99 protein-coding genes, 3 pseudogenes, 2 riboswitches and 1 other annotated feature (1 of these 105 only partly in view) are annotated in these 115,343 nt (G+C 36.8%); of the genes and pseudogenes, 77 read left to right on the plus strand and 25 right to left on the minus strand.

The features are described from left to right. Positions 1-2,265 carry the 3' portion of a type 2 lanthipeptide synthetase LanM gene (lanM, locus tag A5866_RS14045; protein WP_086445071.1) on the plus strand. Its footprint begins 612 nt before the window's first position, so the window shows 2,265 of its 2,877 coding nt (coding positions 613-2,877); the start codon falls outside the window, past its left edge; it ends in the stop codon at positions 2,263-2,265. Positions 2,266-2,346: 81 nt separating this feature from the next. Beyond that, positions 2,347-2,520, plus strand: coding sequence for a hypothetical protein (locus A5866_RS14050; protein ID WP_176332593.1), 174 nt, complete (start codon positions 2,347-2,349; stop codon positions 2,518-2,520). Positions 2,521-2,571: 51 nt separating this feature from the next. Here A5866_RS14050 and A5866_RS14055 read toward each other — a convergent pair whose 3' ends face one another. Together A5866_RS14055 and A5866_RS14060 are read right to left on the minus strand one after the other, a co-directional pair. After that, entirely contained in the window at positions 2,572-2,904 is a 333-nt protein-coding gene (locus A5866_RS14055) for a hypothetical protein (RefSeq protein WP_086281845.1), read from the minus strand. A 23-nt stretch (positions 2,905-2,927) separates the two neighbouring features. Beyond that, positions 2,928-3,182, minus strand: coding sequence for a helix-turn-helix transcriptional regulator (locus A5866_RS14060; RefSeq protein ID WP_086445070.1), 255 nt, complete (start codon positions 3,180-3,182; stop codon positions 2,928-2,930). Between the two features lie 709 nt (positions 3,183-3,891). Between A5866_RS14060 and A5866_RS14065 the strand changes: the two genes are divergently transcribed. The 15 genes from A5866_RS14065 to A5866_RS14135 all read left to right on the plus strand — a co-directional run bounded on the left by A5866_RS14065 (position 3,892) and on the right by A5866_RS14135 (position 25,248). Further along, the gene (locus tag A5866_RS14065; protein WP_086445069.1) at positions 3,892-6,528 is read left to right on the plus strand and encodes a calcium-translocating P-type ATPase, PMCA-type; all 2,637 of its coding nucleotides are present in this window, start codon (positions 3,892-3,894) and stop codon (positions 6,526-6,528) included. A 679-nt stretch (positions 6,529-7,207) separates the two neighbouring features. Beyond that, a complete protein-coding gene (locus tag A5866_RS14070) occupies positions 7,208-9,154 on the plus strand; it encodes a KUP/HAK/KT family potassium transporter (protein ID WP_254907643.1) in 1,947 nt (648 codons plus the stop codon). A 129-nt stretch (positions 9,155-9,283) separates the two neighbouring features. Further along, complete coding sequence (locus A5866_RS14075) at positions 9,284-10,582, plus strand: hemolysin family protein (RefSeq protein ID WP_086445067.1); 1,299 nt, start codon at positions 9,284-9,286, stop codon at positions 10,580-10,582. 138 nt (positions 10,583-10,720) lie between these two features. Next, positions 10,721-11,638 (plus strand): L-lactate dehydrogenase, encoded by a 918-nt coding sequence (locus A5866_RS14080; RefSeq protein ID WP_086445066.1) that lies wholly within the window; start codon positions 10,721-10,723, stop codon positions 11,636-11,638. 39 nt (positions 11,639-11,677) lie between these two features. Then, on the plus strand, positions 11,678-12,403 hold the full coding sequence (locus A5866_RS14085; protein WP_176271346.1) for an epoxyqueuosine reductase QueH: 726 nt from the start codon (positions 11,678-11,680) through the stop codon (positions 12,401-12,403). 400 nt (positions 12,404-12,803) lie between these two features. Beyond that, positions 12,804-15,068, plus strand: a complete 2,265-nt coding sequence (gene metE / locus A5866_RS14090; RefSeq protein WP_086445065.1) for a 5-methyltetrahydropteroyltriglutamate--homocysteine S-methyltransferase — start codon at positions 12,804-12,806, stop codon at positions 15,066-15,068. After that, a complete protein-coding gene (gene metF, locus A5866_RS14095; protein WP_086445064.1) occupies positions 15,069-15,932 on the plus strand; it encodes a methylenetetrahydrofolate reductase [NAD(P)H] in 864 nt (287 codons plus the stop codon). Positions 15,933-16,488: 556 nt separating this feature from the next. Beyond that, positions 16,489-17,412, plus strand: coding sequence for a signal peptidase I (locus A5866_RS14100; protein WP_086445063.1), 924 nt, complete (start codon positions 16,489-16,491; stop codon positions 17,410-17,412). A 68-nt stretch (positions 17,413-17,480) separates the two neighbouring features. Next, on the plus strand, positions 17,481-18,731 hold the full coding sequence (locus tag A5866_RS14105) for a hypothetical protein (protein ID WP_086445062.1): 1,251 nt from the start codon (positions 17,481-17,483) through the stop codon (positions 18,729-18,731). Between the two features lie 54 nt (positions 18,732-18,785). Continuing rightward, on the plus strand, positions 18,786-19,520 hold the full coding sequence (locus A5866_RS14110; protein ID WP_086445061.1) for an LPXTG cell wall anchor domain-containing protein: 735 nt from the start codon (positions 18,786-18,788) through the stop codon (positions 19,518-19,520). 16 nt (positions 19,521-19,536) lie between these two features. Next, positions 19,537-20,379 (plus strand): BsaA family SipW-dependent biofilm matrix protein, encoded by an 843-nt coding sequence (locus A5866_RS14115; protein WP_086445060.1) that lies wholly within the window; start codon positions 19,537-19,539, stop codon positions 20,377-20,379. Between the two features lie 12 nt (positions 20,380-20,391). Next, a complete protein-coding gene (locus A5866_RS14120) occupies positions 20,392-21,012 on the plus strand; it encodes a hypothetical protein (protein WP_086445059.1) in 621 nt (206 codons plus the stop codon). A 117-nt stretch (positions 21,013-21,129) separates the two neighbouring features. After that, positions 21,130-24,210 carry a hypothetical protein gene (locus A5866_RS14125; RefSeq protein WP_086445058.1) on the plus strand — a complete coding sequence of 1,027 codons (3,081 nt, stop codon included), beginning with the start codon at positions 21,130-21,132 and terminating at the stop codon, positions 24,208-24,210. 105 nt (positions 24,211-24,315) lie between these two features. Beyond that, complete coding sequence (locus A5866_RS14130; protein ID WP_176332592.1) at positions 24,316-24,483, plus strand: hypothetical protein; 168 nt, start codon at positions 24,316-24,318, stop codon at positions 24,481-24,483. Between the two features lie 63 nt (positions 24,484-24,546). Continuing rightward, the gene (locus tag A5866_RS14135; RefSeq protein ID WP_086445057.1) at positions 24,547-25,248 is read left to right on the plus strand and encodes a recombinase family protein; all 702 of its coding nucleotides are present in this window, start codon (positions 24,547-24,549) and stop codon (positions 25,246-25,248) included. 89 nt (positions 25,249-25,337) lie between these two features. Here A5866_RS14135 and A5866_RS14140 read toward each other — a convergent pair whose 3' ends face one another. From A5866_RS14140 to A5866_RS14150, 3 genes are all read right to left on the minus strand, one after another. Next, positions 25,338-26,489 carry a pyridoxal phosphate-dependent aminotransferase gene (locus A5866_RS14140; RefSeq protein ID WP_086445056.1) on the minus strand — a complete coding sequence of 384 codons (1,152 nt, stop codon included), beginning with the start codon at positions 26,487-26,489 and terminating at the stop codon, positions 25,338-25,340. A 98-nt stretch (positions 26,490-26,587) separates the two neighbouring features. Beyond that, positions 26,588-27,310 (minus strand): amino acid ABC transporter ATP-binding protein, encoded by a 723-nt coding sequence (locus A5866_RS14145; RefSeq protein ID WP_086279766.1) that lies wholly within the window; start codon positions 27,308-27,310, stop codon positions 26,588-26,590. After that, the gene (locus A5866_RS14150; RefSeq protein ID WP_086445055.1) at positions 27,303-28,766 is read right to left on the minus strand and encodes an ABC transporter substrate-binding protein/permease; all 1,464 of its coding nucleotides are present in this window, start codon (positions 28,764-28,766) and stop codon (positions 27,303-27,305) included. Before A5866_RS14150 ends, A5866_RS14145 begins: the two co-directional genes overlap by 8 nt. Positions 28,767-28,989: 223 nt before the next feature. Here A5866_RS14150 and A5866_RS14155 point away from each other — a divergent pair, with 223 nt between their 5' ends. From A5866_RS14155 to A5866_RS14195, 9 genes and pseudogenes are all read left to right on the plus strand, one after another. Then, positions 28,990-30,078: an iron-containing alcohol dehydrogenase family protein gene (locus tag A5866_RS14155; protein ID WP_086445054.1), complete on the plus strand. Its 1,089-nt coding sequence runs from the start codon at positions 28,990-28,992 to the stop codon at positions 30,076-30,078. Positions 30,079-30,305: 227 nt separating this feature from the next. Continuing rightward, the gene (tgt, locus tag A5866_RS14160; protein WP_086279775.1) at positions 30,306-31,451 is read left to right on the plus strand and encodes a tRNA guanosine(34) transglycosylase Tgt; all 1,146 of its coding nucleotides are present in this window, start codon (positions 30,306-30,308) and stop codon (positions 31,449-31,451) included. Between the two features lie 82 nt (positions 31,452-31,533). Beyond that, positions 31,534-31,896 (plus strand): preprotein translocase subunit YajC, encoded by a 363-nt coding sequence (gene yajC, locus A5866_RS14165; RefSeq protein WP_086279778.1) that lies wholly within the window; start codon positions 31,534-31,536, stop codon positions 31,894-31,896. A gap of 61 nt (positions 31,897-31,957) precedes the next feature. Then, positions 31,958-32,266, plus strand: a complete 309-nt coding sequence (locus A5866_RS14170; RefSeq protein ID WP_086279781.1) for a post-transcriptional regulator — start codon at positions 31,958-31,960, stop codon at positions 32,264-32,266. A gap of 189 nt (positions 32,267-32,455) precedes the next feature. Then, on the plus strand, positions 32,456-35,053 hold the full coding sequence (gene adhE, locus A5866_RS14175; protein ID WP_086445053.1) for a bifunctional acetaldehyde-CoA/alcohol dehydrogenase: 2,598 nt from the start codon (positions 32,456-32,458) through the stop codon (positions 35,051-35,053). A gap of 92 nt (positions 35,054-35,145) precedes the next feature. Then, a complete protein-coding gene (locus A5866_RS14180; protein WP_086445052.1) occupies positions 35,146-35,577 on the plus strand; it encodes a GNAT family N-acetyltransferase in 432 nt (143 codons plus the stop codon). A 389-nt stretch (positions 35,578-35,966) separates the two neighbouring features. Beyond that, positions 35,967-37,142, plus strand: coding sequence for an RtcB family protein (locus A5866_RS14185; protein WP_086445549.1), 1,176 nt, complete (start codon positions 35,967-35,969; stop codon positions 37,140-37,142). Positions 37,143-37,257: 115 nt separating this feature from the next. Next, positions 37,258-38,118, plus strand: a pseudogene (locus A5866_RS14190) (VOC family protein). A 67-nt stretch (positions 38,119-38,185) separates the two neighbouring features. Further along, entirely contained in the window at positions 38,186-38,584 is a 399-nt protein-coding gene (locus A5866_RS14195) for an NUDIX domain-containing protein (protein ID WP_254907642.1), read from the plus strand. 68 nt (positions 38,585-38,652) lie between these two features. Here the strand turns inward: A5866_RS14195 and fni are convergent, their stop codons facing one another. The 8 genes from fni to A5866_RS14235 all read right to left on the minus strand — a co-directional run bounded on the left by fni (position 38,653) and on the right by A5866_RS14235 (position 46,248). After that, on the minus strand, positions 38,653-39,699 hold the full coding sequence (gene fni / locus A5866_RS14200; protein WP_086445050.1) for a type 2 isopentenyl-diphosphate Delta-isomerase: 1,047 nt from the start codon (positions 39,697-39,699) through the stop codon (positions 38,653-38,655). Next, positions 39,683-40,780, minus strand: coding sequence for a phosphomevalonate kinase (locus A5866_RS14205; RefSeq protein ID WP_086279794.1), 1,098 nt, complete (start codon positions 40,778-40,780; stop codon positions 39,683-39,685). The genes fni and A5866_RS14205 overlap by 17 nt, the downstream gene beginning before the upstream one ends. Beyond that, positions 40,777-41,775, minus strand: coding sequence for a diphosphomevalonate decarboxylase (mvaD, locus tag A5866_RS14210; protein WP_086445049.1), 999 nt, complete (start codon positions 41,773-41,775; stop codon positions 40,777-40,779). Before mvaD ends, A5866_RS14205 begins: the two co-directional genes overlap by 4 nt. Further along, entirely contained in the window at positions 41,775-42,719 is a 945-nt protein-coding gene (mvk, locus tag A5866_RS14215) for a mevalonate kinase (RefSeq protein ID WP_086279800.1), read from the minus strand. The genes mvaD and mvk overlap by 1 nt, the downstream gene beginning before the upstream one ends. 17 nt (positions 42,720-42,736) lie before the next feature. Continuing rightward, complete coding sequence (locus tag A5866_RS14220) at positions 42,737-44,095, minus strand: tripartite tricarboxylate transporter permease (RefSeq protein ID WP_086279803.1); 1,359 nt, start codon at positions 44,093-44,095, stop codon at positions 42,737-42,739. Next, a complete protein-coding gene (locus tag A5866_RS14225) occupies positions 44,095-44,322 on the minus strand; it encodes a hypothetical protein (protein WP_086445048.1) in 228 nt (75 codons plus the stop codon). The genes A5866_RS14220 and A5866_RS14225 overlap by 1 nt, the downstream gene beginning before the upstream one ends. Positions 44,323-44,513: 191 nt before the next feature. Next, a complete protein-coding gene (locus A5866_RS14230; protein ID WP_086445047.1) occupies positions 44,514-45,149 on the minus strand; it encodes a pentapeptide repeat-containing protein in 636 nt (211 codons plus the stop codon). 40 nt (positions 45,150-45,189) lie between these two features. After that, complete coding sequence (locus A5866_RS14235) at positions 45,190-46,248, minus strand: FUSC family protein (protein WP_086279811.1); 1,059 nt, start codon at positions 46,246-46,248, stop codon at positions 45,190-45,192. A gap of 456 nt (positions 46,249-46,704) precedes the next feature. On the opposite strand from A5866_RS14235, the gene A5866_RS14240 reads away from it, so the two are divergent. Next, on the plus strand, positions 46,705-48,381 hold the full coding sequence (locus A5866_RS14240) for a peptide ABC transporter substrate-binding protein (protein WP_086279814.1): 1,677 nt from the start codon (positions 46,705-46,707) through the stop codon (positions 48,379-48,381). 78 nt (positions 48,382-48,459) lie between these two features. Here the strand turns inward: A5866_RS14240 and A5866_RS14245 are convergent, their stop codons facing one another. After that, on the minus strand, positions 48,460-48,807 hold the full coding sequence (locus tag A5866_RS14245; RefSeq protein ID WP_086445046.1) for a DUF3899 domain-containing protein: 348 nt from the start codon (positions 48,805-48,807) through the stop codon (positions 48,460-48,462). A gap of 81 nt (positions 48,808-48,888) precedes the next feature. Between A5866_RS14245 and opp1B the strand changes: the two genes are divergently transcribed. The 14 genes from opp1B (at position 48,889) to A5866_RS14315 (ending at position 62,398) form a co-directional block, all read left to right on the plus strand. Beyond that, complete coding sequence (opp1B, locus tag A5866_RS14250; protein ID WP_069646331.1) at positions 48,889-49,830, plus strand: oligopeptide ABC transporter permease Opp1B; 942 nt, start codon at positions 48,889-48,891, stop codon at positions 49,828-49,830. After that, positions 49,830-50,882, plus strand: a complete 1,053-nt coding sequence (opp3C, locus tag A5866_RS14255; protein ID WP_010762690.1) for an oligopeptide ABC transporter permease — start codon at positions 49,830-49,832, stop codon at positions 50,880-50,882. The genes opp1B and opp3C overlap by 1 nt, the downstream gene beginning before the upstream one ends. Before the next feature lie 5 nt (positions 50,883-50,887). Next, positions 50,888-51,949 carry an oligopeptide ABC transporter ATP-binding protein Opp1D gene (gene opp1D, locus A5866_RS14260; RefSeq protein ID WP_086279820.1) on the plus strand — a complete coding sequence of 354 codons (1,062 nt, stop codon included), beginning with the start codon at positions 50,888-50,890 and terminating at the stop codon, positions 51,947-51,949. Beyond that, positions 51,949-52,908 (plus strand): ABC transporter ATP-binding protein, encoded by a 960-nt coding sequence (locus tag A5866_RS14265; RefSeq protein ID WP_010771136.1) that lies wholly within the window; start codon positions 51,949-51,951, stop codon positions 52,906-52,908. The genes opp1D and A5866_RS14265 overlap by 1 nt, the downstream gene beginning before the upstream one ends. A 242-nt stretch (positions 52,909-53,150) precedes the next feature. Continuing rightward, positions 53,151-54,272 carry an RNA-guided endonuclease TnpB family protein gene (locus tag A5866_RS14270; RefSeq protein ID WP_086279823.1) on the plus strand — a complete coding sequence of 374 codons (1,122 nt, stop codon included), beginning with the start codon at positions 53,151-53,153 and terminating at the stop codon, positions 54,270-54,272. A gap of 263 nt (positions 54,273-54,535) precedes the next feature. Next, on the plus strand, positions 54,536-55,321 hold the full coding sequence (locus tag A5866_RS14275; RefSeq protein WP_086279826.1) for a Cof-type HAD-IIB family hydrolase: 786 nt from the start codon (positions 54,536-54,538) through the stop codon (positions 55,319-55,321). A 14-nt stretch (positions 55,322-55,335) separates the two neighbouring features. Continuing rightward, positions 55,336-56,136, plus strand: coding sequence for a Cof-type HAD-IIB family hydrolase (locus tag A5866_RS14280; RefSeq protein WP_086279828.1), 801 nt, complete (start codon positions 55,336-55,338; stop codon positions 56,134-56,136). 108 nt (positions 56,137-56,244) lie between these two features. Then, positions 56,245-56,377, plus strand: a sequence feature (ribosomal protein L20 leader region). 68 nt (positions 56,378-56,445) lie between these two features. Next, on the plus strand, positions 56,446-56,967 hold the full coding sequence (gene infC / locus A5866_RS14285; RefSeq protein WP_010763961.1) for a translation initiation factor IF-3: 522 nt from the start codon (positions 56,446-56,448) through the stop codon (positions 56,965-56,967). 110 nt (positions 56,968-57,077) lie between these two features. Beyond that, positions 57,078-57,278 carry a 50S ribosomal protein L35 gene (gene rpmI, locus A5866_RS14290; RefSeq protein WP_010762697.1) on the plus strand — a complete coding sequence of 67 codons (201 nt, stop codon included), beginning with the start codon at positions 57,078-57,080 and terminating at the stop codon, positions 57,276-57,278. A 197-nt stretch (positions 57,279-57,475) separates the two neighbouring features. After that, complete coding sequence (gene rplT / locus A5866_RS14295; protein ID WP_086279831.1) at positions 57,476-57,835, plus strand: 50S ribosomal protein L20; 360 nt, start codon at positions 57,476-57,478, stop codon at positions 57,833-57,835. A 242-nt stretch (positions 57,836-58,077) separates the two neighbouring features. Then, positions 58,078-60,033 (plus strand): glycoside hydrolase family 3 C-terminal domain-containing protein, encoded by a 1,956-nt coding sequence (locus tag A5866_RS14300; RefSeq protein WP_254907596.1) that lies wholly within the window; start codon positions 58,078-58,080, stop codon positions 60,031-60,033. Between the two features lie 69 nt (positions 60,034-60,102). After that, positions 60,103-60,585, plus strand: a complete 483-nt coding sequence (locus tag A5866_RS14305) for a hypothetical protein (RefSeq protein WP_176332631.1) — start codon at positions 60,103-60,105, stop codon at positions 60,583-60,585. A 2-nt stretch (positions 60,586-60,587) separates the two neighbouring features. Beyond that, positions 60,588-61,598, plus strand: coding sequence for a glycosyltransferase family 2 protein (locus A5866_RS14310; protein ID WP_086445044.1), 1,011 nt, complete (start codon positions 60,588-60,590; stop codon positions 61,596-61,598). Between the two features lie 131 nt (positions 61,599-61,729). Continuing rightward, on the plus strand, positions 61,730-62,398 hold the full coding sequence (locus A5866_RS14315; RefSeq protein WP_086445043.1) for a CPBP family intramembrane glutamic endopeptidase: 669 nt from the start codon (positions 61,730-61,732) through the stop codon (positions 62,396-62,398). A gap of 66 nt (positions 62,399-62,464) precedes the next feature. On the opposite strand, the gene celB is transcribed toward A5866_RS14315, so the two are convergent. Both celB and A5866_RS14325 read right to left on the minus strand, forming a co-directional pair. Next, entirely contained in the window at positions 62,465-63,787 is a 1,323-nt protein-coding gene (gene celB, locus A5866_RS14320) for a PTS cellobiose transporter subunit IIC (RefSeq protein ID WP_086445042.1), read from the minus strand. Between the two features lie 261 nt (positions 63,788-64,048). Then, a complete protein-coding gene (locus tag A5866_RS14325) occupies positions 64,049-64,777 on the minus strand; it encodes a TraX family protein (RefSeq protein WP_086445041.1) in 729 nt (242 codons plus the stop codon). A gap of 269 nt (positions 64,778-65,046) precedes the next feature. On the opposite strand from A5866_RS14325, the gene psiE reads away from it, so the two are divergent. Next, positions 65,047-65,496: a phosphate-starvation-inducible protein PsiE gene (gene psiE / locus A5866_RS14330; protein WP_086279849.1), complete on the plus strand. Its 450-nt coding sequence runs from the start codon at positions 65,047-65,049 to the stop codon at positions 65,494-65,496. Positions 65,497-65,544: 48 nt separating this feature from the next. On the opposite strand, the gene A5866_RS14335 is transcribed toward psiE, so the two are convergent. Beyond that, positions 65,545-66,591 carry a YeiH family protein gene (locus A5866_RS14335; protein ID WP_086279852.1) on the minus strand — a complete coding sequence of 349 codons (1,047 nt, stop codon included), beginning with the start codon at positions 66,589-66,591 and terminating at the stop codon, positions 65,545-65,547. 110 nt (positions 66,592-66,701) lie between these two features. Between A5866_RS14335 and A5866_RS14340 the strand changes: the two genes are divergently transcribed. The 20 genes and pseudogenes from A5866_RS14340 to A5866_RS14435 all read left to right on the plus strand — a co-directional run bounded on the left by A5866_RS14340 (position 66,702) and on the right by A5866_RS14435 (position 86,673). Beyond that, the gene (locus tag A5866_RS14340) at positions 66,702-67,520 is read left to right on the plus strand and encodes a LysR family transcriptional regulator (RefSeq protein ID WP_086445040.1); all 819 of its coding nucleotides are present in this window, start codon (positions 66,702-66,704) and stop codon (positions 67,518-67,520) included. A gap of 186 nt (positions 67,521-67,706) precedes the next feature. Then, positions 67,707-68,063 (plus strand): DUF7006 family protein, encoded by a 357-nt coding sequence (locus A5866_RS14345; protein WP_086445039.1) that lies wholly within the window; start codon positions 67,707-67,709, stop codon positions 68,061-68,063. Positions 68,064-68,507: 444 nt separating this feature from the next. Continuing rightward, positions 68,508-69,314 (plus strand): PTS mannose/fructose/sorbose/N-acetylgalactosamine transporter subunit IIC, encoded by an 807-nt coding sequence (locus A5866_RS14350; protein WP_086445038.1) that lies wholly within the window; start codon positions 68,508-68,510, stop codon positions 69,312-69,314. Beyond that, a complete protein-coding gene (locus tag A5866_RS14355) occupies positions 69,307-70,122 on the plus strand; it encodes a PTS system mannose/fructose/sorbose family transporter subunit IID (RefSeq protein WP_086445037.1) in 816 nt (271 codons plus the stop codon). Before A5866_RS14350 ends, A5866_RS14355 begins: the two co-directional genes overlap by 8 nt. Positions 70,123-70,138: 16 nt before the next feature. Beyond that, positions 70,139-70,615, plus strand: a pseudogene (locus tag A5866_RS14360) (PTS system mannose/fructose/N-acetylgalactosamine-transporter subunit IIB). A 20-nt stretch (positions 70,616-70,635) separates the two neighbouring features. After that, positions 70,636-71,487: a MurR/RpiR family transcriptional regulator gene (locus A5866_RS14365; RefSeq protein ID WP_086445036.1), complete on the plus strand. Its 852-nt coding sequence runs from the start codon at positions 70,636-70,638 to the stop codon at positions 71,485-71,487. A gap of 9 nt (positions 71,488-71,496) precedes the next feature. After that, entirely contained in the window at positions 71,497-72,396 is a 900-nt protein-coding gene (gene murQ / locus A5866_RS14370) for an N-acetylmuramic acid 6-phosphate etherase (RefSeq protein WP_086445035.1), read from the plus strand. 53 nt (positions 72,397-72,449) lie between these two features. Then, complete coding sequence (locus tag A5866_RS14375) at positions 72,450-72,869, plus strand: PTS sugar transporter subunit IIA (RefSeq protein ID WP_086445034.1); 420 nt, start codon at positions 72,450-72,452, stop codon at positions 72,867-72,869. Positions 72,870-73,155: 286 nt separating this feature from the next. After that, positions 73,156-73,644 carry a MepB family protein gene (locus tag A5866_RS14380; RefSeq protein WP_086445033.1) on the plus strand — a complete coding sequence of 163 codons (489 nt, stop codon included), beginning with the start codon at positions 73,156-73,158 and terminating at the stop codon, positions 73,642-73,644. 1,017 nt (positions 73,645-74,661) lie between these two features. Beyond that, positions 74,662-74,871 (plus strand): hypothetical protein, encoded by a 210-nt coding sequence (locus A5866_RS14385; protein WP_086279877.1) that lies wholly within the window; start codon positions 74,662-74,664, stop codon positions 74,869-74,871. Positions 74,872-75,010: 139 nt separating this feature from the next. Beyond that, a complete protein-coding gene (gene sapR, locus A5866_RS14390; RefSeq protein WP_086279881.1) occupies positions 75,011-75,685 on the plus strand; it encodes a two-component system response regulator SapR in 675 nt (224 codons plus the stop codon). A gap of 14 nt (positions 75,686-75,699) precedes the next feature. Continuing rightward, positions 75,700-76,725, plus strand: a complete 1,026-nt coding sequence (gene sapS, locus A5866_RS14395; RefSeq protein ID WP_086445032.1) for a two-component system sensor histidine kinase SapS — start codon at positions 75,700-75,702, stop codon at positions 76,723-76,725. Positions 76,726-76,994: 269 nt separating this feature from the next. Further along, complete coding sequence (locus tag A5866_RS14400; RefSeq protein ID WP_086445031.1) at positions 76,995-77,858, plus strand: GRP family sugar transporter; 864 nt, start codon at positions 76,995-76,997, stop codon at positions 77,856-77,858. An 81-nt stretch (positions 77,859-77,939) separates the two neighbouring features. Beyond that, positions 77,940-79,328 (plus strand): amino acid permease, encoded by a 1,389-nt coding sequence (locus A5866_RS14405; protein ID WP_086445030.1) that lies wholly within the window; start codon positions 77,940-77,942, stop codon positions 79,326-79,328. A 131-nt stretch (positions 79,329-79,459) separates the two neighbouring features. After that, complete coding sequence (fumC, locus tag A5866_RS14410; RefSeq protein ID WP_086445029.1) at positions 79,460-80,824, plus strand: class II fumarate hydratase; 1,365 nt, start codon at positions 79,460-79,462, stop codon at positions 80,822-80,824. 31 nt (positions 80,825-80,855) lie between these two features. After that, the gene (locus A5866_RS14415) at positions 80,856-82,046 is read left to right on the plus strand and encodes an NAD(P)-dependent malic enzyme (protein WP_086445028.1); all 1,191 of its coding nucleotides are present in this window, start codon (positions 80,856-80,858) and stop codon (positions 82,044-82,046) included. 149 nt (positions 82,047-82,195) lie between these two features. Next, on the plus strand, positions 82,196-84,205 hold the full coding sequence (gene metG, locus A5866_RS14420) for a methionine--tRNA ligase (RefSeq protein WP_086445027.1): 2,010 nt from the start codon (positions 82,196-82,198) through the stop codon (positions 84,203-84,205). 197 nt (positions 84,206-84,402) lie between these two features. Continuing rightward, entirely contained in the window at positions 84,403-85,635 is a 1,233-nt protein-coding gene (locus tag A5866_RS14425) for a hypothetical protein (protein ID WP_086445026.1), read from the plus strand. A 135-nt stretch (positions 85,636-85,770) separates the two neighbouring features. Continuing rightward, positions 85,771-86,130: an HIT family protein gene (locus tag A5866_RS14430; protein ID WP_086279904.1), complete on the plus strand. Its 360-nt coding sequence runs from the start codon at positions 85,771-85,773 to the stop codon at positions 86,128-86,130. A gap of 18 nt (positions 86,131-86,148) precedes the next feature. Then, the gene (locus tag A5866_RS14435) at positions 86,149-86,673 is read left to right on the plus strand and encodes a GNAT family N-acetyltransferase (protein ID WP_086445025.1); all 525 of its coding nucleotides are present in this window, start codon (positions 86,149-86,151) and stop codon (positions 86,671-86,673) included. A gap of 26 nt (positions 86,674-86,699) precedes the next feature. Here the strand turns inward: A5866_RS14435 and A5866_RS14440 are convergent, their stop codons facing one another. The 5 genes from A5866_RS14440 to A5866_RS14460 form a co-directional block, all read right to left on the minus strand. Then, the gene (locus A5866_RS14440) at positions 86,700-87,917 is read right to left on the minus strand and encodes a phosphoenolpyruvate hydrolase family protein (RefSeq protein ID WP_254907595.1); all 1,218 of its coding nucleotides are present in this window, start codon (positions 87,915-87,917) and stop codon (positions 86,700-86,702) included. A 248-nt stretch (positions 87,918-88,165) separates the two neighbouring features. Beyond that, positions 88,166-88,990: a phosphoenolpyruvate hydrolase family protein gene (locus A5866_RS14445; RefSeq protein ID WP_086445024.1), complete on the minus strand. Its 825-nt coding sequence runs from the start codon at positions 88,988-88,990 to the stop codon at positions 88,166-88,168. Between the two features lie 131 nt (positions 88,991-89,121). After that, positions 89,122-90,351, minus strand: coding sequence for a Tm-1-like ATP-binding domain-containing protein (locus tag A5866_RS14450; protein ID WP_086445023.1), 1,230 nt, complete (start codon positions 90,349-90,351; stop codon positions 89,122-89,124). A gap of 162 nt (positions 90,352-90,513) precedes the next feature. Next, positions 90,514-91,104 (minus strand): hypothetical protein, encoded by a 591-nt coding sequence (locus A5866_RS14455; protein WP_086445022.1) that lies wholly within the window; start codon positions 91,102-91,104, stop codon positions 90,514-90,516. 107 nt (positions 91,105-91,211) lie between these two features. Beyond that, positions 91,212-93,386, minus strand: coding sequence for a HelD family protein (locus A5866_RS14460; RefSeq protein ID WP_086445021.1), 2,175 nt, complete (start codon positions 93,384-93,386; stop codon positions 91,212-91,214). A gap of 554 nt (positions 93,387-93,940) precedes the next feature. Between A5866_RS14460 and A5866_RS14465 the strand changes: the two genes are divergently transcribed. From A5866_RS14465 to A5866_RS14525, 13 genes and pseudogenes are all read left to right on the plus strand, one after another. After that, the gene (locus A5866_RS14465; protein WP_086445020.1) at positions 93,941-94,711 is read left to right on the plus strand and encodes a TatD family hydrolase; all 771 of its coding nucleotides are present in this window, start codon (positions 93,941-93,943) and stop codon (positions 94,709-94,711) included. Continuing rightward, positions 94,708-95,304: a ribonuclease M5 gene (gene rnmV / locus A5866_RS14470; RefSeq protein ID WP_176332591.1), complete on the plus strand. Its 597-nt coding sequence runs from the start codon at positions 94,708-94,710 to the stop codon at positions 95,302-95,304. Before A5866_RS14465 ends, rnmV begins: the two co-directional genes overlap by 4 nt. After that, a complete protein-coding gene (gene rsmA / locus A5866_RS14475; protein WP_086445019.1) occupies positions 95,301-96,182 on the plus strand; it encodes a 16S rRNA (adenine(1518)-N(6)/adenine(1519)-N(6))-dimethyltransferase RsmA in 882 nt (293 codons plus the stop codon). Before rnmV ends, rsmA begins: the two co-directional genes overlap by 4 nt. A gap of 208 nt (positions 96,183-96,390) precedes the next feature. Next, on the plus strand, positions 96,391-97,590 hold the full coding sequence (locus A5866_RS14480) for an MFS transporter (RefSeq protein WP_086445018.1): 1,200 nt from the start codon (positions 96,391-96,393) through the stop codon (positions 97,588-97,590). Positions 97,591-97,626: 36 nt separating this feature from the next. Next, the gene (locus A5866_RS14485) at positions 97,627-98,619 is read left to right on the plus strand and encodes a linear amide C-N hydrolase (protein ID WP_086445017.1); all 993 of its coding nucleotides are present in this window, start codon (positions 97,627-97,629) and stop codon (positions 98,617-98,619) included. Positions 98,620-98,644: 25 nt separating this feature from the next. Next, positions 98,645-98,747: riboswitch (glycine riboswitch) on the plus strand. Positions 98,748-98,934: 187 nt separating this feature from the next. Then, a complete protein-coding gene (gene gcvT, locus A5866_RS14490; protein ID WP_086445016.1) occupies positions 98,935-100,020 on the plus strand; it encodes a glycine cleavage system aminomethyltransferase GcvT in 1,086 nt (361 codons plus the stop codon). Positions 100,021-100,044: 24 nt separating this feature from the next. Next, the gene (gcvH, locus tag A5866_RS14495; protein ID WP_086279943.1) at positions 100,045-100,428 is read left to right on the plus strand and encodes a glycine cleavage system protein GcvH; all 384 of its coding nucleotides are present in this window, start codon (positions 100,045-100,047) and stop codon (positions 100,426-100,428) included. 3 nt (positions 100,429-100,431) lie between these two features. Further along, positions 100,432-101,745, plus strand: a complete 1,314-nt coding sequence (gene gcvPA / locus A5866_RS14500; RefSeq protein WP_086445015.1) for an aminomethyl-transferring glycine dehydrogenase subunit GcvPA — start codon at positions 100,432-100,434, stop codon at positions 101,743-101,745. Further along, complete coding sequence (gene gcvPB / locus A5866_RS14505; RefSeq protein ID WP_086445014.1) at positions 101,745-103,190, plus strand: aminomethyl-transferring glycine dehydrogenase subunit GcvPB; 1,446 nt, start codon at positions 101,745-101,747, stop codon at positions 103,188-103,190. The genes gcvPA and gcvPB overlap by 1 nt, the downstream gene beginning before the upstream one ends. Positions 103,191-103,620: 430 nt before the next feature. Continuing rightward, the gene (gene lpdA / locus A5866_RS14510; protein ID WP_086445013.1) at positions 103,621-105,003 is read left to right on the plus strand and encodes a dihydrolipoyl dehydrogenase; all 1,383 of its coding nucleotides are present in this window, start codon (positions 103,621-103,623) and stop codon (positions 105,001-105,003) included. Between the two features lie 171 nt (positions 105,004-105,174). Further along, positions 105,175-106,362: a M20 metallopeptidase family protein gene (locus A5866_RS14515; RefSeq protein WP_086445012.1), complete on the plus strand. Its 1,188-nt coding sequence runs from the start codon at positions 105,175-105,177 to the stop codon at positions 106,360-106,362. A 35-nt stretch (positions 106,363-106,397) separates the two neighbouring features. Next, a pseudogene (locus A5866_RS14520) lies at positions 106,398-108,070 on the plus strand (formate--tetrahydrofolate ligase). A gap of 101 nt (positions 108,071-108,171) precedes the next feature. Continuing rightward, complete coding sequence (locus A5866_RS14525) at positions 108,172-108,804, plus strand: hypothetical protein (RefSeq protein ID WP_086445011.1); 633 nt, start codon at positions 108,172-108,174, stop codon at positions 108,802-108,804. 45 nt (positions 108,805-108,849) lie between these two features. Here the strand turns inward: A5866_RS14525 and A5866_RS14530 are convergent, their stop codons facing one another. After that, a complete protein-coding gene (locus tag A5866_RS14530; protein ID WP_086279964.1) occupies positions 108,850-109,959 on the minus strand; it encodes an ABC transporter ATP-binding protein in 1,110 nt (369 codons plus the stop codon). 186 nt (positions 109,960-110,145) lie between these two features. Between A5866_RS14530 and mgsA the strand changes: the two genes are divergently transcribed. Together mgsA and A5866_RS14540 are read left to right on the plus strand one after the other, a co-directional pair. Next, positions 110,146-110,568 (plus strand): methylglyoxal synthase, encoded by a 423-nt coding sequence (gene mgsA, locus A5866_RS14535; RefSeq protein ID WP_086445010.1) that lies wholly within the window; start codon positions 110,146-110,148, stop codon positions 110,566-110,568. A 72-nt stretch (positions 110,569-110,640) separates the two neighbouring features. After that, positions 110,641-110,752, plus strand: a riboswitch (THF riboswitch). A gap of 187 nt (positions 110,753-110,939) precedes the next feature. Beyond that, positions 110,940-111,476, plus strand: a complete 537-nt coding sequence (locus A5866_RS14540) for a folate family ECF transporter S component (RefSeq protein WP_086445009.1) — start codon at positions 110,940-110,942, stop codon at positions 111,474-111,476. A gap of 53 nt (positions 111,477-111,529) precedes the next feature. Here A5866_RS14540 and A5866_RS14545 read toward each other — a convergent pair whose 3' ends face one another. Together A5866_RS14545 and A5866_RS14550 are read right to left on the minus strand one after the other, a co-directional pair. After that, entirely contained in the window at positions 111,530-113,293 is a 1,764-nt protein-coding gene (locus A5866_RS14545; RefSeq protein ID WP_086445008.1) for an ABC transporter ATP-binding protein, read from the minus strand. Then, entirely contained in the window at positions 113,290-115,014 is a 1,725-nt protein-coding gene (locus tag A5866_RS14550; RefSeq protein ID WP_086445007.1) for an ABC transporter ATP-binding protein, read from the minus strand. The genes A5866_RS14545 and A5866_RS14550 overlap by 4 nt, the downstream gene beginning before the upstream one ends. Between the last annotated feature and the right edge of the window lie 329 nt (positions 115,015-115,343).

A 115,343-nucleotide genomic window follows, 5' to 3' on the forward strand; every position in this document is an offset into this window, starting at 1 on the left:
GTTCTTGCAGTTCGTTTGCGCTTTGCTTGTGAAATGATTGAAGAATTTATTGCTTCGTTGACTAATTCTACTGAACAATTGACAGAAACTTTCGCCATTTCAACACCGATAAAACTTACACAAATAGAATTGGGGCAAGGAGACAGCCACGACCAAGGAAAAACAGTGATTCAATTTCAGATACAGAAGACAGACCTGATTTTTAAATTTAAAAACCTTGAAATAGGTGAACGTTTTAATGCATTACTGTCTTATCTGGAAAAACTAGATACAACGTTGTCCTTCTATAAAATTAAGCGTATTGTCTTACCAACATTTACGATCGAGGAAAAAGTAATCTATCAAGAATGTCAAAATGAGAATGAAGTGATGAGTTTTTATCGAAACTATGGCCAGCTATTAGCAATCGTTTATTGGTTAGGGGCAACAGATTTGCATATGGAAAACTTAATTGCTAGTGGCTCCTACCCCGTCTTGATCGATGTGGAAACGTTGATTCGTCCTGAGATGTTCAAACAAACACAAAAACTATCACGGCAAGTTCGCATCGAAAAACAATCAGTTATCGTCTCTGGTTTGTTGCCACAAAAAAAGCAATGGAAACGTGATCTGGAAATGGACGCTTTATCTGGTACTAAGCAAAAGTTGCCTAAAAAAGTTAGAAGGCTGAGAAATGAAGGCTCTAGTGATATCGCTTTTCAATTAGAGGAAGCGTACATGGAGGGTGCTCAAAATATTCCTCGCTTAGCGGGACAAGATGTAGATTATCAATTATATCGTCACGTGATCCAGGCAGCATTTCAAACAATGAATCAATTATTATTGAAAAATAAAGCTGCTTTTATAGAGAAAGTCAAAGAGTTATTTTCTAATACAACAATCCGATTGATTTACAGAGATACGCAAGATTATGGGAATTTATTGAATTTTACTTTGCATACAGAGAGTATGTCAAACTATATTGAACGGGAGAAGATCATTGAAAACTTATGGGCTAGTAAAATCATTCCAGAAGCGTTGATCCCCTTTGAAGTAGAAGCAATATTGGATCACGATATTCCTTTGGTTACAGCGAACACTTCTTTGACAACAGTTTACACCAATGGTCACAAGCTCCCTGGACTGTTGGCCAAGACACCAATACAAGACACGGTGGAGCATATGGAACAAATAACAGAAAGAACCAGTCGATTTTCCTACCTTTTACTAAAAGAAAGTCTAGGTACATTAGAATATAAAACACAAAAAATACCGATTTCAGTACAAAATAGTCCTATTGAACAACCATTATTGCAAAAGGCTGCTGATATTGGTGATAAGATCATTGATCAGATTGTAGTGGACCAACAGCTTGGCGAAGTTGATTGGATGTCTGTTCTACCAGGTGAAAATGAGGAGGTAGTGATTGCCTATCCAAGCACAGATCTTTATGAAGGGAGTGCCGGAGTCTATTTGTTTTTAGTCTATTTGAACTATTTTGTGCCTAAAGCTAGTTATCAAGATGTAATTGAGCTATTGGAAAAAGAGCTTTTTCAAAATGAACAAGCTGAAAGTTCTTATGAAAGTGCCTTTTTTGATGATGGGATGCGTCTAACCGTTGCTTTTTATGTGACGAGATTGCTTGATGATGAAAAACATCGAGCATACTTACAACAGAGTCTGCAAAACTTGAAAATGGCTCAAGTAATGGAGCATAATCAGTTGAATGAATGGCTTTATGGAAAAGCTAGTTTACTGGCTATTTTGGCAGCCATCTACCGAGAATTTCCAAGTGACGAAGTCTATGGACTGTTAGCGCATTACGCAGATGCTGTAGAGTGTCAGGAAATGGAAGATAGCAGCTTTGCTCATGGTTATGCTGGTGTTTGTTATGGATTGGCTCAAGCCAATCAATTCTTGAAAGAAGCAGCGATTGAAGCAAAACTGGAATGGTACCAAGAAAAAGTTGAAAAAAGTCTTGTACGGGAACCAATACGCAATAATTCTTGGTGTCGAGGGAAAATGGGCATTGAAAAAGTTATCGGGAAATCAATTGGAAAAGTCGAGGATACTTTTGTAGAAGACGATTGTTTATGTCATGGAAATTATGGAAATTCAGATGATTATTTGACTAATATTAATCTATTATCAGATGACGTTATTAAATTGAAGACTGATCCAGCCTGCATTCCAATAAGCCTTTTTTGCGGATTATCGGGAATAGGCTATCAAATATTGAGAGCATATGATTCGTCCAGTGTACGATCCTTGTTATTTATTAAGTAACACAATCTGAAAAAAGAACTTTACTTATTTGAGTAGACGCATTATAATTTAGGTATTAACGCAAGGGGGAAAAAATATATCATGAGAAAATTATCGATTGAAAAAATGGAAACAGCGAAAGATCTAAAAAAAGTGGATGCAGTTGTAGGAGCTTCATTTGAAAGAAGTAAAAATTCTGAAGATACTGCGGATAGATCAGAAACAATTGTTGCAAATACAGTAGGTGGTTGGTCTCGTTTAGTTTGTTGGCCATAGAAATCAATGAAAATAAAAAAGAACTAACGAAAGTTAGCTCTTTTTTTATTTTTAAATTGATTTCTTTAAAATCATAATACAAATAGCTTCAGTACCAGATATAAGCAATACAGCGAAATTCAAAATCCATGAATATGCTAATTCATTGTATGACGCAATATCATAGAACAAGTTACTTAAAGCAAATAGTATAATCAAAGTAATGATAAAAGAAATAAAACTTGCTGTTGATATAATTTTCTTTCCACGTTCATCTTTTCCTTCTTTGCTAAAGAAAAAATAAACTGAGTAAATTATGAATAAAATAGATAGAACAACAACTACTAAACTGCTCCAGTGATTTATAGGCAAGTTATCAAAAAAAGATTTAAGTGATTCAGTCATAATTTATCCTTTCCTTCCGTCTGTTAGTCGGTTACTTCGTTTGTTTGCTCGTCATCTGTTAATTTTTTGAAAGTGAAGATTTGTTCAATCGGCACTTCGAAAACGTCTGCTATGTCATGAGCCAGTAAAAGGGAAGGATTGTACCTATTTCTTTCTAACTGAATGATTGTTTGTCTAGATACTCCCACCTTGTCAGCAAGTTCCTGTTGGGTCATGCGTTTCATGGCTCTGTAGACGTGAATGGAACTCTCAAAAGATGAGTTCTTCTTTTTTGGCAATGCAAATCCCTCCAATAGTCTAATTTATGTATTAAATAAAAAGCGCATAGTCAATATACCATATCTTACTTTCACTTACAAATAACTTGCAGATAAAATCAAAAGAAAAAAGCCAAGCTTCTCGACTAGCTTGGCTTTCGTTACCGGAAGGAATCAGTGTATCGAATGATCATTTTTTACTTTTCGTTATACATGTAAATTAATTAGTTGAATTTCTTGTTCATAAACCAAATCTTGTTTTCATTACATTTCATACATTTCTTTTCTTAAATTTTTTTCAATCAAACAATCTTTATACGTGTTTTTTTGCTTTATTTGGATTGATGGTCCAACTTTTTACACATATTCACTATTTTTTAAAGATGTTTTTATGATTTTTATACTCTACACATATATCTTGATGAAAGGTGAATCGTGTTCTGCTAACAATTTTGCGTTTACTCATATCTACTTCGAGAAATTCTTCAATACGACTGATTGTTCCTCCTTCCTTCTATAATTATAGTAACATATTTAGTAAGCGTTTTCAAGTTAAAAGGCTTCAAATGTAGCAATGATTTTTATACGCTGGGTGATTGGCAATCACAAAAAAGTTACCGGAAAAAAATGAAAATTTAGCCATATTTATTGAAGTTTGAAAAAAAAACATGGTATAGTGAATATAGATACTATATTAATAGAAGGAAAAATTAAAGAATGGGGGGATAGGATGGAAGCATACAAACAACCTATCGAGACAATTATCAAAGAAGTGGATACAGATAAAGAACAAGGATTGACGAAACAAGAGGTCAAGAAGCGGCTTGCTGAACATGGCGCGAACAAGTTTCATGAAGCGAAGAAAGAGTCGATAGTAAAGAAGTTTCTGCATAGTTTATCGGATTTTACAACAATCATTTTATTAGTTGCAGCAGCTATTTCATTTTACACAGCAATTGCTACAGATCACGGGGATTATTTTGAAGGAATTCTGATTATCGCCATTGTGATCATTAATGCAGTATTAGCGATTGTTCAAGAAGGAAATGCTGAAAAATCGTTGGCCGCCCTGCAAGATATGAACAAACAGAGCAGTTCGGTTTTACGTGATGGCAAAGTTGAGACCATTGATGCAGAAGATGTAGTTGTTGGCGATATACTAGTACTAGAGTCAGGATCTATGATTACGGCAGATGCTCGCTTGATCCAAACGGCACAACTTAGAGTAGAAGAATCAGCACTGACTGGCGAAAGTGAACCGATTGAAAAAGACTCAGAGTACATAGGCAAACAGGATGCACCGATCGGCGATCAAATAAACATGGTATTTAAAGGCTGTACAGTGGCAAATGGTCGTGGTCGAGCGATTGTTACGGCAACTGGAATGCAAACAGAGATGGGTAAAATTGCCGGCTTGTTGAATGATGATGGAACCCAACAAACGCCGTTACAAAAACGTTTGAACCAATTAGGGAAACGGATTAGTTTAATTGCTTTAGCTGCTGCGGCTTTAGTATTTATCATTGGTCAGATCCAAGGCGAACCAATATTAGAAATGTTTATGACAGCAGTATCTTTAGCTGTTGCTGCGGTACCGGAAACGTTGATGGTGATCGTGACCTTGACTTTGGCTTATGGTGTACAGAAAATGGCGAAAAAACACGCGATCATTCGCCGTTTACCAGCTGTTGAAACACTAGGGACGGCCAATGTGATTTGTTCTGATAAAACAGGAACGTTGACGCAAAATAAAATGCGGGTCAGACGTGTTTGGTCTCGTGGAGATGAAGTAACGGATACTGAAGATGCGATGACAGATGAAGCAATGGAAGTTTTGAAAATGGCTTCTCTTTGTACGGATGTTATTGTAGATAAAGACGGAGACGATTTAGTCATCCAAGGAAATCCGACCGAAGCTGCAATCGTACGTGCTGTGGAAGAAAATTACCATACTAAGGCTGAATTGGAAGAAAAATACCCAAGAATCGGTGAAATTCCTTTTGACTCAGATCGAAAAATGATGACGACTGTTCATAAAATGGGGAAAAAGTATATTTCTGTCACAAAGGGAGCTTTCGATGTTTTACTGACTCGCTTCCGTTTTGGTGATGTTGAACAAGCGGCTGTAGTAAATGATCGTTTTGGAAAACGCGCTTTACGCGTGATTGCAGTCGGTTATGCGATTTATGATGAAGAACCCACAGAAATCACTTCAGAGGCTTTAGAGAAGAATCTAAGGCTATTAGGCTTGATCGGTATGATCGATCCGCCAAGACCGGAAAGTAAAGGGGCGATTGCTAGAGCGAAAAAAGCTGGAATCAAAACAGTCATGATTACAGGAGATCATGTTGTAACAGCAGGAGCCATCGCCAAAGAATTAGGGATTTTAACGGATAAAAGCGAGGCTTTAACAGGTTCAGAGTTGCAACAAATGTCGGATGAAGAGCTAGATTCACGTGTGAAATCGCTCTCTGTTTACGCTCGGGTAACGCCAGAAGACAAGATTCGTATCGTTAAATCTTGGCAACGGACGGGTGCCGTTGTAGCGATGACAGGTGATGGTGTCAATGATGCACCTGCCTTAAAAGCCAGTGATGTAGGTTGTGCTATGGGGATTACTGGAACCGATGTAGCACAAGGTGCAGCGGATATGATTTTGACGGATGATAATTTTGCAACGATCGTCGATGCTGTTGCTCAAGGTCGAGCTGTTTATCGGAATATTCGTAAAGCGGTCAACTTTTTACTAAGTTGTAATATTTCAGAGATATTTATTGTGCTGATTGCTATGTTGCTTGGTTGGGGAGCGCCGTTCACAGCTGTCCAATTATTATTTGTAAATGTTGTGGCTGATGGTCTGCCAGGGTTTGCTTTAGGGAAAGAACCTGCGGAAAAAGGAATCATGGATGAAGCACCGATTCCAAGAAATGAAGGGATTTTTGCACGTGGCTTATGGCAAAAAATCGGAATCAATGCCTTTGTCTTTACAGTGATTACCTTATTTGGTTTCTATTTAGGGGCTAACGTTGATTCAGTCTCTTACTTTTTCGAAGCAAGTCATGAAATTGGTCAAACAGTAGCATTCTTGATTTTAGCTTACTCATCGATTTTACATGTTTTCAATGTGAGAAGTACGGAGTCAATTTTCAGAGTAAAATTATCAACCAATAAATCATTGTTTGAAATGGCTGTATTGGCTGTGATCATTACAACGGTCATTGCATTATTACCATTTACTCAAGAGCTGTTTGGATTAGTTCCAATTGGTATCAATCATTGGTTGTTAGTAATGGGCTTATCGATCATTCCGATTTTTGTTAATGAAATGATCAAATTCCATTATTCACCAGAAGAAGATACAGAATAAAATAAGCATAAAAAGAACGCTTGAAGTGCTGATTTCTTAGTGGAAATCAAGTCTCCAAGCGTTCTTTTTCATAGATTGAGCTAGATTGAAAGAATGCTTTGAAAATACTATTGAATTTATTTACATAAAAGACTTGCTAAATTGGTGAAGGAGTATTATAGTTGTTATCAAAATCAGTTATTTTTGTTTTTTAGCTGGTATTTTTTTAAATTAACTATAACGAATAATCGATATTTTTATTTGGATGTCCAGATAAAAATCTTAGGGGAGTAGCAGCATAGTTTATCTATGTTTTTAGATCAACAGCAAGTGTGAGAACACTGGTCTAAGAATGAAATTGCGAGACCTAAGTGTAAGGGCCAAGTGTCGTTTCACTTAGGTCTCTTATGTTACTTAAAAAGTGGAATTGGGTTGAAGAGGAGTTCTGACAAGTTTTATTGTTTTTCAGTCAAGGCTGAACGAGCTCTTTCAGCTTTTGTATTATCTAGCTTTGTGGACTAGCTCTTCGGAAAAAAGATAAAATCTGCCTGTGACAAAAAGCGTCACCTTCAGATTTTCCTATTTTTCAGTCAGAGCAGGACGAGCCCACTACGCTTTTAAATTGGAGGAGAATTTTGTGGTAGAGAAGTCAAAAGTTTCGCATCATCAGAAATTGACTGCTGCTGGTCTTTTAGTGGCCATGGGTGTCGTTTATGGAGATATCGGAACAAGTCCGCTTTATGTAATGAAAGCGATCGTTGGAGATAATGGTGGTCTTCAAAATATTTCAGAGAATTTCATTATTGGTGCGGTATCGTTGATTTTTTGGACATTAACGATCTTAACAACGATCAAATATGTTGTGATTGCTTTAAATGCGGATAATCATGGTGAAGGCGGAATTTTTTCTTTATACACACTTGTCCGTAAAAAAGGGAAGTATCTGATCATTCCGGCTATGATTGGTGGTGCGGCGCTATTAGCAGATGGTGTATTAACACCAGCGGTAACGGTGACAACCGCAATCGAAGGATTGCGTGGGATTCCCGTTTTCTTTGATCGGTTTGGAAGTGATCAAAACATCATCGTGATGATTACTTTAGTTATTATTCTTATTCTATTTTCTGTCCAACGTTTTGGAACGGATGCGGTTGGTAAAGCATTTGGGCCAATCATGTTCGCTTGGTTTACCTTTTTAGGTGTGATGGGGCTGATTAATTTTGGTCAAGACTGGACTGTGCTTCGTGCGTTGAATCCGTATTATGCGATCCATCTACTGCTTAGTCCAGAAAATAAACTGGGAATCTTTGTTTTAGGGAATGTCTTTTTAGCAACAACCGGAGCAGAAGCGTTATATTCTGACTTAGGTCATGTTGGAAAACATAATATTCGGGCTAGTTGGCCGTATATCAAAGTGTGCCTTATCCTTAACTATTTAGGTCAAGCAGCGTGGATTTTAAGTGCTAAAAATGATCCGTCAGTTTTAGCGATTGAAAATTTAAATCCATTTTTCCAAATGATGCCAAAGGGTATTATGCTGATTGGTGTGGTTTTTGCAACAGTTGCGGCAGTTATCGCTTCCCAAGCTTTGATTTCGGGTTCCTTTACCTTAGTGTCAGAAGCAATCAAATTAAAACTATTGCCAAGATTAAAAATTATTTATCCGGGTGCCAATATCGGTCAAATGTATATCCCAGCAGTTAATATGATGTTGTGGATCGTGTGTTCATTGATCGTGATTACCTTTAGAACCTCTACACATATGGAAGCAGCTTATGGTCTTTCTATTACTGTAACCATGCTAATGACAACTATTTTGTTAATGTTTTATCTACTACAAAAAGGTGCGCCAAAATGGGTTGCCTATCTAATTACCTTATTCTTTGGTAGTATCGAGTCGATTTTCTTTGTCTCAAGTATTGCAAAATTCTTCCACGGCGGTTACGTTGCGGTAGGGATCGCGCTCTTGATTTTAGCTGTGATGACGATTTGGGAATGGGGCAATATTATTAAAGAGAAAACATCTGATACAGTTCCGCTTAAGCAATATGTAGAACAATTACGGCTGTTAAAAGATGATACAACGGTGCCAAAATCTCAAACCAATGTGGTGTTTATGACTCCTGATACGATTGGGGATGAAATTGGTAGACAAATTATTTACTCTATTTTAGATAAACAACCGAAAAGAGCGAATGTTTATTGGTTTGTTAATGTTGAAGTAACGGATGAACCATTTACAAAAGAATACTCTGTCGATATGATGGGGACTGATTTTATTGTGCAAGTTCAATTGTATCTAGGGTTCCATGTGGCTCAAGAGGTCAATGTCTATATTCGTCAAATCGTGTATGATTTAATGAAAGAAGGTCGTTTACCTAAACAACCGCAAAAATATTCACTGACACCAGGACGTGAAGTGGGGGACTTCCAATTTATTATTATTCGGGAAGAATTATCAAAAGTAACCGAATTGAAAAAATGGGACCGCCAAATCATGCAGCTGAAATTAGCAATCAAAAAGAGAACGACCACACCAGAAAATTGGTTTGGCTTAGAGTATAGTGAAGTGAAATATGAATCTGTTCCATTAATCATTGGCGATACACGAAAGACCAGATTAAGAGAACGGAAAGCTTTATCCTAAATAAAAAGTCTCTGAGTCAAATTTAATGGCTTGGAGACTTTTTTGTAGATACAATAGCTCTTATTCGCACTATCGGTAAAGGACCAGTATAATACTAAATAGAATCAGGAAAAAAATGAGGTGTAAAGAATGCTTGCAATAAATTTTTTAATATTACTGTTAATGATTGCGATCACTGCATTTTTTGTGGCTAGTGAATTTGCATTAGTAAAAATTCGGATGTCACGGTTAGAGCAGTTAAAAAAAGACGGTGTCAAAAATGCAGAATTAGCAATTCACGTGACGCATCATTTAGATGCCTATTTGTCTACAAGCCAATTGGGGATTACTTTAACAGGATTGATCATTGGTTGGGTAGGTGAAGGATCCGTTGCGGCATTACTGCATCCCTTATTAGGTGATCTGCCGATTAGTAGTGCAATCAGCAGTACGATTTCAATTGTTTTAGGCTTTGTGATTGTTACCTACATTGTGGTGGTTGTGGGAGAATTATTTCCTAAAAGTTACAGTATTGCCCAACCAGAGAAGGTTGTTTTGGCAGTTGTGAAGCCACTGCATTACTTTTATAAAGTGATGTATCCCTTTATTTGGTTGCTCAATCATTCGGCTGCTAAATTAGGACAACTATTTGGGATTAAACTAGTCTCAGAAGGAGAAGAAACACTCACTCAAGAAGAGCTGTTGTACGTAGCAGATGACTCCTATAAAAAAGGTGAATTAACAAAAGAAGAATATTATTACATGGAAAATGTATTTGAATTTGATGATACGCTAGCCAAAGAAATTCAGGTCGATCGGACATCAATGGAAGTTTTTGAAGCGGATGAAACAGTAGCTCAAGCCATTCAACATTCGTTAAAGCGAGGACATACACGTTATCCAGTAATCGAAGAGTCTAAAGATAATGTCTTAGGGTATGTGACATTGCCAGCCTTGATCAAGGAGTCATTTATCAACGATCAAAGAAAAGTCAGTGAATTAGTAGAAGAGCCAATCGTGGCGATAACAACGATCCCAATTAAAAGTCTATTGACGATGATGCGTAAAGAAGGAAAACATATTGCGATTTTAAAAGATGAATACGGTGGAACGACCGGGATGGTGACCATAGAAGATATTTTAGAAGAATTAGTCGGAGATATCAGAGATGAAACAGATCTGGAGAACGCTTTGATCGCCAAAGAAGCAGACAATTCTTATATCGTCTCCGGAAAAATCACACTCGATGATTTTGAACGCTATTTTAGAATTAAAATCCCAACCTTTGAAGCCTCTGAAATGTCCACTCTAGCTGGTTTTATTGTAGAACAAAAAAATAATCAAATCGCTGTAGGTGATCAAATCAAGATTGATGGATTTACGCTTGAGGTACTTGATTATGAACATGCGCATATTGATTATTTTAAAGTAACAAAAGCAACTGAATAGAGAAAAAAGTCATAAAGAAAATCAATCATTCTTTGTGGCTTTTTATTTTTCGTTTTCACTGAATAGAACGGAAAAATAGGATTGACGGAAGCGTATTATTCCGATAGGATTAAGAAAAATGGGATAGGAAGTGTTTAAATGCGTAAGGTAGGGATCATCGGGTTAGGACATGTAGGTGCAACATTAGCTTATACAATAGTAACTGAAAACTTAGTTGACGAACTGGTTTTGATCGATAAAGATGAAAAGCTAGCGATTTCTGAAGAATATGATTTATTAGATGCACAAGTTTTTTTGACGGGTAAAACGAAGATTATCATTCAAGATTATCAAGCATTAAGAGACGCATCGGTCATTGTTTTTTGTGCAGGGCAAATCAGTGCACTAGGAGAGGATGGCGATCGATTCAAAGAGCTTGAGATTACTAGCAGAATCGCAGAAGAGACAGCTCCTAAAATCAAACAATCTGGATTTAATGGTATTATTGTGACGATCACAAATCCCTGTGATGTGATTGCAGCTTATATGCAAAAGCTAACAGGTTTTGATACAAATCAAGTATTTGGAACAGGTACAATGCTTGACACAGCACGTATGCAACAAGCTGTAAGCCGTAATGTATCGATCGACAGTCGGAATGTGGGTGGCTATGTTTATGGTGAACATGGAGATTCTCAATTTGTAGCTTGGTCGACTGTGACGATTGGAGATCGTCCCCTATTGACTTGGAATAGTGAACTTGATTTAAACCAATTGGATGAAGCAGTTCGTGCGGGTGGCTGGAATGCTTTTGCTGGAAAAGGTTACACAAGCTATGGGATTGCAACCTGTGGTGCTCGACTGATCCGAATGATTTTGAATGACGCCAAAACAATCGTATCCGTTTCAGCGTATGATGATCAAATGGATAGTTATTATGGGCAACCTGTAGTGATCGGGAAAAATGGGATAGAATCGTTCATCTCATGTCCACTAACTGAAAAGGAGCAAAATAGCTTAAAAGAATCAGTTCAAATTATTAAAAATGGACTAGCGAATTTACCATTTAAGCAGTAAAATAAAGTATCGAACTTGATAAAATGTGGAGGCAATTCATTGATAAATCTAACAGAAATAACGGAGAAGATGTCTCCAAATCAAAAGATAAATTATGACCGTGTTTTACAAAAAGTCATCGCAGAATGGGAAAAAGCAACGATTCGACCTACGATTTTACTTCATAGTTGTTGTGCGCCCTGCAGTACCTATTCACTTGAATATCTGACGCAATATGCGGATGTGACGATTTTTTTTGCGAATTCAAATATTCATCCGAGAGCAGAATATCAGCGTCGGGAAATCGTTCAGCAAAAATTTGTCGAGGATTTTAATCAGCAGACAAACAATCAGGTTCGATTTTTAGCAGCGCCATATGAGCCCAATAAATTTATTCAAATGGTACAAGAAAAAGAGCTAACAGAAGAGCCGGAAGGCGGCAAACGTTGCTCAGCCTGCTTTCAAATGCGTTTGGATATCGTGGCAGAAAAGGCACAAGAATTAGGCTATGACTATTTTGGCAGTGCGCTAACGTTATCACCAAAGAAAAATAGTCAATTGATCAATGAGATTGGGATTGATATTCAAAAGTTTTATGCCACTAATTATTTACCAAGTGATTTTAAGAAAAATAATGGTTATAAGCGTTCAATCGAATTATGCAAAGAGTACGATGTCTATCGCCAATGCTACTGTGGCTGTATGTTTGCCGCAACAAAGCAAGGTGTAGATTTAAAAGCTGTGAATAAAGAGGCGAAAGAATTCTTGGCAAAACAAGAAAAATAGTAAAAAAGATAAGGTTGGGACAGAAGCGTTCAGGCCCGAGAACCAAGTAGGTACTGTGTAACATCAGCTCGTACCTCGCTGTGTTTTACAGAAATAAGCCAGCATTCACTAAAATTGTTCTTCAAATTTTAGTGAATGCTGGCTTATTTCTGAAGGGACTGCTTCTGCATCTACGATTCTCGTTTCACTCCGATCCTCGAAGCATGGAGGACCGTTTGCTCCCACCGTTTATTTGGGATTAGATTGTTTAACAAAAAGAGACCCAACTTTTGTCTTATCATTATCCTTTTTTGATCGTTTGATATAGTTTAAAACTATATTTAATGATAGTAAATAAGTGTTATTCTATATTCTCTTCTCGTGGTAAAGTAATTGAAATACCCTTTGAAGGAGGAAAAGTATGAAAACATCGATTATCGGGTTCCCACGTGTGGGAGAATTGAGAGAATTAAAATTTGCAACGGAAAAGTATTTTAGAAACGAATTATCAGCAGAAGAATTAGAATCAATAGGAAAAGAGTTACGTAAAAAACATTGGCAGCTGTTGGTTGATCAGGGAATCGATTTTATTCCAAGTGGCGATTTTTCATTTTTTGATACCACATTGGATACAGCGGTTTTATTGAATATTGTGCCTAAAAAATACCAAGCGCTACAATTATCACCGTTAGAAACTTATTTTGCCTTGGCTAGAGGTTATCAAGGAGCGTCAGGAGATGTGACGGCCTTGGCAATGAAGAAATGGTTTAATACCAATTATCATTATATGGTTCCTGAAATCGATGATGATACAGAATTAAAACTGGTTGGAGATACATTATTTACCACTTTTAATGAAGGGAAAGATGCTGGGGTTATTACGCGACCAACAATTGTAGGCCCGTTTACCTTATTAAAACTAGCGACGTATCACGGTTCAAAACAGGCACCTGATTTTTATGAGGCGGCGATTAACGCATATACCGAGATTTTCAATCGCTTAGCTGGCTCAGGTTGCCAGTGGCTTCAAATTGATGAACCGGCTTTAGTTTTAGATCTATCCCCAGTAGAAGTGCAACAATTCAAGGGTTTATACCAAAAATTATTGGCTAAAAAAGGTGATTTGAAAATCTTGGTTCAAACTTATTTCGGAGACGTTCGAGATGCGTATCAAGAATTGATCGATTTATCTTTTGATGGTATTGGATTAGATTTTGTAGAAGGTAGAAAAACAGTAAGCCTACTTGAAAAATATGGATTTCCTAAAGATAAATTATTATTTGCCGGGATTGTTAATGGCAAAAATATTTGGAAGAACAACTATAAAGAAACGTTAGCATTGCTTGAAAAAATTAAATCATTTGGTGATGTCGTATTAAATACGTCCTGTTCATTACTACATGTTCCGTTTACCTTAGCCAATGAAACAGGACTAACAAAAAAAGTGGCAGATCATTTCGCCTTTGCTGTAGAAAAATTAGCTGAATTAAATGATCTAAAGCAAATCATTGCAAATAAGGATCTCAATCAAGACCTACTGAATACTAATCTTGTCTTATTCGCACAAGAGCGGTTTTCTAAAAATGAACACGTAGCACAACAAGTCCAAGCGTTGACTGAACAAGATTTTGTTCGCTTACCATCTTTAAACGAACGTGCAGTGGTTCAAAAAGATAAATTAAACCTACCGATCTTACCTACAACAACGATTGGTTCTTTCCCACAAACAAAAGAAGTTAAACAAAATCGGGCAAAATTTAAAAAGGGTGAAATTACTGAAACACAATATACTGATTTCAATAAGAAAAAAATCGCTGAATGTGTCGCTTTCCAAGAAGAAATCGGTTTAGATGTCTTAGTTCATGGAGAGTTTGAGCGTAATGACATGGTGGAATATTTTGGTGAAAGCCTAGATGGCTATTTGTTTACTGAAAAAGCTTGGGTCCAATCATATGGAACACGCTGTGTAAAACCACCAATCATTTGGGGAGATGTTTCACGTTCAAATCCAATTACTGTTTCCTACTCGAAATATGCCCAAACCTTAACGGATAAACCAATGAAAGGAATGCTGACAGGACCAGTAACGATCTTGAATTGGTCATTTCCTCGTGAGGATATCAGTTTAAGAGAGGCAACCTTGCAATTAGCCTTAGCGATCCAAGAAGAGGTATTGGATTTAGAAGCAAACGGTATCGGGATTATTCAAATAGATGAAGCAGCCTTACGTGAAAAACTACCCTTACGCCAAACTGATTGGCATTCTGAGTACTTAGACTGGGCAATACCGGCTTTCCGTCTTGTTCATAGTAAAGTGCAGCCGACGACACAAATTCATACACATATGTGTTATAGCGAGTTTGCGGATATTATTCAAGATATCGATAATATGGATGCCGATGTTATTTCATTTGAAGCTTCCCGTTCAAATCTAAATATTTTAGATGCTTTAAAAACCATTGATTTTCAAACACAAGTAGGACCTGGGGTTTATGATATTCATTCACCTCGTGTTCCTTCTATAGAAGAAATCGAAACAACGATCCATAGTATTTTAAACAAATTACCTATCGAAAAAGTCTGGGTCAATCCTGATTGCGGCCTAAAAACACGAGGTGTGCCGGAAACAGAAGCTAGTTTAAGAAACTTAGTCCTTGCAGCAGAAAAGGTACGTGGAGGGGTGTAAATGAGAACAGATACCTTGTTTAAAGAAAAGACCGTTTTTTCCTATGAGATTTTTCCGCCTAGACGAACAGCGCCGATCGATACGATTTATCATACGTTAGATCGTTTGAAAGGACAACAGCCTGATTTTATCAGCGTTACTTTAGGAGCTGGTGGCACAGCTGCCAATTTAAGCACTGCAGATATTGCGCAGAAAATTCAAGATGAGCAATTTTTGCCAAGCGTGGCACATTTACCAGCTGTAAATTTTTCAAAAGATGAGATCGTGGTTATTTTAGAAGAATTGAAACAAAAAAAGGTAGAAAACATTTTGGCTTTAAGAGGAGATCTTTTACCGGATAGAGAACCCAAAAAAGATTTTTGTTATGCAAATGACTTGGTTTCATTTATCCAAGAACAAGGGGACTTTAATATTATAGGGGCTTGTTACCCTGAAACACATGGAGACTCAGAAAATTCAGTCACAGATATTAGAAATCTAAAACGAAAAGTTGATGCTGGGACCAATCAATTGATTACGCAGCTGTTTTTTGATAATAACTATTTTTACACGTTCAAAGAAAAGTGTGATATTGCTGCTATCGAAGTACCTATTCAGGCTGGAATTATGCCTGTAGTCAATAAAAAGCAAATCGAGCGAATGGTAAAAATGTCCAATGTGACATTGCCAACGAAGTTTTTGAAAATGATGGAACGCTATGAGCATAATCCAGAAGCCATCCGTGATGCAGGAATTGCTTATGCAATCAATCAAATTGTTGATTTAGTGACACAAGGAACCGATGGAATCCATCTGTATACGATGAATAATCCCTATGTGGCACAAAAAATTAGAGAGGCGACACGTAGCTTATTTGATGCATAGCTAAAAAAGTTAAGAACGAGGAGTAAAACTGGTTCTCAGTTTTACTCCTCGTTCTTATTTTTTTGAAGTTATTGAGGTAGGTATATTTTAAATAACCTAAAAATAACAATGATTTTATGTTTTTTTGTATTTTTTTCTCCTGTTTTTTTGCATATTAAATAACAATACAAAAATGTTTTTTTTGTTGATTTTCATAAAATGGTATTTATGTTTATTAATAGAATTAACATATAGTAGTTATATTTTTTTATATATATAATTAGTTTTATTTAAGAATAAACCCTTTATTTTTAAGGGTTTATTCTTGTTTTTTTAAATTATGAAAAACGTATCTAACGAAGTATCTTTGTTTTCTATTTTAGTAAAAAATAATTGAATAGAAAAAAGCGAAAATTCATTGACATAAAAAATAACAATAGGTATAGTTTACATGTGGGCGGAAATATTAATAATTAAAATATATATTTATTTTGTCGTTCTTTTTTTTATGATAAAAATCAACGTAAAAAATTGTCAGTAAACGACTAATATTTAACGAAATGAAAGGAGATTGTGTATGCCGAGAAAAACGCCTGTCCGAAAGAATATTCGCTCTAAAGACGAAAAGGCAAGGCAAAGTACTCCAGAACGTTTACGAGGTCGTCAGATATATGCGAATTCTACTAGAGCATATTTGGAAAATGAACGATATGAACAACGTACTATAAAAAAACGACCGCGACCAACTGAACAAAGGTCTCGCAATGATTTTTATGAAAACTCTAGAGGTTTTGAATATCCAGAAACACCTCATCAAAGAAGACCACGTCGGTCGATTCCTACAAGGAGAACAAGCGATGAGTATTATAAAGGACCTCAATCTCCGCAGCCTAGTGTAAAAAGTCCAGGTGTATTGGTATTTTCTTTCTTTAGTAATTTAGTTTTTTATGGTGTTACGATTGGAATCATCATTATGGCAGTTATGTTTTCATTCAGTTCAAAGTCAACAGCATCAATTTTCGGTTATCGTTTTTATACAGTTTTGACTAATTCTATGGCTCCACAAGAAGAGGGGCCAAAAGGCGGATTCTATGCTGGAGATATCGTCATTGTTAAACTTATGGATGGTGATCAGATCAAAAAAGATGATATTGTAACGTTTGCAGTTGGAGATGGGACACGTTATTTGACTCATAGAATGGTCGAGCGGAAAGAGGAATTAAATGGAGAAAAAGGCAATTACCTTGTTACTAAAGGTGATGCGAATAAAAGCAATGATCCACCAATAACAGCAGATCGAGTATTAGGTAAAGTCGTGTTTGCTGTGCCAAAGATAGGCAATGTTATAGAGTTTGCTCGAGAAGAATTTTGGGCCTGTCTGGTTTGTATTCTCTCGTTGTATGGTTTCTTTTTAGTGCTGAAATCCTACCTGTTTACGTCAGAGGGAGAACAAATTAGGAAAAGACATAGGGAACGACCAAGGTATGAAAGGCAATATTAACACTTTGCTTTAACAATTATCTAAAGCAAGTGAGAATATACATTATATTTATAGGAGGATTATTAAAAATGAAAAAAAACAAAAAGAAAAAGTTGGTAGCGGCTTCTGGATTAGCATTGTTGGCTTTTCTAGCGGGGACATTTGCTTGGATCAACTCACAGGATCAAAAGATTAACCGTGTGGATGCAGCTGCAATTAAAGATGACAGTGTCACGGTGGAAGAGACTTGGAAACCTCAAGACATTATTCCAGGAACAGAAGCAACGAAAGAAGTAGCTGTTAAAAATACTGGGAATGTGCCGGTATTTGTCCGTGTATCGTATGAAGAAGTCTTGAAGCATTTGACAGAAAAAGGTGCTGTGACAAGTCGGGATAATGGATGGACGGTTAGTGCTACACCAAATCCGTTAGCAGATGATATTCCTGTTGAATATGACGGAGATAAGTATGTTACACAAACAAATGACTATAAAGATGTGACCAGCAAAGTTAAAGATGCTAAGGCAGCAGCTTTACCGGCTGGTGTAAAAGTATATGCCAAAGGATCAGTTACTAAGAATCCCGTGACAAGTGCCGAAGTTACGACGTTCAATTATTCAGCATTTTTTGAATATGCCCCAGGTAAATACCAAGCAATGGAGACAGATGTAAAGGTAACTGGTGGAAATGTGGAAGGATCTCTAGTAGAAAATTGGGACTTTACTATGTCTAAAGCTAAATATTCAGTTTATAGTGGCGGATACAAATATGCAGTAGCGAACTGGGCAGCAACTTCTCTAGAAGGTGCATCTCCAGAGTCGACAAATGCTAAAGCTTCCCTATTAGGAAGTGCAGGTAAAAAATATGATATAGATTACGATTATACGATTGCAGCTTTAGGTCTTCCAGCTATTCCAGCTGTGACAGTAACAACAGCTGCTGATCAAATCCCAGTAGCTAATTCAGAGAAAAAAGGTGTTCAAACGGATAAAGCCGCTTTAAACGTTGGTGGAATCAATATTGAGTACGGTGTAGATATGGGAACAACGGCTGATTTGAAAAATGATAAATGGGTTTACAACAATGAAGATGGCTATTTCTATTTCACTAGTCCACTTAACTCAGGTGCAACAACACCACAGTTATTGAAAAAATTAATCTTTACAAATGCAATTGGAAAAGAATATACAAATGCAACTTATGATTTGATTGTGAAAATGGAAGCTATTCAAGCAACTAAAGAAGCTTTATCAGATAACACTGGTTGGAACTTGAACGGGGCTGATGGTTCAGAAACTAAAAAAATCACAACCTATTTAGATGGGCAAGCAGTAAGTTAATTCTAATTGCTGGAAGTGAGAATTAAGAAGTAATGAATAGGAAGGGGAAAAACGATGCAGCAACGATCAATGCGAAAACGTCTATTATTTCTGGTTTTGTATAGTTTTTCATGTATTTTTATCACCTTTACCAGTGGAACGCTATTAGCGGTTGCCAGTCAAACCCTTCCTCCAGGGGTGGTCATTGGTGATGAGACAGGAATATCCGCTTCTTCTGAAGGAGAGTATTATGTTGATTTACCAAATGTCTTACCTGGAGAAAGTTATGAAAAGACTATCACGATTCGTAGTATGGATGTAAAAGAACCCTTTGAGTTAGGAATAGTAGTTACGCCAGATTCATCAAAAGGAGTAATCGATTTTAACAAACAAATCAAATTGACTCTGTCTCTTGATGAAAAAAATATATATCAAGGTCCCTTATTGGGAAATGGAGAATTTGACTGGACGGTTCAGCCGTTAATACTAGGCGTTTGTGAGTATGGAAAAGATCAAATTTTAACGGCAGTATTTGAAGTAGATAAAGACCTGACATTGGCAGATTATAAAGAAGATAGTCAGTTACTTTATCATTGGACATTCGTTGCAACAAAAAACCAGCCTAAGCCAATAGATCCCAAAGATAGTAGTTCACCTTTACCAACTAAGGTAAAACCTAAAGGGATGTTTCCAAGGACAGGTGAAGAAATCAAAAATCTGATTTATAAAACATTGGCCGGACTTTTGCTAGTATTAATTGCAATTTTATTATGGAAAAAACGTAAGGAAGAACAAGGTAAGGTTGGTTAGAGGAAGGAGGAGACAAATGAGTAGAGGAAAAAAAATATTGAAAACAATTAATCAAACTAAGCCTTTTTTAGCAGTGTTTTCTGTATTTTTAAGCCTGCTGCTTGTAGTAGGAAGTACTTACGCATGGATTACTTATAGTGATGAGAAAATCAACTCTAGTAAGCCCAACACTAAAAAACTTTCTGCAACAATCGATGAAGTTTTCACTCCAAATCTACAATGGGTGCCGGGGGAAAAAACGACAAAGAAACTATCAGTGGAAAATAATGGACAAATACCCGCTATTGTTCGGATCTCTTTATATGAATATTTTGCTCAGTTTGAACTTGATATGACTGATGGAAAAGGAAATGGCAGTCCGAAAATTGCGGCTAATTCTAGTGGGACTGATATAAAAATAGAAGCTGTGTCTTCGTGGCAAAAAGGTCGTACATATAAGATAGGTCCAAATAAATATTATACTGCATCAGAAGTTCATAAAGGGAATACAAAAAATCCAAAGACAGCCTATGTCTATAAAGGTGAACGACCAGTTGAGGGACTTAAATATTTAACGATTCAATTCAATGATCATGAAATTTATGATGAACAGAATAAACCAGCAGCGGGAATAAAGAATTATTGGTATTACTCAGATGGTTATTTTTACTATTCAGATGTGCTACAACCAAAAGAAAAAACGAAACAACTGATTCAGAGTGTCACATTAGATAAAAACATACCTAACACGTACAAAAGTTCTTTATATCAATTAATTCCAGTCATGGATGCTCATGATATTACAAAGTCGCTATTAGGGGATTGGAAAATTACGCCTAAGTCATATGTAGAAGGAATGTATCGTGAAGAAGTTCGTTAGGAGGAAAGGAAGATGAAACACAAGCAAAAATTTGTGCATATCATCTGGATAGTACCTGTGTTTATCGTATCCTTAATTATGGGAAGTGTAGCTGCTTACGCTGCGATGATGGTGAGAGAAGAGAAAGCAAATCTTTTTCAGATTGGGAATCTACAAACTAAAGTGAATGAAGTTTTTAATGAACCAACAACGATTTTACCTGATACCTCGGTTGAAAAAAAAGTAGCGATAGAAAATACAGGGACGATTAATCAGTTTGTTCGAGTTATGATTCAGCCGGAAATTCGTATAGAAAATAGCGGAAACACTCGTCTGCTACCTTCAAAAGTCGGAACAGAAGTTCTTTTAGATATGAATAGTACGCATTGGAAACTAGGCGAAGATGGGTATTATTATTATTTGAAAACGTTACAACCAGGTGGGGCAAATAGTACTGAAAAACTATTTACACAAGTAACTCTAAAAAAGGAATTAGGGATAGAATATCATAAGGCGAATTTTAATTTGTTGGTAAAAGTTGAAGCTGTAAATTGTGCAAAGTATGCTTATCGTGATGCTTGGTGGCAAGGAACTGTACCTAGTACTAAAGAACTGAAAGCAATCGATAATCAACTAGCTAATAAAGCAGATTAGAGATAGGCACATGGAATTGTTATTCCATGTTTGCCTTTTTAAATCCAACACTCATGAAATGAGTGTTTTCCATGAAGAAATCATTGATTTGATGAGTATTGAAATAAGGAGGATAAAATGAAAAAGAGACGGGGAAATAAATTTAAAAAGAATGTAAAATGGGTTTTAGGTTTAGTTACAATTCTTTTTTTGATTGGTACTTATTTTTTTGTAAACCAGAATATGATGAAAGCATCTTCTAAGTTAGATAGTGGTGATTTCAAATTAACCACTGAAAATAAATGGAGTGAAGAAAAGCAAAAAAATTATACAGCATTAGAATGGGATAAAATAGAAGAGCTGAGTCAGTCAGGGTATCAAATGTATCAATCTGAAGATGGGAAAAATTGGAACAGTCGATCCTTAAATTATGGAAAGACAATTACTGTTTTAAATATTTACCCTGATGAGTCTGGCTCCAATATACTTGAAAATTGGATGAATGAATTGAATCTAAAAACTGAAGATGGGAATAATTTGATTCAAATTATTCCAGTGTCGTTAGAAAATTATAATAAAAATCCAAACAAGTATTTGAAAGATAGTGAAGGTGAATATAAATATGATGTTTTAATGTTTGGGTTTTGGAATGAAAATAATGAATCAGACATTAGCGAAGAAGCAGCTGAAAAAACAAAGATGTTTATAGAGACTGGAAGAGGTACATTATTCAGTCATGGTACGGTAGTTAATCAGAAACCTGTATTTTATGCTAATTTTAAAAATTTGTTAGGTTTAAAAAATACTCAAGAAAAAAATCTAAAAGAATTTGTTGAAGCAAAATTGATTAATGATGGCCACTTAATGAAATATCCTTTTGAAATGGAGAAAGACATTATCTTAAATATTCCTAGGACCCACAACAGTGAGCTCCAAGATAATAATGTGGGAACCACTTGGTTTGAATTTATCAATTCTACCGAGGATCAGACGAGTCAGACTCTTGATTCTAGACTAGAAGATTGGTACCTGAAAACAAATAACAATGTTGGGATGATTCAAACTGGACACTCTACTGAACAGGTAACTACGGATGAAAAAAAAGTAATAGCAAATACATTATATAATTTAGCGGAAATAACATTAGACAGTTTTGCTAATGATCAAACAGTTAAAGATGATCAAGCGCCAGAAAAGCCTAAAGTCAATATAGGATGTGGCGAAGATAATAATTTGATTGTTAAAGTGGATGCTGTTGACATTGGTAAAGAGTATCAGCGTTATATAGAAGCAACGACAAAATCAAATGGGATAAAAAAATCTAATATTGTAAAAGAAACAGTCAAAAGTAATATCAACGGCTATTTTTATGAATTAACAGATTCAGCAACTTCAAACTTAGAGCAAAAAGTAGAAAGTTACAAAGATTCATATGGTAGGATAGCAGTGGAAAAATATGATCAATATGTGGCACCAGATGAAAATCTTCTTGAGTATGAAACGCAGAGTGAGTTTAACATACAAGAAGAGAAGGATTCAGAAAAATATTTACATGTAATAGCTGTGGATCGCGCTAACAATGTTTCGGAAGTAAGTAGTCAACAAGTTAAAAACCTAGCTAGAGAGATTGATTTCAAAATTGAACGTACAAAAAATGAAGCAAAATTAGTTGGACTTACTATTAATAGTTCTCTAGACAATAAAATGGAGTCTTTGGAAATTCGTATACCTAAAAATACAGCTATCAAAGGTTTTGATACGTTAGTCCTTCCAACAAAGTGGTATTCTTTCGAAAATAGTGAAACTGTCGATCAAGATTCTTTCACGTTTGTTATTAAAGAAAAGAATGATTTGGCAACGATTATGAAATTCTTGAATGAGCTTAGATTTTTAATCCAATCTCCAACTAATCAACAAGGCAATATCCAGATTATTCTTCACGAAAAAATTTACACGTCTTGGATAGATCCGGAAGGGAAAACGCACTATTATAGTTTTGAGCCTACTGTGTTAAATTGGAATGATGCATATAATGCCGCAAAGGAAAAAACTTATAAAGGGTTGAAAGGTTACTTGACCACGTTAACATCAGAAAGTGAACATAATCACGTATATGATAATATTGCAAAAAAATCTGGCTGGTTAGGAGGAGCAAGGACTGTAAAGAAGAGTGGTGGGAAAATAAATGATGAACAAAAAATTTCTTCAAACCTTGCAGATTTTGATCACAGTCAATCAAACTGGTATTGGGTTAATGGACCAGAAGCAGGCTTAGTTTTTTATGATAAAAAAAGATATACCGAAGGTGGAAAAGCGCCTAATGGTGTATACCAAGGATTTAATAACCCAGTGAGCGGCGGAAATTTGGCGGAACCTAATAATTCTGGTAGTGGGGAATCAGTATTAGAATTTGCACAAGAATCACTAAGCAAATATTGGAACGATCTTGCTATATCTAACCAAAGATTTCGTACAGGGTACTATGTTGAGTATTCTGAATATGGAGGCCAAAAGGAAGGCATTGAACCAACTGATGTTTCTTGGGCGAATGAAATACCTCAAACAGTTTCGTTAAAAGCATTTGATGACAAAGGAAACCCCTTGCCAGTGGGAAACCTTTCATTTGAAAATAATCTAACAATCAATAAAAAAGAAGTTGTTACACCAATAGACATTGATTTCTATGATTTTATCAAGATGACAAACATTACAGGCGACGTGATAACTCCGCTTGAATACACAATCAGGAACACCTTCCAGGAGGGACGTTTGATTTATAGTAATCGTAAGCTGACAGTTCATGCTCGCCAAGTTGTGATGAATAAAAATGGTCAAGTGGTTCTTCCAAAAAAAGGGTTTGGAAGATTAGAAACTAAAACACCAACAGGTGAAAATAAAAGCGAGTTTCCGTTATCTATGGTTTCAAGCGATAATAATAATGCCCTTTTTGATACCTATATTATTCGTTACCAAATTAGTGAACCAATCTATACGTTTATACCTATGATACCTATGAATTATGAATTGGTCGGGTATGTGCTAACGACTACTAATCAACAACATAATCCAGGAAGCAGTACTCAAATACCCATTCAAGTTGACGTATCAAAGACTTCTGAGTTTTGGTTGACAACCTATATTAAACCAGTTTCAACGCAACCCTCTTTCCATCACTGGGAATATAAGGAAAATAAATTCGGAACAATTAAGATTGAATAAATGTAAAGAAGGTCGTATGAAGATATCGTCAAATCAAAAAATAATGACTTATAGATACAGTAGGAATAACTTAAATCTAAATAGAGTGGGTAGGAGTGACGAATAATGTATTTATTGTTAGCTGCTTTAGGGAGCATTATTTTTATTCATAGTATACTACTTATTTTCGTCATCCAAAAAAATGCAGAGATAGCAGGTAGGCTTGATCAGATTGATAGAAGAAGACCTTCTTCCAAATTAAATAGACAAGCTGTTTCTTCAAAAAAGAAATAAGTATATATAGCAGATAGTCTATGAACAAAAGAATAAACCAATGAAATGAGGAAATAAGTAAGGATGAATCTAGGATATGCTCGTGGAAATAGATTAAATCAGCAATTTGATTTTTTAGAAGAATATCAAGTAGATGAAATTTTTTCAGATGACAATCGTAGCTATGAAGTATTTCAAGATCCAGAAAGTGACTATCAGAGATTGTTGGATTATACAGAGCCGGGGGATTGTTTAGTCATTGCTTTTTTAGAAGTGATTTCAAGAGACTATCAAATATTACTCCAATTTTTTGATGAATTGGAGGAGCTAGGCCTAGAAGTGATTGTGTTGACTTCACCAGAGTTGACGCTAGTTGAGTGGCGGGAAGTCCTTTTATGGATCGATAAAAATGATCGGTTATTGCATCCACGTTTGATCAAATTAAAATTGAAGCAAGAAAAGAGTAGAAATAAGGACACCTATTCTGTGTTTAGTAAGGATAAGGACGCTAAGCAGTTATACCGTGACGTGATGTGGCAATTGTTTGGAAAACGGAAATTGAGAGTGATTGCTGAACAAAAAGGTGTTCCAATCGAAACGATTTATCGGATCCAGCAAGAACTTAAACGGGTGAAGTTAGCTGGTATTTTAGCAATGTGTTTCTTTTTAGCAATTGCAACACTCAAAATAACTGAAAATTTTTCAGATAATTTATGGATTCAAATAGTTGTGTGTGTTAATACAACAATCGCTATTCTGTATAATACTTTGGCTGATGATGAGTAGAGTCGTGGTGAAAGCTGAAAAATTAACTTAACGCAAAAATAGTTTTGCTGCTTCCTGTATCTTAATGGAAGTAGCAAAACTATTTTAATTTAAAAAGTCATTTTTTCAATTCGATTAAATGCTTCCTTCAAAGTATCAATATCTTGTGTTGCAGCTAAACGGACATAATCATCACCAGTTGTCTCGCCAAAGGCTTTTCCGGGAATCATTAACACATTGGTTTCTTTCAAAACTGTTTCAACAAAAGGTACAGAGGTCAACCCTGTTTTAGAAATGTTGATAAATGCATACATGCTCCCTTTGACTGGATGTAGTGAAAGAAAAGGGATTTTCGCAATACGTTGTTCTAAGTACTCTAGTCGTTCTTTGAATACAGAGACTACAGTTGGTATCAAAGATTCAGCATGCTTTAATGCGTAAATACCTCCTTGTTGAGAAGGGCTTGGAGCCGAATAAGTGATACTTTCATTGATCAATTTTGCGGCATTGTTGATATAGTCAGGTGCAATCATATAGCCGATCCGCCAGCCAGTCATTGCAAATGCTTTAGAGAAGCTACTGAATGTAATCGTATTGTCAGGTGCAAAAGTAGCCATTGGGACAAAATCATCATAAAAGCAAAATGCTTCATACACTTCATCTGAAAGAATATAAAAATCGTGTTTGATCGCCAATTCAGCAATCGCTTTAAATGTTTCAGGAGAAAAAACGGCTCCAGTAGGATTGTTTGGTGAATTGATAATAATCGCTTTTGTTTTATCCGTGATGGCAGCTTTCAAAACATCAATATTAATTTGAAAACCATCCTCTTCATAAGTTGGAATAAATACTGGTTTACCACCAGCAAAAATCACTTGATCTTTGTAGGGTGAAAAATAAGGTTCATGAATAATGACTTCGTCTTCAGGATCTAACAATACTTGTAATGTTAAATACATGCCATGTAAAGCACCAACAGTTGCTCGAACTTGATCAGGTTTAAAAGATAAACCATATTGTTTTCGATAAAAGGCAATAACTGTATCGATAAATTCCTGACTCCCGCCAGAAGCGGTATATTTTGTGTGTCCGTTTTTAACATCTGTAAAAGCGGCATTAATAATTCGTTCATCTGTAATCAAGTCGGGATCGCCGATCGATAGGTCCAGTAAATCAGGTACTTGTTTTGCTAAAGTGGCAATATCCATTAAGATATTTTCAGCAGGTTGTTGATGTTTCTTTGAAATATTTAGTCGATCCATTTTGTTACCTCCAATTACTTGTTGCTTAACTTCATTCTATACTATTTTTTTAAGAGGGCAAAGTAAGTTTTTCTACTTACTTTGCCCTCTTGTAGTTTTTACAACACTTTTCTTAAAAAATCTTGTGTTCTAGGATTTTTCGGTTGACCGAAAATTTCTTCTGGGGTGCCTTCTTCTTGTATGATTCCAGCATCCATGAAAATCACACGATCGGCAACTTCACGGGCGAAGCCCATTTCATGTGTTACGACAACCATTGTCATCCCCTCAACGGCCAAAGCTTTCATAACGGCTAAAACTTCACCAACCATTTCGGGATCTAGTGCAGAAGTTGGTTCATCAAAAAGCATTACATCAGGATTCATCGCTAGTGCTCGAGCGATGGCTACCCGTTGTTGTTGTCCACCAGATAAACTGGAAGGGTAGCTAGCAGCTTTATCTTTCAAACCCACTTGTTCTAATAAAGCCAGAGCTTTTTCTTTAGCTGCTTCTGGGGTTTCCTTTTTGACTTTGATGGGACTGATTGTCAAATTATCTAAAACTGTTTTATGAGGAAACAGATTGAAATTTTGAAATACCATGCCCATTTTTTGACGAAGTGCATCAATGTCAGTATCTTTATCTAATAAATTTTTCCCTTCAAATTCAATTGTTCCGTCAGTTGGTTGTTCCAATAGGTTTAAACAACGTAAGAAAGTACTTTTTCCGCTACCGGAAGGGCCGATGATCACGACAACCTCACCAGCGTTTACATCTAAATCAATGCCTTTTAAGACTTCATTTTTTCCGAAGGTTTTGTGCAAGTTTTTAATATTAATCACTAGTACTCATTCTCCTTTCAGCAACACCTAGTAGGCGAGAAATGGTAAAGGTTAAAACAAAGTAAATCAATGATACCACTAGATAAGGTAAGAATGGTTTAAAGCTGGCGCCTTGAACATTGCCGGCTTGGAAAATCAATTCTGAAACCCCAATAACAGAAACAACAGAAGATTCTTTAATTACTGTTACAAATTCATTCCCTAGTGCAGGTAAGATATTTTTGATTGCTTGCGGTAAAATAATGTAGCGCATGGCTTGTGGTTGATTCATACCGAGAGAACGAGCTGCTTCTAATTGTCCTTTATTAACAGCGTTGATTCCAGCACGAACGATTTCAGCAACATAAGCACCACTATTTAATGCAAGAGCGATACAACCAGCAGCGATTTTTGATAAATCAAGACCCAATACGCCTGTACCAAAATAAACAATAAATATTTGGACTAATAAAGGTGTTCCACGAACATACTCAATGTAGCAAATCGCAATACCACGTAAAATTTTAGATTTAGAAAGTTTCATTAAGGCTAGTAAACCACCAAGTATGGCACCAAATAATACACCCATAAAGGCTAAGAAAATCGTATAGCCAGCACCACTGATATAGAATTTACCATATTTACCAAGGAAGCTTTGATCATCTGTAAACATCAATTTACCGGCTTCTTTTTTATAACCATCTAATAAATTATTGTCATTGATCGTTTTGATCGAAGCGTTGACTTTTTGTTCTAAAACAGGAGCATTTTTAGGAATGGCTACCGCTGTATCTTTTTGTCCTTGTTCAAACGTAACATCAGCAAAGGTTAAGGCTTTATCACGATCGACATAAGCTTCAGCAACTGGACCTTCTAAAACTGCAGCATCAACTTTTTTATTTTTTAAGTTCATGATGATGTCGGGTACTTTTTGTAAAGAGGTTGGAACCGAACCGACTAATTCTGTTTTTGCCAGCTCTTCTTGAGTGGTTTGCTTTTGAACACCAACTTTTACCCCATCAAAATCTTTTGTTGATTGGAATAGATCTTGGTCGTCTTTTCTAACAACAACTTTTTGCTGAACGGTCATATACGGTGTTGAAAAATTAACTTCTTGGAGACGTTCAGGTGTGGGCGCCATGCCTGAAATAATTAGATCGATTTTACCAGTTTTTAATGCACCTAATAATGCATCAAAACCCAGTTCTTCAATTTTCAATTTAACACCTAGATCATCGGCGATTTTTTGTGCGATTGAGATGTCAAAACCAACGACTTGGTCTTTGCCATCAACGTCTGCATGGAATTCATACGGTGCATAGTCAGCAGATAGTCCAACAATCAATTCACCACGTTTCATGATACTGTCGTAGACAGGATCGGGTTCTTCGGCTAGAGCGGTTGTTACTGGTAGAAAAGTGAGTAATACCAGTAATATGGGAATAATAATGGCTAAGGTTTTTTTACATAATTTCATTTGTTCTTCTCCTTTATGATAGAATGATAACGGTCAAGTAGATTCAATTGTTGTATTTTTCAATAAATATTCTAAAAAACGTGTATAAATGTATAAAAATTTATTGTTTTCGGATGTGTTTTATCATATCATAGATTAAGGGAAAGGAAAAGTGAATTTTATCAAGAAGTTAAAAAATTTTGCTTTTGCATAAAAATAAGTAAAAAATGAAAGGTTGAGACAGATGAATCAATCATTGATAGTTAGAGGAGCGCCACAGGAGTATGAATGCCGTGTTGGTGCTTGGGATGATTTAGAAGAACATTTAAATAGAAGAAAGCTTAAACGTGTTATGATTTTACATGGGCAAGCTTCTTGGGCAGCAGCCAAATCCTATTTTCCTACATTAGTGAATATTGATGCACAGTTTGTAGATTATGGTGGTGCCTGCACAGATGAGAAGACAGTTGAATTGAAACAACTATTTGAACAAGAAGGGTTAGAAGGAATTATCGCAGTTGGTGGCGGGAAAATTGCGGATTTAGGTAAAGCGGTGGCAAACCAATGTAATACACCTATCTTGATTTTACCGACATTAGCGGCAACATGTGCGGCGTATACACCACTAAGTGTGATCTATAAAACTGATGGTTCTATGGATCGCTATGATGTATTTGCTCAAAGTAATGCATTAGTTTTGATCGAACCTAAAGTTATTCTTGATTCACCTATTGAGTTGATGATCGCAGGTATTGGTGATACTGTGGCTAAATGGTACGAAGCAGATGCGATGATTTCTCAATTAGCGGTACAGCCAATCGAAATCCAGGTTTCTGCTTTTGCAGCCAAAAAATGTCGAGATGTTTTACTGGCTGACAGTCAAGAGGCGCTTGTTGCTATGAAGCAGAAAAAAATCAATCAAGCTTTTTTAAATGTAGTGGAGACGAATATCTTACTTGGCGGAATGGTTGGTGGCTTTGGTGATGATTATGGGCGGACTGCTGGGGCACATTCAATTCATGATGCATTGACGATTTTACCTGAAAGTCACCACCAGCTACATGGCAATAAAGTGGCTTACGGTGTTTTTGTCCAGTTAGTGATCGAAAATAAATGGTCAGAAATCGAACAACTAATTCCGTTTTATCACAGTCTTGATTTACCAATTTCTTTAAAAGAGATGAATATGAATTTATCAGAGGATGATTATCAGTGCGTTGCTGAACGTGCTGCTGAGTCGCATGAAACCATTCATTATATGAAAGAAAAGATTACGCCTGAAATTGTGAAAACAGCAATGATAGAACTTGAAACAGCAATGAGCGATAAATAAGAGCCGTTAAAAACCTTGGAGCTGGATATTTTTTTATCTAAGCTCCTTTTATTGTAAATCACAGCAACTGCTTGCCGAGCTGACGAGGCACAATGCTGATAATCGAAGAGAGAGGCGTTTCATTTGTCTAAGGATATCCTAAAGAAAGCCTGCAAAACCTTGCAAATACGAACAAAAAAAAGTATGATGAGGAAAGTGTAAATTTGCAAAAGAAAGTAGGAGAATGAATGACAGAACCAGCCATTCGTTATCGTTTAATAAAGAAAGAAAAACATACTGGTGCCCGTTTAGGGGAGATCATCACCCCCCACGGAACATTTCCAACACCAATGTTTATGCCTGTAGGAACGTTAGCGACAGTAAAAACCATGTCACCAGAGGACTTAAAAGAAATGGGAGCCGGAGTGATTTTGAGCAATACTTATCATTTATGGCTACGTCCCGGCGATGATCTAATTGCAGAAGCTGGCGGCTTACATAAATTTATGAATTGGGACCAACCGATTTTAACAGATTCTGGCGGTTTCCAAGTATTCTCGTTAAGTGATATGCGTAAAATCACAGAGGAAGGGGTTCATTTTAGACATCATTTGAATGGGTCTAAATTATTCCTTTCTCCAGAAAAAGCAATCAATATTCAAAATAATCTAGGCTCTGATATTATGATGAGTTTCGATGAGTGTCCGCCGTTTGATGAAAGCTATGATTATGTGAAAAAATCAATTGAGCGTACGTCACGCTGGGCAGAACGTGGATTGAAAGCTCACGCCAACCCAGATCGTCAAGGATTATTTGGCATCATTCAAGGTGCTGGATTTGAAGATCTACGACGCCAAAGTGCCAAAGATTTGATCAGTATGGATTTTCCCGGCTATTCGATCGGTGGTTTATCTGTTGGTGAACCAAAAGCTGAGATGAATCGTGTTTTGGACTTTACAACGCCTTTGATTCCTGACAATAAGCCAAGATACCTAATGGGAGTTGGAACAGCTGATTCGTTGATTGATGGGGTCATTCGTGGGATTGATATGTTTGACTGTGTATTGCCGACGAGAATTGCCAGAAATGGGACTTGTATGACCTCTAAAGGTCGACTTGTCGTTAAAAATGCGCAGTACGCAAGAGATTTCCGTCCGCTAGATGAGAAATGTGATTGCTATACGTGTAAAAATTATACTCGTGCTTATATCCGTCACTTGATCAAAGCGGATGAAACATTTGGTATCCGTTTAACTTCTTATCATAACTTGTATTTCCTATTGAATTTGATGAAACAAGTCCGTCAAGCGATCATGGATGACAATCTACTAGAATTTAGACAAGCATTTTTTGAAGAATATGGGTTTAACAAAAAGAATGCGAAAAGTTTCTAAAAAAATAATCAAAAGACTAGTGTTGTACACGAAATTTTGTTACAGTAAACTAGTGAATATAGGATAGAGAGGTGAATAGATAATGGGCGGAGGACTTTCGTTTATTTTACCATTAATTCTTTTAGCTGGAATGATGTTTTTTATGACACGTTCCCAAAAGAAACAACAAAATGAACGTCAATCACTTTTAGAAGCAATGAAAGTGGGCGATAATATTGTAACGATTGGTGGATTACATGGTGTGATCTCTGAAATCGACAATGACAAAAAAACTGTATTGATCGATTGTGAAGGAATCATCCTTGAATTTGATCGTGCAGCAATCAAAACTGTAAAACCAGGTACTGTGGTTACAAATGACAGTGACGTTACAGTTGTTGAGACAGAAGAAACAGTTGTTGAAGAACCAACAACAACTTCTGATAACGATGAAACGAAAGAATAAATTCCAGCTTGCTGGAATTTTTTCTTTCTAAATCTATTTAGGCTTCATACATAGTATAGGTATAGGTTTTAGAAAGAGGGCGAGAACCATCGAAAAGTTATCTTGGCACCAAAAATTCTTATTAAAAAAAGAATTAAAAATAAAATGCCACACTTTTCAACAGCTTGGTTATTCATCAGTTAACGAGACAGAATTGATGAACTATCTTGTTTCTTATCGTTGGAAAAAGCAAGCTCCACCATCGATCAAAGCGTGTCGAGAAGACATTTTACATATTGAGCCAAACGAATTTTTCGATTACCAGCAACTAATTGCACAAACAAGTAGTCTGACAATCAAAGATTGGCAAGACCTAACGGATCTATTCTAATGAAGAATAGATTCTTTTTTTCTTTTTGTATAATAAAAAGCGCTTACTTGAAAAAATGGATAAAAAAGTCGTTAAATGTGAAAAAAATCACAATAAAACTATTTACAAGAAAAAAATAATGTTGTATGATGTTTATGTGAAATAGTTAACAAACAAAAATAAATTATATATTTTTCTAGGAGGATCACAATGGCTAAAACAATGAAGAAAGAAGATACCAAAACAACTGATGTATCAGCGATGATCGACGAGTTGGCAAAAAAAGCAAATGTTGCTTTAAAAGAAATGGAAGACTTCGATCAAGAAAAAGTTGACCACATTGTGCACCAAATGGCAATGGCGGCATTAGACCAACATATGCCTTTAGCAAAAATGGCTGTGGAAGAAACAGGCCGTGGGATTTACGAAGATAAAGCAATTAAAAATATGTACGCTTCTGAATATATTTGGAACAGCATTAAACATGATAAAACAGTCGGTGTAATCAATAAAGATGACCAAACAGGATTGATTGAAATCGCTGAACCAGTTGGTGTAGTTTGTGGGGTAACACCAACAACGAATCCAACATCAACAACTATTTTTAAAGCCTTGATTTCAATTAAAACACGTAACCCGATCGTATTCGCGTTTCACCCAAGTGCGCAAAAATGTTCTGCAGAAGCTGCTCGTATCGTTCGTGATGCAGCCATCAAAGCAGGTGCTCCTGAAAACTGTGTACAATGGATCGAACAACCATCACTAGAAGCAACTTCTGGTTTGATGAACCATCCGGGAATCGCCATCGTTTTAGCCACTGGTGGTGCAGGTATGGTGAAATCAGCTTACTCAACTGGTAAACCAGCATTAGGAGTAGGACCTGGTAATGTCCCTTCTTATATTGAAAAATCAGCTAAAATCAAACGTGCAGTAAACGATTTGATTGTTTCAAAATCATTCGATAATGGGATGATTTGTGCTTCTGAACAAGCTGTGATCGTAGATAAAGAAATTTATGCAGCTGTTAAAGCTGAATTTGAAGCACATCAAGTGTACTTCGTAAAACCAAATGAATTACAAAAACTTGAAGATGCAGTAATGAACGAAGGTAAATATGCAGTTAATCCTGCAATCGTTGGTTACTCTGCTGAGCACATCGCTGATCTAGCAGGGATCAAAGTACCAAAAGGAACAAAAATCTTAGTTGCAGAAATCGAAGGAGCAGGTGCTGAATACCCACTTTCTCGTGAAAAATTATCACCAGTTCTTGCAATGATGAAAGCAAAAAATACAGACCATGCCTTTGACCTATGTGAAGCAATGCTTGAATTAGGCGGCCTAGGACATACTGCTGTGATCCATACAGAAGACGAAGATTTACAAGTGAAATTCGGTTTACGCATGAAGGCTTGCCGTATCTTGGTAAACTCTCCATCTGCCGAAGGCGGAATCGGAAATATCTACAACGAAATGATTCCATCATTGACATTAGGTTGCGGATCATATGGTAAAAACTCTGTCTCTAAAAACGTATCTGCTGTCAACTTGATCAACGTCAAAACTGTAGCGAAACGGAGAAATAATATGCAATGGTTTAAATTACCACCAAAAATTTTCTTTGAAAAAAATTCATTACAATACCTACAAAAAATGGAAAATGTTGAACGTGTTATGATCGTTTGTGACCCAGGTATGGTTCAATTCGGTTATGCTGATACAGTTCGTAAAGAATTACAAAAACGTAAAAATGATGTTCAAATCGAAGTTTTCTCAGCTGTAGAACCAAACCCATCAACAAATACAGTTTACGCTGGAACAAAAGTGATGGTTGATTTTGAGCCTGATACGATTATTGCTTTGGGTGGCGGATCTGCAATGGATGCAGCTAAAGGAATGTGGATGTTCTATGAGCACCCAGATACAGAATTCTTTGGAGCAAAACAAAAATTCTTGGATATCCGTAAACGTACGTACAAAATCGACAAACCAGTTAAAACACAGTTTGTATGTATTCCAACAACATCAGGTACGGGTTCAGAAGTAACGCCATTTGCGGTTATTACTGATAGCGAAACACACGTTAAATACCCATTAGCAGATTATGCATTGACACCAGATGTTGCGATCATTGATCCTCAATTTGTAATGTCAGTTCCAGCTTCTGTAACAGCGGATACTGGTATGGATGTCTTAACACATGCAATCGAGTCTTACGTTTCAGTTATGGCTTCTGATTACACACGTGGATTAAGCTTACAAGCAATCAAATTAGTCTTTGAACACTTAGAAAACTCAGTGAAACGTCCAGATGCTGAAAGTCGTGAAAAAATGCATAATGCATCAACAATGGCTGGTATGGCTTTTGCCAACGCATTCTTAGGAATTTGTCACTCAGTAGCACATAAAATTGGTGGAGAATATGGGATTCCTCACGGACGTACAAATGCGATTTTATTACCGCATATCATCCGTTACAATGCCAAAGATCCTTCAAAACATGCAATGTTCCCTAAATATGATTACTTCCGTGCAGACACAGATTACGCTGATATTGCGAAATTCTTAGGTCTTAAAGGAAAAAATACAGCAGAATTAGTGGATGCATTAGCAACAGCTGTTTACGATTTAGGTGTATCTGTTGGAATCGACATGAACTTGAAAGCACAAGGTGTGACACAAGAAATTCTTGATTCAACTGTTGATCACATGGCAGAATTAGCGTATGAAGATCAATGTACAACAGCAAATCCAAAAGAACCGTTGATCAGTGAATTGAAACAAATCATCATTGATGCCTACAATGGTTAATTGAATAAATTAAGAAGAGTAGCTGAAAAGTTGCTCTTCTTTTTTTATTTAGCAGTATAATAAAAGTAAAAGATGCGAAGGAGTGGGACAAAATGATTATTAGAGCAGTAAAAATAGAAGATGCCAAAGCAATCAATCAGTTAAATACGTACCCGTTAAATCATGAATATCCACTAGAAGATGCTAAAAGACAATTGATCTATTTAGTATCTTCGCCAACGAATCAATTATTTGTAAGCGTTATAGATGAAAAAGTAGTTGGTTATATTCAGTTAAGTGAATATGTTTGTACTTATGGTCCCAAACTGATGAATATTATGGCGCTTGTTGTAAATGAAGATATTCATGGTCAAGGGATAGGCAAATCATTACTGAATCATGCCGAACTGTGGGCAAAAGAAAACAATGCTGAAGGTATTCGCTTAAATTCAGGTGTTGAAAGAACGAAAGCGCATAAATTTTACGAACATCAAGGATATAAAAGAGTTAAAAACCAAGTGAATTTCAGAAAATTGTTTGATTAAAGAAGATATAAATAGCTGGCGTAATGAATAAAATTGTCTATTGACAAAGTAAATTATGAAATGCTACCATGAATAAATAACAAAGAAGAAAGGAGGGAGCAAAATGACAATGAGTCAATTCAAAATATGTAAAAGTCAGAAATGGGTTGTAGAGCTTTATCTTATATTGAAGCAATGGCAAAAGTTATTTTTGCTCTCTTTCGGTATATAGAGCTATTTAAGTTAAGTTCTTAGATAGATAACCGTCAATCATTTTTGATTGGCGGTTTTTTGCTGAAATTTTATGGAGGTGAATCCAATGAGTGGAAGAAAAGGAAACAAACAAAGCGGCTAAGGAATGCGGCCGACATTTTGCATTCCAGACAATAAAAAGAGAACGAGGAATCAGAATGTTAACAATTAAAGGGAAATATAACGAAGCACAAGTATTCACAGACATGTTAGATGATAATACGATCGGACAAATTATGTCTTTATGTAATCAAGAATTTGCTAAAGAAAGTCAAATCAGAATCATGCCGGATACTCATAGCGGCTCAGGGTGTGTGATTGGCACAACGATGACGATCAAAGACAAAGTAGTTCCTAATTTAGTCGGAGTTGATATCGGCTGTGGCTTGCATGTTGTGAAATTAAACAAATCGATTAAAACAAATTTTGATAAATTAGATCGAATCATTCGTACCAGAATCCCTAGTGGTTCTAAGTCACATGATAAAAAACAACATGAGTTTGAATTAGGAAAGATCCATGCGCCGATCCACAAAGGTTGGGCTTTAAGAAGTTTAGGGACACTTGGTGGTGGCAATCATTTTATTGAAGTGAACGAAGGAACAGATGGTTTATATTTAGTGATCCATAGCGGCAGTCGTGTTTTAGGCAAAGAAATCGCTGAATATCATCAAGAAGTAGCCTATCAAAAGTTATCACAACAAAGAAAAGCTTTAAAAATAGCTGCAACTCACGCGAAACAAAAGGGTGATACTGAAAGAGCTCATGAACTACAATTAGCACGAGAATCAGTAAAAATGCCCTATGAGCTATCGTATGTAACCGCAGATGATTTAACGAACTACCTAGAAGATATGAAAATTGCACAAGCATATGCCGCTATGAACCGTAAAATCATGGCTGAAACAATTCTTAAAGGCATGAAATGGAAAAAAGCTGTCATAGAATCGTTTGATTGTCCTCATAACTATATTGATTTAGAAAACAACCTTCTGAGAAAAGGGGCTGTCTCTGCCAAGCTTGGTGAAAAAATCATCGTACCCTTGAATATGAAAGATGGTAGTATTTTAGCGACAGGCATTGGCAATCAAGATTGGAATCAATCAGGTCCTCATGGCGCAGGAAGACTATTGAGTCGCTCACAAGCCAAGGCAAAAATCAGCTTAGAAAGTTATCAGCATGCTATGAAACATGTCTGGACGACCTCTGTTTCAAAGAAAACGATCGATGAAGCACCCAAAGCGTATAAGCCAAAGAAACAACTAATGGAAGACGTCAAAGAAACAATGATTATTCAAGAAGTGATTCGACCACTGTATAATTTCAAAGGGTGACAAAAAAGACAAGAATATTTTTAAAACAGCTAAAGCTTCTATTATAATAAAAGACAGAACAGATCTAGTTGAAAAGACCGCGAAAATCAGTTTTATCAAGAAAGGATGATCCAAGATGTCTAAATTTTCTCCATGTTTATGGTTTGATGGAAAAGTTGAAGAAGCTGCTGAATTTTATGTCAATGCATTTGAAGAGAGTAAAATCAATAAAGTCGATTACTATGTGGATAGTGAACATCAACCCAAAGGTTCTGTTTTAACTGTGACGACAACCTTAGCAGGGCAAGAAGTTATTTTATTAAATGGGGGACCTGAATTTAGCCTAACACCAGCAATTTCGTTCTTTGTAGAATGTGAGACAGAAGCACAAATCGACAAGCTATGGGAAACATTAAGTCATAATGGGGAAGTATTGATGGAATTTGGGGAATACCCGTTCAGCAAGAAATATGGTTGGCTGAAAGATCAATATGGTGTTTCATGGCAGTTAGTTTTAGCGGAAACGCCACAATCGATCGCACCTAGTTTTTTATTTGTGGGAGCACAATTTGGCAAAGCAGAAGAGGCAATGCATCAATGGATCGAAATCTTTGGTGATGGTCAGGTTGAGTATGTCCAAAAAAATTCTGATGGTACTGTCGCACAAGCGTTATTTACAATGCATGGACAACCATTTAGGGTGATGGATAGCGGAGAAGCACATGATTTTACCTTTACAATGGGGACGTCATTTTATGTCTATTGTAAAGATCAGGCAGAAATCGATCAGCTATGGGAGGCTGTTACTGCCAAAGGCAAAGAATGGCCGTGTGGTTGGATGGAAGATGAGTATGGTGTGTGTTGACAAACCGTTACAACAGGTATGGACACGCTATTTGATAATTCAGATCCTGAAAGAGCCTATCGGGTAATAAAGGAATTGTATAAGATGAAACGAATCGATATTGCTGCGTTGAGAAAAGCGTATAAAGGATAAGAAAAAACTGGTTTTCATAGATACAAGAAGGTTTGGATTGGAGTCTTTTGGAAAAAGAAATAATAGTTTGACGTATAGTCATCGCGTAGGTGCTTACGCAGTGATTCAAAATCAAAATGGAGAATATTTGGTTGTGCAATCTTCCGATAAATACTTATTTTTAGTCGGAGGAGGAATTGAAAATGGTGAAGCTCCAATTGAAGCTTTAAAAAGAGAGGCGCTTGAAGAAATAGGTTTTAATTTAAGTATAGGTGAATTTATTGGAAAAGCTGAAAAACATTGGGTTTCTCCACAGTATCCTGATTTATCGCAACATAATATCGGTTATTTTTATGCTTGTACGCTTGCTAAAAAGGTTGCAGAGCCATTAGAAACAGAACCGATGCGTTGGGTGTCTTTAGAAACAATAGAGAAAAAGTTATTTCATGAACACCATTTATACATGTTAAAGAAAACGTTGTATTGAATCAAGTTAGAAATAATTAAAGTGAGTGGGACATGACTCTTTAAGTCATATCTCACTCACTTTTTCGTTTATTTACTCCTCTTAGCAAACGGCTGATAAGCAATTCCACGACTTTCACACCAATGAATGATCTCACCAGAAAAAATAATATCTGTCGTTGTAAGGTCACTCGTACTCTTTTTCCCAAGCAAGGTATACAACATTTTAAGTTCTTCTTCCCATTGCTGAACAAGTGCGATGGTGTCATCAACACCATTTTTCATTAATTGGTTTAAAATCGTTCCCGCAATGCCTACGCTTTTAGCACCAAGACTAAGAGCTTTAACAATATCTAATGATTGTCTCACTCCACCTGAAGCCAAAATAGTCAAGTCTCGTTGCCAATTGATCGATTCTAACAAGGAAAGGACGGTTGATTGGCCCCAGTCAGTTAAAAAGCCTAACTCTCGTTTTTTACGACGGGCATTTTCGATTTGGGTAAAACTAGTACCACCTTGACCACTGACATCAACAGCTTTTACGCCACGCAAGACTAATTGCTCAATCGTTTCACTACTCATACCAAAACCAACTTCTTTCACGATTACAGGTACGGATAGGTTTGAGACAATATCTTCAATAGTATCCAACCAACCATGGAAATCACGATCGCCTTCTGGCATGACTAGCTCTTGTGGAACATTCACGTGGATTTGCAATCCATCCGCCTGAAAAAGATCGACTGCTCTTTTCGCTTCATCTAAAGAAAGCCCAGCTCCAATATTGGCCCAGATCACACCAGTAGGATTTTCCTTACGCATGATTTGATAAGTATCAGCTAAACCAGGATTTTTTAAAGCTGCGTTGACTGAACCTGTCGCAACCATGACACCAGTTTCTCTAGCGATAATGCCTAATTGCTGGTTGATATCTTTTGCCCGTTCACTACCACCAGTCATGGCATTGATGTAAAACGGTTGTTTAAAGGTAAAATCAAAAAAGGTTGTTGAAATATCAACTTCGTCCAGCGCTATTTCTGAAAATGAATGATGAATGAATTTAATTTGATCGAAGTCATTCATTTTCTCTTTATGAAAAGCTTTTGCCAAAGAAATATGTTCATCTTTTCGATTCATTTTTTTCCTGCTTTCCGTAAAAATATACATGTAGTGGTAAAGGAGTGATCCCTTCTTTTTCCCATGAGCTCATCAACGGCAAAATGCCAGATTTTTGTTTAAAAATCACAATACCACAGTCACCACCGCCAGCACCAGATGATTTTGCAGCCCCGCCGCAAGTCTGAGCTAAGTTACATAATTTTTTAAGAGCGGGCGTTTCGATCGTAACACCTGTGAGCGATGTTAGTTGTTGCAGTAACTGTCGGTTTTTCCGAATTTGGGTTTGGATCAATGAAATATTTTCAGAGTCGAAACCTGTAATCATTGTCTCAACACACGTTTTACTGTCATCTAGAAATTTCTGATACGCATTTTTTTGAACTTCCTTTGATTGATTGACTTGATCTACTAGGTCAGAAGTAGAAGCCGGACTGCCGGTCCAACCAATCAGAAGACGTAATTTTTTGGGAACGGTCAAAGGTTTGATCATTAATTTAGGCCATGTTGCTTGAAGCAGAGCCGTCAGTGTTTGTTTTTGAGCTTGATCGTTGACCCATTGATGATCAAAAGTTGAAAAGGCGATCCAGCCACCGTAACAACTTGCAGCGATATCACCACAGGAACCATTTCCTTGGACTTCTAAATGTGCTAATGCAGAAAGTTTGAATATTTCTGCTTCAGATAGATCTAAATCATAGAACAGGCTTAATGATTTGACAGTTGCGACGGTCACAGCACCGCTTGAACCTAATCCGTATTTTCGACCATTTGAATTATCTAATTCACTGGTAACTTTTAAATGGTAAAAAGCAAGTTCTTTTTGTTGTTCTTGTGCATATTTTTCAGTTAAACGAATCGCCGCGAGTACATAATGAAAAGGATTTTCTCGAATATCAAGAACGAGTTCATTATTTCGTCTGGTCCAGCGTACAGGCAATGAACTGTATTGCGCTGATTGAATACTACCAACATTTTCAGCAGATTCAAGAGTGACTGTTACGAATTGATCTACTGCCACGATGATCGCTGGATGCCCAGGTTCAACAACTGCATATTCACCAGCAATAAATAACTTACCAGGTGTGGAAACTTCTATCATAATTCTTCCGACCTTTCTAGAGGGAGCAAAGTGATTTTTGGTCCTGCATGAGCCGTAATCAGTTGTTGCTCTGAAAAATGTTCTGCTAAAATATTCTTTAATGCAGCCAGATTTTTTTTCTCAACTAAAATTTTAACGTTTGGACCAGCGTCCATGGTAAAGTAGCAAGGTAGACCTTGTTCTCGTGCTGTGCGTACTAATTGCATGACGTTTAAACTTTCAGGCGACCAGTAGGTAAATGGTGGTACTGCTCCAAGGGTTGTACCATGCATACGCAATCCGTTCGCTTCAGTAACTGCACCAAGTTTATTAAAATCTTTTGCGGCGATTGCTTGTTTGGCAGTTGTTAAGTCTGCTTCAATTGTTTCTAGCCAACCAGAATAAAAACTTGATGTTTCAACAGTTCGTCTCATACCATCGCGACTAGAAATATCTTTGATACCATCATCAACTAACACAAAAAGCATCGCTAAATCATTTTCCCAACCATCTGCAGGGATTGCTTGAGCAAAAGAGGTTTGATCAGAGTCCCCTTTTTGCCATTCAGCAAATCCACCAAAAATACTGCGACAAGCTGAACCTGAACCACGGCGGGCCAATCGGGACAACTCTGTTTCATTAAATTGTAGATTTAAAGCTTCGCTACAGGCGCCGGCCAAAGCTGCTAACCCGCTAGCTGAAGAGGCTAAGCCAGCGGCTGTAGGGACAAAATTTTGACTTTCAACTTTAGCAAATAAAGCTAATTTATACTGCTCGCGGACGAGGTCTAAGAATTTTGACACTTTAGCTGTTTGCTTAGGATTTTGTAATTTGTCATTTAAGAAAAATGTATCTTTTGTCAATGTTTCATCAAAAATCACCGTAGTTTCTGTATAAAAAGCATCAAGGGTCAAAGAAAGACTGTTATTCATTGGTAAAATCAATTGTTCATTTTTTTTGCCCCAATATTTGATCAAGGCGATGTTTGTATAGGCTCGTGCTTTTCCAGCATACATTAATTGTTCACTCCTAATGATTGAATCCAGGTCGCTACTGCGCCGGTGTTTTTTAAAGCAGCGGCGATTTTTTCCGCTTGTTCTTTCGATTCAGCTAAAGAAATCATACAACCGCCACGGCCGCCTCCTGTTAGTTTGGCACCAATTGCACCATTTTCACGAGCTGTTGTAACTAATCGGTCTAATTGCTCATTACTGACAGTTAATGCTTTAAGTTGCTCTTGTGCTTGGTTCATACTATTTCCTAAAGCTAAAACATTATCTGCCAAAATGACTTGTTTAGCAAGTCTAGTCAAACGGCCTAGCTCAGTAATATGTTGTGCGATTTTAGCTTTATCCTGCTCAAAAAGTTTCGCAACATCGCTGACGGCAGCTCTGGTCTGGCCTTTGATACCTGTATCAGCAACAATTAAAAAAGCATTGGAAACATTCATTGGAAATGATTCTAAGGGCTGTCCTTTTATGAAAAATAGGGAGTCATTCCCACTAGTTGCTGCAGCATCAATGCCACTGGGATTTCCATGAGCTATTTTTTCAGCCCGGTTCACTAAAGGCAACAATACCTCTTTGGTGCATGTTACATCAAAGTAATCAAATAAAGCACGGACGATCGAAACCGCTGCTGCCGCACTGGAACCCATACCACGCTCGGCTGGAATCGTACTAGTAATTGTGATTTTTAACGTTGTATTTTCTTGGTGAAGAGCAATCAGTGTTTGGTTGACTGCTTCTTTGATGCTTTTTAATGGTGACGGAACATCTGCAAGATTTCCTGAAAAGTAAAGGCAATCTAATGTCATGGCAGTACTAGGCTCAACTGTTGTTGCTATAAACGTTTCTTGAAAAGGAAACGCAATAGCTGGTTCTCCGTAAACAACAGAATGTTCCCCCATCAGGATAATTTTTCCAGATGCTTGTCCGTGTCCTATTTTTTCTTTATACATAGTAATAAACAGTCCTTCTATTTAAATATCAGATGTGTCGTGATCCAAGGTGCGGCGTAAAGAATCATGAATTGAACGCCATAATTTACGCCCATCTCATTAAGAGTACCACAAACGATTCCTACGAGCAAAACACCAAAAATATTGATCAAACCAGCGTCCATATAAGCTAACAATAAAATAAACCCAATAAATAATCCCAAAATGGCTTCATGGGGAATCTTTTTCAAAACGAATATTGTCATCTGGCGAGCATATTTCATCGCAATGAAGTACGTAATGGCAGAAGCCAAGATTCCGGCAAAAAGAATAGCAAAAATAAATTCCCAGCGACTTAATAGATGATGGAGATTATGTTCTAGCGTAAAAACAGGTGGTGCATTGAATAAGGCGTTGGCAGGGCCGACTGCTACTGGTGATAAGGGAATGCCTAAAGCAATCAGTGGAATGATTACGCCTGAAAGATAAGTCGCATGAGATAAGGCGCTCATAGAAGTAATTGCCATACTTGCTTTTTTGACAGGATCTTTTTCTTTATTTGCAACTGCCTCACCAAATAGAATCGTCAAACCGACTGGGCTTAAAAAGAAGAGAAAGTTTGAAAGCAATGACACGACAATACTTGTCCCAGCTTCTTTTTTAGTAATTGTTTGAAAAGTGTGCCGTGAAGCTTGTTTTCCATCTGTTTTGTTCAACTTGATTTTACTTATTTCATGTCGCGGTAAGGCATCTCGATTTTGTTTATTTAACAATCCTAATAAAGAAACGAGTAAAGGACCGATCGTGATTCCTAAAAAGAAAGAGACCGTCACATTTTTTTCTTGAGGAACAGCCCCGATTCCCCAATATAGATAACGTAGCCCCTGAAACAATAATCCGAGTGGGATAATACTTAGCAAAGCGAGTAATTTATTTTTCCCAATCAATGATAAAAAAATTGCTCCGAAAACAAATAATAATGGGGCATATGCTTTCACAGAATCTGAAAAAGGCGCCAAAATATTTGCTAAAAGCAAACTTACAGGTATAGCAACGGCAGTTCCGATAACAGAACCTGTTGCCATTTTTTTAATACTAGTTGTTGCTAGTCCCCGTTCTTTAAGGTATAAAGCATGCTCGATCATCGGTGTTGACATCACGCCACCAGGTAAACCAACTAATGCAGTTGGAATAGCATTCATTAAATTTAAGGTAATGATCGCAGCTATGAAAAACGTTAAAACGATGATCGGCTGTACACCTGCTAAAACAATAGCTAGTGTGACAGGCATCAAAACAGAAGTTTCATCCGTTCCTGGGACAAAACCTATAAATGTATATAAAACGACAGCTCCGATCACGGCTAGCAGCATTTGAAAGAGTAGTCCAACATCCATTAGTCGTCGTCCTCCATGATCACAATTCGTTTTGGTTTAATTAAAAAGGTACTAATAATGAAACCCAAAACAGCTCCACCTAGCCCAAAAAAAAGTTGTTTCGTTGTATCATGTGCAGGGGCAAGAAAAAAACTCCCCATCGTTGTGCCACTGCAAATAGCTATCGCTATAATCAAATCTTTTAAATCAACTAGGTCACCCCAAAGCTCGATCAGCTTCTTGTTCATTTATAATCCCCCCAATGGACTGTTTGAGAATCGTTCTCAAGCTATACTAGTGTACCAAAAAAGTATATGAAGTAAAATGTTTAGATTCTATTTCATAAGAAAATTAACATCTTATTAATAATCTGCACAAGAAAAAGAGAACAACCGAGACTGCGATAAGCACTGTTTCGATGGTTCCCATTTTCTATCCTCTATTCATCAATGATTAATCCCAAGCCGGCTGCAATTGTAATGGCCTGTTCTTGAGTTACTTTCAATCCTTTTAGTAATTCTTGAGAGAAAGCAATTTTTTCAAAAGTACTCTTTGTTAAATCAAGATCAGCCAATTTTGTATGGAACCAATTACTTCCAGTCAAGGAACAGCTATCAAACAAAAGGTGATTCCACGTTACTTCAACAAATTCTGTATCATTTAAGCTTGTACGCTTGAATTGAACCACTTTTTGATTTGTAGCGCTAAAGGAAGAATAGTCAGCCAAGCAGTCTTCAAAAAGACAATCACGCAAATAGCTTTCTGCAAAATTCGTACCTGTCAGTTTGCATTGTCGAAAATGAACCTGATGAAAACTAGCGCCGATCCATTCGGTGTTAGAAAGGTCGCAATGATCGAAAATCACATTACTACATTCAAAACGTTCCAAGTGATTTCGATTCATCGTGATTTTTTCAAATTGACACTCTCTAAAAACTAAATTACGTACATCTTGATAACTAAGATCTTGTTCTTTTAATATCAATCCTTCAATAATGACTTCATCATCTAATGAAATGAAATCAGTTTCAGTTAACTGAGGCAATAAAGGGGCAACGGGTTTTTTGAGTTTCATGACTAAAACCTCCAAATTTTATATGATAGATTGAGTGTCATTATTCTGTTTCTTTATCTAAGTTTTCATTTAATTGATAAGCACGATTATAGAACTTTAAGCAAGTCGTCAGTACAAAAGCGCCTAAAAGTCCTAAAAGACTTCCTAAAACAATCCCAATCAAACGATAATTCAGCAAGCTAACTAAATATTGATGACGGGCTAAATTTGCCAATAATAAAGCCATAGGTGTTGTAAAAAAGTTTGCAATCGTATAATTTCGTTTAATGAAAAATTCTACAGTCAAAAAGAAAAAGCAAATTAGAAAAATGGTTTCTAATGAAGTAAATGAAATGCTTAATAGAAGAGCCGCAATCAATAAACCGATCATAGTACCCAAAATCCGCTGAATATTACGATGCATCACAGCACGTAAGTTATCACCTTGTAAAACTGCAGCACAGGAAACAATCATCCAATATGCATTCGTTAGATGCAATGACTGGCTGATATAAGTTGCCAAAAATAAAATAGCAGCATAATGTAGAGCATCAAGTAGGGCAGCGGGATCAGTATAGAGTCGTTCCTGCAAAGAAATTTTATTTTGTGGTACAGGGGTTTCACCTTCAATAAAGTATAAGATAAACGCAACTACAAGAGAGGTCAAAACACCTAGTAAAACATAACTCATCATAGTAGGAACTCTATCTAAAGGAATCTTAGTACCACTTCCCATAGCCGTTACCATGACAATAAAAAAAGCCCCTGGCTTAGCGATCCTATATAGCCTAAAAATGATCCGGGCACTAAAGCTGACCAAAGCAATGGCAATTGGAATGACCCAAGGAATATGGGTACTAAGAACGCCCACAAGATTTCCAAAAAGTAAAAAACCACCAACAGAACTTAAAAGGGTCAATAACTCCTTTAATGGAAGAGTTTGATAATAAAGGAACGTAAAAATCCCTAATGAACCAAAACTACCAATCAATAAATTATTGGAAAAATAACCAATGAATAAGGGGACAGCCATACAAATACCTGCGCCAATCAGGCGAAAAGGTGCTTTTTGTGGTTTATGAAATGTAGTTAATTCTTTGAAAAAAGATGAATGGTGCATCTGATCACTCCTTTTTAATAATATGAAAAATAGCACTCAAATTACTTGATGCTAAGCTGTAAAAATAAATCAACATTGTCTGTGATTATCAAAATACATTCCCTCTATTACTAATCTAACATATTTATTTATAAGAAGACAATCGCTTTTTCTTTAATCTAGCTATACGGGCTAGTTTTCGAAAAAAAGAGAAAACTTGAATGTAACCAAAAACATGGCTCTCATATTTTCCTGTTTTTTAAACGGGGCTGAAACAGCTCATTCAGCCTTCTATAGCCTTTTCTAAGAAATTACTTCTAATGTAGACATAATTTAATGATGGATGTATTAAAAAAAAATAAGATTATTCTTGATTTTTTAATTTAAAAATTGTAAACTATAGCTCAGAACAATAAATAATTATTAAATTCTGATTTTTCAGAAAATAATCAAGGTCTTATCAGGGAGGAAAAAAGAATGAAGTTAAAAAAATCATTTGCTTTTGGATTCATCACTTTATTTAGTTTAACACTCGCAGCGTGTGGTAATGGCGGTGGAAATACAGACGATTCAGGCAGCTCAAAAGAGGCTGACGGCAAAGCGAGCGGAGAGCAAATTTTCCGTATCAACGAACAACAAGAAATGCCAAGTGCGGATCCCTCGTTAGCGACTGATGAAGTTAGTTTTACAGCACTGAATAATGTTTATGAAGGAATCTACCGTTTAGATGCTAAAAATAAACCACAACCAGCAGGTGCTGCTGAAAAAGCAGAGATGAGTGAAGATGGTCTTGTTTACAAAATCAAGTTAAACGAAGACGCTAAATGGTCTGATGGAAAACCTGTAAAAGCAGAAGACTATGTTTATGGATGGCAACGCACGGTTGATCCAGCAACAGCTTCAGAATATGCATCCCTATATAGTGCCGTTAAAAATGGCCAAGAAATCATGGATGGCAAAAAAGATAAATCAGAATTAGGAATCAAAGCAGTCGGTGATTATGAGTTAGAAGTGACCTTACAACAAGTAACACCATTTATGGATTATTTATTCGCATTCCCATCATTCTTCCCGCAAAGACAAGATGTTGTGGAAAAATATGGTGCTAAATTTGCTGCTAATAGTGAAAATGCCGTTTATAATGGACCATTTACTTTAGCTGATTTTGATGGACCAGGAACAGATACAGAATGGTCTCTTAAAAAGAATAAAGAATACTGGGATAATAAGACAGTTAAATTAGACGAAGTTAAAGTAAGCGTAGTGAAAGAAGCCCCTACATCATTGAATCTTTTCCAAGATGGTCAAGTGGATGAAGTTGTATTGAGCGGAGAATTAGCACAACAAATGGCGAGTGATCCAGAATTTGTTATCGAAAAAGAAGCATCAACTCAATACATGGAATTAAACCAACGTGAAGATAATTCACCATTTAAAAATGAAAATCTAAGAAAAGCAATTTCGTATTCAATCGATCGTAAATCATTAGTTGAGTCAATCTTAGGAGATGGTTCAGTAGAACCAAAAGGACTTGTTCCAGCAGATATGTCAACAAGCCCTAAAGGAGATAAAGATTTTGCTGATGAAGCAGGCGATGAAATTGCTCACGACGAGAAAAAAGCCAAAGAATACTGGGAAAAAGCGAAAAAAGAATTGGGTATCACTAAATTGGATATGGACATCCTATCGTCCGATACAGACTCTTCTAAGAAAACAGTAGAGTACTTGCAAGGAGCTATCCAAGATACTTTAGATGGCGTAAAAGTGACTGTTAGTCCGGTACCATTTGCTGTTCGTTTAGATCGTTCAAACAAAGGAGACTTTACGACTGTAATAGGTGGTTGGGGAGCAGATTATGCTGATCCAAGTAGCTTCTTGAATCTGTTTGAAACAGGAAATTCTTATAACCGTGGTCACTATAGTAGTCCTGAATATGACAAAAATGTTAAAGCAGCAGCGACAACCAATGCGAATGATCCTGAAAAACGTTGGGATAATATGATCGATGCTGAAAAAGTTATTATGGATGATATGGGTGTCGTTCCACTTTACCAAAGAGCACAAGCTCGTATGCGTTCTGAAAAAGTTAAAGGAATTGCATTCCACCCAGCTGGACCAAAATTTGATTACAAATGGGCGTATATCTCAGAATAATCAAAATGGATAGTCAATAGCAAAAAGGACCTTTGCCCTCTTTGAATAAAAAGGCAACGGTCCTCTTGCTATCTGTGCTCATAAAAAGTAAAATAATAAAGAAACAATAGAGACAATCAGTAACATACCACCAGTTTCAAGCCAGTAAAGCTGATGTGCTTTGCCGATTTCAGAAAATGGAATGAATTCTTTCGGTTCATTTTTCTTTTTAAAACGAAAATGCATTTTCATAAAACGTTGGGAATTATCAAAAAATCCTGAGGACATAATCCATAAGGCCAAACCGATAATCAGAAAGAACAATGAAACAATGAAGAAGGTATCAGATACGGAACGGATAGTCAGCGATTGATTTATCAATAGGTAAGTGAAAATGCCGATGCTTGAGACCGCTGAGGTGATTAAAGGCCATTTAAAGTTTTTCATGTGCTCATCCTTACTTAATTTTCTATCCTTACTTTATCGAAAAAAGCTGATGAAGTCAAAATAATCTCGGAGGTGTCATTCTTGAACAGTTTTGGAAAATATTTTCTTAAACGGGTCTTCTTTATGATCATCACATTGTGGTTGATCGCAACGATTACGTTTTTCTTAATGCAATTATTACCAGGTACTCCTTATACCAACCAAGAAAAGCTTAGTCCAGAAACAATCGCTATGTTGAATAAGCAGTCTGGGTTAGATAAACCAGTCATCGTTCAATATGGAATTTACTTAAAGAACCTTCTAGTTGGTGACTTTGGTATTTCGTTCCAATTTAAAAACCAACCTGTAGCAAAACTTTTAGCAGGTCGTATTGGACCATCCGTCCAATTAGGTGCGCAAGCTATTGTCTTTGGTACGCTAGTCGGTATTCTACTAGGAATCATTGCAGCAATGCGCCAAAATACATGGGTTGATACATTAGCTACGTTGATGGCAATCTTAGGACGTTCCATTCCTAACTTCGTCTTTGCGGTATTGTTGCAGTATATTTTTGCCATGAAATTAAAAGTATTACCAATCGCAATGTGGAATGGTTTTGCTTATACGATTTTACCGACGATTGCGTTGGCAATGAGCCCGATGGCTGATTCCGCCAGGTTTATTCGAACGGAAATGGTTGAAGTTTTACATAGTGACTATGTAGAGTTAGCCCGTGCTAAAGGTTTGAGCCGTTGGCAAGTAGCCGTGAGACATGGACTTAGAAACAGTTTGATTCCGTTGATTACCTTACTGGGACCATTGGCTGTTGGCTTGATGACAGGATCTTTAGTTGTTGAAAATATTTTCGCTATCCCAGGTATTGGGGAACAGTTCGTAAAATCAATCATGACCAATGACTATCCAACAATCATGGCTGTAACGATTTTATATTCTGCTTTATTAGTATTTGTAATCTTAATCGTTGATTTACTTTATGGATTGATTGATCCAAGAATTCGTGTTTCAGGAGGTGCCAAAGGTTAATGGAAACAGTTGACTTAAACAATGTCCCAGAAAAAATCAAAAACATACCTGCAAATGACTTCCAGCCTTTGGATACATCAACAACCAAGGAACGTGAACGAATTGCAACGCCGTCACTAAGCTTTTTACAAGATTCTTGGCGTCGTTTGAAAAAGAATAAAGCTGCTGTAATTTCGTTGATTTTACTCGGAATCATCATCTTTATTTCAATTATAACAATTTGGGTTTCACCTCATGACCCAACCCAACAAAATGTAGCATACATCAACTTACCACCGCGTATTCCATTTTTAGATAGTATCAATGGATTTAACGGAACAGCAAATGTTGCAGGTAAGATGGTAGATAAATACGCTCAAGCGAATGTTCCGGATAACGTCAACTTTTACCTTGGAACCGATGGTTTAGGTCGTGACGTATTGAGTCGTTTATTTATGGGAACTCGTATCTCATTATTGATTGCATTTATCGCAGCATTACTTGATATTACGATCGGTGTAACATACGGTTTGATCTCAGGATTGTTAGGTGGACGTGTCGATACAGTAATGCAACGTATCTTGGAAGTTCTTTCAGGAATTCCTAACCTTGTTGTGATGATTTTGATGCTGACTGTTTTTGATCCAGGTATTTTGTCAATCGTATTAGCGATGGTGATTACCAACTGGATTTCAATGGCCAGAATCGTTCGGGCTCAAACCTTGAAATTAAAAGATCAAGAATTTGTTTTAGCTGCCCAAACATTAGGAGAATCTCGTTTGAAGATCGCTGTTAAACATATTTTACCGAATATTTCCAGCGTAATTATTGTTCAAATGATGTTCAGTATCCCGTCAGCAATTTTCTTCGAAGCGTTTCTAAGTTTCATCGGTTTAGGATTAAGACCGCCGACCGCTTCACTTGGAACATTATTAAATGAAGGGTATAAAACGTTCCGTTTCCTTCCATATTTGATGTGGATTCCTGCCGTAACCTTGTCAGTCGTAATGATTTGTTTCAACTTGTTAGCTGACGGACTACGTGATGCCTTCGATCCTAAGATGAAAGAGTAGAGTGAATGACTATGGAAAAAGTATTAGAAGTAAAAGACTTACAGATTTCTTTTGATACGTTTGCTGGAAAAGTAAATGCTATTCGTGGTGTGAGCTTTGAATTGTTCAAAGGGGAAACTCTTGCAATCGTAGGAGAATCTGGTAGTGGTAAATCAGTGACTACTAGAAGTATCATGCGATTATTGAGCAGTAATGCAAACATTGATAATGGAGAAATTCTGTTTAAAGGTGAAGATATCGTACACAAAACGGAAAAACAAATGCAAACCATTCGTGGGAAAGAAATTGCGATGATTTTCCAAGACCCAATGACATCATTGGATCCAACAATGCCGATCGGCAAGCAAGTAGCTGAATCGTTGATCAAACACAATAAAGTATCGAAAAAAGAAGGTCTTGATCAAGCATTAGAATTATTGAAATTAGTGGGAATTCCAAATGCTGAAAAACGTTTGAAAAATTACCCACATCAATTTTCAGGTGGACAACGTCAACGGATCGTGATCGCGATTGCATTGATTTGTTACCCAGAAGTTCTAATTGCGGATGAACCGACTACAGCTTTGGATGTAACGATTCAAGCTCAAATTTTAGAATTATTAAAAGACTTACAACAAAAAATCAGCACATCCATCATCTTTATCACTCATGATTTAGGGGTTGTAGCAAATGTTGCTGATCGTGTAGCAGTTATGTATGGCGGGCGTTTAGTAGAAGTGGGAACATCAGAAGAAATCTTCTATAATCCACAACATCCATATACGTGGGGGCTACTTGGATCAATGCCAACAATGGAAGGAACCGAAGATAAGCTATATGCGATTCCTGGTTCACCTCCTGATTTGTTAGATCCACCAAAAGGGGATGCTTTCTACCCTCGTAACGAATTTGCAATGAAGATCGATGCAGAAGAAGCACCACCTTATTTTGAAGTATCACCAACTCATAAAGCTGCAACGTGGTTATTAGCACCACAAGCACCAAAAATCACCCCTCCAGCTGAAATTGCAAGACGTTGGGCGATTTACGCTGAACGTCATAATACGACTGCAGGAGGCGTTAAATAATGAGTGAAAAAAGAAAAGTACTTTTAGATGTTAAAGGATTAAAACAATATTTTAACGTTGGTCGTCCTGACGAAGTAAGAGCGGTTGATGATATTAGTTTTCATATCTATGAAGGAGAAACTTTCGGATTAGTTGGCGAGTCTGGTAGTGGTAAATCAACGACTGGCCGTAGCGTGATCCGTTTATACGATCCTACTGATGGTGAAATCATTTTTGATGGAGATGATATCAGTAAAATTCGTTCAAAATCAGCAATGCAAGCATTTCGTCGTGAAGTGCAAATGATCTTCCAAGATCCATATGCTTCGTTGAATCCTAGAATGAAAGTCAATGATATTATCGCTGAAGGAATCGACATCAATCATTTAGCGAAAGATGCAGCTGAACGCGAATCAAAAGTCAACGAATTATTAAAAGTTGTTGGTCTTGACCCGAGTCATGGTACACGTTATCCACATGAGTTTTCAGGTGGACAACGTCAACGTATCGGGATTGCCAGAGCATTGGCTGTTGATCCACGCTTTATCATTTGTGATGAGCCAATTTCAGCATTGGACGTTTCAATCCAAGCGCAAGTAGTTAATTTATTGCAAGACTTGCAAAAAGATGCTGGTCTGACTTACTTGTTTATTGCCCATGATTTATCAATGGTTAAACATATTAGTGACCGTATCGGTGTGATGCATAGCGGAAGGTTATTGGAAATGGGTTCAAGTGATGATGTGTATAATTTTGGTGTACATCCGTATACAGAAAGTTTATTATCCGCTATCCCACTACCTGATCCAGATTATGAACGGACGCGTAAACGGATCGTCTATAAGCCGCAACCAGAAGACAATAAAGAACGTAAACTAAGAGAAATCACACCTGAGCATTATGTGTATTGTTCAGAAGATGAAGTTGACGTTTATCGCAAGAAAATTGAAGAGAAAAAAGCCCAAGCGAATCACGAGTAGTTTGGCAAACTAAATACTAGCTAAGAAAATCAATCTGTTTTTCTTAGCTAGCATTTTTAAAAGGTCAGATGAATGAACAAGTTTTCATTGTGACGTAATCATTTTGAACTAGCTTCGTGAGACAGCTCTCTCGGCAAGTAGATAAATATAGTGAAAGATAGAAACCATCTTTAAATATATTCCCTAACTTGCTCAAGAGCTAGACGTCTCATTCAGCTTTTTATTGGTAGGGTGGGATTTTAATGAAGGTGTTAAAAGCGTATAAATATAGGCTTTACCCTACTTCAATACAGGAAGAATTTATTAAAAAAACTTTTTCTTGTGTAAGGCTTGTGCATAATCTTTTGTTGCAGGAACGGATTCAGTTATATAAGCAGCTGAAGGAAAATCCTGATTTAAAAGTTAAGTTGCCAACACCTGCTCAATATAAAAAAGAGTATCCTTGTTTAAAGGAAGTGGATAGTTTAGCTTTATCGAACGCACAAGTTTATTTGGATCGAGCATTTAAAAAATTTCATAGAGAAAAGTCTATTGGTTTTCCTAAGTTGAAACAGAAGAAAGATTCCGTTTCCTCTTATACGACGAACAATCAAAATGGTACAGTAAAAATTATTGATGAAAAATATTTGAAAGTACCTAAGTTAAAATCGTTAGTGAAAATGAAAATGCATCGTCCGGTAATAGGGAAAATAAAGTCAGTAACGATTTCTTTGACTCCTAGTAATAAGTATTTTGCTTCAATTTTGTGTGAAGAGGAAATTCCAACGATCGAGAAGACGTATTCGGCGGTTGGCATAACCTTAGGTGCTTCTGAATTTGCGGTATTATCAAACGGTAGACGTATCGACAATGATAAATTTACGAAAGAATTTGAGCAGCGAATCACTAGAGAGGAACGAAAACTGACACGGCGTAAAGAAATTGCAAAAGCAAAAGGAACTGATCTTTCGCAACAAAAAAATTATCAGAAACAAAAGCTGAAAGTAGCAAAAATGCGGGAGAAGTTGATGAATCAGCGAATCGATTTTCTTAATAAGATTACGACAGAAATCGTTCGAAAGTATGATTTGATTTGCATAGAAGATATTCATCAAGCTGATTTTTATAGAAATAGTAAGCTGCATCGTGGTATCTCAGATGTTTCTTGGGCTTTATTTGTCTCAAAGCTTGAATATAAAGCTACATGGTATAACAAAAGAGTAATCAAGGTTTTAGCTTGCGGAAAATGTTCTGAACATTCAGAAAATAGGGTGAGTCAAATTTTTACTCAAGATATCAATGAGCAAAAAGGACTGCAAGATCCTGAGACCGCTGCTAGTATCAACGTATTGATCCAAGGATTGAAAAAAACAACAGGCAATTAACAAGTAAAGAACTGTAGGGACTACAGGGATAGCCTAGGGCATATAAGATAGATATAGCGTTTAGTCGATCATTTGTCTTTTTCTAGGAAATTTCTAGTTAATAGAAATAGTTCACTAATTATTAGTTAATGAAAAATAAAAAGTTGAACTTTATTCTTCTTATTTAGCCAGTCAATGGTTTGGATAAGATGAATAAAGTTTTTTGATGTGTTCTTCAAAAATATAGTACACTAATAGTGAATAGAAGTGAAAAGGAGGGAAACATGAAGGATTATCAAGCACTTGTTTTCTTTGATCTAGATGGAACGCTACTAGATAAAGAGTCACAAATATCCAAAGAGAATCACGAAGCCATTTTGGAACTAAAGAAAAAGAATAGTTTACCAATTATTGCTAGTGGACGATCGCCAAAGGAAATCAAGCAAATCATAGAAGGGACTCCAATTGATTCTTATGTAAGTTTAAATGGTCAATTTAATGTTGCGGAAAATCAGGTTGTCTCAAAACACGTATTTTCACTAACGCTGATTCAAGAATTGATGGCGCTTACGGAGGAGATGGGACATTCTTTGGCTTGTTATACCGAAGCGGAATATGCGGCTTGTTACTCAGATAATAGTATGAAAAAATTATATCATTTGGATAATGCACCAATGCCGCAAATTTCAACTGATTTTCATAAGACCCATGAGATTTATATGATGTATCTTTTTTCAGAACAACCAGAAAAGGATGCGTTGTACCGAGAAGCTTTTGCTGAACGTTTAACTTTTTTTAGAGATAGCCCTTATTCAATGGCAGTTGTCTTAAAAGGTCAGTCGAAAAAAGCTGGGATTTATCAAGTAATCGAAAGCTTAAAGTTAAGCCATGTGCCAACGTATGCATTTGGTGATGGTGAAAACGACTTAGGGATGTTTGAAGCCGTGCAAACAGCAATTGCAATGGACAACGCTTCGACATATGTAAAGAGCCAAGCAGATTTTATCACAAAATCTCATGTGGATAATGGGATTCAATTTGGATTAACTCATTTTGGATTACTAGACTGAAGGGAAGTAAAAAAATGACAGTAAAAATGATTGCAGTAGACATGGATGGAACATTTTTGAACAGTCAACAAGATTACGATCGCGAAACGTTTAATCAGTTGTACCGACAAATGAAGCAGCAAGACATCCGTTTTGTTATCGCTAGCGGGAACCAATACTACCAGCTTAAATCTTTCTTTCCAGAAATTGCTGAGGAATTGTCATTTGTAGCAGAAAATGGCGCTTATGTGGTTAGTGAAGGGAAAGAAATATTCACAGGTGAAATTGATCCGAATGTGATCCAAGAAGTATTAACTATTTTAGCTGGTTTTAAAGAAGGTCATACCATTCTTTGCGGTAAAAATAGTGCCTATGTTGCGGCATCTGAACCAGATACTTTTGTTGAACATGGTAGAAAATATTATCATCGACTGAAAAAAGTGGCAAATTTAACTGAAGTTAGAGAAGATACCTTGTTTAAGTTTGCTTTGAGTTTCCCTGTTGAACAAGTAGGCGCGGTGCTAGAACAGTTGCATCTAGCTTTAGGAGATAAAGTTATCCCTGTTTCTAGTGGTCATGGGGATGTTGATTTGATTATCCCTGGAATTCACAAAGCCCATGGATTATTACAACTTCAAGAATTATGGGGCATAAAAAATCATGAAATAGCTGCTTTTGGAGATAGTGGGAATGATTTGGAAATGTTAAAACATGCGCATTATAGTTATGCGATGAGTAATGGTCAGCCAAAAGTAAAAGTAGCAGCCAAAGAAATTATTTTATCGAATGATGAAAATGGTGTACTCATAAAAATAGCTGAACTAATTGAAAACTAAAAAAAATAAATAGAGTTGAAGCAGAAATGATGAGCTCGGCACTTCTGCTTTAACTTTAAAAAAGGTATTGACAAAAAACAATAAATAGCATATACTATTAAAGTTGAGAAATGAAAGCAGAAGCACCCGCTTCTCGCCTTAGTTGACAGTGTCACTGGGCTGGATATTGGATTCTATATATCGATTGATATGAGTCTGAAAATCGCGGGATCTGTATACAGAGCCTGTTTTTTATTGTGTTTTCACAATAGCACAGACTTTGATAAAAAGAGTTTCAGCATTGATTTTCTCTAAAAAACTTGGAGGTGAATGACCATAGCAAAGGATATGATGGTGAACGACGGCATTCGTGCACGCGAGTTACGTTTGATCGGACAAGACGGTGAACAATTAGGTGTGAAAACAAAAGTGGAAGCATTACAAATCGCTGAAACGGCCAACTTGGACTTAGTTCTAGTAGCACCTACTGCAAAACCCCCTGTTGCGCGAATCATGGATTACGGTAAATTCCGTTTTGAAACGCAAAAGAAAGAGCGTGAAGCTCGTAAGAAACAAAAAGTGATCAACGTTAAAGAAGTTCGTTTAAGTCCAACAATTGACGTAAATGACTTTAATACAAAACTTCGTAATGCGCGTAAATTCTTAGAAAAAGGCGACAAAGTGAAAGCTTCGATCCGTTTCAAAGGCCGTGCCATTACCCACAAAGAAATTGGTCAGAAAGTTCTTGATCGCTTAGCTGAAGAAACTGCAGATATCGCTACAGTGGAACAAAAAGCGAAAATGGACGGACGCAGCATGTTTCTAACGCTGGCACCGAAGAATGAAAATTAAGCTAACAAGCTGATAACTAGTGAAACAAATTTTTTAGGATGCTTGTTCAACTTTTTCAACTAATTTAGTTGAACTGTATGCGAAATGAAAATGTAGGAGGAAAATTAGTCATGCCAAAACAAAAAACACACCGCGGATCAGCAAAACGTTTCAAACGTACTGGTAACGGCGGGTTAAAAAGATTCCGTGCGTTTACAAGTCACCGTTTCCACGGTAAAACAAAAAAACAACGTCGTCAATTGCGTAAAGCAGGAATGGTCTCATCAGGCGATTTCAAACGTATTCGTCAACAATTAGCAAGAATGAAGTAAAAAGCTGAATGAGCTTGATTAGCATTGACTGAAAAATAGGAAAATAGGAGGGTGGAGCTTTATACCACAATCAGATTTTATCTTTTTTCCGAAAAGCTAGCTCATGAAGGTAGCTTGAGAACGCTGAAAAAATTCTTGTCACAACTTAGCAATTAAAATAACTCAAAGAGACAACAGATATTTAGGAGGAATTAACCATGGCACGTGTTAAAGGTGGCGTAGTAGCCCGTAAACGTCGTAAAAAGATTCTTAAGTTAGCGAAAGGCTATTATGGATCAAAACATACATTATTTAAAACAGCACAAGAACAAGTAATGAAATCATACAGTTATGCATACAGAGATCGTCGTCAAAAGAAACGTGATTTCCGTAAATTATGGATTGCACGTATCAACGCAGCAGCTCGTATGAATGGCTTGAGCTATTCTAAATTGATGCACGGTTTGAAATTGGCAGAGATTGATATCAATCGCAAAATGTTAGCAGAATTAGCAGTGAACGATGCAGCAGCATTTACAGCATTAGCTGACCAAGCTAAAGGTGCTTTAGCTAAATAATTAAAACAATTACCTAATAATGTTTATCCCTACTCATTTGAGTAGGGATTTTTTTATGATTCCATTCTTTAACCCCAAGATACTCTATCCTTTCACATACTCTAAACAAGTTATGAATGAAATACTACAGTCTGCGCAGGAAACGTTTTCATTAGATGCTTCACTAGATATAATCTTGTTGTGATTAGGGGAACGATTGATCATAAAAATCAGTATCCTCTAAAGAGCAAGGAGGAAAAAATGTGAAAAAGCTAAAAATGACTAAAAAGAAACTTGCACTACTAGGAGGCTGGCTTGCAGTTGTCGCACTAATTTATCTTTATCTATTCAATCATGGCAAGACGAGTGGCGATAATCCATCATTTGGGATCAATGTACAATTTTTAGTTGGCTGGATAACTAAAATAATTATCGTATTAGCCTTCTCATTAGTCGTCTATTCTATTTATAGAATTGTCAAGATTCGCAAAACAAGGAAGATTTTATATGTTTTATCCTGCTTATTATTAGTGGTACTAGTTATCTTCAATGTAGCGGTCAATCAATATGCAATGATTATCAATACTTATTTTTCAGCTTCCCAAATCGATCAATCCGAAGTAAAGAAAACAAAAGAACAAGCTATGGCCTTAACTGAAAAAGTAGCAGGAGAAGGTTCTGTTCTTTTAGAAAACAAAAATGAAACGTTACCCTTACAAGAAAAAAATGTAAATGTATTTGGCTATGCTTCTAGAAACGTGGTTTATGGTGGAACAGGTTCTGGCGGTGGGAAAGAAGATAACAATATTGATTTACAAAAAGAACTAGAAAATGCCGGATTCAAAGTAAATGACCAATTAACTAAATTCTATGATGAACGCTATGTTCCTAGAGAAAAGGTCAACATTCATAAATTGGTTGGTGGCGATTTTAATATTCATGAGCCAAAAGTGAGTGAATATAGTGAATCATTTATACAATCAGCAAAAGAATTTAGTAATACAGCATTAGTCGTTTTTTCTAGAAATAGTGGTGAGGGTGCTGATATTATCAATGAAATGAAAGAGTATACTGGTGGTACAAAAGGCAAGCACTACCTAGAACTTTCTGATGATGAAACAGCAATCCTTGATTTAGCTAAAGAAAATTTTGACAAAGTAGTTGTCCTTCTAAACTCATCATTTCCAATGGAACTTGGCTTTTTAGAAGATGAAAAGATTGATGGTGCTCTATGGATCGGCGGACCTGGTTCAACGGGCTTTAATGCAGTGGGAAAAATTCTTGCTGGACAGCTCAATCCTTCTGGTCGCTTAGTTGATACGTATGCCTATGACGAAACAAGCGCCCCATCCTTTAATAACATTGGCGAATTCCCGTACTCCAATTCAGAATTTGATTACGAAAAAGATACTTGGCATTATAAATATGTAGATTATGCTGAATCAATTTATGTAGGTTATCGCTATTATGAAACACGTTACATCAATAATGAAACTGGTAAGATGGATGAAGCCGCCTATGATAAAGCAGTCCAATATCCGTTTGGCTATGGCTTGTCCTATACAGATTTTAAACAAGAAATTTCCGATTTCAAACTAGATGGCAAGGAAATCAAAATGACGGTAAAAGTTACTAATACTGGGAAGCGATCAGGCAAAGATGTCGTGCAATTGTACTACACGCCACCGTATACTGTTGGCGGACTTGAAAAATCTCATGTAGTATTATCTGGATTTGCCAAAACAAAAGAATTAGAACCAAATCAATCAGAAGAGCTTAACTTAACATTTGATGTAGAAGATATGGCAAGTTATGATGAAAAACAAAATAAAGCCTATGTGCTTGAAAAAGGAACGTACAACATTCATTTGATGAATAATGCGCATGATATCATTGATTCAAAAAAGTATGAAGTAGCACAAGATATTGTCTTTAATAAAGAAAATAAACGTGAAAGTGACCAGCTTGCAGCAACAAACCAGTTTGAGGAGGCCAAAGGTGATGTTCAATATGTTTCTCGTTGGGATTGGGAAGGAACGATGCCAAAAGAAATGGCAAAACCAAGAGTTGCCTCTGAAGAGCTATTGAACGCCTTGAAAGATCAAAGTGTGAAGGAAGAAGAAGCTGAGCCGATTAAATTTAAAAAATCTGGATTAGAATTATATGATTTAAAGGGGCAAATCAATTATGGAAAGGTTTTTTTCTTAATAAAAAAGTGAGAAAATCACAAGATTTAACCAAGTTTGAAAGGAATTTAGAAGGTGAGAGAAGAAAATAAAATAGTTCAAATGTTCAAAAAATGGAAGGCAAAGTATCCTGAAATATATGAGTTTCTCTTGTTTAATATAATGAGTAATGTTGCGACTGTTACGAATTTTGCTGTATTATGGGCGAGCTCCGGACTGTTGCCACTGTTCATTGAAAATACAGCTTTTCAATGGTTTATTTTTGATTATCCAACTTCTGAAGGTGGACGAGTTGGTTTTGTCAGTTTTCTAATTGCCTATGTTTGTGCACAAATCGTGAATTTCGTGGTGCAAAGAAACGTTGTTTTTGGCTCTACGAATAAAATAGGTAAGTCTTTACCGTGGTATGTTTTAATAGTTGTTGTGGCTGGAATTATTTCTATTTGGCTGCCACCCCATGTGATAGGGTCAATAAAACCTGTAGTGGGAGATTTTGCACCGACTATTGCTAATGTTGTAAATATCATCATCCAAGTGGTGATCATTTACCCAATGATGAAATTTGTGATAATGAAGAAGGAATAAAAATGAAAATATTAAGTGTAGTTGTCCCAGCTTATAATTCAGAAGATTATCTGCATCGTGCTGTTGATTCGCTACTAAGTGGAGCCGGCGATGTAGAGATCATTATTGTGAATGATGGTTCAACGGATAAAACAGAAGAAATTGCCAATCAATATCAGGAAGCCTATCCAGATACAGTCAAAGTGGTTCATCAGAAAAATGGTGGACATGGAGACGCGGTAACAACTGGATTATATGCTGCTACGGGTCGTTATTTTAAAGTGGTAGATAGTGATGATTGGGTCAATGAATCAGCCTATCAACGCGTTATAAAACAATTAAAACAATTAACGAATAATCGACAAGTCGATATGTTGGTAACGAACTATGTTTATGAAAAAGTTGGAGCTTTCCACAAAAAACGAGTGACCTATAAACGAGCTATCCCGGAAAATAAAGTGTTTGGTTGGAATGAGACCAAACTTCGCCAAGGTAACTATTTATTAGTGCACTCGATTATCTTTAAGACAGATCTATTAAAACGGATCAATCTTCATTTACCTCGACATACTTTTTATGTCGATAACTTATTTGTTTTTGAGCCGATGCACTATGTTAAAAGAATTTATTATTTGAACGTTGATTTTTATCGTTATTTTATTGGTAGAGAAGATCAATCAGTGAATGAAAACAAAATGATTGAACAAATCGATCAGCAACTTTTTGTCAATAAAAAAATGATTGAACTATATAGCTCTAATCAGGTAGAAGATGAATCATGTCGACAGTATCTTTTCCAGTTTTTAGAAATCGTCACTACAGTTTCTTCTGTTTTGGCGTTGAAGAGTAATACCGAAGAGGATCTTTGGAAAAAAGAAATGTTATGGAACTATATAGAAATACTTGATCCTGATTTGTATGCTCAGTTAAGAAAGCGATTTTTAGGTGCTTTACTATCAAGAAAGGGCTTTGGTATTCGCTACTTTGTTTTGCGGATTTATAAAACGTGTCAAAGAATTTATGGGTTTAATTAGAATGACCTGTTTATATAACCGAGTGTCTTAGGAACATGCAACCTTCTTGTTGCTCTATTTTACTACTTCCTCATAGTTTGGTATGATGAATGAAATCAGTAAAAATATAGTTAAAAAAAGGGAGTAATGAGATGGGATATGTTAAAAAGTTTTTTGTTTTAGTTGGGCTATTTTTAGTAAGCCAAATGGGGATGTTCATATTTAGTTTTGCTAAAGGAGCTTCCTTAGCGATGGGCAATGCCCAGTTATCATTGTTTGCAGCGATTGTACTGATGTTGGTAATTATTGGGAATATTTGGCTGCTGGTGTTTTTAGGGGGAAAGTTAGGTTTTTTAAACTTAAAATTTGATTTTTTTACTAAGAAAAATGTTGGGATTATTTTAGGCGGCTTTGTTTTAGCACGAGTGATTGCAATTGGAGGAACACTTTTATTAAATACCCAAGGATCAGAAACAACTGCAAATGACGCAGCGATTCAAATGATATTTACCGGAGAAAATCCTTTGTTGATCATATTATTGCTTGGAATTTCAGCACCAATTATGGAAGAAATTGTTTTTAGAGGCGGAATCATTGGCTATTGGCTAGAAAAAATTCCAGTAGTTGCTATTGCGATTAGTTCGATTGCATTTGGTTTGGTTCACGGACCGACAAACCTAATTAGCTTTTTGATTTATGGATTGATGGGCTTGATCATGTCGGTGGCTTATTACAAAACGCAACGGTTAGAAGTCAGTATAGCCATTCACTTTTTAAATAATATTTTAGCAGCGATTGTGATAGCACTTGGGATGGTTTAGAGGAATAAAGATAGTAAAAAAGCGAAAAATCAGGAATTGATTCTTCGCTTTTTTGATTGTACTTATTTAAACCCCTTCCGTAATTTCAATTTCTAATGTCTTATCACTAGTTGCTACTCCTTCCATCTCAACCTTATAAGCTTTTAAATCTTCCATTTTAAAGAACGGGTAATACAATCCAAAACTCAACAAAATTTGAACGATTTGCAAAACAGCTCCCCGCCAGCCGCTAACCATCAATCCTGCAATCACAGGTGGCATGGTCCATGGTAGATTAACCCCATTGGTCAATGGGACAATTCCAGTGGCCATGGCTGTATACGCAAGGATACACATCAACAGTGGTGCAATCACAAAGGGAATTAGCATCATTGGATTTAGCACGATCGGGATCCCGAAAACCAAAGGCTCATTAATATTAAATATTGCTGGCGCAAATGACAATTTTCCTAAAGTTTTGAACTGAACTGACTTTGCAAAGAAGAGACAAGCGATGGCCAATCCAATCGTTGCACTGGAGCCACCAAGTTTGACAAAATTACTATAAAACTGATAATTGACAATATTTGGTAATGGTTCACCAGCAGCAAAGGCTTGCGCATTTTCTACAGTCAGCGCGATCCAAATTGGCTGCATTACAGCACCAACAATATTCGAACCGTGGATACCAAATGACCATAGTAATGCTTCAAACAATAAAATAATCAACGTTGCTGGAAGTGAACTGCCTAATGCCAAGAGTGGCGTTTGCAAAACTTCAAAAATAAAATTTTGAGCCGTTTCATATGATGTAAACGTAAAACCAATTCGTATCAGATTAAATATAATTACGACAAAAAATCCCGGAATCAATGCAGAAAACGATTTTGCCACATTTGAGGGAACAGACTCCGGCATCTTGATCGTCCAGCCCTTTTGAACGACCCAACGGAAAATTTCAGCCGCTAAGATTGCTGTGATCATACCGACAAATAGACCAGATGCCCCGAAGTTACTTAAGGGTAAAAAAGAACCGTTTTCGGTTGCTGTGATCGGTGTTAAGATCAGAAAACCAACAAGAGCAATTGCTTGAGTTGAACCTCTATCAACAGAGTAGTATTTTGCCATTTCACTCGCAATACCCAAAATAACAAATAAGGTCATCGCATTCATCGTCATGTTGTTGACTTGAAGAAACAAAGACATCCAATCTTTACCTAAAACGGACTCCATAAACTGAATATAGGGCTTTATTGGCAATTGTGTAACAAGTAAGAACATCGAACCAATAATTAATAATGGCATGGCCACAAAAAAACCGTTTTTGATGGCAGAAAGATAACGATTTGAATCAAGTTTATAAGCGACCGGTCCAATTTTAGCTTGTAGTTTTTCTAAGAAAGTATTCATACTACTCCTCCTTTATTTTACGCTAGTTGATTTGAAAACCCTTACATTTTTTTGTAAAAAAACAATTCCCTCGCCTTTTAGTAAAAATAAAGAGGGGTAACCTTATTCTAGCGGATAGATTTGTTAAAATCAACTCAATTTGAGCAGTTATCTAGATAAAAAGATTTATTTATTTCAGATTACTCTGTGTTAACCGCAAAACAGTGTATTTAAAAAGAACTCGCCTTTTTAAATACACTGCTGTATTGAAATGCACAATTTTTACAAGATTCCGCGTATTAAGATAAGCAGGATCATGTGTACTGGATAAAATAAATAGAACCCCCATTTGACCCAATTTGGAGAGTAACCACGTTGTCCATTATAATTTAAAAGCAATGGAATAGTCATCAGAATACCAAGACCTGAAAGTAATTCATACCAAGGAACGGAGCTTGGTGCAATCATGTAAACGATCAACATCAATAAAAATAAGAAGCCTGTAGCATAAATAGGCGGGATGATTTTCTTTAATTTAACATCTTGAATACGATAAAATCCAAAAATAATCAAAACGCCAATTAAATTCCAGTCAGACATGATCGTTGCAAGTGAAAAGATGATCACCAATAAGACGTGAATAGCTATATTTTTGGTTCGATCGTATAAAGTAATCAATAGAAGTCCCATTAAAAGTGTAAAGAAAATATTATTGACTAATTCTGTCAAAGCAAAAGGGTAACCTGGATAAAATAAGACGTGGAATGGATAGATTGAAATAAGCCAAAATAAGCCTAAGCGTGCGGCATATTTTTTTATATTTCTCGTATAATGAAACCCTTCGACGAGTAAATAGGCCATGATAGGAAACGTCAGCTTTCCAATAAATTCTGTAAAGAAAAATAGTTGGTCTGAATACTCATAAACCCTAAAACCACTTCCAATATGATTAAGTAACATAGCAACAATCGCAATCACTTTTAAGTGAAATGCATCTAATTTTTTATTCATAAAATAATTCCCCCAAACTTTATGATTCAAAAATAACATAAGTAATTTGAAAAAGAGTGGGACTTTAGTTGGATTATTCAGTCAGACTTTTTGCGTTTGTTTTATGTAGAATACTCTAAACTGCTTGTTATGTAGCACTTTTTTCAGATTTAGATTTTTACATCGTGTAAAAAGAATGATATATTATTCTTATAAAGGAAGAGTAGCCACTGTTTTTAGTTAGACTTTGAACAAAACTATTTAGCTCTTGAAATGAAAGGAGGACGAAGATGAAAGAAGAACAAAGATTCGGCATCATGAAAAAATATGTTAATTGGGTGTTAGATATTGTTTTGGGCGTACTAGCACTACTTATTTTAATTTTTATGATACGTCAATTGATTGATATCGGTACGTTTATCAATAAACCGATGACGCCTAAAAACTTATCGATCGTCATGCAGGAAGTTGTAGCATTTTTCATGTTATTTGAGTTTATTATGATGGTGATCCGCTATATTCAAGAAGGGCATCATATTCCAATCCGGTATTTGATCCTGATTTGTATTACAGCTATTTTAAGACAATTGATGGTATTACACGGTGATGCTGTACAGACGCTATTATTATCAGTATCGATTTTATCACTGGTTATTGTGTTATTTGTGCTTAATTTAAGTGGTAACAAATCTTATGTTGGATTTAAATCCCATGCAGATGATAGACAGGAAATAAAATAATCCAGTAAAAAAAGTCACTCGAATGCTTTTCGAGTGACTTTTTACTATTTAAATTCCTAATAAAAAGATCAGTGCAATTGCTAAAACCACTTGAATAACACCAACTGATAGACCGTAAATCAAAAAACGTTTTCCTTCTTTGAAGAATTTTTGAAAATCTAAACGTAGACCAATTGCAGCTAACGCTGTGATTTCAAACCAACCGCTAAAGAAATGGGCTGTTTGGCTTAATTCTACAGGCAAATGAATCAAACTATTGATCACACAAAATAGTACGAATCCCACAACATACCAAGGTAAGGCGGAGCTTTTTTTCTTAGGTGCTATTTCTGTAGTTGTAGTAATCGGTGATCTTTGCTGCTTAAATCGACCAAAAAGGTAAACAACGACTACAAGCATCATGATCCGCATGATTTTGAACAACATAGCAAGCTCTACCACTTCTCCGTTGATCATACTGGCACTTGCAACGACTTGTCCAACTGATTGTAGAATCCCACCGATCAACGCGCTTTTTGTCAGAATGTCAGTCCCGTAGACAATGGAGCCGATAATTGGTAACAGTAGCATTAAAATAGTTCCTAGTAAATTGACTAGGGTAATGATCTGTCCTTTTTCTTCTTCTTTTGCATGAATCGCAGGTGCAATCGATGCAATTGCTGAAGAACCACAAACTGCATTTCCACCAGCCATCAATAAGGACATGTTATCTGAAAACTGCATTTTTTTACCAAGAAAATAAGAAGCAATGATCGTTAAAGCCATTTGTAAAAGGACAAAAATACCTCCTTTGATCCCGATTTGTGCGATGGTCTGAAACGTCACTGTGGCACCTAATAAAACAACTGAGAATTCTAATAGCTTGCCTTCAGCAATTTTCGTCCCTTTTTCCAATACTGGATTTTTTAAAAAAGTATTTCCAAGTAAGATACCCAGCAAGATCGCAATCGTTGCTGCACCTAAAGTCGGTAGCCAAATCGCAATGATTTTGCTAATAACGGCGACCACAAAAGCGGTGAGCAATCCAGGTAAAATGACCATTGTTTTTGTTAGATAAGTTCTTGTAACATTATTATTTTTCACTAAAATATTCATCTTCTTTCCATGTTTATCTCTCTACAAATCTAGTATAACGAAATTATTTGCATTTGAGAAATAAATAGTTAAAATAATATCTATAATGAAAATGAATGGAAAGGGTCTCTATGTTTAAATTACTGAAAACATTTCGTGCTGTTTATGAAACAAAAAATTTTTCAAAAGCTGCAGAACGTTTATTTATTTCACAACCAGCTGTTTCGAATCAAATCAAATTATTGGAAGAAGAGCTTGATATTCAGCTGTTTGTACGAAATGGTCGGCAAGAAATCATTACGACCAAACAAGCGGATATTTTATACAATCATTTGCTTAATTTGTCTGACGATTGGGAAGACGTTGTGCAAGCCTTACGAGTGCAAACAAATCCTAGAGAAACTTGTAGGATCATTGCTTCAAATACATTTGCAGTTTATTATCTACCAGAATTGATCAATCAATTGATCCAGCGCTTTCCAGAAGTCTCATTTATTTTGGATATGGATAATTCTGAGCGTGTACTAGATGGAATAGAGAAGCACCAAGCCCATTTTGGTTTTATTGAAAAACCTCTAATCACCGATTTAATCATTCGTCAAGAGATTTTGGCTGATGAATTAGTGCATGCTGGTGATTTTTCAAAAGATTTATGGCTAGTTCGAGAGGAAAATTCTGGAGTATTTCATTATACTGATCGCTACTTTTTGGCACATAACTTAAATCCTCAAAAAATGATCATCAAAAATAATGAAATGATTGTTAGATGTTTAGAGCAGGGGATCGGCCAGTCAATTATTTCCAAACGAGCGTTGACCAAAAACTTGAACTGGCGCTCACTAGGGCAAGAATATAAGAGGAATTTTTACTTTATTAAAAGACAACATATTGAATCTAGTCAGTTACGTGAAATCGAGTGTTTTATTCATCAATACTATCAGGAAAATTAGTTCAAAAATAGAAAAAAGCTAGTATACTTTTTTTGTGTCATAATATAGTCATTTTAATGAAACAAAACGGGTACCTTGTGCTATCTTAATAAGAGATTATTTATTCAGAAAATAACCAGTATATTTTGTGTAGGTATTTCGCGGTAAAAAACATAATAGAGTATATCTAGGCCAGGAGAGAACCTTGTGGAAACATTTTTATGGAATATTCAGCTAGAAGAATATGTTGCAACTGTAGATCAAACAATAAAAGTTGATCAAGAATACATCGACTATTACTGCAAGCTATCTAAAGAAGCGAATCAACTCGTTGAGAAAATAAATGCTGAGACACTAGCGTTAACGTTACCAAAATTAATGGCAATCGATGAAAAATGCACATTGATTATTTTTTATATCTTTAATGGCTATGCTTTGGCAGAGGATACGGCAAATGCTACGATTCAATTGATCGAACAAGAATGCAAAAAAACACATAGAGAAAAGTACATTTTTGATATGCCGGAATATGAAACTTGGTCGATTTCTCAAAGAATTATCTAAACGGTCTATTTATTATTACATAGGAGTTCGATGAATCGTACTAAAGTGAAGTGTAAAAAAAATATTGAGGTTATTTTGGAAAAACATGACTAGCCAATGGGGTTAGTTGTGTTTTTTTGTCTTTTAAAAAGAAATAATATTTCTTTTTTGGAAAAATAAAATTAATTATTGAAATTAGATTTCAATCATGGTGTGATTTGTTTGTAGAAAGAAAACGCATTCTTTTTTGCTTTGAAATATAGTGAATGAAGTGAACTGATGTTGAAAAGTACAAGGTGAAGCGAGGGGGAACGTTGTTACTGTGTGTTATCTAGCTACGCGGGCTAGTCTCTCGGAAAAAAGATGAAAATGGAATGAGGTAAAAAGCATCTCAGTTAAAATTTCCTATTTTCCTGTCGGATCTGGACGAGCCCGCTTCACTTACAATTTAAGGGAGGAATCAAAATGGAAATTTCTATCGGCATTATTCTTATTTTATGTATTTACACAGCTGTAGGTGTTTTAGACCAGATCTCTATTCAAATTGGGCCATATACGCCATTATTTGCTGCAACGTTTACAGGGTTGGTTTTAGGGGATGTTCAAACTGGTTTGATGATTGGGGCAACATTGCAATTGATGACGCTCGGTGTGGCAACTTATGGCGGAGCAACGGTTCCGGATTTTCTGTCTGGTGCAGTGATGGGGACGGCCTACGCGATTATTTCAGGAAAAGGTGCTGAGTATGGCATCGGAGTTGCAGTGCCTATTGGCTTATTATTAACGCAACTAGATATTCTCGGTAGAATGACCAATACATTTTTCCAGCATAAAGCAGATAAATATGCGGAAGAAGGAAATTATAAAGGAGTTGAACGTTGTAATATTTTGGGGATTTTTCCTTGGACATTATCACGAGTGATCCCAGTCTTTATCGGGTTAGCTTTTGGTGAGCAAGTTGTAACGGTGATCAATGAATGGATTCCGGTGTGGGTCATGAATGGTCTGAAAGCTGCTGGTGCCATTTTACCAGCTATGGGGATCGCTATTTTGATGCGTTACTTACCAATCAAACCCTATTGGCCGTATTTCATTATTGGTTTTGTCTTATTGGCTTATGGTGCGGCCTTCTTCTCTGTTTTAGGAGTGGCCTTGGTTGGTTTAGCGTTAGCAGCAATTTATGTTATGAATCAAAACAATAATAAAGGTTCTGCAACGTCTGCTGGAACAGTTGTCTATGAAGACGATGAGGAGGTAGAAATCGATGACTAACAAACTAACGAAAAAAGACATCAATAAAGTCTATCGGAGAAATTTATTTAGCTTACAATGGGGCTGGAATTATGAAAAAATGCAAGGTCTAGGGTATTCTTATGTGATCATGCCTGCCTTAAAACGATTATACGGGGATGATCCCGAGAAGATGAAAAAGGCGCTTAAAACCCAGATGGGCTTTTTCAATACAATACCAGCTATGTCGCATTTGATCATCGGGGCAGATATGGCTTTAGAGGAGATCGGGATTGAAGATGATCAGGCGATCACAGGATTAAAAACAGGACTGATGGGACCATTTGCGGGTGTAGGTGATACACTGTTTACTGCAATCTACCGAGCAATTGTTTTTTCAATTGCCGCATACATGGCTCAAGGAGGACAAGCTTTTGGTCTGGCAATCCCGATTATTGCAGGCTTAGCTGTTTTATGGGTGCGCTATAAATTTACATGGATCGGTTATAATCAAGGGAAAAAAATTGCCACGGAATTTTCGGATAAAATGAAGCTATTAACACAAGCTGCTGCAATTCTTGGATTAACAGTAGTTGGAGGATTGATTCCTTCGGTCATAACTTATAAACTAGAGTTGACCTATAAAATGGAAGAGGTGACCTTATCCATTCAAGAGATGCTGGATAAAATTCTACCAGCCTTGATTCCGCTGTCGATCGTTATGATGTCTTATTGGCTGTTGGGGAAGAAAAAAATGAATTCAACGCGTTTGATTTTTGTATTGATTCTACTTGGAATGGTTTTAGGTAATTTACAAGGAATCACTGCTTGGATCGGAAATCTATTTTAAAAAAGGATGATGAAGAATGACAATTGAACATGCACGTGTAGATGAACGTTTGATCCATGGTCAAGTAGCAACAGTTTGGACGAATACGTTAGGCGCTTAAAGAATTATGGTAGTCAACGACTTAGCGGTCAAAGATCAAATGCAGATTGGGGCATTGAAGATGGCTAAACCTGCTGGAGTAAAATTATCGATCCTTTCTAAACGAAAAGCAATTGAGAAAATTTTAGCTGGTAATTATGATGACGAAAAAGTTTTTTTGATTACAAAAGATATTCAAGATATGGCTGATTTGATCGATAGCGGTGTTCCCTTAAAAGCCTTTAACGTTGGGAACATTTCACAAAAAGATGACAGTAAACCAATCAAAAAATCAGTGGCTGTTACTGAAACAGATGTCCAAACAATTAAACGTTTAGATGAATTGGGCATAAAAATCACAGCACAAATGATTCCTTCAGAATCTGATGAAACAATTTTAAACTTTATTAAATAAGCAATGGGAGCTGAATATGCATGGATGCAATCAAAATTATCAGACAAAAATACAAAAACTTTTCTAAGGTCAATCGAAAGATCGCTGATTATATCTTGAAAGATCCAACCTTGGTTCTTTCCTTGACCGCAAATGAAATTGCATCCAATAGCGGCACCTCTCCAGCTTCTGTGACTCGTTTTTCTAAATCATTGACGTTTGATAGTTGGGAAGAGCTAAAACTGTCGATTGCAACAAAACAAGGTGCAGAACATGCGCCAAAAACAATTGATCCGATCGTAGCCGTGGATGACTCAATCGATACATTATGTGCAAAAGTAGAATCTTTACTAAATGCAACGATCGAAGATTTATTTGAGTTAGTTGATAAGCAGTCCTTAAGGCGTTCGATCGATGCAATCAAGCAAGCAGAGACAGTCTATTTGATTGGAATTGGTTCGTCTTCTTTAACGGCTTACGATTTATATCATAAATTTAATCGAGCTGGGAAAAAAGCAGTTTTTAATTATGATGTGCATATGCAATTTGAATTTTTAAATTACTCTAAGCCAGAGGATGTTTTGATTGCAATCTCGTATAGTGGCATGTCCAAAGAAGTCTTGATTGCTTGTGAAATTGCCCAGAAAAATCAAACAAAAATCATTTTCATTACTAGAAATGAAAGTGAACGGATCATGAAGTTAAGCGATGAAGTATTACTTGTACCAGCCAATGAACATCTACTACGAGTAGGCGCAATTGCTTCGATTGCTTCTACAATGGCTGTGGGAGACGTTTTATATTTAGGCTCAATCCAAGATGATTTAGATACGACAATTGAAAAAAATATGACGGATACAAGAAAATTGGTAGAGAAACTGAAAGAAAAGTAGGGATGTAGGATGAAGTTGGATGAATTGACCACTGAGTCACGAAATGCTGCAAGTAAAAATATCGATCAATTATCAACACTTGAAATGGTAAAAATCATTAATCAGGAAGATCAAAAAATTGCATTAGCCGTGGAAAAAGTCTTGCCCGTTCTAGCCCAAGCGATCGATCAAGCTGCTGAGCGTTATCAAAATGGCGGGCGTTTGATTTATTGCGGTGCAGGAACATCTGGCCGCTTAGGAACGTTAGATGCAATTGAGCTGACACCGACATATAGCGTGTCACCTGATAAAGCATTTGGATTGATTGCAGGTGGAAAAGAAGCCATGTTTCACGCAGTAGAAGGAGCCGAGGATTCAAAAGAACTAGCAGAAGCAGATTTAAAAAAATGTAACTTAACGGATAAAGACGTAATAATTGCAGTTGCAGCTAGTGGAAGAACGCCTTATGCAATCGGTGCGCTAGAATATGGTGAAAAAGTGGACGCTTTGACGATCGCTGTTACGTGTAATGAAGCAAGTGAAATGAATCGATTGGCGGCAATTGGTATTGCTCCTGTGGTCGGACCAGAAGTAATCACAGGTTCAACTCGTATGAAAGCAGGAACAGCCCAAAAAATGGTTTTAAATATGTTTTCAACAGGGATTATGATCAAAGTAGGAAATGTTTATCAGAATCTGATGGTCAATGTTCAACCAACAAATGAAAAATTGATTCAGCGTTCGATCCAGATTATTCATGAAGCAACAGGTGTTGAGCAAACGACTGCACAGGAATATTTGAGTTTGGCACATAATCACGTAGCAGAAGCTATTGTAATGATTCAAGGGCAAATTGGATTAGCTGATGCACAAGCGCTATTGAATCAACATAATCGGCGTATTTCTGATGTTCTTAGTGAGATAGGCTAATGGCTAAAATAGAGGGCAAGAACTAAGAAGGATACTTAAGTGGAGGAACAAGAATGAAACCAAAATTAATTTTAATGAGCCACGGTAAAATGGCAGCTGAAACCGTACAATCAGCCAAAATGATCGTTGGTGATTTAATAGAAGCAACGGTTGTTTCTATGACGGAAGTCGATGGCATGTCTGGTACAACAGATAAATTGATAAAGCTGCTTGAACCGTTAGGCAATGATCCAGTGTTGATAATAGCTGATCTAAAAGGTGGAACGCCGTGCAATGTAGCGCTGATGCAAATGAACGCTCGACCAAATCTACGTGTTTTATCTGGTTTAAACTTAGCGATGGTGATAGAAGCTGCAGTCTCACCAATTGAGGAAATCGATGAATTGGTCGATTATTTATCTGATATAGGTAAAAATGCCGTGGAGAAAATCGAGCTTCCTGAACTAGATGATGAAGAAGAATATGAAGAATGAAATTTGAGGTTGGGACAGAATCTTCTTATTTCTGAAGCCTTCACCAAGTAGGTACTACTCTAAATCCACACATCCATTCATGGTGATTTTTGACAATGTAATCGAAATGAAGTGTGGTGATAGATTCTGATTTCACTGTTTACTCTAATTCCATGTGGCTGGGCTGTAACTCGAAGGGTTATGTCTCAGTCACTTTTTCAATGACTTAAAAATATTATTTGCAGGAATCCTTTATTTTCTTTGAATCTACATGATACAATAAAATTTCTTGGAAAGGAGTGCAATAATGGAATCATTGAATTATTTACTAAAAATAGTAGACCAAATTAGTGATCTACCTTTAGAAAATCTCAAAGTTGAGGAACAAAATAAAGACTACCAAGGCCTAACCTTTTCAATCGGTCAACAAACATTCAGAAGTAGAACAGCTAAAATAACGCCTAAAAAATTAGGCTATTTTGTTGCTTTTTGGGAAAAAGATAGGGCAAATAAAAATCAGCCCTATGAGAGTGTTTCTGCACCAGAAAAATTAATCATCACAATCTTCGATCAAGAGAAAGTCGGGCAGTTTATATTTCCCAAGGCAATTTTAGCTGAACAACACATTTTGACAACCGGATCAATCAAAGGAAAGATGGCTTTGCGCCTTTATCCGGATTGGGTCATAGGGTTGAATAAAACAGCTAGCAAAACCCAGCAGTGGCAAAGTCCTTATTTTATTGATTTAACCGACACATGTGATGTGATGTTATTGCAACAGCTTTATTTTGACTGACGTAGACAAAAAAACAAAAAACAAGAAACAAGCAACAAAGCTTATTTCTTGCTTTAATAGTCATCAGTAAAGAAAATACAAACAATCATCTTCGTATAAAGGAAGTATCGAAAAAGATTACGTTGATGTTGATTATTGTGTTTCCTTAAAGAATACTTGGGAGTAGTAACTGACTATTAGGTAAAGAATCACTGCTTACTTAATAAATCATCCAGGAGAATGGGTAAAAGCTGGTTGGGATCAGCGTTTAATATAGTCAATGGTTGGTTGACAATTATATGTTAATATTTAAAAAGTAAGCAAGTGTTCTTTTAGATAGAAACGAATACACAAAAAAATGGCGTCGGACACACATCCAACGCCATTGTAAGTTCAATAAATAAGCATAAACACCTTCAAGTCAGAAAAAACTAGTATAAACCTCTAGAAATTTCAGTCAAAATTGAGTAAAATGGAAGATGTCAATGTATAAATATTGGCTCAAGCAACTTGATTGGTCAGGTGTTCACTGACTGTTCAGGGCTTCATGATTTAGTTGGTAGCTAAATCATGAAGTGCTTTTTTTTATCTTATTCATTTCTATCTATCCCCATTTTATAGGAAAACCCTTTTAGGGTCAATAAAGGGTTTGAAAAAAGTTACGTGAATCGCTAAATTGTTGTGAATAGGTCTGGAAAATATATCTACCAAAAACTAAAGTAAATGTGGCGTAACTAATGACTTAATGAGTGCTGAACAAAATCAGTGGGATAATGACATTAATTTATAAAGTAAAAGAGACGTAAGGATGATACAAGAGACTATCATTTTTAGGGATTGCTTCTGCATTTACGGTTCTCGTTTCACTCCGATCCTTGAAGCGTGGAGGACCGTTTGCTCCCACTGTTTATCCAGACACTTTTTGTAGCTGACCAATTAATCAAATACTGTAGACATTCTTTACTTTAAAAAAAGCATTAGTTAGCGTAAAATGTAAGTGCATCCAAAAATATAATGAAGCTGTGGGGAGCAAAAACAATGTTAATAGAACTTGTTTTAGTGCTGACGGTTTTCACATACGGCAGTAACTTTATCTTATCTCTGATTCTTAGGACGAAAGAAAAAATCCAAGGAATCGAAAAATTATCGATCTTTTTTGGTGTAAATATGACGATTTTACTTTTAGATGGGGTCTTTTTGTTTATTGGTAAAGCGATATCGGATAGCGGCGTTGCGGTTTTGGAGTAAGTGCTAGAAGGATGAAGGAAAGCTAAAATTAGTTTCCCTTCATTCATTTTTTTATCAAAAATTCGGCTAAAAGTCCTATATGAATGACGCAGATTTTCTGATAAGGTACAATAGAAAGAAACAACAGGAGGGTCAGCAAATGGCAAAGATCATGATCATAGAAGATGAGACAACGATTCGTGAGCTAATCAGCGAAGAGTTGCAAAAATGGCAGTTTGATACATTCGGAACGACAGATTTTAATCATGTGTTAGAAGATTTTCAAAGAGAAGATCCGCAATTGGTATTGTTGGATATCAATCTCCCAGTATTTGATGGTTATTATTGGTGCCAGAAAATCCGTGAAATTTCCAAAATTCCGATTATTTTTATTTCCAGCCGAAGTACCAATATGGATATGATTATGGCGATGAATATGGGGGCGGATGATTTTGTCACAAAGCCATTTCAAATCGATGTGCTGATTGCGAAAATCAATGCACTTTTACGTCGCTCATATAATTACTCCGAAGTCGGCAGTGAGATCATGTCACATAATGGTATTACCCTAAATGTTGATAACGGCAGTATGGAAATCAATGGTGAAGTGATTGATTTAAGTAAAAATGAATACCGTTTACTCTATATTTTGATCAAGAAACATGGCAAGATTTTAACACGAGAAAAACTATTGCGGGCTTTATGGGAAGACGAACGCTTTGTGGATGACAATACATTGACCGTCAACATCAATCGCTTAAGAAAAAAAATTGAACAGGCAGGTCTTGAAGGATATATTGAAACAAAAGTGGGACAAGGATATATCGTACCATAGAATAGGAGCATAAAATGACAATTAGTAAGTATTTAAAAGATCATTGGTTGTTATTGATCGGCTGGTTATTTTTTATTGGGGTGACTTGTTTTATTTTATGGCTTTCTCCAGATATGGTCGTGAATCCATCGATTATTGGGTATTTGGTCTTATTACAAGGGTTGTTTTTACTTTTATTTTTAACAATCGATTATTCATTAAAAAAAAGTTGGTGGCGTTCTTTAGATATTTCAGAACATCCGCCATCTTTGCAACATTATCTAGGTGAAGCATCAAAATCAGAAGAAAAATTGGCTCAAGACTATATTAACGGTTTGTTGGTGGAGCACCAGCAAGTTATGCAGCAGGCAATCAACAATCAACAGGATCAAAAAGATTATATCGACTCTTGGGTTCATGAAATCAAAGTACCGCTAGCGGCTGTCAATTTAGTTTTGCAATCGATCGAAGATGATATTCCAGAAAAGAAATATTATTTAGTCGAAAATGAGTTAAGTAAAATCGATGAATATGTGGAGCAAGTTCTTTATTATGCACGATTGGATAGTTTTTCTAGAGATTATTTGATCCAAGAATATTCGTTGAAGGAAATTGTTCAGTCGGTGATTCGGACACAAGGGAATTATTTTATTCAAAAGAGTTTACAGTTTTCTATTGAAGGTGACGATCAAATGGTGCTGACAGATGCAAAATGGGTGGCCTTTATTTTTAAACAACTTGTTAGTAATGCCATCAAATATACTCCAGCAGGCGGTAAGATCACGGTCATTATTTCCAGAACCAAAGAAGGGGCTTGGCTATCCTTGAAGGATACTGGGATCGGGATTCCTAAAGAAGATCAGCACAGGATTTTCGATAAGGGCTTTACAGGAGAAAATGGTCGGACTAGTGAACAGCATTCCACTGGTTTAGGGTTGTATTTAGCTAAAAGCCTGGCGGATAAGTTAGGCCATCAATTGACAATGGAGTCAGTTGAAGGAGACGGCACGACTATGAAATTGTTGTTTCCGTTTTTAAGTTATTTCAATGAAAGAAGATAGATAGCTACGTTGAGAAATGGAATCATTGTTTCTCAACGTGAGCTTTTTTATTTTTGCTTGTTCTTCTTCCATTAGAAAATATAGAATTTATAAAGGTTTTTGTATACATTATTGTTAAATAGAGTACGCTCCTTCAAGTCAATATTCTTTTATTTTCCATAAAACAAATAATGAGAGGAATTTTAGTAAACTTTTTGCTCTCGTATAGTTGTATAGCAAACGCTTTTATTGTTAGACTTAACACATCAAACTTTTGATAGGAGCTTATTATGGAGATATTAGTAGCGTTGATCCCGATGTTTGCTTGGGGTAGCATTGGTCTTGTCAGCGGCAAAATCGGTGGTAGTGCGAATCAGCAAACATTAGGTATGACGATTGGGGCCTTATTCTTTTCGACGATCATCTTTTTCATTGTTCAACCTGTGATCACTATTCAAATGGTTGTAATTGGTATTTTATCTGGTTTATTCTGGAGTGTGGGGCAAAATCAGCAATTCCATGGAATGAAATATTTAGGTGTATCAGTAGGTTTACCTGTTTCAACGGGGATGCAGCTGATCGTGAATACGATTGCTGGAGCAGTCTTTTTTCACGAATGGAAAGGCAGTCGAGATTATATTTTAGGCTTTATTGCTCTTGGTTTATTAGTATTAGGCGTATATCTAACAGCTCGCCAAGATGATGATAGTGGTGTAAAAACAACAAATTCGATGTTGGATTTTAACAAAGGATTACGAGCACTGATCTTTTCAACAGTTGGCTATGGCGCGTATACGATTATTATCAATGCAGCTGGGCTTGATCCGATGGGGATTATTTTACCTCAAAGTATCGGTATGTTGATTGGAGCCAGTTTCTTTGCTTTTAAAAAGGTTAAGTTGGATCGGTATGTTTGGCGTAATATGAGCTGTGGTCTATTGTGGGGGTTAGGGAATATCTGTATGTTGTTAACGATGCGACAACTTGGTTTAGCAATCAGTTTCTCTTTATCTCAAATGGGGATCATTATCTCTACATTAGGCGGTATTTATATTTTAGGTGAAACCAAGTCTAAAAAAGAAATGAGATATGTCATAATTGGTTGCCTATTCGTCATTTTAGGTGGTATCCTTTTAGGGTATATGAAAGCGTAAATGTCATATTTACGCTTCTTTTTATGAAAAAATTTGCAATGATTATACTAGAAAATGGATTGATTTACTGGAGGAAAAGAAATGTCGATGTTTCGGAAAAAAGAGCTGACAGCTGTTTCAAGTGAGCCAAGTGCAATGAAAAAGGATTTAAAAACAATGGATTTGATTTTGCTAGGGATCGGTGCAATTGTCGGGACAGGGATCTTTGTTGTAACAGGTGTTGCAGCTGAACAATATGCAGGTCCTGCGTTGTCACTTTCGTTTTTAGTTGCAGCAGGAGCCATCGTTTTAGCAGGGTTATGTTATACCGAGTTTGCTTCAAGGATTCCGGCAATTGGCGGTCCTTATGCCTATATGTATGTCGTTTTTGGAGAATTAGTTGCTTGGATGACAGGCTGGCTAGTGATTTGTGAATTCTTCTTAGCGGTTTCGTCTGTTGCTTCAGGATGGTCTGGTTATGTTCATGGATTTTTGAACAGTCTTGGGGTTGATTTACCGAAAGCTTTGAGTGGAGCGTACAACCCAGCCAAAGGAACATATATTGATATCATTGCTGTTTTGGTGCTTTTTGTAGTGATGTTTTGGGTATCATTGGAAGCTAAAACCGCTTTGCGTTTGAATAATATGATGGTATTTGTGAAGTTTGGAATCATTGCGTTGTTCTTAGTTGTTGGTATTTTTTATGTGAAACCAGATAATTGGCAACCCTTTATACCTTTTGGTTTTTCAGGTGTGGTTAGTGGTGCGGCAGTAGTCTTTTTTGCCTTTTTAGGTTTTGATGCTGTAAGTATGACCGCAGAAGAAGTAAAAAATCCGCAAAAAGACATCCCAAAAGGAATTATTGGGTCGATTATTATTGCAACTGTTTTGTATGTGATCGTGACCTTGATTTTAACTGGGATCGTTCCATTTGATGCACTTGGTGTGAAAGATCCAGTCGCGTTTGCAATGCGTTTTGTTCAACGTGATGGCGTAGCTGGTGTCATTTCTGTTGGCGCAATTTTAACCCTTTTAACTGTGACGATTTCGATGATGTATAGTTTAGCTAGAATTATTTATGCGATCAGTAAAGATGGTTTACTACCCAAATTTATGAGTAAAATCGATAAAAAAAATCGGACACCGAAAAATGCTACTTATGTTGCAGGTGTATGTACAATGATCTTTGCTGGATTAGTACCGATGGAGTTATTAGCGGAGTTGACGAATATTGTGACATTGATGTACTTGATCGTGATGGCAATCGGAATTATTCGCTTAAGAAAAGTCGCTGGCGATCCCAAACCAGGGGAATTTAAAATTCCATTTGTTCCGTTTGTCCCAATTTTACTCGTCGTTGTTAGTATTGGCTTGATGTTACAGTTGCAAGCAGCGACGTGGAAAGCTTTTGCGGTAGCATTAGTCTTAGGTTTTTTGATTTATTTTGGTTATGGTTATAAACATAGTAATGAAAATAAGGCGAATAATTAAGAGTAGAAATCAGTGATCGTAGTGGTTACTGATTTTTTTGAGTTCTTTTTTGAGAAAAAATGAATTTCACTGTAAATCGTGATTCGTTTAAAGTATAGTGATAGTAAATAAAAAAAGGGAGGATTCAAAGAATGTCTTACCGAATTGAAAAAGATTCTATGGGAGAAATTCAAGTACCAGAGTCAGCATTTTGGGGTGCACAAACCGAACGTAGTCGTCAAAATTTTAACATTGGTATCGAGAAAATGCCTAACGCCCTCATTAAAGCACTTGCTTTAATAAAAAAAACGGCTGCTAAAGCAAATGAAACAACGGGGAAATTAGAAACCTCGATCAGTGAGGCTATCCAAATGGCAGCCGATAAAATTATTAAGGGTGAAGCTGATCAACATTTTCCTTTGTCATTATGGCAAACAGGTAGTGGTACACAAACGAATATGAATGTAAATGAAGTTATTGCCCATTTAGCTGCTAATACTGGCGTGACAGTTCATCCCAATGACCATGTCAATATGTCACAAAGCTCAAACGATGTTTTTCCGACAGCGATTCACATAGCAGCTGTGCAGTTGATCGAACAACAGTTGTTTCCAGTCATAAAACAAATGATTCAAACGTTGCAAAGACTTGAAAATGAAAATGAAAAAATTATAAAAATCGGTCGAACTCATTTGCAAGATGCCACCCCCGTAACCTTTGCACAGGAAATCAGCGGTTGGCGTTCGGGACTAGAACATAGTTTCCAGATGTTAGCATTGGCGATACAAGAGCTTAAACAGTTAGCAATTGGCGGTACAGCAGTTGGAACCGGGCTAAATGCTTCAAACGAGTACATTGAGTTGTTCTTTAACTATTTGAATGCAGAGACTGATAGTGAATTTTCTGAAGATCCCAACAAATTCCATGCGTTAGCAAGTAAAGATGCGGCTGTTTTTACATCGGGTGCTTTAAAAGCTTTAGCGGCAAATGCGATGAAAATGGCAAATGACATTCGCTGGATGGCAAGTGGTCCCCGTAGTGGGTTGGGAGAAATCACGATTCCGGCTAATGAACCAGGAAGCTCCATCATGCCGGGGAAAATCAATCCAACTCAATGTGAGGCGTTAACAATGATCGCTGTTCAAGTGATGGGCAATGACACGACCATTGGCATCAGTGCCTCACAAGGAAATTTTGAATTAAATGTTTATATGCCAGTCGTTGCTTACAACTTACTTCAAAGTATTCAATTGCTTACGGATGGATTGCGCTCATTTAATCAAAACTGTTTAGTTGGAATGAAAGCGGATCAAGAAAAAATGACTCAATATGTTGAGCAATCTTTGATGCTAGTAACGGCATTAAATCCACATATCGGTTATGATAACGGTGCGCAAATCGCCAAAAAAGCATTTCAAGAAAATACAACACTAAAACAAGCAGCACTGTCGTTAGGATTAGTGACAGAAGCGGACTATGACGCTTGGGTCAAACCAGAGCAGATGCTAGGAAAATAAACAGTGGTTCATTTGGAAAGGACGAGAAAAGATGCCAGACATTTATGAAAAAGCCTTAAAAGCACACGCACAATGGCGCGGAAAAATCGATGTTCATTCAAAGGTCGAAGTGAAAACAAAAGAGGATCTATCATTGGCTTACACACCAGGCGTTGCAGAACCGTGTAGAAAAATTCATGAGAGTCCAAATTCTGTTTACGATTATACTTGGAAAGGCAATACTGTAGCAGTCGTAACAGATGGAACAGCCGTTTTGGGTTTAGGGGATATAGGACCAAAAGCTGCTTTGCCAGTTATGGAAGGCAAAGCATTGCTATTTAAAGAATTCGCTGGAATTGATGCGATCCCAATTTGTTTAGATACTAAAGACCCTAAAGAAATCATCAACATCATCAAAGCGATGGCGCCCACATTTGGCGGAATCAACTTAGAAGATATCTCAGCACCTCGCTGTGTGGAAATTGAGCGTACATTGATCGAAGAGCTAGATATTCCAGTTTTTCATGATGATCAGCATGGCACAGCAATCGTTACGATTGCTGCATTGATCAATGCATTAAAAATTGTTCATAAAAATGTAGCGGAAATCAACGTTGTTGTGTCGGGAACAGGTGCTGCTGGCAGTGCTATCATAAAAATGCTTCATCATTTTGGTGTTAAGAATATTATTGCCTTTAATATCAATGGTGCATTATCCAAAACGATGGAAAGACCCATGGACTTTTTAGAAAAAGAAATCGTGGAAATTACTAACAAAGAACATTTCAATGGTTCACTAGAAGAAGCAATGGTCGGCGCAGATGTTTTTATCGGCGTCTCTGCACCTAAATTAGTTTCTAAAGAAATGGTAGCATCTATGAATACTGGTGCAATCGTCTTTCCAATGGCCAATCCTGAATCGGAAATTGACTATCAAGATGCGATCGATGCAGGGGCAGCGGTCGTTGGAACAGGACGTTCTGATCATCCCAATCAAATTAACAATGTACTAGCCTTTCCTGGTTTGTTTAAAGGGGCATTTGTGGCAGGCGCTACGAAAATTACGGAAAATATGAAATTAGCTGCTGCAAAAGCCATTGCTGAAATCATCCCAGAATCAGAGTTAACCAGTGAGTACATTATTCCATCCCCTTTCAATCAAGAAGTGGTAGATGTCATCATTCGAGAAGTAGCTGAAGCGGCTGTTCAAGATGGGGTTATTCGAACATCAGCGTACAAGTAATAGAGAGTTTCTGCCAGCTGAGCCAATGTGGAGTTGGCAGCAGCTTTTTTATCTAGAGAAAATACAAGGATTTCTAGTTCAATAAAGCCAAGTATGGTATACTATCTAGGAGTAAATTCAAGAGAATGCTAAAAGGAGGATGTTTCTACATGTCAGAAAAAGAAACATTTTATATCACTACCCCGATTTATTATCCAAGTGGACAACTACATATCGGCAATTCTTATACAACGATTGCTTGTGATGCGATGGCTCGTTACAAACGATTGATGGGCTTTGACGTATTTTACTTAACAGGTGTGGATGAACATGGACAAAAAATTGAAAATAAAGCCTCAGAATTAGGCGTTACACCAAAAGAATATGTTGATAAAATGGCCGCAGATGTCCAAAAATTATGGAAAACACTTGATATCAGCTACGATAAATTTATTCGTACAACAGATGATTACCATAAAAAAGCAGTGCAGCAAATCTTTGATCGTTTATTAGAACAAGGGGATATTTACCTTGGCGAATATGAAGGTTGGTACTCTGTTTCAGATGAAGAATACTTTACGGAAACACAATTAGCAGAAGTTTACCGTGACGAAGAAGGCAAAGTAATCGGTGGGAAAGCACCAAGTGGTCACGAAGTTGAGCTAGTTAAAGAAGAATCTTATTTCTTCCGTATGAGTAAATATGCGGATCGTTTATTGGAATATTACAATGAACATCCAGAATTTATCCAACCAGAATCACGTAAAAATGAAATGATCAATAATTTTATCAAACCTGGTCTAGAAGATTTAGCTGTATCACGTACGACATTTTCATGGGGAATCCCTTTATCAAATGATCCAAAACATGTAGTTTACGTATGGATCGACGCTTTATCAAACTATATCACCGCTTTAGGGTATGGTTCAGACGATGATAGCTTATTCCAAAAATACTGGCCGGCAGATGTTCATATGGTCGGAAAAGAAATCGTTCGTTTCCACACGATTTATTGGCCGATCATGTTGATGGCTTTAGACTTACCATTACCGAAGAAAATTTTCGGTCACGGTTGGTTATTGATGAAAGACGGAAAAATGTCTAAATCTAAAGGGAATGTCGTTTATCCTGAGATCCTTGTTGATCGCTATGGTCTAGATGCGCTACGTTATTACTTATTACGTGCGATTCCATTTGGCAGTGACGGAGTCTTTACACCAGAAGATTTTGTTTCTCGTTTAAATTATGATCTAGCGAACGATTTAGGTAATCTATTAAACCGTACGATTGCTATGATCAATAAATATTGTGAGGGACATGTTCCAGCATATGCTTCAAAAGTGACGCCATTTGATAGCGAGTTATCAACAACCGCTGCAAATGTGATTGGTAAATATCATGAAGCAATGGAAAAAATGGAATTTAACACAGCAATTGCTGAAGTTTGGACATTGATTTCGCGCGCTAATAAATATATCGATGAAACACAACCATGGGTTTTAGCGAAAGATGAAGAAAAGAAAAATGAGTTGGACAGTGTTATGGTTCATTTAGCTGAAAGCTTACGTATCGTAGCGATTTTATTACAGCCTGTGATGACAGAGACTCCGACAAAAATCTTTGAACAATTAGGGTTAGATCCTGAAACAATGAATATGGAAGCAATCCATTTCGGTGAGTTTCCAACAGAAATTAAAGTTGTTGCGAAAGGAACACCTATTTTCCCTCGTTTAGAGATTGACACTGAAGTGCTATATATTCAAAAGAAGATGGCTCAAAATGCCCAAACAACAACAGAAGAAATCAAATGGGACCCAGAAGAAACAGAGCTTATTTCAACAAAAGAAAAAGAAATCAAGTATGAAGATTTTGATAAAGTAGAATTAAAAGTAGCAGAAGTCATTGATTGTAAAAAAGTCAAAGGGGCTGATAAATTGCTACAGTTCCGCTTAGCTGCAGGCGATGAACAAGATCGTCAAATTCTTTCTGGGGTTGCAGAATTTTATCCAGATCCAAGTGCCTTGATTGGTAAAAAAGTTGTGATTGTAGCAAACTTAAAACCAAGAAAAATGCGTGGACAGATCAGTCAGGGAATGATTCTTTCAGCCGAATCTTCAGACGGTAAATTACAAATCATTGATGCACCAAAAGATATGCCAAACGGAGCAAGTATCGCATAGTTGAGGTGTGAAAATCATTAAACCAAAAATAATCAGAGTATTTGTCTAATAACAAAATTAGGCAGATGTTCTGGTTTTTTTTAGATAAATCGAATATTTTGGAAAATATCGCTAAAATTTATATCAAAAGGATATATTTTATTGTATCATTATGATAGAACCAAAAAAATTGAGTTACTAAACAAGGAGAATGTTTGATGAAGATGAAGAAGTACATGTTGGGGATTATAACAGGAGTTGCGATTTTTTTATTAGCAGCCTGTGGATCGGATCCAAGAAAAGAATTTACTAATGCGTTTCTTAATTCTAAGGGAGACGAGTATAACGCAGCTAGTTTTGAAATGAAGATTAAAGACTTAGAGTATGATGGTGATGAAGGCGGCGCGTATGTCAAAATGTTCGCTAGCCAATTAAAAGATATGAGTATCGACGGAAAGTATGCGATCGATGAAAAAACAGATGCAATGGAAATGGAAATCACAGCAAATCTATTTGGCGAAAAATTACCATTCCAATTTGTTGGAGATAAAGACAAGTACTTCATGTCGACTAGTTTTGTTTCAGGAATGCTGGATATAGCCAATTCATTTAATTATCCAATAGAACTAAGTAAAAGCGATTTGAATAAATTAAAAGGAAAATATATCGATATTGCTGAAGCTGGCGATACACTTACTTCAGGTGAATTGGACAAAAAAGCCAATCCATTGAAGAACAAAACCTTTACAAATGCTGAGGATTCTAAAATGGGTCGCGAAATGAAGAAGCTGATCGAAAGCTTCGATAAAAAATCATTTACACAAGATAAAGATGTTGTGACACATACATTCACCAAAAAAGAAATTATTAAAATGCTAGAGAAAATCGATGAAGTTGCCAAAGAAGATAAAGACTACAAAAAATCAGGCGATGCCAAAGAAATGAAAGATGCGATCAAATCTTTAAAAAATGATCTGGATAAAATGGATATCAAGATCAGTATCAACAAAAAAACAAAAGCACTTGATATGGAAATGGTATTAGCTGCAACAGATGAAGACGATGCTAAAATGAGTATTGTGATGACAATGGCTGTTACACCACAAAAAAATAGTGGAAAGATCAAGATGCCAAGTAAAAAAGAAATCATCAGTCAAGATGAATTAGAAGCTATTTTGTCTAATATTACTGGAGCAGCAACAGATGATTCGGAGCTAGATTTAGAGGATGACTCAATTGATTATAGTGATTTAAAAGATGATCCTGAAATTCAAAAATTGATGGATGAGCAATTAGATGCAATGATCAAACAAATCGAAGCTAACCCAAGTGCCGTAACAGAAGAAAATGCGAAAGAAGCACGTGAAGGCGCTAAAGAAATTTTCAATGAAGAGCAAATGAAAAAATTAAACGACGCCTTGGATAAAGCATTAAAAGGTGGAGCGATTTAAAAAAAGAATAAAAACGATGTTTTCTGCAGCTAAGTCTAGACTGACTAGCGCAGAGAGCATCTTTTTTTGTATATTCAGATGCAATTGATTGGACTATAATAGGTAATAAGAATCTATCGGGTAAAGGAGAAAAACATGTGTGTATTTTGTGACGTAACAGATTTTGTGATAGAAAATGATTTAGCTGGTGCTTTTTATGATCGATTTCCTGTTAGTAAAGGACATTTATTAATTATACCGAAAAAACATAAAATGGACTATTTCGATTTATCTATAGCGGAAAAGGGTGCAATTGACGAATTACTCAAAGTTGCTAAAAAAATAGTAGAAGAAAGCTATCGACCAGATGGTTTCAACATTGGGACAAATTGTGGCATCAATGCAGGTCAAAGTATTATGCACTGTCATATACATTTGATTCCTAGATATGTTGGTGACATGACAAATCCAAAAGGTGGAGTAAGAGGCGTGATCCCATCAAAACAACAGTATTAAAAATGGAGGGAATGTGGAATGATTCTAAGAGAGTTGACTTCAACAGATGAACAAAAGTATTTGGCATTTGTCAAAGAATGGACAAATGCAGGAGCCTCTAAAATAACACCATCCTCTGTTCATTTAAATGGGCTAACCTTTCAAGAGTGGCTAGTGAAACTTGAAAAAGATAAACTTAGTGAACAGAACGATTTTGTTCCAGCAGAGACACTCTTTCTGGAAGTAGCGAACAAATTAGTTGGAGCTGTTCAATTAAGATACAAGTTGACCGAGGGACTAGTACAAATTGGCGGTAATATTGGTTTTGGTGTCGTGCCTTTTGAACGGGGAAAAGGGTATGCTAATGTGCTACTTGCTCAATCACTAGAAATTTTTCAAAAGCGTGGATTTTCTAAAGTAATGCTTACCTGTGACAAAATAAATATGAGCTCAAAAAAAACAATCCAAAAAAATGGAGGTATATTATCCGCTGAATATTTGGTTGAAGGAACCATAGTTCAGCGATTTTGGATTGAGTTAGCAGTGGCAAAAAATAGCGAGTAAAGGGTTGAAACAGAAGAAATTCCTGTTTAGTTAGAGGGATCAACCGCTTCTGTTTCCACCATATTTTTAGAGGAGCGGAACGCATTTGGCGAAAATCCAGTATATTTTTTAAAGGCACGGCTAAAATAAGCTGCATCAGTATATCCAACCATTTGAGCTAGCTCTCCGATAGAAACCGTCTTATTTTCTAAAATAGTGATAGCCTGATTGAGTCGATAACTGGTTAAATAATCAGAAAAAGTAATTCCCATTTTTTCTTTAAATAAAGTCCCTAGATGTTGGCGGCTGACATGCATGATGTCTGCAAGTTCCGTTAATTTGATTTCATCCATATAGTGATCGGCAATATATTTTTGAGTGAAATCAATATAATCGTAATGTTGTTCTAATTCCTCCAACAGTTGATAAAGCTTTTTATTAGATTCAAGAATGCCAGCTGTTTTGAATTTATTAGTGATTTGCCCAATACTGTCTTCAACAGGCGTTCGCTCAAATGAAGAACCACCGATGTAACCGTGAGCCGTAGTTTGTTTAAACATATAGTCTGCATCCAACGGACTATCCACAGGTCCACCATAAATCATGCGAATGACTTTTGGATCGACTTTTTCACAGATGGCAAATAATTCATTGGCTATTTTTTTTCCAGCTTCTAAAGATAGAATCTTTTTTGCACCAACTGTTCCACCACCAGTCAGGCCTAAATGAACACAAATGATATCAGCACCTGCAGCTAACATTTGTTTTGTTTGTGTTTGATTGAAGACAAAGGCGATTGTCAGTAGCCCTAATTCATGTGCAAGTTTAATAGAGGCAACTTCTTGGTCGTAACTTAAATTATTTTCGTCTAACCATTCTCTAAATTGACCATCAAACATCCCCACAGTTGGGAAGTTATTGATTCCAGCAAAGCCATTTGCTTTTATTGCCAGTAGCCATTCTTTTTTATTGATTGTAGGATCAGTTCCGTTAAAGCCAAAGAAGACTGGACTATTTTTTACTCTAGGCAAAATCTCTCTTCGACCATAGTCCATCACCATCTCATTAGCATTCGAAAAAGGCAGCCAGCCTGCCAAGGAGCTAACCCCCATTTGTCGAAATTTTCCAGAATTCAATGCTAAAATGAAGTCAGCACCACCATTTTCGGCCACTTTTGCGGCTAAACCTGAGCCCGCTGCCACGCCGATAACTCGTTTTCCAGCTTGAACCTGTTTTTTAAGCTGAGTCATTTGTTTTTGTTCCACTTTAAGCAACCCTTCCTGTAAGCTTTTCTTTATTATAAACGGAAATCATTATAAAAGAATGGGAGTGGGACAAAAGTAAAAAACACTGTTGTTTCACACCCTAAATACGAATAAACAGTGGGAGAAGAAGCAACCCCTTCGGAAATAAGCTGAAATTCACAAAAATTTGAAGAGCAATTTTCGTGAATTCTTTCTTATTTCTCGGGGTTAAACACTCCTGTCCCAACCTCATTTTTTTTCAGTTAAATTTAACGAATGTTCTTAAATGCTTGAGTTTGTTCTTTGATTCCTTTTTCAGCAGCAAATCGTTCAATGCTTGAAGCGCCGAAAAAGCCATGAACACCAGTTGTATGCTCTATGATGTATTGAGCATCTTTTGGTTCTGCGATTGGTCCACCATGACAGATCACCAAGATTTCTGGGTTGATTTCTTTGGCTGCGTCTGCAATTTCTTGAACACGTTTGGCAGATTCTTCTAACGTTAGAGCGGTTTGGGCACCAATACTTCCTTTAGTTGTTAGTCCCATGTGAGCTACGATCATGTCTGCACCGGCTTGTGCCATTTTTCGTGCTTGCTCAGGATCAAAAACATATGGTGTTGTTAAAAGATCTAATTCGTGAGCTTTCGCAATCATTTCAACTTCTAAATCATACCCCATACCTGTTTCTTCTAAATTTTGTCTGAAGACGCCATCAATTAATCCTACGGTTGGAAAATTTTGAACACCAGAAAAACCTTGTTCTTTTAATTGTTTCAAGAAGACATCCATTACACGAAATGGATCAGTCCCGCATACCCCTGCTAAAACTGGTGTTTTTTCGACGACTGGAAGGACTTCTGCACCCATTTCCACGACGATTTGGTTGGCATCGCCATAAGATAATAATCCAGCGAGCGAACCGCGTCCAGCCATTCTGTAACGTCCTGAATTGTAAATAATCAGCATATCCGTTCCACCTGCTTCAGAACTTTTGGCGGTGATCCCGGTTCCTGCTCCCACGCCTAATAAAATGTTTCCTGCAGCGATTTGTTGACGAAAGTCGGCTAAGATTTCTGTTCTTGTTTTTCTCATGAGTTCGTTCCTCCTAAATTTAAAAGCTGAAAGAGTTCGTTCAGTCTCAACTAGAAAATAGAAAAAAATAACTGAGATGCTTTTTGTTTCATTTAGTTTTTATCTTTTTCTCGAGAGACTAGCTCTTGAAGCTAGAGATAATGATTTTGTGTATTCATTAATTGAGTTAAGTTTTCCGCAGCAGCTGTTGCAAATTGCGGATCATTGATAGTGTAATTTAGTGAAATGATTTCCACTAAAGGATTGTTGATGTTCGCTGTTAAGGTATCAAATAGGACTTGGTCGATGGTTGGAGCATAGAACTCATGGCCTTTACTATCCAAACTAGACAGACCTTTTAGCGGCAGCATCAAAATGCTTTTGCTTGTTACTTGATTTAATTTTTCAGCAATTTTTTCACCAAGCTTTTTATTTTCTTCTGCGGTGGTTCGCATCAAGGTAACCATGGGATTGTGTTGATAAAAAAGTCGATCTTGGTATTTTTCAGGGATAGTGTCTACTGCACCAAAGTTTACCATATCAAGTGCGCCTAAAGATATAACTTGAGGAATTCCAGTTATGGCCGCCGCTTCTAAACGATGTTCTCCACCAGGCATATTACCGCCAAATAATTCATCACACCATTCAGTTGTTGTCAGATCTAGTACGCCAGCGATATGACCATCTGTAATCAATTTTTCCATAGACTTGCCACCAGCACCGGTAGCGTGGAATACAAGTACCTCATAACCCTGCTCTTCTAACAAGCGTCTACCAACTTCAACACTTGGTGTTGTTACACCAAACATACTTGCGGCAATGACTTTTTTCTCGAACACTTGTTCAGTGCTTAAATTAATGACCATTCCGCTAATCGCATTCGCTGCGTTGGTAAAAATCTTCTTGGAAATGGAGTTGAGACCAGCGACATCGACAATTGATGGATACATGAAAATATCACTTGATCCTACATAGCCACTAACATCACCAGCAGCTACTGTAGAAATTATCAATTTAGGAACACCAATCGGTAGGGCTCGCATGCTTGGTGCGACCATTGACGTTCCACCTGAGCCGCCGGCAGATATGATTCCATCAAATTTACCTTCACTATATAATTGTGGCAGTAAAACTTCTAATCCTTGGGCGATTGCTTTGGTTCCTTGGGCTCGGTCTCTATTCGCAGCTATTTCTGTGAGATCAGTTCCAGCTGCTTGAGCGATTTGCTGATTGGTAATGTCAGGTTCAAATGCAGGGGAGAAAATACCTGTATGGATCAAAAAAGTATTTAGGCCTGTTTTTTCAATCTGTTCTTTGATAAACAGGAATTCTTCAGATTTGGAATCAAAGGTTCCAGCTATCGCTACAGTTCTTTTATTCATGATAATGCTCCTTTCGATAATTTTGTTTACGTTTTCATTATAGAAGGTCTATTCTAAGAAAGATATGGATTATTGTCATCTGAAATAGGATTTATGTCATATGAATGTGGATAAAAAAACTCCACTCATAATGTTGAAGCAAAACATGAGCAGAGAAAAGTATTAAAATTTTAATTTTTTAGTTGATTTAAGTCTATGGAAACGAGTTGGTAACAACATGATCATTATGGCATAAGGAACGCTAATGATCGACCAAGTCAGGCTTCGGCTCAAGCTGTTATTTTTGTATAGCCAATGAAGTAAAAAATGTAACCCTAAGATACTAAAGGCGACAAAAATCAAAACGGTATAGTTCGGCTCATTCTTTATGATAGCTCTAAGAATACTGCCAACTAGAGGAACCAAATAAAAATAGGCACTGGTTAAGGAAATCCGCCAACTTTTTGCGACTGTTCCAAGATTTATCAAGAAAAATGCAATAGACAATAAGAGTCCAAGAGGCGGAAAAAAGGCGATCAAAGCAGAATAGACAGCGCTCCATAAAAGCATTAGGGGACCTTTGACAATTGCCGCAATAACAATAAAAATCGCGATCAGAAGAAGCTGTTGTGTCATTGATCCATAAGCTAATAAACCAAATAGAATCAGTAATACCCAGTGCCAAATCGTATTAACTTGAGGTTTTCGATTAATCGTTACGTTCTTTCGGATCGTTGTTTTGAGAAAGTCAGATTCTTCGAAGAAATTTTTCAAACAGCATTCCCTCCTATCAAATTAAAAACCAGACTGGAATTAAGTTTACTGCTGAAAAACGATAATAACATCGGACTAAAGTCTGTTTTTTGAATGATCTTCAATAACTATTTATTTTTAAGCAACTCAGAAAGCTCTCTAACATAAGGCAAAAACACCTGTTTCATACCACGAGAAATTGCTGTATAAAGAATCTTTTTTTCTCGTTCCGTTGTTCCATAGCGTACGGTTGAAGGGTCATGAATGATCACATTGTCAAATTCAAGTCCTTTTGCCATATCGATGGAAAGAATTTGAGCCTTAATAGTGATGTTTTCTTTAATCAGCTGTTGTTCTAATTCTTCTGCTTCTATTCCAGTTTTTGTAATGATCACGGTCGCTTCTTCAGGAGATAAGGAAGCTAAAAGTGAAGTGAGCGTTTCTAAGTAAGTATCTTGATTTTCACAAGGAATAAACTTAGGTTTCTCACCATCTTTTCGGATCGATACGATTTTGAGCTTTTCATGATTTGTTACTAAAGTTTGGAAAAGTTGCGTGATTTCCTTGCTTGAACGGTAACTATTCAATAATTGATAAGAAGTGACTGAACGGCTAGAAGCAGATAATAACTCTTTCAATTCCATAAAACTGATCGATGTATTGAAGATAGCCTGATTTTCATCTCCTGCCAAAGTAAAGTTAGCTTGCGGGAATAGTTTTAGCAGTAGAAGAATTTGAGCTTCAGTATAATCTTGGACCTCATCCACTAAAATAAAAGCCATTTGTCGATTAGATAAATCTTCAATATATTTATCTTTGATCAGTAGTAGGCTTACGACTTCGTCTGCAGTATAAGCTGACGAGGTTCTTTTATAAGGTACGCGTGTGTATTGTTGATACAACGCTTCAAAGAGTAACCATTGATCAAACCACGACGTATCAGCAATTACATCAGCAACTTTACGGTATTTTTTTTGCAACCGTTGCAATGCAAATTCCGTCAGTTGTTCTTCATCATCTTCGGTAAATATCATATCAAAATAACGCAACTGTTCCGCTTCAGTCAGATCTTGCATTTGATCGATCATTTTTTTGGACTTAGATTGTTTAATCAGATAACGATTCCATAAGCTGGATAATTTTTCTTTTGTTGCAGATAATCTGTCTCTGATCGATAAAGTATTCGGTGTTTCTTGATATAAATTAAAAATCAGTTCAGCGGAAAAAATTGGTTTACGTTTGAATAAAATTGGTTGAAACAAAGATTGTTGAATCAGCGTTGGATCATCGAATGACTGAATAAATGTAGTAAATGCTTGAGATTGGATGACTTTCTGCTGAGAATTCACTTGTTCCGCTGTGATCCGATTGAAATAAGCGGCTTCACTTTCGATCGGCTTTTTTTCACGAAAGGTAAATTTTAGAAATTGCAGTAAGGTTAGATTTAAAGGGTTTCGCTCACCTAAATTTGGTAATACCTGGGAAATGTAATCGATAAATGTCGAATTTGGCGAAAGTAGTAAAATATCATCGGCCGTAATTTGTGTCCGATGATTGTAAAGTAAATAAGCAATTCGCTGCATGATAGCAGATGTTTTGCCGCTACCAGCAATCCCGTTGACTAAAAGCAGTGGATGACGTTCATCACGGATAATCTCATTTTGCTCTTGTTGGATCGTTGTTGTAATATCTTTCATATATTGAGAAGAATCTGCTTCCAATGAATGGAGCAAAATATCATCTTGAATCGCTAGACTCGTATCAAAGAAATTGATTAAACGATCCTCTTCGATGATTAATTGTCTTTTCAGATTTAAGGCTACAGGAATCTCTGTTTTATTAACTAAATAACTGCTGTCACCTAAAACATTATTATAAAAAAGAGAAGCGATAGGTGAACGCCAGTCATAGATTCGTGAATCTCCATCCAAATTAGTAAAATCATTCATGCCAATATAAAACACATCACGATCGTCATCCGTATCTAGAAATGTTACATCGATTTTTCCAAAATAAGGAACTTTTAGTAAACGCTCGACTTTTTCAAGTTGCTTAGCTGCAGTTGCATTTTGGATGTTCAACTGATCGATTTCTCTATTTTTCATCTCCATCATGGCAAATGTTTCCAGATTATCTGAGTAACTATCAAAATTTAATTTTGTATCACCACCAAATTGCTCCAATACTGATTTTCCTGTAGTGCTAACTTCGTCAATAGCAGCTTGGTATGTTTCTCTGGCTTGACTTAATTCTTCATAAACCTGTTGCAAATGTTGGGTTTCTTGTGTGTGATCATTTGACATATTGATTCCTCCTGACATAAATTGCCGTGACCGAATAGTATAAGCTATTTTTTTTGATAATGCAATTATAAGAAGCTGATAATTTATCGGAGCTGTCCATTCAGCTTTTGGGTAAAATGTGATAAAGTATAGAAGATAGACAAGCAATTATAGTAGAATTAGGATGCTGCACTATTTAGCTATGCGGACTGCCTAATAAGCTTTTGCTTTGAAACATGCCAAGAAACACAACGAAGAACTGAGTTGATGTTGAATGGTACAAGGTGAAGCGAAGTGGAACGTTGTTACCATATGTTATCTAGCTACGCAGGCTAGCTCCTCGGAAAAAAGATAAATTATGAATGAGGCAAAAAGCGCCTCATTCATAATTTCCTATTTTTCTGTCAGAGCTGAACGAGCCTGATACGCTTTTATTGTTACCTAGCTACGCGGGCTAGCTCTTCGGGAAAAAGATAAAAATAGTTTGTGGTAAAAAGCACCACAATCGATTTTTCCTATTTTCCTGTCAGAGCTGAACGAGCCTACTACGCTTTTATATTAAGGAGTGAATGAACATGATTTTTGATTCTCATACTCATTTAAATGCAGAACAATTTAACGAAGATATTCCAGAAACAATTGAACATGCGAAAGAATTAGGTGTAACCGAAATGGCGGTAGTTGGTTTTGATACACCGACGATCGAAAAGTCTCTGGAACTTAGCCAACACTATAAAGAAATCCAAAGTATTATCGGTTGGCATCCAACAGAAGCCGGAAGTTATACGCCTGATATCGAGAAAAGACTACAGCATTTACTAACAATGCCAAAAGTAGTAGCACTTGGCGAAATCGGCTTAGATTATTACTGGATGGAAGATCCAAAAGAAGTTCAGGAACGTGTTTTTAGACGTCAAATCGCAATTGCCAAAGAAATGAATCTGCCAATCAGCATCCATACACGAGATGCAATGGAAGATACGTATAAAATTTTAAAAGAAGAAGATATTCGGGATATTGGCGGAATCATGCATAGTTTCAGTGGCGATCCTGAATGGATGGAAAAATTTCTAGATATGGGGATGCATATTTCTTTAAGCGGTGTTGTGACGTTTAAGAAAGCATTAGAGGTTCAAGAAGTAGCTAAAGCTGTTCCTTTGGATCGTTTATTGGTGGAGACAGACGCACCATACTTAGCCCCAGTCCCTTATCGAGGCAAACGCAATGAACCAGGTTATACTCGTTATGTAGTAGAAAAAATTGCAGAACTAAGAGAAGTTCCTTTTGAAGAGATAGCGAAGCAAACAACTATTAATGCGCATCGCTTATTCAGGTTAGCTGAATGACAGATAAGTTGAGGATTGAAGAAGTTATTGTCGTTGAAGGGAAAGACGATACTAGACGTATTCAAGAAGTTGTGGATGCTGATACGATTGAAACAATCGGCTCAGCGATCAATGAGGATATTTTAGAACAAATCGAACATGCACAAGAAACGCGTGGTGTCATCATTTTTACTGATCCAGATTTTTCAGGGGAAAAAATTCGTAAAACAATTATGGAAGTTATACCCGATGCCAAGCATGCGTTTCTCTCTCGTCAGCTTGCTGCACCTAAGAAACGAGGAAATAGTTTAGGTGTGGAGCATGCTAGTGATGAAGCGATTTTGGAAGCATTAGAGAAAATAGTTACCCCAGTCAATGGGGCAGATGATTATCAAGAAATCCCTAGACAAACCTTGATAGAGTATGGTTTAATAGCTGGGGCTCGTGCAAAAGAACGTCGTGAAAAATTAGGCGACGAATTGCGTATTGGCTACACCAATAGTAAGCAATTGACCAAACGCTTGAAAATGTTTCGGATTACAGAAAAAGAACTGATAGAGGCAATGAATAGTATAAATGAAACACCTAATGAAAAATCGGAGGAATCAATTTGACAGAGTATAAAGAAATAGCCACCCCTTCAAGAACCAAAGAAATTTTGAAGCAACATGGCTTTTCATTTAAAAAAAGTTTAGGACAAAACTTTTTAACAGAACCGAATATCTTACGTAAAATCGTTGAAACAGCTGGAATAGATACCCACACGAATGTTGTAGAAGTAGGACCTGGAATTGGTGCTTTAACTGAACAATTAGCTAAAAATGCGGCACAAGTTTTAGCTTTTGAAATCGATGATCGCTTGATCCCAGTCTTAGAGGATACAATGAGTCCGTATCAAAATGTTACAGTGGTTCATAATGATGTATTGAAAGCCGATTTAGTGGGCACTACAAAGGAAGTCTTTGAGCAAGAGCTTCCAATCAAAGTAGTAGCTAATCTTCCTTATTACATCACTACACCAATCATGATGCACTTTTTAGAATCTGATTTAGAAATAGAAGAAATGATCGTGATGATGCAAAAAGAGGTTGCGGATCGAATATCTGCAAAACCAGGAACAAAAGCTTACGGGTCGTTATCGATTGCTGTTCAGTATTTTATGGAAGCGAGCATTGCGTTCATTGTCCCCAAAACTGTGTTTATTCCACAACCGAATGTTGACTCAGCAATCATCAAACTGACGAAACGAGAGCAACCTGCTGTGGCTGTAACCAATGAGAAAGAGTTTTTCAAATTAACCAAAGCCTCATTCCAATTACGCCGTAAAACATTATGGAACAATTTGATTCATTTTTATGGTAAAGACGAGGAAACAAAAGCTTGGTTAACAGAAAGCTTAACCGAAGCAGAAATCGATCCATCACGCCGAGGAGAAACATTATCCTTGGAAGAATTTGGTCGTTTGAGTAATACCTTAGAAAAAAATCATTAACTGGAAGATAGATTGAGAAAAGAAGCTCTATGCTTTTCTCAGTCTATTTTTTACCTTATGCATAATGTGAAGGGATATACTTGGAATCAGAAAGAAAATCTAATTTATTTTGACTTTATGTAAAATTATTGGATTGGGTTATTGACTTTTTCAAAATATCAAGCATAATTACATTTAGAAAGCGCTTTCTATCGTTAGGAGTGAGACCGTGGAAAATAAAAAAACAAGAAATGTTACTTGGATGTTGGCAGCTATTTTTCTAGGATACACTTGTATTTATGTAGATAAAACGACAATTGGCATGTCTCTAGTGACTATTGCAACTGATTTAGGCTTCGACCCTCAGCAAAAAGGGTTGATATTAAGTGCTTTTTTTCTAGGCTATACGATTTTTCAAATTCCATTTGGGTATTTATCCAGTAAGATCGGGACAAGAAAAATGATGATTGCTTCTGTTTTTTTAGTTGGAATTTTCCTTTTTTTATTTGGTTTTGGCTTTTCATTATTATATTTGATTTTTATTCGCTTTATGACAGGAGCCGTTGCGCATTCGGGTTATCCATCCTCTGTAAGTACCTTTATTTCACAAGAGTTACCAATGGAAAAACGAGGTCCGGCGCAATCTACGATGATCGCTTCCTCAGGTTTTGCGGCAATCGTAGGACCACTATTGATTGCACCATTGTTGCTTCAGGTGGGCTGGCATAAGACGTATTATTTTTTAGGAGCGGCTGTATTATTGATTGCTGTTTTAATGTACGTTGTGATTCCAAAAGAATTTGGCGGTGTAAAGGAACATCTGCAAAATAAGGCGGCGATTTCATTTCGAGAAGTATTGAAAGATCGAAATGTCTGGATTTTGATTTTTGCCGCTTTTTTCATCAATGCGGCGATTTATGGGCTGAATGGGTGGATGGCGACTTATCTTGTAGAAGCTCATGGTCTTGGTTTATCTCAAACTGCTTACGTAACAGCTGTCATTGGCTTTTTCACAATGGTTGCAGCGATGGTTGGCGGTGTTATGGTAAATAAATTTTTCATTGGTAAAGAGAAAAATGTTATTTTTGTGGCAACCGTAGGCGGTGGGATTTTTGCTGTGTTGGTTTCAGTCGTCGGCACATTTGTATTGAGTATGATCGCATTAACACTCGCTGTTGCCTGTGCTAGTTTAGCATTTGCAACGTTGATGAGTATTCCATTGAAACTATTTCCATCAGATGAAGTTTCTGCAAAATATGCAACGATTAATGCAATCGGTGTTTCAGGCGGTTTTGTTGCTCCAACGATTATTGGAGCCCTGATTCAATTGTCAAATGGTGCTTTCTTCAGTTCCTTCTTATTTATAGGCATTTCATTTGTAGTTGCAGGAACTATCACCTTACTGGTTCAAAAAAAGAAAGAATCCTAGTTCAGGGTTTTGAAAAAATAAAAAGGGTGTGAGAAAATGTGTACAGGTATCACAGTTAAGTCAAAAGCAGGCAATAGTTATTGGGGGCGAACCCAAGAATTTAATTTATTAATGGAATATGATGGTGCAATTATTCCCAGGAGCTATGACTTACATGTTTCATTAGATCATTTCTTAACACAATATGCTGCAATGGGCGTGGCACTTGCTGGACATCCATTATTGGTAGACGGTGTTAACGAAAAAGGATTGATGGGTGGCTCGTTTTACTTTGGCAATTATAATCGCTATATTGAATCAGAAAAAATTCGTGCTAAGGGTAAACTACCTTTAGCAGGAGCCGAATTTGTAACCTATGCCTTGACGAATTATGCTTCTGTGGCTGAAATCAAAGAGCGGGTAAATCAGGATACGGCGATTGCTATTGTTGATAATCAGATGGGAATTCCCCAGCATTATGTATTTCAAGATGAATCAGGTGCATCGGTTGTGGTTGAGCCTTCAATCGATGGTGGCTATGAAGTTTATGAAAATCCAGTAGGAGTGTTTACCAATAGCCCAAAATTTGACTGGCATTTAACGAATCTTCAGAATTATGTCGGGCTTAGTGATCTAATAGCACCTGATATTCAGATGGAAGAACTTCATGTTTTTTCAAATGGTAAAGGTTCTGGTTTACGCGGGATTCCGGGAGATTTCACACCCCAATCACGGTTTATTCGAGCGGCATTTTTGAAGCATTTTTCAGAAAAAGTCGAAGATGAACAAGCAGTTGAACAAATTTTTCATATTTTAGATAGTTTTGATATTCCAAAAGGTGTTGTTAAAGTTAGTTCGGATACAGATGTACAATATACGCAATATACTAGTGCTTATGACAGTAAAGAAAAGCAAATGTACATTCATTTGTACGAGAATCGTATGATCCAGACATTGTCTTTGAATGCTGGAATATTGGACAGCTCTGAACCTCAATATTTTGAATTGAAGACTGAACAACAGTATTATTCAATGCCTAAAAAAGAATAGAATCGACTTAATTTAAATTAGATGAAAGAGAATTACGGGAGAGACTAGTCATAGCACCGAGGAATAAATGACCAGTGACGCAAAACATTGATCATGAAGATCTCAGGTAAAAGGACCGTAGTTGGACATTACTCTGGAAAGCGGAAGCACCGAAGGAGCAACTCTTCAAGATGAAGACGAATCTCTCAGGTTTTGTACAGAGGAACAGGCATTTCTTTAAGATGCCTGTTCCTCTGTTTTTATATAGTTATTTTTGCTTGGAGGTGTCATCAAAACGAAGAAATAAAAATACAAAGAAGCAAAGGAGTAGAGAAGATGGATCTAAAAACACCTTTATATGACGCACATCTTGAAGCAGGCGGGAAGATGGTTCCATTCGCAGGTTACACGCTACCTGTCCAATATAAAGATAGTGGTGTGATAAAAGAACATTTAGCTGTTCGCAATCAAGTTGGATTATTTGATGTTTCCCATATGGGGGAAGTTGTTTACGAGGGAAAAGAGGCTTTAGCGAATTTGCAGTATTTATTAACAAATGATTTTAGCAATTTAGAAATAGGTCGTGTTCGATATACCTTGATGTGTAATGAAAATGGTGGGGTAATCGATGATCTATTAGTGTATAAATGTAGTGAAGAGAAATATCTACTGGTAGTCAACGCAGCAAATAGAGCTAAAGATGTTGCTTGGATGACAGCGCACTTATTCGGTGAAGTTGAATTTTCTGATCAATCCGATCAGTTTGTTCAGATCGCATTACAAGGATCTTCTGCTAAAGAAATTATAGCGGAATTAACGAAAGAAGAAGAAATTCCAAAAAAATATTATAGTTTTACTGAACAAGCCAATGTTGGCGGTGTAACTTGTATTTTATCTCGAACGGGTTATACAGGGGAGTTTGGCTATGAGTTATACTGTAAACCGGAAGATGGACTTAAATTATGGAATCGGTTAGTAGAAACAGGTCAAAAATACGGTATTATCCCCTGTGGTTTAGGTGCACGTGATACGCTACGTTTAGAGGCAGGAATGCCACTTTATGGGCATGAAATGTCTGAAGAAATTACACCGCTTGAAACAGATCTAGGTTTTGCGGTCAAAATGAAAAAAGAAGATTTTATTGGCAAACAGGGCATACTTGATAAAGGAGAACCTAAAATTACTCGGATCGGTTTACAGTTAACGGATCGTGGGATCGTTCGTGAAGGAGCCGATATTTATTTTAAAGGGGATAAGATTGGCCAAACAACCTCAGGTACGATGTGTCCATTTATCAATAAAGCTTGTGCAATGGCTTTAGTGGAAAAAGGAATCGTAGAAATTGGTTCACCAATCGAAGTAGAAGTTAGAGGTAAGAAAATTGCGGCTGAAGTTGTAACAATACCGTTTGTAAAAAAATAATTGGAAAAGAAGGAGTCGTTTATTATGGCAAAGGCAGAAGAATTGAAGTTTTCTAAATCACATGAGTGGGTACTTTTTGATGGAGATAAAGTTAGGATTGGTCTGTCTGATTATGCGCAAGACCAGTTAGGCGATATTGTGTTTATTGATTTACCAGATGAAGGAGATGAAGTCACAAAAGGTGAATCATTTGCGGACATCGAATCAGTTAAAGCCGTTTCAGAGGCGTATTCCCCAATCACAGCGACGGTTTCAGCAATCAATGAAGAGTTGATGGATAGTCCAGAGTTGATTAATTCTGCACCATTGGATTCATGGTTGATCGAAGTAGAGGGAGTCGAAGCAATCGAAGACTTATTAACTGCTGACGAATATAAGAAATTCTGCGAAGAATCTGAGGAGGCGTAATGAATGGGTAATTATCTTGGATCAACAGAACAACAATACCAAGACATGCTGAAAATAATCGGATTAACGGATGGTATGGATCTCTACCAAACACTTCCCAAAGAAATGATTGTAGAAAAACTTGATATTCCAGCGGGAAAATCAGAATTTGAAGTACGTCGTATTCTAGAAAAAATGGGAAAGAAAAACAAAGTCTTCTCAAGCATTTTCCGTGGTGCAGGAGCATACAATCACTATATTCCAGCTATTGTTAAGCAAATCTCAGCAAAAGAAGAATTTATGACATCCTATACCCCTTATCAACCTGAAATCAGTCAAGGGCTGCTACAGTCGATTTTTGAATATCAAACCATGATCTGTGAAATCACTGGAATGGATGCGACCAATGCTTCAGTTTACGATGGACCAACTGCTGCGGCTGAAGCCATCAATATGTGTTTAGAGAAAAAACGGTTGAAAGTTCTGATTTCAGAAACAACGAATCCAATGACGATTCAAACAGCATTGACTTATTTTAGTTCTAGAGAAATTGAATTTATCATAGTTCCAGAGAAAGACGGTCTGACAGATTTAGCTGTCTTACAAGAAAAATTAGATGAAACAAGTGCGTGTTTCATTGTGCAACAACCAAACTATTATGGTGGGATCGAACCAGTCGAGGAAATAGCAGAATTGGTTCATAATGCGAAAGCTAAATTTATTATGGGTGTAAATCCGGTAGCCAGTACCGTTTTGAAAACAGCAGGTGAAGTTGAGGCCGACATTGCAGTAGGAGACTCACAGCCATTTGGCTTACCATTAGCTTTTGGCGGACCTTATATTGGATTTATTGCCACAAAAGAAAAAATGATGCGGAAATTACCTGGTAGGATTGCTGGAGAAACGGTGGATGAAGCAGGTAAGCGAGCATTTGTGTTAACCTTACAAGCTCGTGAACAGCATATCCGTAGAGAAAAAGCAGCCTCTAATATTTGTTCAAATCAAGCACTATGCGCATTAACGAATGCTGTTTATATGAGTACGATGGGGGCGCAAGGGATTCAGGAGGTAGCTGAGCAATGTTATAGTAAAGCTCATTATTTAGCGGATCAACTAAGTCAGATCAAAGGGGTAAAACGAAACAATGAAAGTCCGTTTTTCCATGAATTTGTTATGAGTTTTCCTGTTTCAAATGAAGCTATATTAACGAAATTAGAAGCGCACGATATCTTAGGCGGTTATCCTACAGACACAGGATTATTATGGTGCGTGACAGAAATGAATACAAAAGAACAAATCGATGAAGTAGTTGCATTGGTGAAGGAGGCGTGTGAATAATGAAATTAATCTTTGAACGCAGTGTAGACGGGTATTACAATGAAATGATCTCCCCATGTGATGTACCAACTACTAAACTTCCAGAAACCATGAAACGTCAAAAAGAGCTCCATTTACCAACACTTCCTCAACCAGAAATCAGCAGACATTATACGGAGTTAGCGAATGCAACCTTTGGGATCAATGATGGTTTTTATCCATTAGGCTCATGTACAATGAAATATAATCCAAAGATCAACGATGAAATGGCGGCTTATCCAGCTTTTGCTAATATCCATCCACTTCAGCCACAACATACGGTCCAAGGATCCCTTGAAGTTTTCACGATGGCTGAAAGTTTATTAAAAGAAATCACTGGAATGAATGCCATTACATTTCAACCTGCAGCTGGCGCACATGGTGAATTTACCAGTTTACTAATGATCAAAGCTTATCATGAAAAAAATGGCCAACCGCAACGAAATAAAATTATTGTACCCGATTCAGCTCACGGAACAAATCCTGCAAGTGTGGCAATGACAGGAATGATCACAGTTAATATTCCTTCAGATAAGCATGGTTGTGTGGACATTACAGCTTTAAAAGCAGCAGTTGGCGAAGATACAGCGGGGCTAATGTTGACGAACCCGAATACAGCAGGGATTTTTGATAAAAATATTTTAGACATTACCAAAATCGTTCATGACGCTGGTGGATTGAACTATTATGATGGCGCAAATTTAAACGCCATTATGGGTGTGGCTCGCCCAGGTGATATGGGCTTTGACATTATTCATTTGAATTTGCACAAAACATTCTCAACGCCTCATGGCGGTGGTGGACCAGGATCCGGGGCTGTTGGTTGTAAAACATTACTAAAACCGTTTCTCCCTGATTATTATCCAGTCAAAGAAGGAACAGAAATTTCATTTACTAAACCTGAACATTCAATTGGAATGGTCAAAGGCTTTTATGGTCAATTTTCAGTATTCTTGAGAGCTTTGACATATATCTTATTTTTAGGTTCTGAAGGGATAGCCTCAGCATCTAAAAGTGCTGTACTGAATGCAAATTACATGCTTCATAAATTAAAAGATATTTTTGAAGTGCCATACGGCGAGACCTGTATGCATGAATTTGTCATCAGTTTAGACAAATTAAAAAAAGAAACGGGTGTTACAGCTTTAGATATGGCTAAAGGGATTTTAGATCATCAAATGTATCCACCGACAATGTATTTCCCATTAACGGTGCCCGAAGCTTTAATGGTTGAACCGCCTGAAACGGAATCAAAAGAAAGACTGGATGATGCAATCGCGGTCTATCGTAACCTTTATGAAGAGGCGTACAAAAATCCAGCAGCCTTTCATGACTATCCGCTACATGCTCAAATCCATCGGGTTGATGAAGTGAGAGCAGCAAGAAAACCAATTGTTCGGTATGATTTTGGAAGTGCTGATAGCTAGGTTTTTGGAGAGAAAGAAATTAGGAACTAGTTGTTCTGTTCAGTTTTTAAACTATCTAGCTTCATGAGCTAGCTCCTCGGAAAAAAGATAAACTATAATTATGGCCAAAAGCGCCATAATTATAGTTTCCTATTTTTCAGTCGGAGCTTAATGAGCTCATTCAGCTTTTAAACTATCTAGCTTTACTGGCTAGTCTCTCGAGAAAAAGATAAAAAATAAATGAGGAAAAGAACACCTCAGTTATTTTTTCCTATTTTCTTGTCGAGACTGAGCGAGCCAGTTCAGCTTTTAAATTTATCTAGCTTCACAGAACAGTTCCCTCAACAAATAGAGAAATCATCTGAAAGTTAAAGAGCAACTTTAAGTTGATTTCCTAATTTGTTCGGGAACTGGTCGGTTCTGTTCAGCTTTTAAAGAAAGGAGGAAAGGTATGAGTTATGATTTAATTGTTATTGGTGCTGGTCCAGGTGGTTATGTGGCTGCGATTAAAGCGGCTCAATTGGGAATGAAGGTTGCTTTGGTTGAAGGGGATCGTGTTGGTGGTACTTGTTTAAATCGTGGGTGTATTCCGACGAAGGCGTTGTTACATTCTGCAGAAATTGTTCGTGAAATAAAAAATGCCAACACTGAGGGAATTCATGTTAAGGATTTACAGATAAATATGGAAGAGGTTTATGAAAAGAAAAATAAAGTTGTTGATAGTCTTGTACAAGGAATTGAAGGATTGGTCAAAGGAAATCGCATTGAGTTGATTTTTGGCAAAGCTAAAATTATCAAAGCTGGCGTAATCAAAATAGCTGGGGAAATATATGAAACGAAAAAGATTCTGATTGCAACTGGTTCAAGACCAATGATTCCACCGATTCCTGGTAGTGATTTGCCAGGTGTTGTAACAAGTAATGAGCTTTTAGCTGAGCCAAGTAATTGTAAAAGTTTGGTTATTATCGGTGGTGGTGTGATTGGCGTAGAATTTGCAACGATTTTTAATGCACTAGGTTGCGCTGTGACAATTATCGAAACAGCAGATACGTTGCTTCCAAATTTTGATAAGGAGCTATCTAAAAAATTAGCAATGACTCTAAAAAAACAAGGGATCAAGATTGCAACAAAGTCGATCGTTACCGATATTTCTAAAAATCAACAGTTGACTTGCACCTACGCTACTAAAGGAAAGGAAGAAACTGTCACTAGTGATGTGGTCTTGATTGCGACAGGACGAAAAGCCAGTTTTGCCAATTTATTTGAGTCTGAATTAGATCTGAAAATAGAGAATCAGACAATTTGGGTAGATGAAACCTTTGAAACCTCTATTAAAGGTATTTTCGCAATCGGTGATTTAGCTAGCCGTGGAACGCAATTAGCACATCTAGCTTCAGCTCAAAGAGTAAATGCAGTTTTAGGGATGAATCAACAACCAGTTGAATACAATTTAGAGATCATTCCATCTTGTGTCTATACATCACCAGAAATAGCGTCTGTTGGTATGACAGAAATCGAAGCAAAAAATTTAGGTCTCTCAGTAAAAGTTGGGAAATTTAATATGGCGGGTAATGGAAAAACAATGATTGCTGGAACTGGATTAGGTTTCATTAAAGTGATTGCTGATGCGGAAAACGGAAAAATCATCGGTGCTCAATTAATGTGTGCTCGCGCAACTGATATGGTCAGTGAGTTTACAACAGCAATCGTAAACGGTCTATCGATTCATGAAGTGACCTCGATCGTTCATCCCCATCCAACCTATAATGAGGGTGTGGGTGAAGCCTACGAAAATCTTCTCGGACTTGGCATTCATACAATTCCAAAAAAATAACAGAAATAGGGCAAATTTTCTGAAATGTTTGGTACTATATATAATAGTAGAAAAGTTTCTTGGGTGTTAGCTTTGGAGGCACTGTTGGTAAATTTAGCAACTGCAACAGTCGATCAACCGATACAGAGTCGTCACAAGTCACTTAGCTTTAAAGGAAAAGGAGAAAAATAAATGCTAACAGAAAAACAAAAAAGGTTTGCCGAAAGTCTAGAAGAAGAACTGATTCAAATTAGAAGACATCTACATCAAAATCCCGAAATTGGCTTGGATTTGCCAAACACCGTAGCTTTTGTAAAAGAAAAATTGACTGAATATGGCTATGAACCTCAATCCTGCGGAGAGTCTGGTATTACCGTATTGGCAGGTAAAAAGAGCGGTAAAACGTTCCTTTTACGTGGTGATATGGATGCTTTACCGATTCGAGAGTTGACCGATTTGCAATTTAAATCCGAAAATGGCTATATGCATGCTTGTGGTCATGATATGCATACAACCATGTTACTTGGAGCGGCTAAACTTTTAAAAGAGTTTGAAGATGAGTTAGATGGTCAAGTAAAATTACTATTTCAACCAGGCGAAGAAATTCTTTCAGGTTCAAAAGTCTGTATTGAAAATCATGTTTTAGAAAATCCTAAAGTAGATGCTGGAATGATGATTCATGTTTTCCCATTTAAAGGGATGATGGCAGGTCAAATCATGCCAACACCAGAAGGAACATTTATGGCCAGTGCCGATTGGTTTGAAATCAATATCAAAGGACGAGGCGGACACGGCTCACAACCTGAGACGGCGATCGATCCAATTAATGTAGCAGTTCATATCTATACCGCTTTACAAGAACTTTCAGCAAGAGAAATCGGTTCAGAAGAGCGTTTTGTTTTAACGATCGGTGAATTTACTGGTGGAACTCCTGGCGCTTCAAACATTATTCCAGAAACAACCGTAATGAAAGGAACCTTACGAACATTAAAAGAAGATGTCCGCATACAAGTTAAAGAACGAATGACTGTAATGGCTGAAAATATTGCGAAAGCTTTCCGGGCTGAAGCGGAAGTGGTTTTCACTAATGGATGTACGACAAATGTGAATGATCCAGCATTGACAGCATTTACTAAAGAATCATTAACGGAAACATTTGGTGCTGAGCGAATCGTTACCATTCCTATATCAACACCACTTATGGGAAGTGAAGATTTTGGTGAAATCAGTCAGTTGATTCCAACAACGACTGTTCTATTAGTAGCATCTGAAGAAAATATCAATCTTCATAATCCAGCGATTGTTTTTGATGAATCTGTCTTGATTGAAGGTGCCCAAGTTTATGCAGATACAGCAATGTCTTGGTTAAAAAAAGGCTGATACTGCTCATAATATGGTGAAGTGGAGGGGAAGAAGTGGTCAAGTCAGATATTGAAATTGCGCAAGAAACAACGATACTGCCGATTACTAAAGTAGCAGAAGAAATTGGTTTGAATGAAGAACAATATGAGCTTTATGGCAAATATAAAGCAAAAATCGCTGTTGAAAAAATTAAAGCTGATAAAAATGGAAAAGTCATTCTAGTGACAGCAATTACGCCAACGCCAGCTGGTGAAGGGAAAACAACCACTGTTGTGGGTCTAGGTGATACTTTGAATCGAATTGGTAAGGATGCGATCATTGCCTTAAGGGAACCTTCTTTAGGACCAGTTTTTGGAATCAAAGGTGGTGCCGCTGGAGGTGGTTATGCTCAAGTGGTTCCTATGGAAGATATCAATCTTCATTTTACAGGTGATTTCCATGCAATTGGGGCAGCAAATAATTTGCTTGCGGCAATCATTGATAATCATATTTTCCAAGGTAATGAGCTGGGGATCGATAATCGTCGAATCACTTGGAAAAGAGCTGTGGACATGAATGATCGTCAATTGAGACATATTGTGGATGGTTTAGGAGCCAGAGTTAATGGTGTTCCAAGAGAAGACGGTTTTGAAATTACGGTTGCATCAGAAATTATGGCAATTCTATGTTTGTCTAATGACCTTGATGGCCTGAAAGAAAATCTAGCCAACATCATTATTGGCTACACATATGACAATCAACCAGTTACAGCGCGCGATTTAAATGCTCAAGGTGCAATGACCGCTTTATTGAAAGAGGCGATCAAACCCAATCTGGTACAAACCTTGGAAAATAACCCTGCTTTGATCCATGGTGGACCATTTGCAAATATTGCTCACGGCTGTAATGCTGTAATAGTGTGATTGCTACAAATACGGCTAGAAAACTAGCGGAGTATGTTGTAACCGAAGGTGGTTTTGGAGCTGATTTAGGGGCAGAAAAGTTTATTGATATCAAATGTCGGAAATCTGGAATTCGTCCTTCAGCCGTTGTCGTAGTAGCGACAGTTCGGGCCTTGAAAATGCATGGTGGTATACCGAAAGATCAGTTAGGTGTTGAAAATGTCAGTGCCCTTAAAGAAGGCTTGCCAAATCTTTTAAAACACATCGAAAATACAACGACTGTTTTTGGTTTACCAACGGTTGTAGCAATCAATAAATTCCCAACAGATACCGAAGCAGAATTGAAGCTCGTAGAAGAAGAATGTCAAAAACGCAATGTAAATGTTGTTCTTTCCGATGTTTGGGCGCACGGTGGTGCTGGTGGTGAAGAGTTAGCAAGAGAGGTTATTCGTTTAGCCGATCAGGAAAGTAATTTTTCATTTGCCTATCCAGATGAATTGCCGATCAAAGAGAAAATCAGCGCAATCGTCGAAAAAGTATACGGTGGAACCGCTGTTCGCTATGAACCGATTGCTGAAAGAGAAATTGCTAAACTGGAAAAACTTGGATTTGGCAACTTACCGATTTGTATGGCAAAGACACAATATTCATTTTCAGACGATCAAACAAAGTTAGGAAGACCAACTGATTTTACGATAACAATCAGTAATATCAAAATTTCAGCTGGTGCAGGATTTATTGTGGCCTATACTGGTAGCGTGATGACGATGCCGGGATTACCAAAAAAGGCAGCGTATGAAAAAATTGATGTTGATTCAGATGGTAAAATTACGGGATTATTCTAAGTTTCATTAAATAATGAAAAAAAACTATGTGTCTTGACACATAGTTTTTTTTCTCGTAGAATAGGTGATGTCGTATATGTCAAGACACATCGGAGGAGATTATGAAAAAGAATTCAGTTAGGCACTTAACAATTGCGGCATTGCTAGTAGCGATGGGGATCATCATTCCTATGGTTATGCCAAGGATCGTGATTGGACCTGCTTCTTTTACTTTAGCTAGTCATGTGCCATTATTTTTAGCAATGTTTTTTTCACCAGGAGTAGCTGTTGCGGTTAGTTTAGGTACTGGTTTTGGTTTCTTTCTGTCGGCGACACCGATCATTGCCTTAAGAGCATTGTCTCATTTACTTTTTGCACTGATAGGAGCATTTTATTTACAGAAATATCCAACAATCGTGTTAACTAAGCATAAATTCGTTTTGTTCAACGGCCGTTTTCAACTGTTTAATTTTGTTATTGGCTTAATACATTCTGCGGCAGAATTAGCTGTAGTAAGTGTTTTTTATACTATGGGAAATATGCCGGAAACATACTACGCGCGAGGATATATGTATTCGATCTTTTTGCTGATGGGTATTGGTGGGCTGATCCATAGTTTGATTGATTACAACATTGCCTATTTTGTAGCGAATGCATTAAGCAAACAATTTGATATTCCAGTATTTAGTCAGGCTAAAAAATTGGAACAAGTAAAAACGGACATTCTTCCCCAAGAGATTGAGCCGCAACAATAAAAAAACTGAGCAGCGTCTAAATACGCTACTCAGCTTTTTTATTGTTTAAGGTAATTTAATGACTTGTTCAGTTTCTGGGTCGAAGAAATGGGCTTTACTAATATTAAACGCTAAATCAACCATTTCTTCTGGTTTATGAAAGTCACGAGCATCAACTTTTGAAATAAATTCTGTATCACCTAATCTTGTGTAAAGCATTGTTTCTGCACCTAATAGTTCAGAAACAACAACTTCAGAACGAACAACTGCATCATTCATGGTATCTAAAGCCACTTGTTCACTATGAATATCTTCAGGTCTAATACCAAAGATCACCGATTTTCCTTCATAGCCTTTTTCAACCAATAATTTATTTTTCCCTTCAGGAATCATCAATTCTAAACCATGTCCATCACGGATAATACCGTTATTTAAAGTAACATTAAAGAAGTTCATAGCAGGAGAGCCGATAAAGCCTGCAACAAAGACATTGTTTGGTGTATTGTAGACTTCTTTTGGCGAGCCAATCTGTTGAATAAAACCGTCTTTCATAATAACGATTCGATCTGCCATGGTCATAGCTTCTGTTTGGTCATGTGTTACATAAACTGTAGTTGTTTCCAAACGACGATGTAACTTAGCGATTTCAGCACGCATTGCTACACGTAATTTTGCATCTAAGTTAGATAAAGGTTCATCCATCAAAAAGACTTTCGCATCACGAACGATTGCCCGACCTAAAGCAACCCGTTGTCGTTGTCCACCGGATAAAGCAGCTGGTTTACGGTGTAAATACTCTGTCAATCCTAAGATTTCCCCAGCATTTTCTACACGTTTTTTGATCTCTGCTTTGTCATATTTACGAAGCTTTAGTCCAAAAGCCATATTATCAAACACAGTCATATGAGGATATAACGCATAGTTTTGGAATACCATCGCGATATCACGATCTTTTGGTGCAACATCATTCATTATTTTATCACCAATCGAAAGTTCGCCCTCTGTAATATCTTCTAAACCAGCGATCATCCGTAGAGTTGTTGATTTACCACAACCAGATGGCCCAACAAAAACGATAAACTCCCGATCAGCAATTTCTAAATTAAAATCTGTTACAGAATAATTCTCTGCATTATCGTATTTTTTATAGATATGTTTTAATGCCATTTCTACCATTATCGTCACTCTTTTCTTTTTTTAGTGTAACCTTAGTATAAATGAAAGCGCTATACATTCTCAACGGAAGGTTGCACAAGAAAAATCCTTTTTTTCGTCAAAGTGACAAAGGTCCAGTCATTCTTTTTACTCTATAGTGAAAGACTTTGTTATAATGATGAAAAGAACTCAATTGGGGGAGCAAGGATGAAAATTGCATTGATTGCGCATGATCGGAAAAAAGAGTTGATGGTTAGATTGACATTGGCCTATCAACCGATTTTAAAAAAACATGAACTATTTGCAACTGGAACAACAGGATTGAAAATATCAGAAGCAACTGGATTACCCGTGCATCGATTTAAATCAGGACCATTAGGCGGGGATCAGCAAATTGGTGCAATGATTTCCGAGGATAAGTTAGATATGGTGATTTTTTTACGAGATCCCTTAGCTGCACAACCTCATGAACCAGATGTGACAGCATTGATTCGTTTGAGCGATGTCTACGAGATTCCTTTAGCCACAAATATTGGGACTGCTGAAATTTTATTAAGAGGCTTACAAGCTGGTTTTGCGGACTTTAGAAATGTGGTTCATGAAACGGATAATAAACCGCTATCGTTTTGATTATTCCGATTAAAGTTTGTTGCGGCTGGGTAAGGAGTATGTTATATTTCATTTAGGCTTAGGCCTAATAAAAACAGAGTAGGAAATAAAGCGTTAAGTGCTGAAAGGATGGGATGTTGCCTTTTGGACGAAGAATATATGAGAGTAGTGAAATAGCTAGGACAGTTCGTTCCACTTTTTTGTGATCTAGCTGCACGAACTAGCTTCTCGGAAAAAGATAAAACTTGAATGAGGCAAAAAGCGCCTTAGTCATGTTTTCCTATTTTTCAGTCGAAGCTGAGAGAGTTCGTTCCGCTTTTCTTATATTCGCGGTTTTGTTTTCGCATTCGCTGCATATTTTTGTGTAGCAGCTCTTAGAGGAGATGCTAGAAATGAAGAAAAGAAAGATTGATACACGAACCATTACGTTGATGAGTTTACTGATTGCGTTGATGGTGGTTTTCACGCGTTTTATTTCGTTTGAAACCCAATTTTTACGAGTTAGTTTGACTTTTATTCCAGAGTCATTGATGGGGATTCTTTTTGGTCCATTTTGGACGGGGATCGGGAGTGCGGTAGCTGATACAGTCGGTATGCTGTTATTTCCAAAAGGGCCTTATTTTCCTGGATTTACCTTAAATGCCTTTATTTCTGGTGCCATTTATGGGTTTTTCTATTATAAAAGGGAGCTAACTTGGCAACGAGTAATTTTGGCGACATTGTCTGTTACATTGATTATTCATATGTTTTTAACACCGCTATGGCTAGGATTGATGTACGGTGTGAATATCTCTAACCTTGCTTGGTGGGCGCCTAGAATCGTGAAAAATATCGTCTTTTTCCCAGTACAAGTAATTGGCACATACTATTTAGGAAATAAAGTTCCTTATAAGCAATTTTTAAATAAATCATTGACCAATTTAAAATAAAAAAAGACCTCAAACTTTCTAACATCCCATGGAAAGTCGAGGTCTTTTCTCTATTACAATTGATTTTTGAATTGCGCTTCATACAACGCATGATAATAGCCATCTTTTTTATCGATCAGTTCATCATGACTACCAATCTCAACGACAGAGCCTTGCTCCATCACTAAAATTTTATCCGCATTTTTAATGGTAGAAAGGCGATGGGCAATCACAAAGCTTGTCCGGCCGTCCATCATTTGTAAAAAGGCATCTTGAATTTTTTTCTCGGTCAATGTATCGACTGAACTAGTTGCTTCATCTAAAATTAACATTGGTGGATCACTAATCATGGTCCGAGCAATGGTCATTAGCTGCCTTTGTCCCTCAGAGATTTTAATACCACTAGCACCGATCAATGTATCCAAGCCTTTAGGCAAACGAGTCACAAAATCAAAAATATAGGCTTTTTTCATAGCTGTTTCAATTTGCTCATCGGTAGCGTTTGGGTTGCCATAGGTTAGATTATCGCGGATCGTACTATCGAACAACCAAGTATCTTGGAGCACCATCCCAAAGTTTTTTCGTAAACTATCTCGTGTGACTTGGGTGATATTATGATTATCAATCGAAATTTGACCGTTATCTACTTCATAGAAACGCATCAATAGATTGACTAAAGTTGATTTACCAGCCCCAGTTTTTCCAACGATTGCAACTGTTTCACCAGGTAATGCGGTTAAATTAAAATTTTGAATCAATGGTTTTGAAGGCGTATAAGCAAAATCAACATGATTAAAAATTACTTCTCCTATAACATCATTTAACACAAACGCATGTTGACCATCTGGTTTTTCTTCAGGCTGACTGATAATTTCAAAGGTGCGATCTAATCCAGCTAAGGCTGTTTGGATTTGCGTAGTGATTCCTGATAATTCAATAAATGGTTTAGAAAATTGGCTAGAGTAGATCGTAAAACTTGAAATCACGCCAATTGTAATCGTCTGATTACCACTTAATAATAATAATCCACCAACAAGACCAATCGATAAATAGGCTAAATGATCAACAAAACGAGATAATGGATTTGTTAATGAAGAAGAGAATTGGGCTTTTTGACCACGAACATATAATTCTTGATTCAAAGCTTCAAACCGTTTTTGAGAAGCATTTTCTTGTTGAAATGCTTTGACGATTTTTTGATTTCCAACCATTTCAGAAACAAAACCTGAAATTTCCCCTACGATTTTTTGTTGAGCGGAAAAATTTTTCTGAGATGATTTCGCAACCAACCAATTGACTAAAAAAATAATGGGTGTAGCGATTAGAACAACTGCTGTAAGAATCGGGCTGAGTTTTAGCATAAAGAAAAAAGCAATAATTACAACAGATAGTCCTGAAAACAGCTGATTGAAAACAGCCGAACAAGCGACAGAAATATTATCCATATCATTTGTAAAACGACTGACGATATTTCCATGTGAAGTTTGGTCGTAATAATTTAAAGGTAAACGATTTAAATGAGCAAAAGCATCTTTACGTAGTTCTGCAACAGAAAGATAAGAAACTCGATTGCCTAAGCGCTGGATCAGCCATTGACTAATAACGGTAATAACTAAAATACCGGCTAATGTACTAAGCAACTGCACAAGAAGTATAAAATCAACATTTCCTTTAGCAATCATCGTATCAACCGATTTCCCCATATAGTAAGTCATCAAAACGGTAGTCAATCCACTCAAAATACCGAGAAAAATAGCGGCGAGCATTTCTTTTGGATAGCGGAGCAGATAAGGCATGAAACGATTAAATGAGTTAGTTGCCACTTTTTTGTCCATCATTTTTCGTTTTCCTCCTCTTGTGAAGCGACGATTTCTTGATATGCTGGAGAATGTCGCAATAGTTCTTCATGGGTTCCTAAACCAACTTGCTTTCCACTTGCTAAAACTAAAATTTGATCAGCTTGTTGAATCGAACTGATTCGTTGAGAAATTAGAATCAGTGTCGTTTCTTTTAAGTCTTGTTGGAGAGCTGTTCGCAAGTTTAAGTCTGTTTGATAATCCAAAGCACTCAACGAGTCATCCAAGATTAAAACATCAGGCTTATGAATCAAAGCGCGAGCAATCGTCAACCGTTGTTTTTGACCACCAGAAAAATTTTTTCCGCCCTCATACACTTGTGTATCCAAACCGTCGCTTAGGTTTTCAACGAAATCTTTACATTGAGCGGTTTCCAAAGCCTGCCAGCATTCTTCATCAGTGGCATCTTCTTTTCCCCACTGAAGATTTTCTCGAATCGTTCCTGTAAATAAAACGGCAGTTTGAGGTGTAATGGCGATTTTTTTGCGTAGTTTATCTATAGACCAGTCACGAACATTGATACCATCAACGAATAGATTTCCTTGGCTTGTATCATAAAAACGGGGAATCAATTGAGTCAAGGTGCTTTTTCCACCACCTGTAGGACCTGTAATGCCTAAGACTGAGCTTGCAGGAATAGTTAAGGAAATATCCGTTAAAGCCAGCCCAGCCTCTGGTTGATAGCGAAAAGAGACATGATCGAATACGATTCCTTTTGTTTGTTCCTTATGAGGAGGCTTTGTGTTATTTGATTGGATACTTGGAACGACAGCTAGAACTTCACTAACTCTTGAAGCCGATGCTGAGGCCCGTGTAAAGATAATAACTAAGTTTGAGACAACGATCAAGGCAAGTAACATTTGATTCATATAATTGATCAAAGCTAAGACTTCACCTTGTTGCAACCCGCCGATTTCTACTTTGATTCCACCAAGATAAAGGAGTGCTAAAATCCCAAGATTCATGACTAAAGTCGTTGCAGGTGTCAGTAAAGCTGAAATATTTGAAACTCGAATATAGATAGAAGATAGATCGTCCGTTACTTTGTTGACGTGTTTTTCTTCTGTCTGTTTCCTAGCAAAAGCTCGAATCACACGAACACCGCTTAAATTTTGACTGATTTGACGATTTAGTAAATCTAGTTTTTCTTGAACTTTTTTATATAATGGTACGGTTGTTTTTATAATAGAATAAAGAATAATACAAAAAATTGGCAACATAAGAAGAAAAATAAAGCCCATTTGTACATTAATATAAAAAGCCATAATGACAGAACCAATGCTTAAAAAAGGCGCCCGAATCACTAGTCGAATCAACATTGCCAAAGCTAACTGAAGTTGATTAATATCATTTGTCATACGGGTAATCAATGTATCTGTTCCAAAGCTGTTCAACTCGGCATGAGAAAGTTGATTGATCTTTTTCATCAGCTGATTCCTTAATTCTGTTCCAAAACCTTGGGAGGCAATTGAAGAATAATACTGACAAATCATGACACAGATCAGACCAATAACAGACATCAAAAACATCCAACCGGCCATTTGGATCACGTAAGCTCGGTCACCATTACGAATTCCTTGATCAACCAAACGTGCCATAAATAAGGGCAGCACTAATTCAAAACAAGCTTCTAAAAACTTGAAAAATGGCCCAAGAATAATTTGCTTGCGGTATTTCTTTGCGTACTTGAGTAAATTGATCATGAGATCCTCCTTAATATATAGGTAACAACGTTCCGCTTCGCTACTCCTTGTACTTTTTAACATCAGTTCATTTTATTCACTGTGTTTCAAAGCAAAAGCGCAGCGGGCTAGCCCGCGTAGCTAGATATGGTAACAACGTTCCTTTCAGTCACCTTGTACCAATCAATATCAACTCATGACTTCGTTGTATTTCTTGGCATGTTTCTCGGCAAATTTCAAAGCAAAAACCTTTCTTCTATTGTATATCACTTTTCCAACAGAATAAAGATACTCGCATAAAACTGTGGTTATTTGATACAATAGCTAGTAAATGCTATTTTAAGGAGAAA

Source organism: Enterococcus sp. 12C11_DIV0727, assembly GCF_002148425.2.
GTDB lineage: Bacteria > Bacillota > Bacilli > Lactobacillales > Enterococcaceae > Enterococcus_L > Enterococcus_L lemimoniae.

Excerpts from the sequence above, each read along its gene's own strand:
- A5866_RS14050 (WP_176332593.1), top strand. The coding sequence starts at position 2,347 with ATGAGAAAATTATCGATTGAAAAAATGGAAACAGCGAAAGATCTAAAA.
- A5866_RS14055 (WP_086281845.1), bottom strand. The coding sequence starts at position 2,904 with ATGACTGAATCACTTAAATCTTTTTTTGATAACTTGCCTATAAATCAC.
- A5866_RS14065 (WP_086445069.1), top strand. The coding sequence starts at position 3,892 with ATGGAAGCATACAAACAACCTATCGAGACAATTATCAAAGAAGTGGAT.
- A5866_RS14070 (WP_254907643.1), top strand. The coding sequence starts at position 7,208 with ATGGGTGTCGTTTATGGAGATATCGGAACAAGTCCGCTTTATGTAATG.
- A5866_RS14075 (WP_086445067.1), top strand. The coding sequence starts at position 9,284 with ATGCTTGCAATAAATTTTTTAATATTACTGTTAATGATTGCGATCACT.
- A5866_RS14080 (WP_086445066.1), top strand. The coding sequence starts at position 10,721 with ATGCGTAAGGTAGGGATCATCGGGTTAGGACATGTAGGTGCAACATTA.
- metE (WP_086445065.1), top strand. The coding sequence starts at position 12,804 with ATGAAAACATCGATTATCGGGTTCCCACGTGTGGGAGAATTGAGAGAA.
- metF (WP_086445064.1), top strand. The coding sequence starts at position 15,069 with ATGAGAACAGATACCTTGTTTAAAGAAAAGACCGTTTTTTCCTATGAG.
- A5866_RS14100 (WP_086445063.1), top strand. The coding sequence starts at position 16,489 with ATGCCGAGAAAAACGCCTGTCCGAAAGAATATTCGCTCTAAAGACGAA.
- A5866_RS14105 (WP_086445062.1), top strand. The coding sequence starts at position 17,481 with ATGAAAAAAAACAAAAAGAAAAAGTTGGTAGCGGCTTCTGGATTAGCA.
- A5866_RS14110 (WP_086445061.1), top strand. The coding sequence starts at position 18,786 with ATGCAGCAACGATCAATGCGAAAACGTCTATTATTTCTGGTTTTGTAT.
- A5866_RS14115 (WP_086445060.1), top strand. The coding sequence starts at position 19,537 with ATGAGTAGAGGAAAAAAAATATTGAAAACAATTAATCAAACTAAGCCT.
- A5866_RS14120 (WP_086445059.1), top strand. The coding sequence starts at position 20,392 with ATGAAACACAAGCAAAAATTTGTGCATATCATCTGGATAGTACCTGTG.
- A5866_RS14125 (WP_086445058.1), top strand. The coding sequence starts at position 21,130 with ATGAAAAAGAGACGGGGAAATAAATTTAAAAAGAATGTAAAATGGGTT.
- A5866_RS14130 (WP_176332592.1), top strand. The coding sequence starts at position 24,316 with ATGTATTTATTGTTAGCTGCTTTAGGGAGCATTATTTTTATTCATAGT.
- A5866_RS14135 (WP_086445057.1), top strand. The coding sequence starts at position 24,547 with ATGAATCTAGGATATGCTCGTGGAAATAGATTAAATCAGCAATTTGAT.
- A5866_RS14140 (WP_086445056.1), bottom strand. The coding sequence starts at position 26,489 with ATGGATCGACTAAATATTTCAAAGAAACATCAACAACCTGCTGAAAAT.
- A5866_RS14150 (WP_086445055.1), bottom strand. The coding sequence starts at position 28,766 with ATGAAATTATGTAAAAAAACCTTAGCCATTATTATTCCCATATTACTG.
- A5866_RS14155 (WP_086445054.1), top strand. The coding sequence starts at position 28,990 with ATGAATCAATCATTGATAGTTAGAGGAGCGCCACAGGAGTATGAATGC.
- tgt (WP_086279775.1), top strand. The coding sequence starts at position 30,306 with ATGACAGAACCAGCCATTCGTTATCGTTTAATAAAGAAAGAAAAACAT.
- yajC (WP_086279778.1), top strand. The coding sequence starts at position 31,534 with ATGGGCGGAGGACTTTCGTTTATTTTACCATTAATTCTTTTAGCTGGA.
- adhE (WP_086445053.1), top strand. The coding sequence starts at position 32,456 with ATGGCTAAAACAATGAAGAAAGAAGATACCAAAACAACTGATGTATCA.
- A5866_RS14180 (WP_086445052.1), top strand. The coding sequence starts at position 35,146 with ATGATTATTAGAGCAGTAAAAATAGAAGATGCCAAAGCAATCAATCAG.
- A5866_RS14185 (WP_086445549.1), top strand. The coding sequence starts at position 35,967 with ATGTTAACAATTAAAGGGAAATATAACGAAGCACAAGTATTCACAGAC.
- fni (WP_086445050.1), bottom strand. The coding sequence starts at position 39,699 with ATGAATCGAAAAGATGAACATATTTCTTTGGCAAAAGCTTTTCATAAA.
- A5866_RS14205 (WP_086279794.1), bottom strand. The coding sequence starts at position 40,780 with ATGATAGAAGTTTCCACACCTGGTAAGTTATTTATTGCTGGTGAATAT.
- mvaD (WP_086445049.1), bottom strand. The coding sequence starts at position 41,775 with ATGTATGCTGGAAAAGCACGAGCCTATACAAACATCGCCTTGATCAAA.
- mvk (WP_086279800.1), bottom strand. The coding sequence starts at position 42,719 with ATGTATAAAGAAAAAATAGGACACGGACAAGCATCTGGAAAAATTATC.
- A5866_RS14220 (WP_086279803.1), bottom strand. The coding sequence starts at position 44,095 with ATGGATGTTGGACTACTCTTTCAAATGCTGCTAGCCGTGATCGGAGCT.
- A5866_RS14225 (WP_086445048.1), bottom strand. The coding sequence starts at position 44,322 with ATGAACAAGAAGCTGATCGAGCTTTGGGGTGACCTAGTTGATTTAAAA.
- A5866_RS14230 (WP_086445047.1), bottom strand. The coding sequence starts at position 45,149 with ATGAAACTCAAAAAACCCGTTGCCCCTTTATTGCCTCAGTTAACTGAA.
- A5866_RS14235 (WP_086279811.1), bottom strand. The coding sequence starts at position 46,248 with ATGCACCATTCATCTTTTTTCAAAGAATTAACTACATTTCATAAACCA.
- A5866_RS14240 (WP_086279814.1), top strand. The coding sequence starts at position 46,705 with ATGAAGTTAAAAAAATCATTTGCTTTTGGATTCATCACTTTATTTAGT.
- A5866_RS14245 (WP_086445046.1), bottom strand. The coding sequence starts at position 48,807 with ATGAAAAACTTTAAATGGCCTTTAATCACCTCAGCGGTCTCAAGCATC.
- opp3C (WP_010762690.1), top strand. The coding sequence starts at position 49,830 with ATGGAAACAGTTGACTTAAACAATGTCCCAGAAAAAATCAAAAACATA.
- opp1D (WP_086279820.1), top strand. The coding sequence starts at position 50,888 with ATGACTATGGAAAAAGTATTAGAAGTAAAAGACTTACAGATTTCTTTT.
- A5866_RS14265 (WP_010771136.1), top strand. The coding sequence starts at position 51,949 with ATGAGTGAAAAAAGAAAAGTACTTTTAGATGTTAAAGGATTAAAACAA.
- A5866_RS14270 (WP_086279823.1), top strand. The coding sequence starts at position 53,151 with ATGAAGGTGTTAAAAGCGTATAAATATAGGCTTTACCCTACTTCAATA.
- A5866_RS14275 (WP_086279826.1), top strand. The coding sequence starts at position 54,536 with ATGAAGGATTATCAAGCACTTGTTTTCTTTGATCTAGATGGAACGCTA.
- A5866_RS14280 (WP_086279828.1), top strand. The coding sequence starts at position 55,336 with ATGACAGTAAAAATGATTGCAGTAGACATGGATGGAACATTTTTGAAC.
- infC (WP_010763961.1), top strand. The coding sequence starts at position 56,446 with ATGACCATAGCAAAGGATATGATGGTGAACGACGGCATTCGTGCACGC.
- rpmI (WP_010762697.1), top strand. The coding sequence starts at position 57,078 with ATGCCAAAACAAAAAACACACCGCGGATCAGCAAAACGTTTCAAACGT.
- rplT (WP_086279831.1), top strand. The coding sequence starts at position 57,476 with ATGGCACGTGTTAAAGGTGGCGTAGTAGCCCGTAAACGTCGTAAAAAG.
- A5866_RS14305 (WP_176332631.1), top strand. The coding sequence starts at position 60,103 with ATGTTCAAAAAATGGAAGGCAAAGTATCCTGAAATATATGAGTTTCTC.
- A5866_RS14310 (WP_086445044.1), top strand. The coding sequence starts at position 60,588 with ATGAAAATATTAAGTGTAGTTGTCCCAGCTTATAATTCAGAAGATTAT.
- A5866_RS14315 (WP_086445043.1), top strand. The coding sequence starts at position 61,730 with ATGGGATATGTTAAAAAGTTTTTTGTTTTAGTTGGGCTATTTTTAGTA.
- celB (WP_086445042.1), bottom strand. The coding sequence starts at position 63,787 with ATGAATACTTTCTTAGAAAAACTACAAGCTAAAATTGGACCGGTCGCT.
- A5866_RS14325 (WP_086445041.1), bottom strand. The coding sequence starts at position 64,777 with ATGAATAAAAAATTAGATGCATTTCACTTAAAAGTGATTGCGATTGTT.
- psiE (WP_086279849.1), top strand. The coding sequence starts at position 65,047 with ATGAAAGAAGAACAAAGATTCGGCATCATGAAAAAATATGTTAATTGG.
- A5866_RS14335 (WP_086279852.1), bottom strand. The coding sequence starts at position 66,591 with ATGAATATTTTAGTGAAAAATAATAATGTTACAAGAACTTATCTAACA.
- A5866_RS14340 (WP_086445040.1), top strand. The coding sequence starts at position 66,702 with ATGTTTAAATTACTGAAAACATTTCGTGCTGTTTATGAAACAAAAAAT.
- A5866_RS14350 (WP_086445038.1), top strand. The coding sequence starts at position 68,508 with ATGGAAATTTCTATCGGCATTATTCTTATTTTATGTATTTACACAGCT.
- A5866_RS14355 (WP_086445037.1), top strand. The coding sequence starts at position 69,307 with ATGACTAACAAACTAACGAAAAAAGACATCAATAAAGTCTATCGGAGA.
- A5866_RS14365 (WP_086445036.1), top strand. The coding sequence starts at position 70,636 with ATGGATGCAATCAAAATTATCAGACAAAAATACAAAAACTTTTCTAAG.
- murQ (WP_086445035.1), top strand. The coding sequence starts at position 71,497 with ATGAAGTTGGATGAATTGACCACTGAGTCACGAAATGCTGCAAGTAAA.
- A5866_RS14375 (WP_086445034.1), top strand. The coding sequence starts at position 72,450 with ATGAAACCAAAATTAATTTTAATGAGCCACGGTAAAATGGCAGCTGAA.
- A5866_RS14380 (WP_086445033.1), top strand. The coding sequence starts at position 73,156 with ATGGAATCATTGAATTATTTACTAAAAATAGTAGACCAAATTAGTGAT.
- A5866_RS14385 (WP_086279877.1), top strand. The coding sequence starts at position 74,662 with ATGTTAATAGAACTTGTTTTAGTGCTGACGGTTTTCACATACGGCAGT.
- sapR (WP_086279881.1), top strand. The coding sequence starts at position 75,011 with ATGGCAAAGATCATGATCATAGAAGATGAGACAACGATTCGTGAGCTA.
- sapS (WP_086445032.1), top strand. The coding sequence starts at position 75,700 with ATGACAATTAGTAAGTATTTAAAAGATCATTGGTTGTTATTGATCGGC.
- A5866_RS14400 (WP_086445031.1), top strand. The coding sequence starts at position 76,995 with ATGGAGATATTAGTAGCGTTGATCCCGATGTTTGCTTGGGGTAGCATT.
- A5866_RS14405 (WP_086445030.1), top strand. The coding sequence starts at position 77,940 with ATGTCGATGTTTCGGAAAAAAGAGCTGACAGCTGTTTCAAGTGAGCCA.
- fumC (WP_086445029.1), top strand. The coding sequence starts at position 79,460 with ATGTCTTACCGAATTGAAAAAGATTCTATGGGAGAAATTCAAGTACCA.
- A5866_RS14415 (WP_086445028.1), top strand. The coding sequence starts at position 80,856 with ATGCCAGACATTTATGAAAAAGCCTTAAAAGCACACGCACAATGGCGC.
- metG (WP_086445027.1), top strand. The coding sequence starts at position 82,196 with ATGTCAGAAAAAGAAACATTTTATATCACTACCCCGATTTATTATCCA.
- A5866_RS14425 (WP_086445026.1), top strand. The coding sequence starts at position 84,403 with ATGAAGATGAAGAAGTACATGTTGGGGATTATAACAGGAGTTGCGATT.
- A5866_RS14430 (WP_086279904.1), top strand. The coding sequence starts at position 85,771 with ATGTGTGTATTTTGTGACGTAACAGATTTTGTGATAGAAAATGATTTA.
- A5866_RS14435 (WP_086445025.1), top strand. The coding sequence starts at position 86,149 with ATGATTCTAAGAGAGTTGACTTCAACAGATGAACAAAAGTATTTGGCA.
- A5866_RS14445 (WP_086445024.1), bottom strand. The coding sequence starts at position 88,990 with ATGAGAAAAACAAGAACAGAAATCTTAGCCGACTTTCGTCAACAAATC.
- A5866_RS14450 (WP_086445023.1), bottom strand. The coding sequence starts at position 90,351 with ATGAATAAAAGAACTGTAGCGATAGCTGGAACCTTTGATTCCAAATCT.
- A5866_RS14460 (WP_086445021.1), bottom strand. The coding sequence starts at position 93,386 with ATGTCAAATGATCACACACAAGAAACCCAACATTTGCAACAGGTTTAT.
- A5866_RS14465 (WP_086445020.1), top strand. The coding sequence starts at position 93,941 with ATGATTTTTGATTCTCATACTCATTTAAATGCAGAACAATTTAACGAA.
- rnmV (WP_176332591.1), top strand. The coding sequence starts at position 94,708 with ATGACAGATAAGTTGAGGATTGAAGAAGTTATTGTCGTTGAAGGGAAA.
- A5866_RS14485 (WP_086445017.1), top strand. The coding sequence starts at position 97,627 with ATGTGTACAGGTATCACAGTTAAGTCAAAAGCAGGCAATAGTTATTGG.
- gcvT (WP_086445016.1), top strand. The coding sequence starts at position 98,935 with ATGGATCTAAAAACACCTTTATATGACGCACATCTTGAAGCAGGCGGG.
- gcvH (WP_086279943.1), top strand. The coding sequence starts at position 100,045 with ATGGCAAAGGCAGAAGAATTGAAGTTTTCTAAATCACATGAGTGGGTA.
- gcvPA (WP_086445015.1), top strand. The coding sequence starts at position 100,432 with ATGGGTAATTATCTTGGATCAACAGAACAACAATACCAAGACATGCTG.
- gcvPB (WP_086445014.1), top strand. The coding sequence starts at position 101,745 with ATGAAATTAATCTTTGAACGCAGTGTAGACGGGTATTACAATGAAATG.
- lpdA (WP_086445013.1), top strand. The coding sequence starts at position 103,621 with ATGAGTTATGATTTAATTGTTATTGGTGCTGGTCCAGGTGGTTATGTG.
- A5866_RS14515 (WP_086445012.1), top strand. The coding sequence starts at position 105,175 with ATGCTAACAGAAAAACAAAAAAGGTTTGCCGAAAGTCTAGAAGAAGAA.
- A5866_RS14525 (WP_086445011.1), top strand. The coding sequence starts at position 108,172 with ATGAAAAAGAATTCAGTTAGGCACTTAACAATTGCGGCATTGCTAGTA.
- A5866_RS14530 (WP_086279964.1), bottom strand. The coding sequence starts at position 109,959 with ATGGTAGAAATGGCATTAAAACATATCTATAAAAAATACGATAATGCA.
- mgsA (WP_086445010.1), top strand. The coding sequence starts at position 110,146 with ATGAAAATTGCATTGATTGCGCATGATCGGAAAAAAGAGTTGATGGTT.
- A5866_RS14540 (WP_086445009.1), top strand. The coding sequence starts at position 110,940 with ATGAAGAAAAGAAAGATTGATACACGAACCATTACGTTGATGAGTTTA.
- A5866_RS14545 (WP_086445008.1), bottom strand. The coding sequence starts at position 113,293 with ATGATGGACAAAAAAGTGGCAACTAACTCATTTAATCGTTTCATGCCT.
- A5866_RS14550 (WP_086445007.1), bottom strand. The coding sequence starts at position 115,014 with ATGATCAATTTACTCAAGTACGCAAAGAAATACCGCAAGCAAATTATT.